Origin of the sequence: Halobacterium yunchengense (genome assembly GCF_037031165.1) — an archaeon.
GTDB lineage: Archaea > Halobacteriota > Halobacteria > Halobacteriales > Halobacteriaceae > Halobacterium > Halobacterium yunchengense.
This window is the reverse complement of record NZ_JAYEZL010000004.1, coordinates 1-112,786: the sequence shown is the minus strand read 5'-3', so window position 1 is coordinate 112,786 and position 112,786 is coordinate 1. Positions and strand designations below refer to the sequence as shown.

The following is a 112,786-nucleotide window of genomic DNA, read 5'->3' as shown; positions in this document are numbered from 1 at the left end:
CATCGCCTGCCGCCCCTCGGCCTGGATGGACTCCACGGCGTCGGACTTGTCCTCGGGGAGGACCTCGGCGCGGACGTTCGCCGGGTCGATGCCGACCCGCTCGGCGACGGCGCGAGCCGTCCGCTCGTTGTCGCCGGTGAGCAACATCACGTCGACGCCGCGCTCACGCAGCTGGGTCACGGCGTCTCTCGCGCTCTCCTTGACGGTGTCGGCGTCGGCGACCACGCCGACGAGCTCGCCGGCGTCCGCGCCGGCCGGCACGCGCGCGACGAGCATCGCCGTCTTCCCCTCGGCTTCGAGGCGCTCCATCGTCTCCTGGGCGGGCGAGGGGTCGATGCCGCTGTCGCGGAGCAGTTTCCGGTTGCCGACCAGCACCTCCTCGCCGTCGACGGTGGCCCGGACCCCCTGACCGGGGACGTTCTCGAAGCTCTCGGCGTCGCCGACGTCGACGCCGCGGGCCTCGGCCCCCTCGACGATGGCGCGAGCGAGCGGGTGCTCGCTCCCGCGCTCGGCGGTGGCCGCCAGTCGGAGGACGTCGTCCTCGTCGAGGCGCTCCGCAGTCGACAGCTGACCGCCGTCGGCTGCGGACGCCCCGCCGTCGGCGACCGGCTGTCCGTCGCCGTCGAAGACGACGACGTCGGTCAGCTCCATCTCGCCTTCCGTCAGCGTCCCCGTCTTGTCGAAGACGACGGTGTCGACGTCCTTCGCGCGCTCGAGGACGTCGCCGCCCTTGAACAGCACGCCGTTCTTCGCGCCGATGGTCGTCCCGACCATCGTCGCGGCGGGCGTCGCGAGGCCGAGCGCGCAGGGACACGCGATCAGCACCGCGGACGCGAAGACGATGACCGAGAACTCGAAGACTGAGACGCCGCCGGCGGCGACGGGACCGCCCGCGACGAGTCCCCAGAGGGGGAGCGCGTCGACGAACCCGGCGAGGGCTCCGGGGAAGAGGTACCAGGCGGCGCCCCAGAGGACGGCGTTCGCGATGACCGCGGGCACGAAGTACGCGGAGATGCGGTCCGCGAGGTTCTGGATGTCCGGCTGGCGGGACTGCGCCTCCTTGACGGTCTGGACGATCTGCTGGAGCGCGGTGTCCGCGCCGACCTTCGTCGCCTCGACGACGAGCACGCCGTTCTCGTTGATGGTCGAACCGACGACCTCGTCGCCCTCGCTCTTCTCGACGGGGACGGACTCGCCGGTGACCATCGACTCGTCGACCGCCGACTGGCCGTCGACGACGACGCCGTCCGTGGGGATCTGTTCGCCCGGCCGCACCTTCATCCGGTCGCCGACCTCGACGTCCTCGAGGGGGACCTCCGACTCGTCGCCGTCCTCGTCGACGACGGTCGCGGTGTCGGCCTCCATCTCGAGGAGCTTCCGGAGCGCCTCGCCGGCCTGGCCCTTCGAGCGCGCCTCGAGGTAGTTGCCGAGCGTGATGAACACGAGGATGAACGCCGCCGTGTCGAAGTACAGGCCGCCGGCGATGGCGTCCAGGAGGACCGCCACGGAGTAGACGTACGCGGTGGACGAGCCCAGCGCGATGAGGACGTCCATGTTGGCGCGGCCGTTCTTCACGACGGCCTTGTAGGAGTTCTCGTAGAACGGCCTGCCGAGGACCACCTGGACGGGCGTCGCCAGCGCGAACATGACCCAGCCGGACGGGACGCCGAGCAGTTCGTCGCCGACGAGTCCGAGTTCCAGCAGGTGGTCGGCCATGAACACGAGCAGGGGCGCCGACAGCACCGCGCCGAACAGCGTCAGCCGGAGCTGTCGGCGGATCTCGTCGTCCCGGGCGGCCTCGCGGGCGTCGCCCTCCGCGCCGTCGTCGGTGGCGCCGTCCTCGCGGACGGGCGTGTACCCCGCCTCCTCGATGGCGTCGTAGAGCGCGTCCAGCGAGGTGTCGGCGGGGTTGTACGTGACCTGTGCCTCGTCGGTGGCGTAGTTCACGTCCGCGTCGACGACGCCCGGAGTGGCCTCCAGTGCGGTCTCGTTGGCCTCCGCACAGTTCGCGCACGTCATGTCGGAGATGGCGATGGTGGTCGTCTCCGAGACGACGCCGTAGCCGGCCGTCTCGATGGCGTCGTAGATCTCGCGGAGCGACACCACGTCGGGGTCGTACTCGACGGACCCCTCGTCGGTGGCGAAGTTGACGGTCGCCTCCGAGACGCCGTCGAGGGTCTCCAGGGCGTCCCCAACTGTCGCCGAGCAGTTGGCACAGGACATCCCCGTGATGTCGAGGTGTGCGGTTCGCGTACTCATCCTTGGGTCGTACTACGGGGGCGTCCCTTAGTGCACTTTCTACTTGGAAAGCGAGGAATATCCCGGCGTGGAGTTTGGATTCGAAAGTGGGCGCGCAGTACGGGTCGGTTACCCGCGGCGAACGCACACCTACGGCTCCCTCGACGCGGCGCGCTGGCTGCGAGCCGAGCGACGCCGTCCGCCGGTAAGACCATCTATCTGGCCTGCCTTGGCCCGTCTATGGCTGGCGGCCCCCCGACACGCACGCTCGCCGTCGTCCTCGTCGTCGTCCTCGCCGGCTGCGGGGGCGTCGCCAGCGACGCACCAGAGACGTCGACGGCCGCCCCCACCGCCTCGCAGGAGGCGACGACGACCGGCGCGTCGACGACGGACCTGGGGACGCCGAACGGCACGCTGTCCGTGCACTTCATCAACGTCGGCCAGGGCTCCAGCACGCTCGTCGTGGGGCCGACCGGGGAGACGATGCTGATCGACACCGGGGACTGGCGCGCCGACGGCGAGGGCGTCCTCGCGTACCTCGAGGCCCGCGACGTCGATCGCATCGACTACCTCGTGACGACGCACGCGGACGCCGACCACGTCGGCGGGCACGCGGCCGTCATCGAGCACTTCGAGACCGAAGCGGAGGGCGTCGGCGCGGTCTACGACCCGGGGATCGCGTCAAGCTCGCAGACGTACGCAGCGTACCTGGACGCCGTCGAGGCCCACGACGTCACGCTGTACGAGACGCGCGCCGGCGACCGGATTCCACTCGAGGGGGCCGCGGCGCGCGTGCTCGCGCCGCCGGCAGGCTACCTCGCTGACCGGGACCGCAACGAGAACAGCCTCGTCCTCGCACTCGAGTTCGGGCAGTCGCGGTTCCTGCTGCCCGGCGACGGCGAGCGCGAGAGCGAGGAGTACCTCGTCGAGCGGTACGGCGACGCGCTGAACGCGACGGTGCTGGGCGCCGGCCACCACGGCAGCCGCTCCAGTTCCACGGGCGAGTTCCTCGACGCCGTCTCGCCGCGGCTCGTCGTCGTCTCGAGCGCGTACGACTCCCAGTACGGCCACCCCCACGAGGAGGCGCTCCGGCGGCTGGCCGACCGCTCGGTCCGCACGTACTGGACGGGCACCCACGGGACCGTCGTGCTGACCAGCGACGGCTCGGCGGTCACCGTCGCGACGCAGTACCGCGCGCCGACGGACCCCCTGGAGCTCCGGGACGCCGACCCGGCCGACCCCGAGAGCGCGACGCCGGTCGAGGCCCGGACGGTCGTCCCCGTGGGCGAGTCGACTCCCACCACGCTGACGCCGGACGGCGGCACGACCACGCAGGCGGCCGCCGAGACGACGGAGGCGAGCGACGCGCTCGCGGTCGCAGCGATCCACGCCGACGCCGAGGGCAACGACAACGACCACCTGAACGACGAGTACGTCGTCTTCGAGAACACCGGCGGCCAGCCGCTCGACCTCGGCGGGTGGACCGTCCGGGACGCGGCCGGCCACGCGTACACGTTCCCGAGCGGGTTCGCGCTGGACGCCGGTGCGCGAGTCACCCTGCACACCGGCAGCGGGGAGGACTCCGCGACGGACCTGTACTGGGGCGAGGACCGCGCGGTCTGGAACAACGACGGCGACACGGTCGTCGTCGAGACGGACGCCGGCACCACCGTGATCGAGAGGACCTACGGATGAACGACGGCACCTACACCGCGGTCGTCGACCGGTTCGAGGAGGACCTCGCCGTGCTGTTGCTGGAGGCCGACGGCGAGACGGTCGCCGAGCGCGTTCTCGAGCGGGAGCGCCTGCCGGACGCCGGCCGCCACGTCGACGCGGTCCTGACTGTCGAGGTCGAGGACGGCGAGGTGGTCGACCTCGCGTACGAGCCCTCGGCGACCACCGACCGGGCGGACGCGGCCCAGAGCCGGTTCGACCGGCTGTCGCGGCGGCCGCCGTCGGCGGAGGCTGGCTCGACCGACGAGGAATCAGGGGGTAGTGGGTCGGAGGAAGAGGAATCGGACGACGACGAGACGGACGACGACGGGACGGACGACGACGGGACGGACGGCACTGCGTCGGGCGGCGACGGAACGGACGCACCGTGACGGCGGGGACGCGATTCGTTTCGGCTGACGGTTCGCCCCCTGCCCCGCTCGATATGGCAAGTTCTAAGATAGTTACCTGACTGAGACACGCGGTGTGGAGGGCTACCGTGCCGCGTGGACGCCCCCACGGGCCGACGGCTCTCCGCCGACGAGTGCGGTGACGGTCGACTCCCGTCACCGACGAGACCAGCGAGGTGTACGAGTACACGATGCCAGAGACAGTGTTGAACGGCGACGTCGCGCAGGACGGCGAACTGACGCTGCGGAGCCCGGACTTCGAGGACGGCGGGCGACTGCCGGACTGGACCGGGTACGCCAACGAGAACGACAACCCCGAACTCGAGGTCTCCGGCGTGCCGGACGACGCGGAGTCCCTCGTCCTGGTCGTCGACGACCCGGACGCCCAGCCGGTCGCAGGCCACACGTGGGACCACTGGCTGGCGTGGGACGTCGACCCCGACGTCGGCACCATCCCCCGGGACTGGAGCGGTGACGACGCCACGGAGGGCCACACCGACTTCCTCGAGTACGGGTACGGCGGCCCCTCGCCGCCGGAGGGCAGCCACGGCTACCGGTTCAAGCTCCTCGCGCTGGACAGCGAACTCGACGTGCCAGCCGAGACCCGGAAGACCCGCCTCGGGTCGGCGATCGCGATGAACGCCGAGGTCCTGGCGGCCACGCAGATCGTCGGCGAGTACCACGCCGACCAGGGGACGGCGTTCTGAGGGCCGGCTACCCGCGCGGGTAGTCGGTCACTCCCCTCGGTTCCAGGCGCCGGAACCGGTTTTTTCGCGGACCGTCAGAGCCCCCAGCGGATGCCGGTCATCGTGAGGATGACCGCAAGCATGAGGACGGTCTGGACGAGCCCCCACTGCGTGGTCTTCCCGAAGAGGGCCTCGATGCGCTCGCCGTCGGGGTCGGGCATCGAGAGTTCGACGGCCAGCTTCGTGGTCAGGACGTGGATCGGGCCGAACCCGACGAGCAACAGGAGGACGCCGATACCGAGTGCCGCCCACAGCCAGACGGAGGGGGACGCCCAGTAGCCCATCAGCTGCGCCAGGCCGATGCCGGAGCCGATGACGCCGACGCTCAGCGGCTCGGCGACCAGCACCATCTTCGGGACTAGGTGGGCGTTGACCGCCGCCGCCGCGTCGTCCGGGGCGGCGTCGAGCGAGGGGCCGAGCACGAACTTGAAGAAGAAGTCGAGGCCGAACCAGAACGCGCCGAGCGCGACGTGGACGTAGAACAGGCCGCGCGGGTCGCCGGCGAGGTACGTGGCCAGCGGGACGCCGAGGAAGACGACGGCTGCGAGCGCCGCGAACCGCTTGCTCGCCGCGTCGATCATGACTCCCAGTTCCTCCTGGTGCGTGGTGGGTCGATCGACTGTCGCCATCGGTGGGTCAGAGGTCCAGGTCGGTCGCGTCGCTCACCTCGAACCGGCGGACGTCGGGTTCGCCGGCCAGCAGGTCCGGGAGCCGGTCCTCGAAGGCCTGGAAGTGGTCGGTCTGGGTGTGGGCTTCGAAGGCCTCGGCGTCCTCGTACTGCTCGAAGAACCGGACGACGTGTTCGTCCTGGACGTCGGTGGTCGCCCGGTACTCGATCGTCCCGGGTTCCCGGTTGGACGCCTCGACGAGGTCGTCAGCCAGCGATAGCGCGTCGTCCAGCTTCTCCGACTCGATCGGGAATGCCGCGTGCAACACAATCATACGTCGGTGTACAGGAACGGGGTTCCTGTCGGACTGTTATATACTCTGGTGAATTGGCAAACCCTCGCGCCGGGCAACCCCAGCGGAGTCCCGTTCAGTCGACGAACTCGACGCCCGTGAGCTCGAACCGCGCGCCGCCGCGCTCGCCGTCCGCGACGCGGACGTCCCAGCCGTGCGCGTCGGCGACCTGCCGGACGATCGCCAGCCCGAGGCCGGTGCCGCCCGAGGCCGCCGAGTAACCGGTCTCGAAGACGTCGTCGCGGTCCTCCGGGGGGACGCCGTCGCCGTCGTCCTGGACGAACACGCCGTCCGGGAGGTCACCGACGGTGACCGTCACGTCCGGGCCGCCGTGCTCGACGGCGTTCCGGAAGAGGTTCACCAGCAGTTGCCGGAACCGGCTCCGGTCGGCGCGGACCGTCCGGGTCGCCTCGACGTCGAGTGTCGCTCGCTTCGTCTCGACGGCACCCCAGCTCTCCCGGCTCAGCGCGTCCACGGCGACCGGCTCCGGGTCCGCGACGGCGTCCGTCCCGCGCGCCAGCGCGAGCAGGTCGTCGATGAGGGTCCGCATGCGGTCGTGGGCGTCCGCGACGGTGTCGAGGTGGTCGCTGTCGCAGTCCTCGCCGGCGAGGTCGAGGTGGCCCTCGGCGACGTTCAGGGGGTTGCGGAGGTCGTGGGAGACGAAGCTGGCGAACTGCTCCAGGCGGTCGTTCTGCCGGGACAGCTCGGCCTCCCGGGCCCGCAGCCGCTCGGTCTGTTCGAGCTGGTCCAGCGCGACCGCGAGGCTCTTCGCCAGCAGTTTGCCGAGCACGAGGTCCTCGTGGTCGAAGGCCCCGACGTCCGGCGACCCCGCGATCAGGATGCCGTGGTCGTCGATGGGGAGGTAGAGTTCGCTCCGGATCGGCGTCCCCGGATTGTAGACGTCCGCGTCGGCGTGGACGTCGTCGATTGCGCGCGCCTCGCCCTCCTCGTAGACGCGCCAGGCGATGCTCTCCTCGCCGCTGAAGGCGGGCGGGTCGCCGACGAGGTCGTGGACGGCCGCCGTGCTGCTGGCCGGCACGAGCGCGTCGCGGTCCGCGTCGTAGAGATTGCAGACGTTCGCGTCGAGGCCGATGACGTCGCGGGCGGCCTCGACGCCGATGGACGCGATCGCCTCGCGGGACTCGGCGGCGAGCAGGTCGTGGGTCGTCTCGTGGAGCGCCTCGAGGCGGCGCTCGTGTTCTTTCTGCCGGGAGATGTCCCGGGTCGTCACCACGTAGCCGTCGGTCGTGCGCTCCGCCTCGCTGCTCCCGACCGACTCCACCCAGACCCACGACCCGTCGGCGTCCAGGAACCGGTACTCGACCCGCTCGGTCACCGTCCCGGACTGCTCGACGAGTTCGGTCAACGCGTCGGCGACCCGCTCGCGGTCGTCCGGGTGGACGTACTCGACGGCCGGCTCGCCGTCCAGGTCCGCCGGACGGTGGCCGAAGAGCCGCTCGACGGCCGGGCTCACGTACCGGAACGCGCCGTCCGCGTCGAGGACGGAGATGAGGTCCGAGGAGTGCTCGACGAACGCCTGGTAGCGCTCCTTCAGGCGCGCGAGCTCGTCCTCCCGGGCCTTCCGGTCGCTGATGTCCCGCGAGATGGCCACGAAGCGGTCGTCGGCGGCGACGTCGAGGCGCACGACGTGCACCTCGACCGGGATCGTCGACCCGTCGCGTCGCCGGTACGACGTCTCGACGCGGAACCGGTCGCCGGTCTCGGTCTCGGCCAGCGCCGCGCGGAGGTCGTCCGGGTCGACGGAGTCGTCGACCGTCCAGACGCCCCGGCCGACGATCTCGTCGGTCTCGTAGCCGAGTTCCGCACAGAACCGGCGGTTCACGTCCCGGATGACGCCGTCGGCGTCGTGGGTGTTGATCATGTCCGGCGAGTTGTCGAACAGCGCCTCGAGGCGGGCCTGCGCCCGGTCGAGTTCCCGCGCCTGCTCGGGGTCCGTGGCCCCGTCGCGGACCGCGCAGACGAGTTCGCCCTCGCCGGTCAGCGCGAGGACGTGGTCGGCGGTGAACGTGCCGCCGTCGGCCCGGACGCCGACGACCTCGCCGCGCCAGCACCCCTCGGATTCGACGACGGGCAGGACGGCGCTCCGGAGTTCGGCGAGGTCGGCGTCGCGGTAGAGGTGCGCCCAGGTCTCGCCGACGAGGTCGTCCGGCTCGTAGCCGAAGCGGTCGGCGTACGCTCGGTTCACGGCGACGAACCGGAAGTCGTCGTCGAGGACGGCGACGCCCTCCCGGGCCGCCTCGAGCGCGTCCAGCAGCCGCCGGTCGTCGCGTTCGCGTTCGCGCGCGACGGCGACCCGGACGCGGTCGGCGAGCGCCGCCGCCTGGTCTCGTACCGGTTCCCGTCTGAGGTAGTCGGTCGCGGCCGCGGAGAGCGCCTCGCTCGCCGCCTCGGGCCCGTCGTCGGTGAACAGGACGAACGGGAGGTCGGGGTCTGTCTCGCGGACGGCGTCGTGGAACGCGACGCCGTTCCGGTCCGGCAGGTCGGCAGCGGAGACGACGCAGTCGACGCGACTGGCCGCGATGGCGTCGAGTGCGGCCGCCGCGGTCGCTGCGACGTCGACGGTGAAGCGGTCGTCCTCGCGTTCGAGGGCCGCCGCGAACGCCTCGTCGTCGTCCACGTAGAGGACGCGGATCGAATCCAACGCGGTACTCGTCACGGTCGTACGCCGACGGAAGCGTTGCTGGTGTATAAGCGTTCGAGTCGTTCGCCACGACCTGAGAGAACCACCCGGCGTCGAAAACGCCAGCACTCGGGACTCGTGGCGCGTCACATCCCACCCTGGCCGTCTCGAGGCGTTCGAGTCACGAACCGCTTCCGGCGGCCGTCACGTCGCCCGGCGCCCCACCCGAACCGTACAACTATGTGGCGTCGCGGGGAAGCCAACACAGTTGGTTCAGTGACGAACGCACTCTCCGGCGTCCCGCTGGCGACGCTCGCCGCCCTCCGGCACCTCCCCGTGCAGTTGCCGGTCTCGGTGGACGTCGTCGTCGTGCTCTCGCTCGTCGTCGCCGCGCTCGTCATGTTCGTCCTCCAGCCGGTCTCCATCGACACGACCGCCATCGCGGTGATGGTCGCGGTCATCGTCCTCGGGCCGTGGACCGGCGTCTCCCCCGAGGAGGGCGTCTCCGGCTTCTCGAACCCCGCGACGCTGACCGTGCTGGCGATGTTCGTCCTCAGCGAGGGCGTCCGCCAGACCGGCGTCATCCAGTTGCTCACGCGGAAGATGGAGTCGTTCGCTGGCGACAGCGAGTCCCGCCAGCTGCTCGCGACGGTCGGCCTCTCGGGGCCCGCCGCCGGCTTCGTGAACAACACCCCCATCGTGGCGATGCTCATCCCGGCGGTCACGAACCTCGCGCGGAAGACCGGGACGTCGCCGTCGAAGCTGCTCATCCCGCTGTCGTACGCGTCGATGCTCGGCGGCACGCTCACCGTCATCGGCACGTCCACGAACCTGCTCGCCAGCGACGTCTGGGCGCAGGTCGGCGGCCCGGGCGCCGAACCGTTCTCGCTGTTCGAGTTCACCCAGCTCGGCGCCGTCGTCCTCGCCGTCGGCGTCGCGTACCTGCTGACCGTCGGCCGGTACCTCACGCCCGCCCGCATCTCCGTGGAGGGGTCGGCCACCGACCAGTTCGGGATGGCCGACTACCTCACCGACGTCGTCGTCCACGAGGACTCCGACCTCGTCGGGTCGCAGGTGCGGGACCTGCGGCGGGACGGCCTCGACCTCGACGTGTTCCAGATCGTCCGCGACGACCGGACCATCCTCCGGGGCGTCCCCGCCGAGCGGATCCGCGCCGGGGACGTCCTCTCGGTCAGGGCGAGCCAGGAGACCCTCGAGCAGGTCCTCGAGGACGAACACCTCGCCCTCCTGCCGGAGCTCCTCGAGGCCGCGGCCGACGCGGACGAACCGCTGCCAGAGGGCTTCGTCCCGGAGCGCCACGGGTGGAGCGAGGCCCCGTCCATCCTCGACGAGGAACTCGAGGACGCCGCCGCGGAGGGAGAGCGAGCGGCCGACCGGGAGCGGGAGGACGCCGAGGAGTCGGCCGCCGCCGAGCCCGAGAGCTCGCTCTCCGAGGTCGTGTTGCTGCCCGGCACGCGGTCCCGCTCGCGCTACGACGTCCCCGGGTTCGAGCGCAGGTACGACGTGACGGTGCTGGCCGTCCGCCGCGGCGACGAGGTGATCCGCCAGCGCCTCCGGGACGTCACCCTCCAGGTCGGGGACGTGTTGCTCGTCCAGACCAGCGAGGACGTCCTCGAGCGCCTCCGCGCAGACACGAGCGTCGTCGTCTCCAGCGACGGCCGCTGGGAGGAGTTCGCGAGGACCCAGATCCCCGTCGCGCTCGCCATCGTCGCCGGCGTCGTGGGGCTGGCCGCCCTCGAGTACCTCCCCATCATGGTCAGCGCGCTCGCGGGCGTCGTCGCGATGTTCTTCTCGGGCATCCTGCGGCCGGCGGACGCCTACGAGGCCGTGAACTGGGACGTCATCTTCCTGCTCGCGGGCCTCATCCCGCTGGGCATCGCCTTCGAGGCGTCCGGGACGGCGGACCTGCTCGCGACGGGGATCGTCGCCGGGAGCGCCGTCCTGCCGCCGATCGGGATGCTCGCGGTGTTCTACCTCGGGACCGCGCTCGTCACGGAGGTCGTGAGCAACAACGCCAGCGTCGTGTTGATGCTCCCCATCGCGGTCGAGGCCGCGGGCCAGCTCGGCGCGAACCCGTTCGCGTTCGCGCTCGCGGTGACGTTCGCGGCGAGCACGCCGCTGCTCACCCCCGTCGGCTACCAGACGAACCTCATGGTGTACGGACCCGGCGGCTACAAGTTCACGGACTTCGCGCGCGTCGGCGCGCCGCTCCAGCTCGTCCTGACGGTCGTCACCACGGCCGGCATCGCGTACTTCTGGGGGATCTGAGACCCGCTCCGGCGAGGCGGGCTCCGACAGCCGCCGGCGAGCGCGCGTCGGCCCCCGCGATTTTTCCAGTTAGTCGACGTACACGACAGTATGGGACAGATCCCATCCCCGAAGTCCGTCACGCCCGAGGACGAGTACATCCACGTCAGGTACCGCGACCCCGAGGAGTTCGACCAGATCCGGACGCCCGAGTGGGCGGACGAGGTCTCGGACTCCGTCTCGGCGGGCAGCGAGGTGCGCATGGGGAAACGCGGCGACGACTGGGTCGTCCAGTCCGTGCTCGTCAAGAAGAACGTCGGCGAGGAGAAGGCCCGCGAACAGGCCGAGAAGATCATCCGGAAGATCGAGTCCTGACCGAGACCCCTCGCTCCGAGACCACCGCCACCCAATCTCGATTACTCGATCTCGAGTCCGCTCTGGCCGCCGCCGGACCCGGCGTCGCCGTTCTCGCTCCACTCGAGTTCGAACTCGACGCTCAGCTCGCCGGGGCTGTCGGCCGGTCCCTCCCGTTCGGCCTTCACCTCGAAGGTCGGCTGGTCGGGCGGCGACAGCGTCACCGAATCCCCGCCGGCGGTCAGCGTGATGTCGTCGCCGGCGTCGAGTTTGTCCGCCACGCTGCGGAGGTAGGACGCGATCTCCGCGCGACTCTGGGCGCTCTCCGTCTGGAAGAGGACTTCTTCTGGCATGCGTTCACACGTTCGACCGCCAGCCGGATAAACGAGGGTGCCGTCCAGCGTGGCTCAGTGAGTCACGCGCCGACGTCAGCCGTCGACCCGACGTCGCGAGCCCCCGGCGGGCGTCGGCCGTGGGAATCGCCGTCGCGTACGGTCTCAGCGGCGTTTGGCTTCCGCACCGCCGAACCCGTTGAGGGTCGCGTCCCCGACGCCGTCAGGGGAGAAGACGGAGACGAGGTCGCCCGGCTGGATCTCCGTCCGGCCGTTCGCGGACACGACGTCGTCGGCTCGCTCGATCGCGACGACGAGGACGTCGTCGCCGAGCAGCCCCTGTTCTTTGGCTTCGGCGAGCGTCTTCCCCGCGACCGGCGCGTCCTCGGTGACGGTCAGGTCGACGACCTGTGCGTCCCCGACGAGGCTCAGTACGTTCGTCGCCGGCTGCGCGCTGGTCGCGTCGGCCGGCCCGTAGGGCTGGTAGGGCTGGTAGTACTCCGCCTTGACGAGGCTCTCGTCCTCGATGGTGGCGCCGAGGTTCTCGATCTCGCTGGCGATCCGCTGCAGGGAGGTCGTGTCCTCGCCGACGGCTTTCACGTGGAGGCCGTCGTCGCCGGACATGACGTCGCGGACGTTGACGACGCCGGAGATGCCCAGGACGTCCCTCGCCAGCTGGTCGCGTTCGGAGACGCGGACGCTGCAGACGTAGAGGCCGGTCAGCAGGCCCTCGCCGCGCTCGTAGTCGATGTGGGCCGGGTACCCGCGGACGACGCCGTGCTGTTCGAGCTGGTTGATGCGGTTGCGGACCGTCGCCGCGGACACGTTCACCTGCTCGGCGATCTCGGTCGCCGTCGTGTTCCGGGCGTCCGACCCGAGGTAGTAGAGCGTCAGACGGTCGATCTCGTCGAGTCGATAGTCCATTCCTGGCGTCCGTTCGGCCCGAGTCGCAATTGACCTTTCCATCGGGACGGGAGTCGCCATCGCCGTCGACTGGGCGCCCGCGGCGGCACTACAGGTCGTAGGACGCGATCTCGGACGCGCCGCAGGCGGGACACTCCTCGGCCGGTTCGTCCAGGACCGTCCCGCAGTTCCGGCACTCGTGGTGCGTTCGCGTCCGCCCCGCCAGTAGTTCTCGGAACCGCTGGAATACCACGTCGATTCTCCTGTTCCGCGCACGAGTATATAAGTCTAACTTCGCCGAACCGAGTTTTTATGCAGTTTGGCGGTCAGGAGCACGTATGAACGGGACCGAAGACGACGGCGGAAACCTGCTGGGCCACGTGCTCCTGCCGGTCGCCCACGAGGACGACGCGGCGGCGAGCGCACGGGCGCTGCGACCGTACCGGCCCGACCACGTCACGGCCCTCCACGTGGTCGAGAAAGGCGGGGGCGTCCCTGACAAGACGCCGGTCGAACAGTCCGAGGCCCTCGCCGCGGACGCGTACGCCGCCGTTCGAGCCGTCTTCCCGGACGCCGACGACCACACCGCGTACGCCCGCGACGTCGTCGACGCGATCTTCGACGCCGCCGACGAGGTGGGGGCGACCGCGATCGCGTTCCGGTCCCGCGGCGGCAACCGCCTCATGCAGTTCCTCTCCGGCGACCGCTCGCTGAAACTCGTCACGCAGGCGGACCGACCGGTGATCGCGCTGCCGCGGGACGACGCCGGGGAATGAGCGACGAGGAACTCGCGAAGGACCTCGGACTGGTCTCCGCGATGACCATCGGCATCGGCACGATGATCGGCGCCGGCATCTTCGTGCTGCCGGGCGTCGCCGCGAACGCGGCCGGCCCCGTCGTCGTCGCGTCGTTCGCCGTCGGCGGCGTCATCGCCATGGTCAACGCCCTCTCCGTCTCCGAACTCGGCACCGCGATGCCGAAAGCCGGCGGCGGCTACTACTACATCAACAAGGCACTCGGCCCCATGTTCGGGTCCATCGCCGGGATGGGCGACTGGATGGGGCTGGCGTTCGCGTCCGCGTTCTACTGCATCGGCTTCGGCCAGTACCTCGTCGTCTTCGTCGGCGTCCCCGGAGTGGCGTTCCTCAGTCCGATCCAGGTCGGCGCGCTGTTCGCCGGCGTCCTCTTCGTCGGCGTCAACTACGTCGGCGCGAAGGAGACCGGCGGCGTCCAGACCGTCATCGTCTCCGTCCTGCTGGCGATCCTCGCCGCGTTCGCGCTCGCCGGCTTCGCGTCCTTCGACTACGCCACGCTCGCCAGCGAGGGCGGACTCGCGCCGTTCGGCACCGGCGCGATCCTCCCCGCGACGGCGCTCGTGTTCGTGTCCTTCCTCGGGTACGCGAAGATCGCAACCGTCGCCGAGGAACTGAAGAACCCCGGCCGGAACCTCCCCATCGCGATCCTCGGCAGCGTCGGCATCGTCACCGTCGTCTACGTGCTCCTCGTCTCGACGATGCTGGGCGTCGTCCCGTGGCCGGAACTCAGCGAGGAGGCGCCCGTCGCGCAGGCCGCCCGAGTCGCGTTCCCGGGGTCGCTCGGGCCGGTCGGTGGGGTCGCCGCCGCAGCGGCGAGCGCGATGACGGCCGGCGCGCTCCTGGCGACGGCCTCGTCCGCGAACGCGTCCATCCTGGCGTCCGCGCGCATCAACTTCGCCATGGGCCGGGACAGGATCGTCACCAACTGGCTGAACGAGATCCACCCGAACTACGCGACGCCGTACCGCTCGATCCTCGTGACGGGCCTGCTCATCGTCGTGTTCATCGCGGCGCTCGGCCAGGAGATCGAGGTGCTCGCGAAGGCCGCCAGCGTCCTCCACCTCGTCGTGTACGCGCTGATGAACGCCGCGCTGATCGTCTTCCGGGAGGCCGACGTGCCGGAGTACGACCCGGACTTCGAGGTGCCGCTGTATCCGGTCACGCCGATCCTCGGCGTGGTCCTCTCGCTCGGACTCGTCGGATTCATGGACGCCGTGGAGATCGCGCTGTCCGCGGCGTTCGTCGCCCTCTCCCTCGTCTGGTACTTCGCGTACGCACGGGAGAAGACGCCCCAGGCGGGCGTGCTGTCGACGTACGTCCGGAACCGCGAGGACGCCTTCCCCGAGGGCGTCGTCGAGGTCGCGAACACGGTCGCGCCGAACGCCGACGAGGGCCCGACGGTGATGGTCGCGGTCTCGAACCCGCGCACTGAGAGCGCGCTCATCACGCTCGCCGGCGCGCTCGCCGAACACGAGGGCGGTCGCGTCCTCGCCACGCACGTCGTCACGGTCCCCGACCAGACGGCGCTGGCGACCGCCGCCGAGAACCGCGAGCGAATCGACGCCTCCTCCGAGGAGCTCCTCGCTGCGGCGAAGGCCGACGCGGAGGCCTTCGACGTCCCCATCGAGACACAGACGATCCTCTCCCACCGGGGCATCGAGGAGGTGTTCGACGCCGCGCGCACCCACGGCGCCGACACGGTCGTGATGGGGTACGGCGGCGCCCAGTTCGCGGGCGGCCGCGCCGAGAGCGCGCTCGACGAACTCACCCACGACCTGCCGTGTGACTTCCTCGTGCTGGACGGCCAGGAGCTCTCCCTGTCGGACGTCCTCGTGCCGACCGCTGGCGGCCCGTCCTCGGACCTCTCAGCCGAGGTCGCGGTCGCACTGCGGGACGCCGTCGGCGTGGACGTCTCGCTGCTGCACGTCGTCGAACCGGGCGGGGAGGACGCCGGCCGCGAGTTCCTCCGGGACTGGGCCGACGGCCACGGACTGGGGGACGCCGAGCTCCGCGTCGAGACCGGCGACGTGGGCGCGACGATCGGGACAGTCGGGCGCGAGTACAGCCTGGTGGTCGTCGGTGCGACCGAGCGCGGACTCCTCTCGCGGGTCGTCCGCGGCTCGCTGGCGTTCGAGGCGATCGAGGCACTCGAGACGCCCGTCCTGCTGGCCGAGCGGCCGTCCGCGCGGTCGCTCCGCGAGCGGCTGTTCGGCGGGCGATAGGGCGAGCACCGCCGCGAGCACCGGCTTCTCGCCGTCGCGTGTCCGGACCGGGCGACTCGTCGCGTCGCTTCGAACCGACTCGTGAGGCAAATCCCAGGGGTCAATGGTCCTCCCTCGCCGCGTCGAGCGCGGCGGGCGTGTCGACGTCCGTGAAGCTCCGGCGCGAGGTCCGCGCCAGCGCTCGCGACTCGGGCACCTCGACGGCGTCCAGCCGGTCGAGCACTGCCCGGAGGCTGCCGGAGCCGTCCGCGACCGCGCCGCGTGCCGCTCGCCGCGCGGGGTCCGTCCGGTAGACGGCGTGCAGCGGCTGGGGGTGGCCGTCGACGACCGAGACGACGGCCGCCGAGTCGTCGAGGGCGTCGAACAGCCAGTCCAGGAGGGCGCCGTCGGCGAACGGCATGTCGCAGCCGACGACCGCGGCTTCGGCGCCGGGCGCGGCCGCGAGCGCCGTCGCGAGGCCGGCCGCCGGTCCGCAGTCCGGCGTCGGGTCACACGCGAACGTCGCGTCGACCGGCGCGCCGTCCAGCGCGGCGCCGAACGCCGGCCGCTGGTCGCGGCGACAGCTCACGACGACGGCGCCGACGACGGGAGCGAGCGCGCGCACGGCGTGGCCGAGCAGCGGCTCGCCGTCCAGTTCCGCGAGCGCCTTCTCGCGGTCGCCGAACCGGCTGGAGTGCCCGCCGGCGAGGACCACTCCCGTCCGGCTGCCGCCGCCCTGGGCCATGCACCCGTGTTGGTCGGTCGGCGGGGTAAAGTGTGGGTCGGTCGGCCTGGTAAACTGTGGGTCGGTCCGCCTGGTAAACTGTGGGTCGGTCCGCCTGGTAAACTGTGGGTCGGTCACGTTGCGGTTCTGCGAGTGACCGATCGCCGAGTTCGGCCGCCGGCGTTATTCGGGTCCGCGCCGGAGGGGCGTGCATGACGCGTCTGGTCGAACACGACGCCACCGGACCGCGGAAGCTCGACGAGTCGGACCTCGACCCGGAGAAGGGCGACGTCGCCGTCTGCCAGTGCGGCCTCTCCGGGGAGTTCCCGTTCTGCGACGGGACCCACCGGCAGACCGACGGCGAGTCCGACGGCGTCTGCTACCGGTACGTCGAGGCGGACGGCGAACTGCGGCGCCGGCGCGTCGAGCGCGTCGAACTCGCGGACGGCGGCGGAGCGGACCCGGACGAGTAGGCGGCGCTCGGCGGCCGTCCGGTCACGCCCGGAACGCGCGGAACAGCCACGTCTCCGGGTTCGCCCGCCGGACCTCGAACCGCTCGAACGGCGACTCGCCGCCGTGGACCTCCGCGAGGTAGTCCCGGACCGGCGTCGGGTCGCGGTCGCTCACCAGGTAGAACGGCTCCTCGGCGTCCAGCCCCTCGACCCCCGTCCGGACCGCCTCGCGGCGCTGTTCGGCCGGTAGGCCCCGGAGGTCGACGGCCCCCTCGGGCACGTCCACGTTCCAGATTGCGTCGAGGCGGTCCCGGACCGCGGCCGCGAGGTCGCTGGCGTGCCCGGGGACGTCCCCGGGCGCCGGAGCGCCCTGCATGTTCGAACTGAAGGGGATCTCCGCGAGCACGGGCACGTCGAGGGCGTCGATCGGGTCGCCGTCCTCGAAGAGGTCGTGGACCTCCCCGCAGTCCTCGCAGACGAACTCGCCCATGTTCGAGACGACGCCCAGGACGGGTACGTCGTTCTCCTCGAACAGCTGCACGGAGCGGTGGGTGTCCGTCACGGCGGCGTGGAACGGCGTCGTCACGAACACCACGCCGTCCACGGGGGCCTCCTGGAGCGTCGTCAGCGCCACGTCGCCCGTGCCGGGCGGCAGGTCGAGCACGACGGTGTCCGGGTCGTCCCACGCCGTCTCCTCGAACAGCTCCGTGAGCGCGTCGTGGGCCATCGCGCCGCGCCACGCCAGCGGCGCGCTCTCCGAGAGCAGGCCGACGCTCATCACCTCCAGCCCGTCGACGTCGACGGGCACCGGGTTGCCGTCCTCGTCGGAGTGGACGGGACCGCTGACCGAGAGCACCGACGGGACGTTCGGCCCGTGGATGTCCGCGTCGAAGATGCCGACGTCGTCGCCGTCCGCCGCGAGCGCGCACGAAAGCGACGTCGCGACGGTGGTCTTGCCGACGCCGCCCTTCGCGCTCGCCACCGCGACGACGCGGTCGGCGGCCCCCAGGCCGGTCGTCCGGTCCTCGAGGTCCGGGGCCGACTGCGCGTGCTCGACGTGGGCGCGCTCGACGCCCTGGACGTCGGAGACGGCGCGCACGACGGTCGCGGTCACGGCCTGCGCGTCCTCCGGCGGGAAGTCCGCGAGGTCCGCGACGACCGTGACGCTGCCGTCCGCGACGCGGATGTCCTCGACGAGCCCCGCCTCGAACAGCGACACGTCGGCCTCGTGGTCCCGGACCTGCCTGAGCGCCGCCTCCACGGCCGGCTGCAGGTCCTCGCCGTCCGGCGGTTGTTCCGCGTCGTCTACGTCTGGCGAGTCCTCTTCTCCACGGTGGGCGCCGCTGCGGTCGGTGTCGGGCGTGTCCTGGGACATGTCAGAGGTCGGGTCTGCGGTTGAGCCGCCCCTCGCCGGGACGGTCGGGCGTGTCGTTCTCGGTGCCGCCGGTGAACTGCCGCCGGAACTTCCCGGGGTCGGCGTCCAGCGAGCGCGCCGCCGTGCTCCGGACGACCCGCGGCTCGTCGTCGCTGCCGGCGAGCTCCTCGAGGCGTTCGGTCGCGCGCTCGTCGTCGACGCCCGCGAGGAGGTGGGCGGCCCACTCGCGCAGCCGCTCGCTCTCGGCGCGGGACTGCTCGAGGAGGACGTCGACCATCGCCTCGCCGCGGAGCTTGAACAGCGAGACCGCGGCGTTGCGCTCGACGGCGTGGTGGCCGTCGTCGAGGGCGTCCTCGAGGTGGGACTCGTACCGGGCGCGGTCGATGCGGTCGAGCGCGACGACCGCCTCCGCGCGGACCCACGGGTTCTCGTCGCCGAGCGTCTCGACCGCGGCGGCGCCCGCCCGCTCGCCGCCGAGTTCGCCCAGCGCCTCCACGGCGAACTGCCGGACGTCCGCGTCGTCGTCCCGCAGGCCGACGCCGACCAGGGCGTCGACGACCGCCTCGGAGGCCGACTCCTCGCCGAGCGCGAGCGCGGCGCGCCGGCGCTCGACCGCGTCCCCCTCGCAGAGCGCCTCGACCTTCTCGGCCGCCGAGTCGCCGGCCACGGGCGCGAGGTCGGTCGCCTGGAGCTCCCGGGGCGAGGCCTCGCCGATGGTGACGTCGCGGCTCACCTCGATGTCCTCGAGGCCGTCCGGCGCCTCGCCGAACCCCGGGCTCTCCTCGGGGTGGACGCGCGGGTCCGTCGGCCCGTCGGTCGCCTCCTCCTCGTCCCTCATGCCGCCACCTCCCCGCCGTCGCGGGACGCGGTGAGCCGGTCGACGCCGACCACCGCCAGGGCGACCCCGAGCAGGACCGCGGCCGCCCGCGGCAGCGTGGCGGGCATCCCCGCCAGCACCAGCAGGCCCGCGCCGACCGCGAGCCCGTAGTCGCGCCGCCGGAGGCCGGTCACGACCGCTGCGGTGCCGCCGGCGACCGCGAGACCGACGAGTAGGCCGGGCGCGCCGACGACCGCGAACCCGACCAGCAGGGCCGTGCCGGCGACGTACGGGTTCGCCGTGCTCGCGGCGGCGACGCCGACGAACGCCAGCGCGCCGGCGACGAGCGCGAGCCGGTCGCCGCTGGCCCGCAGCCCGAGCGCCGCGAGCGCCGCGAGGACGAGGACGGCGCCGAGGCTCCGGCCGCCGTCGAGCACGCCGACGCCGCCCGCGAGCGAGCCGGCGATCCCGAGGAGGAACGCGCCGGCCGCGAGGTGCCAGCGGGCCGCCGTCGGCGTCGCCGGCCGGCCGAGCGCCCCGAAGACCGCGAGCCCGCCGCCCGCGACGACGGCGACGCTCGCGGGGAGGGCCACGGCGGCGTCGACCGCCGCGAGCAGCGCGAACACGCCGGCGAACAGGAGGCCGGTTCTCGTGGTCGGGCGCGGGCTCGCGACCGCGACGGCGACGAGCGCGACCGCCAGCAGGGCGGGCGCGACGCCGGCGGTCGTCGCCCGGACGGCCGCCGGGACGGCGACGGGCTCGAACGGCAGGTTCGCGAGGACGCGGACGGTCGCGCGGACCGCGACCGCCAGGAGCGCGACGCTCCCGGCCGCGAGGACGACCCCGCGGCGGTCGAGCAGTCGGCCGGCCCGCGACAGCGTCGGCGTGGTCCGCTCGCGGTCGGACGCGGGCTCGGCGACCGCGGACCGGGAGTCCCCGCTCACGCCGACCCACCCCCGGAGAGTCGCGCGTCGAGGTCGTCGACGTCGGCGGCCGTGAAGCGGTCGAGGAAGGCCGCGAGCTCGCCGTACAGGCCGGTGCCGGGTTCGCCGGCGAGCGCGTCCGCGACGCCCTCCGTGACGACGCGGAGGTGGCGGTCGTGGAAGTCCAGCCGGGCCGCCGCGACGTCCGGGTCGACGGCCGCCTCGCGCCGGCAGAGGTAGCCCATGAACTCCAGCTGGAGGCGGATGTGGTCGTGGTTCCGGCGCTGGTCCTGGTCGACCTGCACGCCGAAGTGCTCGTAGGCCCGTGCGAGGTCGAGGTTCACGTCGTTCCAGGAGACTTCCGGCCGGTACGCCGACTCGTAGAGGGACACGGGCGGCCCCTGGTGGTCGACGGTGCCGTCCGTCCGGTCGATCACCTCGGAGTACCCGACGACGAACAGGTCGTTGAACCGGGCCGAGAGCGTCTCGTGGTCGTCGTCGACGGTCGCGTCCGGCGGCGCGACGTCGAGGCTCGTGCGGTCCAGCAGCGCCTCGAACTCTCCGGTGACCTCGCCGGCCGCGAGCGCCTCGTAGAGGTCGTCGCCGGGCTCCGTGAACGTCCGCGCGACCAGCGCGTACAGCGCGCCGCGCGCGCCGGCGTCCGCGTCGACCTCCTCGGCCAGCCGCTCGTGGTCCCCTGCTAGCCGCTCCCGGTCCTCCGTCGGCCGCTCTCGGTCCTCCGTCGGTCGGTCCGGTGCGGCGCCCGACCTCGCGCTCGCCGCGTGTCGGTCTCGGTCTGCGTCCATCGTCAGTCACCCCTCGTCCGCCGGACGCCCTCGAGTGTCACCAGTGTCGTGGCGACGATGGCGATGCCGGCGACCACCCAGAGGATGGTCTCGTAGGGCGGCCCCTGCGGCCCTGGCCCGAGAGCGAGGTAGTACCACTCGCTGGCCGTCTTCTGGCCGGACCGCTCCATGTTCGAGCCGTTCCAGGCCGCGAACGCCACGTCCATATCCCGGTCCTGGGGGATGGCGGTCCGGTTCTCGCTGCGGCTGCCGATAGACCGCGAGAACACGACGTTCCAGCGGCCGTCCTCGTAGGAGGCGTTCGTCTGCAGCGTCGACTCCGCGAACGCCGTCGTGGTGCCCGGGCCGCCGGCCAGCAGCTCCTCGTTTCCGGTCGCGCCGCTCCAGTACCAGACGTTCACGAGGTTGTCCGTGCTGCCCATCGCGATGGGCGGCCGGCTGGTCTCGTTGCGCGGCAGCTGGACGGCGACGCCGTCGGCGAACGCGTGGATCTCGTCGGCCGACGTGTCCCGGCTCCCGTCCGCCCACGAGAGCCGCATGTACAGCCGCGCGTCCGTCCGGGCGACCTCCACGCGGACGCGTTCGACCGTGGTGTCGTCGGCGTTCGGCACGGCTGCGCCCGCACTGCTCATCGGGACCGTGGTGGCGGGCGCGTCGGCCCACGCGTCGCCGTCGGCGCGCTGGAGGGACTCGCCGTCCGCCGCGGACGCCCCGTAGACGGGGATCTCGTGGGCCGGCCGGGCCGCGGTCAGCGTCGGGACCGCGGCCGCCGAGACCACGAGCAGGGCCGCGAGACAGCCCGCGAGCACCCACTCGGCCGTCGGCCCGCCGGCGCGGTCAGGCGTCATCGAACACCTCCAGCCGGTACTTCTCGGCGGCGTTGTTCGTGAGCAGGTCCATCACTTCGCTGTCCTCGCCGCGCTGGACGCGGTTGCGCTCGCGCTCGATGGTGTCCAGCGCGTCGTTGACCGCGGGACCGAACAGCTCCTCGAGGTAGCTCCGCGGGATGCGCTCGGCGTCCAGGGACTCCCCGCGCTCGGAGTGCTGTGGCGGCGCGAACGGCGGGATGTAGTAGACGTTCGGCTCGGTCCGGTACTCGGGGTGGAGGCGGACCGCGACCTCGTGTTCCTCGACGAGCTTGTAGATGGGGCCGTCCTCGTCGTCGAGGTAGCCGACCATCCGCAGCTGCGGCGGGCAGTCGGCGGCACACGACGGCGGCTGGACCTCGCCGTCCGGGCCCTCGCCCTCGATGCGCGGGTAACAGAAGATGCACTTCTCGGAGGTCTTCTTCATCGCGTTGTAGTACACCTTCTTGTACGGGCAGCCCTCCACGCAGTACCGGTAGCCCCGGCAGCGGTCCTGGTCGACGAGGACGATGCCGTCCTCCTCGCGCTTGTACAGCGCCGACCGCGGGCACGCCTCCACGCAGGAGGGGTGCGTGCAGTGGTTGCAGATGCGGGGCAGGTAGAAGTAGTAGGAGTTCGGGTACTCGCCGGCGCCCTCGTCCTCGTCCCAGTTCGGCCCCCACTCGGGGTCGTCCATCGGTCGGAGCGGCTCGTCGCTGCCCTCGTAGAAGATCTCCTCGTGGTTGAACTCCCAGGGGCGGCCGTAGTCCTCCTCGGTCGGCAGGTCGCCGGGCGTCCGCTCCTCGCCGTCCTCGCCCCAGCCGCCGCCGAGTTCCTCCCAGTCCCGCGGGTAGCCCTTCCCCGGACGGGTCTCGACGTTGTTCCAGTACATGTAGTCGCGGCCGCCGCCCTCCGTCCAGTTCGTCTTGCAGGCGATGGTGCAGGTCTGGCAGCCGATGCACTTGTTGAGGTCCATCACCATCGCGACCTGGTGGTCGACGCCGTCCGCGAGGTCGACGCCCTCGGGCGTCCCGTCGTCGTCCTGGGTGCTCACGACTCCTCACCCCCGTCGTCGCCGCCGCCCGCCTCGACCCGCTCGACCTCGATGCGGACGTCGCTGTTGACGCCGGTCGGCCCCCAGTAGTTGGGGAAGAAGTGCAGGTGTTCGCCGGTGTCCTCGGGGTACTGGACGAGCTGAGTGGGTTTCATGTACATGGGAACGAGGGAGTTGAAGTTGTCCCGGGAGTCGTACTGGAACTTCTCCCAGGCGAAGAAGTGCCGGACCGTCCCGGGCTCGCTGCTCGGGTAGATCTTCGCCTGGACCTCCACCTCGGCGAGGTCGTTGTACACCCGGACGGTGTCGCCGTCCTCGATGCCGCGCTCGGCGGCGTCCTCGGGGTTGAGGTAGACGACGGGCTCGCCGCGCTGGAGGCGCAGCATCTTCGTGTTGTCCCGCCACGTCGAGTGGATCGACCACCGGCCGTGGGGCGTGTTGTACCGCAGCGGGTAGTCGGCCTTCTCCTGGAGGGTCACCGGCTCCTTCGCGGTCGGCAGCTCCTCGCCGAGCTCGAGGAACCAGTCGTGGTCGATGTAGTACTGCTGGCGGCCGGTGAACGTCGGCCACGGCTCCTTCTCCTGGACGTACCGCTTCCAGGGCGTGTACGCCTCCCCGTCCTCGACGGGCGAGGTCCAGTGGTCGCCGGTCGCGAGGAACCGCCGCGGCTGCTCGTCGATGTCGTCGAACGTGATCTGCTCGTCGCTGTCCTCGGGGTTGGTCTCCTCGGAGTGCTCGAGGATGGCCTCCGCGGCGGCGCGGTCCTCGGCGAGCGCGCCGTCCTCGCCGGCCTCCCAGTCGCGGACGTAGTCCTCGTGGACCGACTGGAGGACGATGTCGCGGTCGAACTGCCGGTCCGGCACCGGGTCGACGCCGCGGTCCCGGGCGAGCTCCTGGATCTTCGCGGCCAGCTCCCGGAAGATCTGCCAGTCGGACTTCGCCTCACCGAGCGGCTCGACGGCGGGCGTGAACGGGTGGACGTACGAGTGCATGTCCGTCATCGAGAGGTCGTACTTCTCGTAGTGGCTCGCCGTCGGCAGGACGATGTCCGAGTACAGCGCCGTCGAGTCCATCCGGAAGTTCACGTCGACGACCAGGTCGAGTTGCGGCCACAGCTCCTCCTCGACGGCGACGTTGCCCTTCGCCTGGTTGAAGTAGTTCCCCCGCCAGACGAACATGACCCGGGGGTCCGGCCGGGAGCCGTCCTCGCGCTCTGCGGGGTAGACCGGCATCCAGTCCTTCTCGATGGCCTCGCGGATGCGGTCGGCCGTCTCCGGGTCGGTGTTGTCGAGGATGCCCGCGTGGAAGTACGTCCACAGCGTCGTCGGGACGCCGCGGACGCTGCCCGTCGGGAACGACAGCGTCTGCCAGCCGTTGTACGTCCAGATCTTCTCCTGGCCGACGTAGTGGTCGAGGCCGGTGCCCTGCCGGCCGAGGTTCCCGGTCAGCGTCACCAGCAACTGGATGGCGCGGTTCCCGAGGTCGTTGTGGTACCAGTCGTTGACGCCCTTGCCGTGGATGATCTTCGCGCGCTCGGCCGCGGCGAACTCGCGGGCGATCTCCTGGTGGGTCTCCCGGCCGACGCCCGTCCGGTCCTCGACGACCTCGGGCGTGTACTGGGCGAGTTCCGCCCGGAGGTTGTTCCAGACGGACGTCACCCCAACCCGGCCGTCCCGCGTCCGGACCTCGCGGGCGACGTCGAGCCGTGGGTCGAAGTCGAGTTCGATGCTCCGCGAGGGGTCGTACTGGCCGTCGCGCTCGCCGAGCGACCCCGGCGCGACCCGCAGTTCGCCCGCGGCGCCCTGCATGACGAACATCTTCTCCGGGCGGTCGGCGTCCGTCTCCAGGCCCGACACCTCGCTCGCGCGGAGGAACTTCCCGGTGTCGTCGCGGACGAGCAGCGGCATGTCCGTCTGCTCTTTCAGGTGGAACTCGTCGTACAGCCCCTCGTCGACGATGGTGCGGGCCATCCCGAGCGCGAGTTCGGTGTCGGTGCCCGGCTCGGGGCTCAGCCAGTCGTCGCAGTGGATGGCCGTCTGGGAGTAGTCCGTGAAGACGCCGACGCGTCTCGTGCCGTTGTACTGGGCCTCCAGGAAGAACTTCGCGTCCGGGATGCGCGTGACGTTGATGTTCGACCCCCACGCGAAGATGAAGTCGGCGTTGTACCAGTCGGCGCTCTCGGCGTTCTCCGTCTGGGTCCCCCAGGTGATGGGCTGGCCGGGCGGCAGGTCCGAGTACCAGTCGTAGAACGAGTGCGAGACCCCGCCGAGGAGGTTGACGAGCCGGCTCCCCGCGGCGAACGACACGGGGCTCATCGCCGGGATGGGCGTGAACCCGCTGATGGCGTCGTACTCCTCGTCCTGGACGGTGTCGATGACCTCCTCGGCGATCTCCGTGAGCGCCTCGTCCCAGGAGACGCGCTGCCACTTCCCCTCGCCGCGGTCGCCGGTCCGCCGGAGCGGGTGGAGGATCCGGTGGTCGGCGTTGACGTAGTCCGAGTAGCAGGCGCCCTTCTGGCAGCCCCGGGGGTTCGGGTCCGGGAGGTCCTCGTCGAAGACCGGGTAGTCGCCGGCCTGTGACTCCCGCCAGACCTGGCCGTTCCGGACGTACACCTCCCACGAGCAGCTCCCGGTGCAGTTGACGCTGTGGGTCGAGCGCGCCGTCGAGTCCCAGTCCCACTCCTCGCGGTAGAGGTCCTCCCAGTCGCGGTAGGGGTACGAGCCGATGGGGTCGTCGACGACCTCGAGCCCGTCCATCCCGAGCTGGGAGTTGGCGACGCCGAGGCCGGTCGCCCCGACCGCCGTCGCCAGTCCGAGCCCCTTCAGGAAGTCGCGGCGGGCCGTGTCGATGCCGTCCGAACGCGAACTGTCGCTCGTCGATTGTCGGTCACTCATGGATTGTCGTGTCGGTGGTCGTCGGCGTCGATGCAGACGGTCGCGAGGCCGACCGCGGCGCCGAGGCAGGCGAACGCGAGGCCGGCGGTGGTGGCGCCGCCGACCTCCAGGCCGACCGCGACGAGCGCGACGCCCGCGAGCTTCGTCGCGCGGTCGACCCAGCGGTACGTCCGCGGGCGCAGCGTCACGAGCGGGCCGAGGTGCCCGGTCACGGCGCGTCACCCCCCCGCTCGCCTGGCTTCGGCTGGTCTCGGTCCGGCGGCGGGCTCCCGCCGTCCGCGGCCGACGGCGGCGGCTCGTCGTCGTCCCCCAGTCCGGTGAGGGCGGCGTACGTGATGCCGCCGGCGAGCACCGGACCGACGGCGAGCAGGCCGATGAAGTACGGCTTGAGCGCGGCAGTCGACGTCCCGAGGACGTCGGCGACGATGACGTCCATGCCCGCGATGGACGCCAGCATGATGAACACGACCGCGGCGACGCCGACCGCGGTCTGCCACGGCCGGGCCAGCGGGCTGGCCGCGAAGTGCGTCGGCTCCTCCTCGTAGTCGACGAACGGCCAGAGGAACACGCCCGCGAACACGAGCCCCGGCAGGACCAGCCCCCCGACGAACTCGGAGCTAACGTGGACCCCGAACAGGTCGAAGCTCATCCAGGAGGGGATCAGCTTGAGGAACCCGTACCCCCACATCAGGAACCAGTCCGGCATGATGAGGTCGGGCGTCGAGGCGGGGTCGTTCGGGCCGTACTCGGCGACGTTGTGGACCGGGAGGAAGCCGGCCAGCAGGGACAGCGTCGCCAGCGTCAGGAAGAACACGACGGCGCTCACCGCGGCCTGGTTCGGGAACGCCGGCAGGCCGACGACCACGCTGTCGTCGTCCGCGGCGACCCGCTCCCGGCCCTCGACGTCGCCGCCGCGCTCGGCCTCCGTGTGCTTCTGCCGGACGAGGATGAACATGTGCACGGCGATGAGAGCCGCGATGGCCAGCGGCAACACGAGCACGTGGAGGAAGTACAGCCGTGGGATGGTCGCGCTCGATGGGAACTCCCCGCCGAAGACGACGTACGCGAGCGTCTCCCCCACGACTGGCACGGACTTCGCCACGTTGTACCCGATGCCAACGGCCGTGCTGGCGAACTCGTCGAACGGGAGCGCGTACCCCGTGTAGGCGGCGAACATCGCCAGGCCCGCCAGCCCCGAGCCGACCAGCCAGTTCGGCTCGCGGGGGTTGCGGTACGCCCCCTGGAAGAACACCCGCAGCATGTGCAACCCGATGGAGGCGACGAAGAGGTGGGCCGCCCAGTGGTGCATCCGCCGGAGCAGCATCCCGAACGGCACGTCGTAGGTGATGTTGAGCACGCTCACGAACGCCTCCGGGAGCTCCTGGCCCTGGTACTGGGCGACGCTGCCCTCGTACTCGACGTCGCTGGTGCTCGGCTCGAAGAAGAACCCGAGGAACACGCCCGTCAACACGAGCACGAGAAAGCAGAACAGCGCGACCTCCCCGAGCAGGAACGAGTCCTCGGCGGGGAACGCTTTCCCGAGGAACGTCTGGGCGTCGTCCAGGTCGAAGCGCGCGTCCAGCCAGTCGTAGACGCGCTGCAGTCGCCCCATCTCACCCACCTCCGGGGCCGACCGGCCCCTCGAAGTCGCCCGTCGCGACGAGGTACCCCTCGCTCGAGAGCGTGATCGGGAGCTGCGGGAGCGCCCGCGGCGGCGGGCCGCCGGTGACTCGCGCGCCCCCGAGCGGGTCGAACCGCCCCGAGTGGCAGGGACAGACGAGCGTGTCGCCGTCCCGGTCGGCGACCATACAGCCGGCGTGCGTGCAGACCTTCGAGTACGCCGCGTAGCCCGCGACCGTGTCCTCCATTCGTGTCTCGCCGCCGTAGGCGTCCTCGGCGAAGCGGACGAGCAGCGTCGGCGCGCGGTCGATGCCCGGCCGGGGCTCCGGGAAGACGGTCAGCAGGCCGCCCTCGCTCAGCCTGTTCTCCGCGATGCGGCTCCCCTCGGCGTCGACGAGCGGGACGCCGTCGGAGTAGACGGGGCCGGTGTACCGCCGCTCGAAGACCCGCGAGAGGCCGGCCAGCGGCGCGACGAGGCTCCCCGCGGCGGTCACGCCGCCGATGGTCGCCAGGAGCTTCGCGTAGTCCCGTCGCTCCATCTCGGCGCGGTCGTCACGCCAGAACCGCTCGTAGATGCTCGGCTCGTCGCCGTCGCCGCCGCACTCGCACGGGCAGCCGTCCGAGGCGTCGCCGCCGTCGCCACCGCCGCCGTCGTCGGCGCGGGGATACGTCCGGGAGAGCGCGTCGCCGAGGTCCGGACCCGGGGCGTCGTCCCCGACCATCAGTGGTCCCTCCGTTCGGCGACCTCGACGTGGGGCATGAACCACGCGTAGTACGACACCGTCAGCCCGGTCAGGGACATGAACATCCCGAACGCGTAGATGCCGAAGTACTGGGTCCGGGCGAGCGTGAGGTACTCGCCGACGAACAGCGCCGAGAACGTGATGGTGAGGGCGGTCAGTCCGCCCACCGCGACGAGGCCTTCGATGGCGTCGCTCGAGGGGTGGTACTCGACGAGCCAGCGGTCCTCGGTCTCGATCCACGGCGAGGACGCGGTGCCGCCGTCCGCAGCGGGCCGGTCGGTCGCCGCGGCGTCGGCGCCGGTGCCGGGCCTCGCGGCGCGGTTCATGAACCGGTGGAACCCGGCGAGCACGCCGACCAGCGCGAACAGCGCCACCCAGACGACGACCCCGACCTGGCTCGGGGAGAGCTTGTTCGGCGTGTCGACGAACCCGTCCAGCGGCCGGATGTCGCTGACGCTCTGGTCGATCCTGACCTCCTCTGCGGGCGGTTCCCCTTGCGCCGCGACGAACCACATCGGCAACAGCACCGCCAGGACGACGAGACCGACGACGAGGGTGCGTCCATCCATTGTCCCGGAGCGGTCAGTCCACCAGTAAGTCGGGTCCGCGCGCGGTGCGTGCGCTGCCGGCCCGTCCTGTCGCCGTCGACTCGGGCGTCCGTCGGGGGCGCCGAGAATCGCGGTCTGGAGCCATGGTCGATGCCACGTAGCAAAACCTGTTAAGTGTTATCGTGGTGCAAACACTACCGTGAACGTAATTAACCGATAACTGGCCACCGGAGCGCGGTCCCCACGCTCGCGGCACCCGGACGGCGGCTCCCGGGCGGCCGGCCGGAAACCGACAGGTGGCAAACCCTTTGGTGGTGCCCGGAGTCGGTACCCGTACGAATGTACGACGACATCCTGCTCCCGTTCGACGGCAGCGAGGGGGCCGCGGCGGCGCTCCACCACACGGCCGAGATCGCGCACTGGGCCGACGCCACCATCCACGTCCTCTTCGCCGCGGACACGACGCGGGACAGCGTCACCGTCGTCGAGAACCAGGTCGTCGACGCGCTCGTCGAGGAGGGCGAGGAGATCGTCGACGAGGCGGCGGAGACGCTGCGCACCCTCGGGGCGGACTACGAGACCGACGTCGTCCAGGGGAACCCGGCGCCGACCATCGTCGAGTACGCCGACCGCTACGGCCACGACCTGATCGTGATGCCGACGCACGCCCGGAGCGGCGTGTCGCGGTACCTCGTCGGCAGCGTCACCGAGAAGGTCGTCCGCCTCGCGTCGGTCCCGGTGCTCACGGCGCGGATGCGGCCCGACGAACAGCTGCGGTTCCCCTACGAGGACATCCTCCTCCCGACCGACGGGAGCCCCGGCGCGGCCCACGCCGCAGACCACGGGCTCGACCTCGCGGCGGCGCTCGACGCGACCGTCCACGCGCTCTCCGTCGTGGACGAGCCCGCCTTCGGGATGGACGTCCGCTCGACCGCGTTCGCCGAGGAGAGCGAGGACGCCGCGACGGAAGCCGTCGAGAACGTCGAGTCATGGGCCGAGACCGCCGGCGTCACGGACGTCGTCCGGCACGTCGAACACGGCAAACCCATCGAGAAGATCCTGGCGGCCATCGACGAGCACGGAATCGACGCGGTCGTGATGGGCACGACCGGCCGCCAGGGCACCGACCGCATCCTCCTCGGGAGCGTCGCCGAGAAGACCGTCCGCTCCGCGCCAGTCCCCGTCATCACGGTCAGACGCGAGGAGTGACCCCGGACGCGGCCGACCCGGCGCTCGCTGCGGAGTCCGCCCGCCGCGCCGCGTGGCCCCGGCTCTGTTCAGCGCGTGAGAAGAACCGCACATGACTACACGGTCGTTCGCTGTACTGTCCGCCATGAGACCCGAGAACGAGTGGTTCAAGCCCGAGAAGCTCACCGCGTACTACTACCTCTACGAGGCGGTGGCCGTCGTCGTCCTCGTCGCCGTCGGCGCGTTCCTCGCCTCGCTGGGCGTGCTGTCCGAGGCGCCCCTCTGGGTCGTGTCCCTGGTCGTCGTGCCGCCCGTGCTCGCGCTGGCGTTCCTGACGTGGTGGATTCCGGCGTTCTACCGGACTGCCGCCTACCGGTTCACGGACGACGAGATCGAGTACCGCCGCGGCGTCTTCTTCCAGCAGAAGACGACGGTCCCCTACAACCGGATCACGAACGTCGACGCCACCCAGGGGCCGGTCGAGCGACTCGTCGGCGCCGGGTCCGTCGGCGTCCACACCGCGGGGTACGGCGGCCAGGTCGGCGCCGAACTGACCGTCAGCGGCGTCAGCGACTACGAGCCGATCAGGGACCAGGTCCTGTCGAATGTACGGCAGCGCCGGCCGGTCGCCACCGAGGGCGGCGACGACGCCACCGACGAGGCCGGCCAGCCGTCCCGCGACCGGGAGAACCTGGCGAGCGAGGAGCTCGCGGAGCTCCGTCGCATCCGGGAACTGCTCGAGCGAGCGTTCGAGGAGTGACCGGCGAGCCCCGAGAGCCCCGCTGACAGACCGCCGCCGCTACCGCTCGCGGGCCGGCGGTCCGAGGCCGACGGCCTCGCGGCCCGGGATCTCGCGGTCGGCGAGGCGCTCGCCGCCGTAGACGAGGACGACGACCACCGCGGCGGCGGCGAGCGGAACCACGCCGGTCACCTCCGAGAGGAGCCGCAGGGTCGGCGTCGGCACGCCGTCCGGAGCCAGCGCCTCCGTGTCCACCGGGTGGAACACGCCCATGCCGTTGATGCCGGCGTGGAAGACGGCGACGGCGAGGACGCTCCCGCCCGTGCTGTTGTACATCCACGTCCAGAGGACCGACCCGGCGAGGATGGAGACGACCCAGAGGAGCTGCTGTGAGAGCGGCCACGCGCCGTGCGTCGTCGCCGGGTTGACGAACAGCGGGAGGTGCCAGCCGGCCCACGCGACGCCGACGATGGCGCTGGACGCGAGCGCGCTGTACCGCTCCTGGAGGACCGGGAGCATGAACCCGCGCCAGCCGAGGTCCTCCTGGCCGCCGCCCCAGAGCGTCCCCCAGGCGAGCACGAAGAGGTAGATCGCCGGCGAGGGGAGCCCACTCCAGTCGACGGGCCCGCCGAGCGCGACGAAGAGCGCGACGCCGACGGCCAGCACGACGAGGGGCAGGCCGAGCGCTGCCGCCCACCACCGGCCGCCGACGCGCCAGCGGAAGAACTGGCCGACCCACTTGCGGAGGTCGCCGCCGCTCGCCCAGAGGACGACGGCGGCGCCGACCGGCGGGCCGAACCCGCCGAACCCGACGAGGATGGACTGGGTCCACGACGCCTCCATGCCGGTCGCGATGACGATCCCCTGCACGGTCCACGTGAACGCGTACGTCACGGCGAGGAACGCCAGGATGCGGTGCCGGTCGATCCACGCCCCGACCGTCGAGTCGCGTGCGGTCTCAGTCATCGTCTCCGTGCTCACCCCGGTTCTCCGTCGAGTGAGTGGTCGCTGCGGTCACAGTCGGACCACAGCCACCGGACAGATATAACTTGTCTACCACCTGATGTTTTGTCGGCTCGGTTACTCAAAGAATCCCGAGCCGCCGCGACCGGGGGGCGAGTCGCGGACGGGAAGCCGAACAGGTGAGACCGACGACGGTCAGTTCAGGTCGGCCCGCTCGAACAGCACCGCGCCGACGACCAGCGGGACGACCGTCCACGCGACCAGCACGGCGATGAACGCCCGGGACTGCACGAAGAACGGTGCTGCACCGTCGATGCCGGCGGTGGCCGACGGCAGCGTCGCGTCCGCGGCGTGCACGACGTTCATCACGAGCGCGCTGTACGCCCCCGACGGGCTGACGCCCTGGAGGAAGACGAACCAGGCGGGAACGGCCCCGGAAGGGGGCGCCCCGAACACCACGAGGTGAGCGCCCTGCGGCACGAGGTCCCAGAGGAGCGCGAGCGCGAGGTAGGCGGCGATGCCGACCGTCATCGCCCGCGACCGGGTCGGCGTCGCCGCGGAGATTCCGATAGCGATGCCCACGAACGAGACGCCGAGGGCGGCCGTCAACGCGACCACGGCGAGGAACGCCGCTACGGGGAGGGTGCCGTAGACGGCGACGGCGACCACGCCGGCGAGGACGAACCCGAGACCGAGACCGGCGACGACGACTGCGCTCCGGCCGAGGAACTTCCCGAGGATGATCGAGCGCCGCGAGGGCTCGAGGCCGAGCAGCAGCCGCAGGCTCCCGGACTCGCGCTCGCCGGCCACCGCGAGGTAGGCGGCGACGAGCGCCACGACGGGGACGAGCATCGACGCGAACTCGCTGGCGCCGCCGAGCGCCGACAGCACGCCGGCGTCGAGGATCGGGACCGCCAGCGGCAGCAGGAACGTCACGCTCACCATCGCAGTGACGAACGCGACGACGCCCCAGAGCAGCCGCGAGCGCACGGCGTCCGCGAACTCCTTCCGGGCGACGACGGGCCAGCTCATCGCTGTCCTCCGGTCGGCGGCCGTTCGGTCTCCGGGCGCGTGTAGGCCGTGAAGAGGTCCTCCAGCGACGACTTCGTCGTGTCGAAGTCCAGGATTCGGGCGCCGGTCTCGCGGACGTGGTCGAGGACGGCGAGTTTCGCCGACGGGTCTGTACACGCCACGCGCACCTCGTCGTCCGCGACGTGCACACTCGAGACACCGGGGACGGCGGACAAATCGAGGTCCGGCGGCGGAGCGTCGACCGTGACGGTGATGGTCGCGCCGGTGCCGAGCGCGTCCCGGAGGCCGTCGATCGTGTCGACGGCGACGAGGCGGCCGTCGTCGAGGATGCCGACGCGGTCGCAGACGGCCTCGACCTGGCTGAGGACGTGACTGGAGAAGAAGACCGTACCGCCGTCGGCGGCGTAATCGAGCGTGAGCTGTCGGATGTCCCGGATTCCGGCCGGGTCGAGGCCGCTGGACGGCTCGTCGAGGATGAGGAGGTCGGGGTCGCCGACGAGCGCCATGCCGAGCGCGAGCCGCTGGCGCATCCCCTTCGAGTACGTGCCGGCGGGCCGCCTGGCGGCGTCGGGCGCGAGACCGACGCGGTCCAGGATCGCCTCCGGGTCGTCGTCGGTCGCCTTCAGTCGGACGGCGTACTCGAGGTGCTCGCGCCCCGTGAGGCGGTCGTAGAGGCTGTACCCGTCCGGCAGGACGCCGACGCGCTGGTGGATCTCGCCGGCGTCGCCCTGGGCGTCGTAGCCGAACACGGTGGCGGAGCCGGCCGTCGGGCGGACGTAGTCCAGCAGGACGTCGATCGTCGTGGACTTCCCGGAGCCGTTGGGACCGAGGAAGCCGAACACCTCCCCCTCCTCGACTCGCAGGTCCAGGTCGTCGACCGCGTAGACGTCGTGCCCGTAGCGCTTCGTCAGACCGGTGGTCTCGATGGCTGTCATGCTCGCGGCCTCGCGTCGGGTGGTTCCGGCCGGGCGGCGGGTGGGCGTTTCAGTACCACGTCCGGGCGTGGGAGCCGCGACGAGAAGTATCTTGTTGAAAATCCTATATATTGACAGTGCGCCAACTCAAAGACGCTTGAGCAGCCGGACGGCACCCCGGCTCGCGCCGGAGGCTCCCGTCGCTAGCCCGGGCGAACCGGAACCGTCTCGGCCGCCCATCACGGGTTCGGACGGCCCGCTACCGCGTCGGCCGCCTCGACGGACACAGCGAGGTTCTCGTCGACGACCGCCCGCAGCGAGTCCCCCTCGCAGCTCAGGACCACCCTACACGGGAGTCCGTCCTCGTCGAGCCCCTCGACGGTCCACTCGGAAACGAGCGAGTGCAACCGCCAGAACGGGTAGTTCGAGACGTCGACGCCCCTCGCCCAGTAGAACGACACGACCCCAGGGTGGTAGAGCACTCGCGCCTCGAACGGCGCGAACAGCCGCAGCCCGCACTGGCTGCACTCCGAGACGCAGGCGTACTCGCCGCCGTCCGACGACTCGACGGCCACCTCAGTCCGACCGCCACACGTCGAACACGTCCCCCGCAACGCGTTCTCGTACTCGCTGTGGGCGCGGCGGTTGCAGTCCGCCAGCACCTCCCGGCTCGTCCGGTCTCTCGCCGCCGCCGGCGGCAGGTCGTACCGCACCACGGTCGCGTCGCAGGCCTCGCAAGCGACGACCAGCATCGCCGCCTCGTACGCCGCGACCAGCGTCGTCGACTCGCACCGCGGACAGTCGCCCTCGAGCGTCGTCCGCTCGAACGACGGTCGCTCGCTGTACGTCCCGGAACGGACCGCCCGCACCACGCGGTCGCCGGCCTGCGTGAGGACGTACTCGTCGTCCCGCCGCTGCACGAACCAGCCGTCCAGCTTGGAGAGGTGGTACGCGAGCCGGGACGTGCTCTCGATGCCGAGTTCGTCGTACAGCGCGGTGAACGACAGCCCGCTCCCGTCGGCCTCCATCGCCGCCGCGAGCACGCGCAACACCGCCAGGCGGAGGTCGTTCCCGAGCGCGGCGAACGCGTCACGCGACCCAGTACCGGTGTCCGAATCCATCGACGCGTACGCTCGGCGAGCCAGCGACGTAAGCGTTCCTCCCCTCGCACGCTCGCGACGGCAAAGAGGCCGTCCGGGTCGAGCGGGGCCTCGGGAGCCCGGGCACGGGAATCGGCCGCTACCTCGTCGACACGCTCGTCACGCAGTACGGCGGCGACGTCCGGGTGGCGGACAACGACCCCAGGGGGAGCGTCTTCGTCGTCGAACTCCCGCGCGCCGACTGACCGGCGCGACCACACCGCGAGACGGCCCCGCAGCACCGCCGCCTCCGCCGCAGTGTCGCTTGCCGGCCGCCGCTACGCGGCGCAGTTGTTCGGCCCGAGTTCGAGTTCCGTCGCCTCGCCCTCGTCGTCGACGGTCTCCCTGCCCGTGTTGATGGCGATGACGCGCTCGTAGTTCGGCGGCTTCTCGGGCGTGTCCGCGGTCAACCGTTCGACGAACGCCTCGCGGTCGAGCCCGAGGACGTCGAGGTCCTCGCGCAGGTCGCCGAGCCGGGCGGTGAGCGGAGTGCCCGGGGAGCCGTGCTCGTAGCGGCCGTCGGTCGTGACCGCGACGTGGCCCGGCAGAACCGTGGTGTCGTCCGGGAGCTCGAGGATCGTGTCGTGCAGCGAGTCGTACAGCAGTTCGGCGCCGCGGGCGGCGTCCGCCTCCCCGAACTGGAGTTCGGTCCGACCGACCGAGTCGACGAACAGCGTGTCGCCGGTCAGCAGGAGTTCGCCGTCGACGAGGTAGCTCAGCATCTCCGAGGTGTGGCCCGGCGTGTGCAGCGCCTCGATCTCGACGTCGCCGACCTCGAGGACGTCGCCGTCCGCGAGCGGCTCGTACTCGTAGGCGACGCCGCGCTCGGCGGCTCCCTCGCCGAGGTGGTAGGGGACGCCGACCTCGTCGGCGAGCGCCGGACTGCCGGAGATGTGGTCGGCGTGGACGTGCGTGTCGAGGACGCGCGTGATGGAGAGGCCGGCGTCCTGCGCGGCGACCTTGAACTGGTCGGTCTGCCTGGTCGCGTCGACGACCACCGCCTCCCCGGTCGCTCGCGAGCCGACGACGTACCCGAGACAGCCCTTCGCGCGGCGCTGGACCTGCCGGACCACGAGGTCCTCGCGGGACGTCTCGACGGGGACGACCTCGTAGACGGTACTCCACGCCTCCATCCCGCCGGTGACGACGGCGACGTCCTCGTACCCGTGTGCTGCGAGGTCGAACGCGAACGCCGTCGACGACAGCCCCTTCCCGCAGATGGCGACGACGGGGCCGTCGCCGACCAGTTCGTCGACGTCCTCCAGTTGCGCGTCGCTCAACTCCTCGTGGGGGTCGTAGGGGACGTTCTCCGCGTCGCGCACGTGCCAGGCGTCGAAGCTCTCCTCGGGGCGCGTGTCGACGAGCGTGAACTGTTCGCCGGCGTCGATCATGTCCGCGAGTCGTTCCGCGGTGATGTGCTCGACCATCGTGGCTCACCTTCGTCGTGTCTGGTTGCGGCGCGGCGGAACCGCCACTCGCGCTCGCCGCTTCGGGTCCCGGTACGCCGCTCTCCCGGAAAGTCCTTCCCACGGCGGTCGCAACCGCAAGCCCTTCCCACGCGAGAAACGAGGGGGCCTGGCCGTCGACCTCCCCCGGAGCCGACGGGGAACGCACGGGTGAGCGCGTCTGTCAGAGGAACAGCGCCGGAACCGTGGTCCGGAAGATGTTCAGCGAGATGACGAACAGCAGGCCGACGACGAACCGGTCGAACGTCGCCTCGTCGACCTCCAGGCGACGCAGGTACGTCCCGAGCAGGAGTCCGACGACGGTGACGACCGCGATCGCCGACCCGAGCCAGAGGCGGTAGGTCGTCAGGAGGTCCGTGAACGCCGCCATCTGGACGAGCCGCACCGTGAAGACGACGCCGAGCACCATCGAGAGCCCGCCGATGTACCGGTCGACGTCCCGCTCGAACGTGTGGAAGTACGCCGGGAGCAGCGGCCCGAGGTTGGCGACGGCCAGCAGGAACCCCTCGAGGAAGCCCGCGCTACTCAGGGCGACCGGGTGGTGGGCCGCCTCGACGGTCACGAAGTTCTGGGCGACCTGGAAGGCGACGTACCCGAAGATGACGAGGCCGATGAGGAACGGGACGAGCGGACCGGTCCGGAACGCCGAGAGGACGACTACGCCGAGGACCGTCCCGACGACGGCGAGCGCGAGCAACACCCACTCGTCGCGGACGAACGCGAGCCCCGTGTCGGTCTCCCCGATCTGGAACACGTTGAGCATCCACGGCGGGATCGCGAGCACGACCACCGCGAGCGTGGGGTCGACGACCGACGCGAAGACCGGCGTCGTGATGAGGGCGTACCCGAACCCGAGCATGCCCTTGACCGCGCCGGCGACGACGGCGACGACGACGAACAGCGCGAGCAGACCCGGAGTGACGTCGGACTGCACGCCGTTCGTGACGTTCTCGGCGCCGGGGAAGAACACGACCGACCCGGCGACCACCGCGAGGGTCGCCGCTGCCATCGTCACTTCGCGGTACCGGAGGGCGCGCAGATTCGCCAGGAACTGTGCCGGGTCGAGGTGAGACTGGTGCGAGCTCATGCGTGACGTGGGTGGATGCGGGACGCGTCGGGTCGTCTCCCCAATCGACGCTGGCGGCCTTCCCCCTGTCCGCGTCGGTAACATCCGGCGCCATCGCGAACGCCCGCGAGGCGGGGAATCCGGGCTGGCGCGTCCCTGAGGCGCGTTCGGGCGAGATTCGACCGCGAGCGCGGAACGTAGACAGCGGCAAGAATACGAGCGCACTGTCGGAGGGGGACGCCGCCACAGTACCTGCGACGGGGCTCGACGTAATAGTATGTAAGTAGTAAATTCCCAACTAGTATAATTCTAATTATACTTCCCCTGGACGTTCTCGGGGGCGATCGCGTTCTGCTAGTCTCCGAACGTGTGGAAACGCAGACGTCGACGGGATAGACCGTTCAATACGCGAGATTCACGGAGAGCCCCCAGCCACTCGCTCGAGCCTCGACGCGGACGGCTGGGTGTACTCGTTCGTCGCCCCTGGCCGAGTGCCGGGTCCGTTCCCTCTATCACTTCGAGTTCTCCGGCGTGTCTGATCGGGGGCACCGGCTACGACGGACTGGCGAGGCGGCGGTGGCACCGTCGAGAGAGACGAACACCGAAAATATAATTTTATAGTACAGTAATTCAAGCTGGTGGAAACGGGTTCGGGTCCGGGTTACCGTCGGTATGCGTGCGGGCACGGGAGACAGGGAACGGCTTTCGGTTCGCGCACGAGAGCGGCAACAGGGAGCGGCGACAGCCCGCGCACGGAGACGACGGCGCCAGGTCGAGGTGACAGCGCGAGGTACCAGCGCGAGGGACCACCGCGAGGGACCACCGCGAGGGACCACCGCGAGGGACCACCGCGAGGGACCACCGCGAGGCGACCAACGGGAAACGAGGGCTCCGCGGGAGTTTCACGGGACGTCGCGGCGCCCCGGGACGCGGCCGACGGACTGCCCGACTAGCTCTCGAGGGCGTCGGCGAGGGCGGACTTCTCCTGGACGCCGCGCAGTCGGTCGACGACCGCGCCGTCCTCGAGGACGACGAGCGTGGGGATGGCTCGAACGTCGTATCGCTGTGCGACGTCGGGGACGGCTTCGACGTCGACCTTCACGACGGGTTCGGGCACCTCGGCGGCGAGCGCGTCGACGGTCGGCGCGAGTTCCTTGCAGGGGCCACACCAGTCGGCGTAGAAGTCCACGAGCACGCGGCCGCCTTCGGCGAGGAGGGCGTCGAACGCCGCGGCGCTGTCGACGTCGACCGGTCGGCGTGTCGGGTCGTCGGACGGCACGCTTGGGTCGCTGGCCATACGTCCCCCGGGGGCCGAGACGTGTTAGGTATTCGCCAACTATCGGGTGAGCGGGTTACGAGGGGCGCACGCGTCGGCCGCCGTCCGCCTCGGCGGCGCGCGCCTCGAGTATCTGCTCGACGTTCTCCTCGACGTTCACGACGTGGCAGATGGGGTTGCCGGGGTAGACGACGGGGTTCTCGAGGACGCCGACGAGGACGCCGGTGAACGGCGCGGTGACCTCGGTGACGTCAGTCTTGAAGGGGTTGGTGATGCGGCAGATGACGTCGCCCTCGTGGACGAGGTCGCCGCGCTCGTGGCGCATGTCGACGATGCCGCCGGCGTCGGCGCGCAGCCACGTCTTCTCGTCCCAGCCCTCGATGACGGTCCGCCAGCCCGGCCACCGGACGGCCGGCCTGGGGATAGACGCCGTACTCCGCGAGGACGCTCCGGACGCCGTCGAGCGCGTCGTCGATGAGCTCTCGCTCGAAGCGGTGGGCCTCCCCCATCTCGACGGTGATGGTCGGAATCCCGGCCCTCGTGGCCTCCGTGCGGAGCATGCCCTCCGAGCCCTCGCTGTCCATGACGACGCTCGAGCCGAACGCCTTCGCGAGCCGCGAGACCGCGTCGTCGCTCATGTCCGCGCGGACGTGGAACATGTTCGTGCGGCCGCGCGTCGACGTGTGGAAGTCCAGCCCGAAGTCGCAGGGCCGGACGAAGTTCTCGAAGACGGTCGCGGCGACGCGCCGCGCGCTCGTCGACCCCTTCTTCCCGGGGAACGCCCGGTTGAGGTCGCGGTCGTAGACCGGGAAGTACCGCTGCTGGGTGACGAACCCCTGGACGTTCACCACGGGGAGGCAGACGAGCGTGCCGTGGACGTGTTCGTGCTCCCACTCCTGGGCGACCTCGCGGACCACCTCGATGCCGTTCAGCTCGTCGCCGTGGATGGCCGCCGAGAGGAACGCGGTCGGACCGCCGTGACTCCCGTTGATGACGGTGACCGGGATCCGGACCGGGTCGCCGAGGTACGTCTCGCTCACCGAGTACCGGAACTGCGCGGTCTCTCCCGGCTCGACGACGCCGCCGTCGTACGTGAACGGCTCTGGACGCTGGGCGGACATGGTACGTACCCACGTGGAGCAGTCTCATTAAGCACGGCGTCGAGTCCGCGGGGACACCCGGAGGACTCCGGCCGAACGAGATTACGTTTAGTGAGTAGATCTCTCGTAGTAACCACTATGGTGGGTGGACGAGTACGCCGGCCCATGACAGCCGAGAAAGCAGACGCCGCCGGACAGCTCGAGGTCTGGTGTGCCGGCGAGGAGTGGTGTCCGGTCACGACGACGTCGTCGCTCATCGGCAAGAAGTGGCACCCCGTCATCGTCCACCGCCTCCTGGCGAACGGCGAGTCGGGGTTCAACGAACTGAAAGCCGACGTCGACGGCATCTCGAGCAAGGTGCTCTCGGACAGCCTCGAGGACCTCGAGTCGAACAACCTCGTCGAGCGACGGTCGTCAGCGAGAAGCCGGTCCGCGTCCGGTACTCCCTGACCCGGTACGGCGAGAGCCTCGAGCCGGTCATCACCGCGATGCGCGACTGGGGCCTGGAGAACCTCACCGAGCCCACGGACGCGTAGGCCGTCCGAACGCTGGCCGACCGTCGCCGCCGCCTCACTCCTCGAGCGAGCCGTTCAGGACCTTCGCCGCGACGAGCACCGGGTCCCAGACGGGGCTGAACGGCGGCGCGTACGCCAGGTCGAGGCGCTCCACCTCGGCGACGGTCGCGTCCTGGTCGAGCGCGGTCGCGACGGTGTCGATGCGGACGGCCGCGCGGTCGGTGCCGACGATGGTCCCGCCGAGCAGCCGGCCCGTCTCGCGGTCCGCGGTCAGCGTCACCGTCGTCGGCGCCGCGCCGGGGTAGTAGCCCGAGCGCGACCCGGCCGTGATGGTCTCCGAGGCCGGGTCGAAGCCGGCGTCCCGGGCGCGCTCGTGGTCGACGACGCCCGTCCGCCCGCACTCCACGTCGAAGGCCTTCACGACGGCCGTCCCGGCGATGTCGCCGACCAGCGAGGGGTCGCCGGCGACCGTCGCGCCGACCGCGCGCCCCGCGCGGTTCGCGGTCAGGCCGAGCGGCACCCAGTCAGGCTCGCCGGTGACCGCGTGGGTCATCTCCGCGCAGTCCCCGGCCGCGTAGACGCCGTCCACGCTCGTCTCGCCGTACTCGTCGGTGGCGATCGCGCCGGACTCGCCGAGTTCGACCGGCGTACCCTCGACGAGCGCGGTGTTCGGCCGGACGCCGATGCCGACCACGGCGACGTCGGCGGGCACGCGCTCGCCGTCCGCGACCACCGCCGCCACGCGGTCGTCGCCCGCGATGCGCTCGACTTCCGCGCCGAGGTGGAGCGTGACGCCGTGCTCGCCGAGCTCGTCGGCGACCGCTTCGCCCACGGCCTCGCCGAACGGCGGGAGGAGCCGGTCGGTCCGCTGGAAGAGGTGGACGTCGAGGTCGTACGCGCTGAACGCTTCCGCCATCTCCACGCCGACGTAGCCGCCGCCCACGATGGCGGCGGTCTCGGGCGGCTCCATCGCCGCGTACCGCTCGACGCGCGCCCGGTCGACGAACTCGCCGTCCACCTCGGTCGGGTCGACCTGGTCGGGCGGCGTCAGGTACGCGCGCAGCGCCGCGGCGGCGTCCATGCTGTGCATCGTGAACGCGCCGTCCAGCGCCGCGCCCTCGATCGGGTCGGAGACGGCGTGCGCGCCGGTGGCGACGAGGAGGTCGCCGTACGGCTGGGCGAACCGCCGGTCGTCGGCCTCGACGGTCACCGTCTGGTCGTCGGGGTCGACGGCGACCACCTCGTGGCCGCGCCGGAGGTCGATGCCGCGGTCCGCGACGTCGTCCGGCGTCAGCGACAGCAGGTCGTTCAGGCCCGCCACCTCGCCTTTCACGTAGTAGGGCATCCCGCAGTGGGCGTAGGACACCCACTGGCCCTTCTCGAAGACGACGACGTCGCGGTCCGGGTCCTCGCGCTTGCACTTGCTCGCGGCACTCAGTCCGGCAGCGTCACCGCCCACGACGACGAACGGGTCCGTCATGTGCGACACGTGGGAACCGACCCACGTAACTGTTCTCGTGAGCCGACGGTAACCCCGGGGCCCAGCAGGCCGGAATCGCTGCGTGCCGGGATTTGATTACGCGGGGGCGAGTACCACCCGGCATGCAGGAGTTCGACTTCCTCGTCGTCGGGACCGGCTCCGGACTGGACGTGGCGAACGTCGCCGCGAACCGGGGGCTGTCCGTCGCCATCGTCGAGAAGGGACGGGTCGGCGGGACCTGCCTGAACCGGGGCTGCATCCCGTCGAAGATGCTGCTGTACCACGCGGACGTCCTCGAGACCGTCGAGCGCGCCGGCGAGTTCGGCATCGACGCCGAGGTCCGCGACGTCGCGTTCGCGGACATCGTCGAGGCGGTCACCGAGGACGTGCACGGCGACTCCGCGTCGATCCGCCGCGGCCTGCAGTCCTCGGACCGCCACGACCTCTTCGAGGGGGAGGCGCGGTTCGTCGACGAGCGCACGGTCGAGGTCGCCGGCGGCGAGGACGACGGCGCGGTGCTGACCGCGGACACGGTGCTGATCGCGGCGGGGACCCGGCCGGCGATTCCGCCCATCGACGGCATCGAGGACGTCGACTACCTCACCAGCACGGAGGCCCTGCAGCTCACCGAGCGGCCGGAACACCTCGTCGTGGTGGGCGGCGGGTACATCGCCGCCGAACTGGCGCACTTCTTCGGGACGTTCGGCAGCGAGGTGTCCATCGTCGGGCGGCGGCCGAACCTCCTGCCGGACGCCGACGACGAGGTCGCAGCGGCGTTCACCGAGACGTACGCCGACCGCTTCGACGTGTACACGGGCTTCGAGGTGACCGGCGTCGGTCGGGACGGCGGCGAGGTCACGGTCGAGGCCCGCGAGTACGAGTACGGCGACGACGGCGGCCCGGTCGCGGACGGCGAGACGGTCTCCGTGACCGGCGACGAACTGCTCGTGGCGGCCGGCCGCCGTCCCAACACGGACACGCTGGACCTCGAGAACACGAGCGTCCGGACCGACGACCGCGGCTTCGTGGAGACGGACGAGTACCTGCGGACGGACGCCGACGGCGTGTGGGCGCTCGGGGACGTCGTCGGCGAGTACCTCCTGAAGCACAACGCCAACCACGAGGCGCAGGCGGTCGTGCGGAACCGCTTCGGCGACCGCCTCGAGCCAGTCGACTACACGGCGATGCCGTTCGCGGTGTTCGGGTCGCCGGAGGTCGCCGGCGTCGGCGCCACCGAGGCGGAGCTCCGCGAGGCCGGCCGCGAGTACGCCACCAGCACGTACGACTACGCGGACACCGCGCGCGGCGACGCGATGCACGCCGACGGCTTCGTGAAGGTCCTCGTCGACCTCGACGGCGAGATCCTCGGCTGTCACGTCGTGGGACCGGACGCGTCGACGCTGATCCAGGAGGTCGTCGTCGCGATGAAGGCCGGGTCGGGCACGGTACGGGACATCCGCGAAGCGGTGCACGTCCACCCCGCGCTCCCGGAGGTCGTCGACCGCGCGTTCTCCGGGCGGTTCACGCGCGGCGGCGGCCACGACCACGACCACGACCACGACCACGACCACGACCACGACCACGACCACGACTGAGTGCGCGTCCGGTGGGCGGCGCAGGCGCCCGCCACAGCGTCGAGTCGGGGACTGCTCGCGTCTCGCGTCGTCGCTCGGGACGAGAACCGCCGCTACTCGCACTTACTTGCGGTAACCCCTCGTACGGGGAGACGCGATGACGAGGGCAGCAATCGTAATTCTGGCAGGGACGGACGGACACAGCAACCTCGGTCGGCTCGTGAACGGCCTCGAGGCCGCCAAGGAGTTCGCGGAACACCCCGACGACGACGACGAACTCCTCTTCGACGGCGCCGGGACGCAGTGGATCCCCGAACTCGAGGACCCCGACCACGACTACCACGACCTCTACGCCGCCGTCAAAGACGACGCGGCCGCCTGCGACTACTGTTCGGGCGCGTTCGGCGTCGCCGACGCCATCGCGGACGCCGGCGTCGTCACGGTCGACGACCACGACGGCCACCCGAGCGTCCGCGACCTCGTCGCCGACGGCTACGAAGTCGTCACGTTCTGAACGGCCAGCCGGTCCACGTGGCTGGATGCGGACCGCCCTCCTGGTCGGACGCGCGCCGAGCCGACCGCGCGGTCGGTGTCGCGGACGACGGGCCGCGTTAGTCGGGAGTTACCCATCGCTCAGGTGGTGTAGTGGGGGTCGCCCGAGCCTTTTGTCGTCGGCGGTCGTCCCTGCTGTTGGCGCCCGACGACCCAGGGCGCCAGCCGAACAGCGACCCGGCTACACCTGTAGCACGCTCCCGACCCGCTGTCGTCGAGTCGGCGCCGACGTCGACACGGCCACCCGAACGTCGGCGCCGGCTGCTCCCGACCGCACGTGCGAGCGCCGACGCCGTCACAGACCGATCGAGTCTCCCGTCGCGACGCGGCGGTGAGCGCGAGGTAACGGAGTAACCGTTACGTAACTATGTCCGTAACGCCGAGAGCGTTCAGTCCCGTCGGGCGGCAGGAGCCGGAGCGGCCGTCAGCAGTTCCGGGCCGCCGACAGCAGTTCGTCGATCGACGGCCGGTCCGCCGGCGAGGACCCCTCGTGGACGAACGGCACCGCCGGCTCGTCTCCGGTCACGTCGACGACGAGCGCCTCCGGCATCCGACCGACGAGGTCGTGGAGCCCGCCCAGGAACCCGAACCGCGTCGGCTGGTCGAGGTCGTCGCTGACCGCCTTCTCCGGGTCGGCGAGCAGGGGGTACGGGAGGTCGTAGGCGTCCTGCCAGTCCGCCGCGCGGTCCGCGGGCTCCGGGAGCACAGAGACGACGACGGCGCCCGCGGCCGCGAACTCGTCGTACCGCTCGGCGACGTCCTGGACCTGCTGCCGGCAGTTCCGGCAGTGGTAGTCCCGCTGGAGCAACACCACGACGGCGTCGACGTCGTCGTCCGCGAGAGCGTCCGCGAGCCGGAACGGCGACTCGCCGGCGCCGACGTTCTCCAGTTCGAACTGGGGCACGGTGATCGACATGCCCGAGCCGACGCGCGCACCACACCTAAACCGTCAGGAAGCCGCGGAACTCGCCCACACTCTCCGGTGGGGTCCGTCCACCGACGGACCTGCCCACCGACACCCTTCGGCGCCGGCCGGCAGAACCGCTCGCCGGTCGACGCTCGTCGGCGCCGGTCGACTCGAACCACGCGCCGGTCGACGCTCGTCGGCGCCGGCCGACCAGAACCACGCGCCGTACGACGACTCGCCGCACCAGTCGGGCCCCGCCGAGGGGGTTGCAGTCCGTCCCGCCGGGAGGTCAGCCTTTTTGTGGCGGGCGGAGTCTGTGGAGGTATGGCAGACGACTTGTCCGTCGAGGAGTACGAGGTCGTGGTCGTCGGCGGCGGTCCCGCCGGACAGACCGCAGCGCTGTACAGCACGCGACTCGGGCACAGCACCGCGCTCGTCGACCGCGGCGGCGGCCGCGCGGCGATGATGCGGGAGGTCCACAACGTCCTCGGCGTCCGCGAGGAGACCAGCGGCAACGAGTACCTCGCAGTCGGCAAAGACCAGCTCCGCGAGTACGGCTGCGACGTCCACCGGGACGTGCTGTCGTCGTGTTCGCGGACCGACGACGGCCGCTTCGAGCTGGCCGGCGGGGACACCGTCTACCGCGCGGAGCGCGTCGTGCTCGCGACCGGGATGAACGACGTGCGGCCGGAACCGCCGCTGCCGCGGACCGGCCGCGGCCTCCACTACTGCCTGCACTGCGACGCGCACGTGTTCGTCGACGAACCCGTCTACGTCATGGGGCACTCCGAGAGCGCCGCACACGTCGCCGGCATCATGCTGAACTTCACCGACGACGTCGACCTGCTGACGCGCGGCGCGGACCCCGAGTGGAGCGACGAGACGGCCGCGATGCTCGAGAACCACCCCATCGGCGTCGTCCACGAGGACGTCACCGGCGTGCAGAACGGCGAGGACGGCTGGCTGCAGGCCCTCGAGTTCGAGGACGGCACGGTCCGCGAGTACAAGGGCGGGTTCGCGATGTACGGCGCCGAGTACAACAACGGCCTCGCCCGGGAGCTCGGCTGCGACGTCAACGACGACGGCACCGTCGACGTCGGCGACCACGGCCAGACGTCCGTCGACGGCGTGTACGCGGTCGGCGACCTCACGCCCGGCCACAACCAGGTGCCCATCGCGCTCGCGGACGGCGCGAAGGCCGGTATCGACATCCACTTCCAGCTCCGGGACTTCCCCCGGGAACCCGACGTGCTGGCGGAAGCCGGCCCCGTGCGCTGCGAGGAGGTCCCCGGAATCCCGGACGAACTGCTCGAGCAGGCCGTCGCGTACCACACCTACGACGACTGACCGCAGACCCATGCCGGCGGCTCGACGCAGGTGAACGGGCTCTCGACGCGAGCGGCGCCGTCCCGTTCCGGAGCGCGGCGTCGGCCGTCCGGGGTCGTGCCCGAGAGTTAACTACGCGGCCGCTGTACACAGCGTATGGAGTCCGTCGACGGCTACCCCCACCAGCAGGGCGCCCACTGCGGCGCTGCGGCGCTCAGGAACGTCACGGCGTATTACGGCCTGGACTACAGCGAAGCGGAGTGCTTCGGCATCGGCGGCGGCCCGGCGTTCGTCCGCTACGAGCCCCCCGACGCGGACTGGGCGGCGTTCCGGGCGAGCCCCACGTGGCTGGAGCGGGCGTTCTTCGAGCGGACCGGCATCCCCCACCGGGTCCGCGAGGGCGACGACTTCGAGACGGCGTGGGCGAACGTCGCCGGGCACGTCGCCGAGGACGACCCCGTCCTCCTGTTCCTCGACCCGGCGCGGCTGGACTACCTCCCGGACAGCCCCGCCCACGTGCCCCCGCACGTCGCGGTCGTCGTCGGCTACGACGAGGAGACCGTGCGGCTCTCCGACGCGGCGATGCCGTCGCTCCAGTCGGTGTCCCGCGCCGCGCTGCGGGACGCGTGGGCGCACGAGCGGTTCGGCGCCTACCGGAACGAGTACCTCGTCGTGACGAACGCGCAGCCCAACGCCGACGAGACCGACGCCATCGCCGCCGGCCTCCGGCAGACCGCGACGTACATGCTCGAACCGCTCCAGGTCGAGCGCGACGCCCGGGGGCCCGGAGACGAGGGGCTGCCCGCGCTGCGGTCGTTCGGCGACAGCCTCGGCCGGTGGGCGGACCTCCCGGACCCGACGCGAGCGGTCCGGGCGGCCGAGCGGACCATCGACGAACACGGGGAGGGCGCTGCGTTCCGCGGGCTCTACGCGGAGTCCCTCGGGGAGCTCGGCAGGCGAACCGGCCTCCCCCCGGACGTCGACGACCGGATGGACGGCGTCGCGGCGGAGTGGCGGCGCGTCGCAGCACAGCTCGACGAGATCGCCGCGGCGGCGGACCCGGAGCCGGGCGCGTTCGAGGAGGCGGCGAGCCGAGTCGCCGACCTCGCCGACCGCGAGGAGGCGATCTGTCGGACCCTCCGGGACGAGCTCGGCGGCCACGGCGACTGAGCGCGCCAGCAACGCGGACTGCGCTCGACCGCCTCGTCCGGCCGTATCCTTTCCGCGGTCCGCTCAGCGCCCGAGTACGCCCCGGCCAGCCCGGCACCCCGGTGGCTGCGGGCGCAGACGGTCAGAGAATCTCGGACAGCGCCGCGACGACCCGCTCGTTGTCCTCCGGACGCGCAGTCGTCATCCGCACGTACCCGTCGCCGAGCCGGTCGTCGTCGAGCGGCTTCACGAAGATCTGGCGTTCCCGCAGCTGCGCTGCGACGGCACCGGCGTCGCGGGGCGAGAAGTCCGCGAGGAAGAAGTACGTCTCCGTCGGGAACGTCCGGACGCCCAGCGAGCGGAGCTCCGCAGCGAGGTCGTCGGTCCACGAGCGGAGCCGCTCGACGCGGTCGCGGATAGCCGCTTCGTGCTCGAGCGTCGCGATGGCGGCCGCCTGGCTCGGCCGCGCCAGCGGGTAGGCGTCGTTGCTCGCGTCCAGGTCGTCGGCAATCGGCGCCGGGAGGATCGCGTAGCCGACGCGGAACCCCGCCAGGCTGTGAGCCTTCGAGAGCGTCCGGGTCACGAGCAGGTTGTCGTACGCCGGCACGAGGTGCGCGACCGACTCGTCGACGAAGTCGACGAACGCCTCGTCGACGAGGAACCGCGTCCCGGGGTTGGCCTCGAGGAGGTCGGGGAGCGCGTCCATCTCGAAGCCGGTGCCGTTCGGGTTGTTGGGATTGACGACGACGGCCAGCGTCGCGTCGTCCGGGACCGCCAGGTCGCCGAGGTCGAACCGGAAGTCGTCCGCCGGCCGGAGCCGCGTCTCGGTGTACTCGTCGGCGATCTCGGGGAACAGCGGGTAGGTCGGCGTCAGGAGGTGGACGCGCTGGCCGAACCGGTCGAACAGCTGTCGCAGGATGAGCTCCGACCCCGCGTTGACGTGGACGTTCGCGGTCGGCACGCCGACGCGGTCGGCGATGACCTCGCGGAGCGGCGCCGAGTGAGCCTCCGTGTAGTGGTTGCTCCGCGGGAGTTCGTCGCGGGCGGCGTCGACGGCCGCCTCGAGGGGCGGGAGCGGATTCTCGCAGAGCAGGAGCGTCACGCCGTCGAACGCCGCGCCGCCCTTCTCCGCCGTCGAGGTGCGGTCCATGCGCACAACCTACGCGGTGGGCCCTAACAAGCGTTGCCGGCGTGCGCCCGCACTCGCTCGAGCCCTCGTATCCGCCCGGTACGTGCTCCCGAACCTTCGTATCCGCCCGGTGCGTGCTCCCGAACCTTCGTATCCGCCCGGTGCGTACGTCCGCGCATGCCGAAAGTAGCGCCGTTCGAGGAGCACACCGACCGGTACGACGAGTGGTTCGAGGAGCACGACGCGGTCTACCAGTCCGAACTGGCCGCCCTCCGTCGACTCCTCCCCGAGCCCGGGTACGCCGTCGAGATCGGCGTCGGGAGCGCGCGGTTCGCCGCGCCGCTCGGCGTGCAGGTCGGCGTCGACCCCGCAGAAGGGATGCTAGAGCGCGCTCGCGAGCGCGGCGTCGAGGTGGTCCGGGGAGTCGCCGAGTTCCTCCCGTTCGCGGACGGAGCGTTCGACACCGCGCTGATCGTGACGACCATCTGCTTCGTCGACGACGTCCCGCGGACGCTCGCCGAGGCCGCACGCGTCCTCGGCCCGGACGGCACCCTCGTGGTCGGGTACATCGACGAGCACAGCCCCCTCGGCGAGCGCTACAGGGAGAGCCGCGACCAGAACCCCTTCTACCGGGACGCGGTCTTCGTCTCGACCGGGGAGCTCGTCGACGCGCTCGAGACCGCCGGGTTCGGGGACTTCGAGTTCGTCCAGACGGTCTACCGCTGGCCGGCGGACGTCGCGGAGCCGGAACCGGTCGACGCCGGCTACGGGGACGGCTCGTTCGTGGCCATCAGGGCGACGAAGTAGCAGCCGTCCACGCACGCTCCACCCAGATTAGTGTTCGTTATACAGTATGTAATTAGTACTGGTATCTTCGGTTCAGTGTGGAGGGAGCGACCGTTCGCAACACAGCCCACAACGACAGGTGGCGGCGAGAGCGCAGACGGCCCAGCAGGCCGCTTTGAGACGTTTTTGCGGCTTTAGGGCCTGGTTTTGGTGGGGACGGACGGCGGTCCGAAGCCGCAGTTCAACTCGGGTCGCGTTCCCCGAGGCCGACACGTGAGATGAAGCCGCCCATACCCCGAACCACGTCGAGAGAGCGCTGCGAGCCGAACGTACGTGCTCGCCACTGCCTCGACGCCGAGCGCGACGACCGCAGGCGCGGAGGCACGACAGACGTAGATAGATACGTGACGTGAAGTTTAAACAGTCATCATAACTATCTTTCTCCTGGGGTCGTCGGGGCCGAGAGCGATTCCCCGGAGTGCCTGGGTCGCCGCCGTAAATCGGGGCACGGGCCCTGACGCCAGCAGGGCGGCCGAAGCCGCTGACAGCGGCCGCGCGCGAGCCGCGGAACGCTGTTCCCGGCGCGCGAGAACGAGGGGTAGAACGATGCGCGTGGCACGCGTCACGCGAACTGATGCCCGAAGAAGTACTCTTCAAGACGGAAGAACCGCACGCCCGCTCGGAGATCGCCGACGCGCTCGCCGCGGCCGCCGAACAGATTGACTCGGGGACGGTCCACCTTGAGAGCGCGGACCACTCCGAGACCGTCGCGGTCCCCGCGGAGCCGACGTTCGAGGTCGAACTCGAGCGGCTCACCGACTCGGAGACCGGCGAGCAGCGCTACGAGCTCGAGTACGAGCTCTCGTGGACTGAGTAGTGCCGGACACGTCGGTCGGCCGGGAAGCGTCGTTAGTCCGTGGGTCGCCCCCGAATCGTCGATGGTCCGACGTTCGTCCGCGAACCGCCGTTAGTCCGCGGCTACTCCGCGACGACGTCGTTCTCGAGGACGCCGATCGTCTCGATCTCCGCCTGCACCGTGTCGCCGGGCTCGAGCAGCTCCGGCGGGTCCCGGAAGATGCCGACGCCGCCCGGCGTGCCCGTGGAGATGACGTCGCCCGGCCGCAGCGTCGTGAACCCGCTGACGTACGAGACCAGGTCGGCGACGTCGAAGATGAACTCCTCGGTGTTCGAGGCCTGCTTGACCGTCCCGTTCACGCGCAGTTCCACGTCCGCGGCGTTCGGGTCGAAGCCGTCGCCGGCGACGAGCGTCGGCCCCATCGGCGCGAACGTGTCGTAGCTCTTCCCGCGGAAGAACTGCCCGTCGTCGAACTGGGCGTCGCGGGCGCTCACGTCGTTCAGCACGGTGTAGCCCGCGACGTAGTCCTCGGCGTCCGCCCTGGGGACGTCGGTCGCCGTCCGGCCGACGACCGCCGCGAGTTCGACCTCGTAGTCCACCTGCTCGACGCCGTCCGGGTGGACGACGGCGTCGCCCGGGTTCGCGACCGCGGTCGGCGACTTCGTGAACAGCATCGGCTTCTCCGGCGGTTCCTCGTCCTGTTCCTCCGCGTGGTCGTGGTAGTTCAGGCCGGCGCAGACGATCTTCCCGGGGGACGGCACGGGCGCGAGCAGCGAGACCGCCGACGCGTCCCTGGTCGGCAGAACGCCGTCCTCGACGTCGCGCCGAATGTCGTTCCGGACCGTCTCGTCGCCGACCTCCGCGAGCGACGGCGGCCCGCTCGGGCGCGCGCCGAGCGCGTGGACTTCGCCGTCGACGAGCACGCCCCACTCCGGTGTTCCGGCCGTCGTGTACCGTACGAATCGCATCGTCTCGGAGACGCCGCGCTGCACGCATAAAGCTTCCCGATGGAGCAAACGCTCCGGCCCGCGACACGCACGCACAGATTTATGGTAGTCCTGGGTGCACGCTGTCCCATGGGTCCGCGAATCACCCGCGTCGAAAGCGTCGAGTTCAGCTACCCGATCGAGGACGTCGGCACCGACGACGCGGGTTTCAACCTCGTCTACGAGCCCGGCGCGACGACCGAGCGGACCCTCTACGCCCTCCGCGTCCACACCGACGCCGGCGTCACCGGCGAGTACGTCGGCGGGAACTCGCCGGCGGCCGCCCAGCTCAACACGGTCGCGGACTACCTGGTCGGGAGGAACCCCCTGGAGCGGGAGAAACACTGGAGCGAGCTCAAGCGCGCGCTCCGGAAGTACGACCGGATGGGCATCGGGCCCGTCGACATCGCGCTGTGGGACTTCGCGGGGAAGTACTACGGCGCGCCCGTCCACGAACTGCTGGGGACGTACCGCAGGACGCTCGACGCGTACGCCTCGACGTACCACGGCGACGAGAACGGCGGCCTGGACTCCCCGGAGGCGTTCGCGGACTTCGCCGAGGAGTGTCGCGACCGCGGCTTCGGCGGGTTCAAGATCCACGGCTGGGGCGGCAGCGACGCGTCGCGGAACCTCGACCGCGAGATCGAGACCGTCCACGCCGTCGGGGAGCGCGTCGGCGACGACGTCGACCTGATGCTGGACCCCGCCTGCGAGTACGAGACGTTCGCGGACGCGCTCCAGGTCGGCCGCGCCTGCGACGAACAGGGCTACTACTGGTACGAGGACCCGTTCCGCGACGGCGGCATCTCACAGCACGCCCACCGGCAGCTCCGGGAGAGACTCGACACGCCGATCCTCCAGACCGAGCACGTCCGCGGCCTGGAGCCCCACGCTGACTTCGTGGCGGCGAACGCGACCGACTTCCTGCGCGCCGACCCCGAGTACGACGCGGGCATCACGGGCGCGATGAAGATCGCGCGGACGGCCGAGGCGTTCGGCGTCGACGTCGAGTTCCACGCGCCCGGGCCGGCGCAGCGACACTGCATCGCGTCCTGCCGGAACGCGAACTACTACGAGCTCGCGCTCGTCCACCCGGACTGTGCGAACACGCAGCCGCCGGTCTACGAGGGCGAGTACTCCGACCAGCTCGACGACGTCGAGGACGGCCGCGTCCCCGTCCCGGACGGCCCGGGACTCGGCGTCGACTACGACTGGGCGTACATCGAAGCGAACCAGACTGGCAGCAGACACGTCTACGACTGACTCATGACCTACAAGGCAGGCATCATCGGCACGGGCGGCATCGCAGGGATGGGCATCCTCGGCATGCACGACGAGGACGCGATCGGCGAGGAGAAGATCCGGGCGAGCCACGCCGGCGGCTACGACGCCACCGACGGCGTCGAACTGGTCGCCGTCGCGGACGTCGACGAGGACCAGCTCGCGCGGTTCGGGGACGCCTGGGATATCCCGACGGACCGGCGGTACGTCGGCCACGAGGCGATGCTGGCGGCCGAGGACCTCGACGTCGTCTCCGTCTGCACGCCGTCGTTTCTCCACCGCGACCACGTCGTCGACGCCGCGCGGTCGGCGGCGTCGCCGTCCGTCGTCTGGTGCGAGAAGCCCATCGCCTCCCGGGTGACCGACGCGAACGAGATGGTCGCCGTCTGCGAGGAGACCGACACGGAACTCGTCGTCAACCACTCGTTCCGGTTCACGGACAAGCTCCAGCGGCTCCGGGCCCTCGTCCAGGAGGAGGGAATCCTCGGGGACGTCCACTCGGTGACCGCGCAGTTCCGCATGGAACTGCTCCGGAACTCCACGCACCTCCTCGACACGCTCGTCTACCTCCTGGACGCCCGCGCGGACGTCGTCAGCGGGCACGTCACGGGCGAGAACGAGGCCGTGGAGTCCCTGGACGCCGACCGGACCGTCGACGACGCCGGCGGCGGCGGGTTCGTCGTCATGGACGACGGCACGTTCGCGACCATCGACTGCACGATTCCGCGCGCGGACTCCTCGATGACCTTCCAGTTCGTCGGCTCGGGCGGGAAGCTCTACCTGAACAACGACGACGGCGAGTGGCGGTACTGGCGCCTCGAGGACGGCGACCACGTCGAGGAGCCCCTGCCGGGCATCGACGGGTCCTGGACGTGGGACGACGACTACGAGGGGTCGTTCGCGAACGCGGCCGGCCACGTCGTCGACCTCCTGGACGGCGACGCGGACAACCAGTCGACGGGCGTCGAGGCGACGCGCTCGCTGGAGATCATCGTCGGGTTCTACCTCTCGCACTACACCGGCGGCCAGGTCGACGTCCCGCTCGAGCGGCCGCTCCGGGACGTCAACATCACGTCGTGGTAGCGGGCGGCACACTCGACGGCGGTCTCGTCGCCGTGCCAGCACCCCGGTTTGCAAAGAATTAGGTGACTGGTCGCCGGTGGTGCACGCGATGCAGTACCGACAACTCGGCGACACCGGCGCGCGCGTCTCGGAGCTGTGCTTCGGGACGTGGCGGTTCGGGCGGGAGACGAACGGCGTGACGGAGACGACGCGCGAGGGGGCACACGAGCTGCTCGACGCCGCCCACGAGGCGGGCGTCAACTTCGTGGACACCGCGAACGTCTACGGCACGCCGAACGGCCGCAGCGAGCGGTTCGTCGGCGAGTGGCTCGAGGACCGCGACCGCGAGGAGTTCGTGCTCGCGTCGAAGGTGTACTTCCCGTTCGACGAGGAGGACCCGAACGGCCGCGGGCTCTCCCGGAAGCACATCCTCGACCAGGTCGAGGGGTCGCTGAACCGCCTCGGGACCGACTACCTCGACGTCTACTACCTCCACCGGTGGGACGAACAGACGCCCATCGAGGAGACGCTGCGCGCGCTCAACCACCTCGTGGAGTCCGGGAAGGTCCACTACCTCGGCGCGTCGACGATGGCCGCCTGGCAGCTCACGAAGGCCCAGCTGACCGCCGAGAAGGAGGGGCTGGCGACGTTCGACGTCACGCAGCCGCTCCACCACGCCGGCTACTACGAGGACGTCCGCGAGTACCTCGACGTCTGCGCCGACCAGGGGTTCGCGGTCTGCAACTACTCGCCGCTGGCCGGCGGGTTCCTCACCGGGAAGTACGAGCGCGCGGACCCCGACGACCCGGAGGCAGTCGTCGCGCCGGACGACGCGCGGGGGAGCTTCGACGACCTGTTCGGCGACTACTACGCCTCCGAGCGCGGCTGGAAGGTCCTCGAGGCGGTCCGCGCGGTCGCCGACGAGGTGGACGCGACGCCCGCGCAGGTGGCGCTCCGGTGGCTGATGGACTGGGAGGACTTCGCGTGCATCCCCATCGTGGGCGCGCGGACGCCCGAGCAACTGCGGGAGAACGTCGCGGCGACCGAGGTGTCCCTGAGCGACGACCAGTGGGACCGCATCATGGACGCCCGCTACCGGCCCGACGGGACGCTCTGGGGGCACTGAGCCGGCGCGGCGGTCGCCTCCGCCTCCGTCGGCGATCCGTGGGCGTGGACCGCTATCCGGTGTTGGTCATGCCGCCGTCGACGACGAGGCTCTCGCCGTTGACGTACGAGGAGCGGTCGCTGGCGAGGTACAGCGCGGCGTCGGCGACCTCCTCGGGCTGGCCGAACCGGCGCGACGGGATGGTCTCGAGGAAGTGCTCGCTGTGCTCCGAGCCGACGATGGGGACGTCGTCGGTGGTCATCTGCGTCTCGATGAGGCCCGGGTGGATGGCGTTCACGCGCACGCCCTCCGGTCCGAGCTCCGAGGCGAGCGCGTACGTCATCAGCCGGACGGCGCCCTTCGTCGCGCAGTACGTGACGAAGCCCGCCGACCCCTCCAGGCCGGCGACGCTGGAGAGGTTCACGATGGTGCCGCCGCCGTCCTCGAGCATCGCTCGCGCGGCGTACTGGGCGCCGAAGTAGACGCCCTTGACGTTGACGGAGAACAGCTGGTCGAAGTCGTCCTCGGTGACCTCGGTGAACGCCTGCCGGCGGAAGATGCCGGCGTTGTTCACCATGACGTCGACGCCGCCGAAGGCGTCCGCGGCGTCGACGGCGGCCTCGAGGTCGTCGAGGTCGCTGACGTCGCAGTCCACGTACGTCGCGTCGACGCCGTGGTCCTCGCTGACGGCCTCGTCGGTCGGCGCGCCTCCTTCCCGGGGCTCCCGCTGGACGTCCGCGACGACGACGTCCGCGCCCGCCGCGGCGAACCGGTCGGCGATCGCTCGGCCGTTGCCGCTCGCGGCGCCAGTGATCACTGCGGTGCGTCCGTCCAGGAGTGGGTCTGCCATTGCGGCCGGAGTGTCACCGCGGCCCACCGTAAACCTTCCTGGCGCCGGGCGGGGTCGGCCGGCACAAATCTTTTTGGCGCCGTCGGTCCCTGTGGGGGTATGCAGTTCTTCCGAGTGACCCGCGACGGCGCGCCGCGACTCGTCGTCCGCGAGGACCGAGAGGCGGAGGCCTACGACGTGACCGCGGCCAGGCGGGGCCTGCGAACGTACCGCGACCTGCTGTCGGCGACCACCATCGCGGACGCGGAGCCGGACGAGGTCGTCCGGTGGCTGCGCGCCGACGCCGACCCCGTGCCGCGCGAGCGATTGGCGGCCGACGCGAAGCGGCCGCTCGACCCGGACGAGGTCTGGGCCGCGGGCGTCACGTACCGCATCAGCGAGGACGCCCGGGAGTCCGAGAGCGGGACGCCGGACATCTACGTCGACGTCTACGACAGCGAGCGCCCGGAGGTCTTCTTCAAGGCGACGCCGAGCCGGACGGTCGGGCCGGGCGAGGCGGTGGGCGTCCGGGCCGACTCCTCGTGGGACGTCCCCGAGCCGGAGCTCGGGCTCGTCCTCTACGAGGGCGAGATCGTCGGGTACACGGTGGGCAACGACGTGAGCAGCCGCGACATCGAGGGCGCGAACCCCCTCTACCTCCCGCAGGCGAAGATCTACGACCGGTCGTGTGCGGTCGGCCCGTGCGTGGTCTCGCCGGCCGGCATCGACCCGGCGGACGTGGCGGTTTCGCTGGTCGTCGAGCGCGACGGCGGCGTCGTCTACGAGGGGACGACGTCGACGGCGAAGATGGTGCGCTCGTACGACGAACTCGCGTCGTACTTCCGGCGGCACAACGCCGTCCCCGAACTCGCGGTGCTGCTCACGGGCACGACGCTCGTGCCCGGGGACGACTTCACGCTCCGCCCGGGCGACGTCACCCGCATCGAGATCGAGGGCGTCGGCGTGCTGGAGAACCCGGTCGTCGAGGTCTGAGGCCGCCCGGCGGAGCGGACGCGGACCCCGAGACCGGCCACGGCTGGTTTGGTAATGCCGAACGCGAGACTGCCGCGGGCGGCCGAATCGCCGGAGCGGACGGCCTACGGGCGCCCGCCGTTACAGCAATATACCTGTAAGTTCGTCAGCAGTATTACATCCGTACATCAGTAACGGTTAGGGAGCGACTGACGCCCACTTCGACCGGTCGATCGGCAACCCGCGGCGAGGTGGCCGGTATCTGATAAAGAACACGCGCCGATTCGGTATCGCAAAACGAGACCTGGCGTGTGTGAACACACCGCACGGTACGACGGGGCACAGAGAGCGCCTCGAGCGAGAGGCCAGTCGAGTGACGCCGTGCGGTTTGGAGTGGCCAAAGCGCCACGGCTGAGCCGGGGGCGCTCACTCGGTGATGGTGTTGACGTTCACCTCGCTGATGTTCGTCGCGCGGATGATCTCCTCGGCGAGCGAGGACTCGACGTCCTCGGCCCGCAGCCGGCTCGTCGGCCCGGAGACGGAGAGCGCGCCCAGGACGTCGCCGCCGCTCGTCGTCACCGGCGCGCCGACCGCCCGGATGCCCACCATCTGCTCCTCGTCGTTGACGGCGTACCCCTGCTCGCGGACCGTCTCGAGCTCCTCGAGGAGGGCCGACGTCGTCGTGATCGTGTTCGGCGTGCGCTGGACCATCCCGTGCCGGTCGAGGATGTCGGCGACGCGCTCCTCGGGGAGCCGGGAGAGGATCGACTTCCCGACCGCCGTGCAGTGGTGGTGCTCGATCGGCTCCTCGCGCTTCCGCGTGTGGTACTCGGTACCGACGGCGTTCTCGCCGAACTCCTCGTACAGGGTGACGAGCCGCCCGTCGTGGTCGACGACGAGGTGCGCGCACTCGCCGGTCTCCTCGGCGAGCCGCTCGACCTGCTCGGCGGCGGCCTGGTAGATCGGGCTCTTGTTCCGGACGTGCTCGCCCAGCGGGAGCAACAGCGGCCCCAGCCGGTACTCGTCGCCCTCCTGGACGACGTAGCCGCGCTGCTTGAGCGTCGCCAGGTGCGTGTGCACGGACCCCGGCGAGAGCCGCGAGTGGTCCGCGATCTCCGAGACCGTCGCTTCGTTGGCGTCCCGGAGGTACTCCAGGATCTCGAAGGCGTTCTCGACCGATTTCACCGTCCGCGTCTCCGCGCCCCCTGTCATGGGAGTCAGTTGCACACCGACCCACTCATATCTTTTGGTATCGCCAAACCAGACGGCGAAGCGGGGGCGATTCGCCGCCCTCCAAAAACTTATCCGGACCTCCGTGCTTCTCTCCGCTGATGACACGCACTCACAGAGAGGCAGGACTGTACGTCGACGGCGAGTGGCGAACGGACACGGGCGACAGCATCGAGAGCACGAACCCCGCCGACACCACGGAGGTCGTGGGCACCGTCGCCAGCGGCGACAGGGCTGCCGCGGCCGACGCCATCGACGCGGCGAACCGCGCGCAGGCCGCGTGGCGCGAGCTGTCCGCCCACGACCGCGGCGCGTACCTCCACGACGCCGCCGACGCCGTCGACTCCCGGTTCGACGACCTCGTCGAACTCGTCTCCCGGGAGATGGGCAAGACCCGGGCGGCGGCCGAGGGCGAACTCCAGCGGACCGTCGACCTCCTGAACTACTACGCCGAGGTCGCCCGCGACGCCGGCGGCGTCGCGCCGCCGAGCGCCAGCGACGACACCGTCGCGTACACCACGCGCGAGCCCTGGGGGACGGCGTCGATCATCACGCCCTGGAACTACCCCATCGCCATCCCGACCTGGAAGATCGCGCCCGCGCTCGTCGCCGGCAACACGGTCGTCTTCAAGCCCGCCTCGCAGACGCCGACCGCCGCGAGCGAACTCGTCCGCGCGTTCGACGAGGCCGGCCTGCCGGACGGCGTCCTGAACTTCGTCCCCGGGCCCGGCCGTTCGGTCGGCGACGAACTGACGACCAGCGACGGCGTCGACGTCGTCTCGTTCACCGGGAGCTACGACGTCGGGAGCGCGGTCCAGCAGTCCGCCGCCGACGCCGGGAAGCGCGTCCAGTGCGAGATGGGCGGGAAGAACCCCCTCATCGTCGACGAGACCGCCGACCTCGACCTCGCCGTGGACCTCACCATCGGCGGCGGCGTCTCCGGGCTCGCCGGCCAGGCGTGCACGGCGACCAGCCGCGTGCTCGTCTTCGAGTCCGTCGCCGACGACTACCTCGACCGCCTCCTCGACCGCGTCGACTCCCTCGACGTCGGCGACCCGCTCGCCGACGGCGTCGACGTGGGTCCGAAGTCCTCCGCGGAGGAACTGGAAAGCGACCTCGAGTACGTCGACATCGCACGCGAAGAGGGCGCGACCCTCGCGGCCGGCGGGAGCCGCCTCACGGGCGGCGACTACGAGAACGGCCACTTCGTCGAGCCGACCGTCTTCACGGACGTCGACCCGGAGATGCGGATCGCCCAGGAGGAGGTGTTCGGCCCGGTGCTGTCGGTCATCGAGGTCTCGGACTTCGAGGAGGCCGTGGAGGTCGCCAACGGCGTCGAGTACGGGCTCTCCGCGTCCATCTGCACGAACCGCCTCGACCACGCCAAGGAGTTCGTCGACGACGTCGAGACCGGCGTCGTGAAGGTCAACCAGACGACCACGGGCGTCGAGATGCAGATGCCGTTCGGCGGCCGAAAACACTCCAGCACGGAGACGTACAAGGAGCAGGGCCGGCAGGCCGTGGAGTTCTACACGCACGAGAAGGCCGTCTACGTGACGCACTACGACGGCGACTAGCGCGAGACCGGACCGCCGGAGTCCGGTCGCGTCCGGTCTCCCGCTCCGGGAGCGCCGACCAGACTCGTCCCAGAGGCCTCACTCACCCCCGGACGACTCACTCGGCTCGAACGCCTCACTCGACTCGCCCGGGACGCCTCACTCGCCCCGGACCGCCTCACTCGCCCCGGAACGCCTCACTCGCCCCGGAACGCCTCACTCGCCCCGGAACTTCTCAGGCCTCGAAGGCGGTGTTGCTGAACCCGCCGTCGACGGTGAGCACCTCGCCGGTGGTGTAGGAGGCGGCGTCGCTCGCGAGGTAGATGGCGGCGCCGACCAGTTCGTCGGGCTCCCCCATGCGCCCGGGTTCGGTCTTCCGCTCGACTTCGCGGCGCCGCTCGGTCCCCTCGGCGTACGCGTCCGCGGTCTGGGGCGTCAGGATGAACCCCGGGCGGATGGCGTTCACGCGCACGTCCGGCCCGAACTCTTTGGCCGCGACGCGCGTGTACGCGTCCGTGCCGCCCTTCGCCGCCGAGTACGCGCCCGTCTCGGGCATCGCGAGCGTCGCGCCCATCGAGGAGACGGTGACGATGCTGCCCTCGTCCATCGCCGGCTCGAACGCCTGGCACGCGCGGTGGACGCCCGACAGCTGGACGTCGAGGACGCGCCCCCAGTCGTCCTCGGAGACCGACGCGATGGGGTCCCGGGCGATGGCGCTCTGTGAGGTGACCAGGACGTCGACGCCGCCGAACTCCTCGACGACCCGGTCCCGGAGTGCGAGGAGTGACTCGCGGTCGGTCACGTCGCACGTCTCGACGAGCGTCTCCGCGCCCGCCGACCGGAGCTCCTCGGCCGTCGCCTCCACGGCGGACTCGGTGCGGCTCGACGCGACCACGTCGGCGCCGTCCGCCGCGAACCCGACGGCGATGGCGCGCCCGATGCCGCTCGTCCCGCCGACGACGACCGCTCGCTTCCCGTCCACGGTCACGCGGTTGGTGGTGTCACCCATACGCTCCGTTCCCCCCCGTCGGCACTTATCTCATTGGGTGACCGCGGGACGCGCCGACTGACGCGACGGAAAACGTTTTGTGCGTCTTCGGGCAACCAACGACCCAGTACATGCACGACGTCACAGTGGTCGGCGGGGGGTGTGTCGGCTGCTCGGTCGCCAAACACCTCGCGGAGCGGTCGTCGCTCGACGTCGCCGTCGTCGAGAAGGAGTACCACCTCGCCGCCCACCAGAGCGGCCGGAACTCCGGCGTCCTCCACCCGGGGTTCAACTACGAGCCGGGCTCGCTGAAGGCGCGGTTCGCCACCGAGGGGACGCGCCGACTCAAGGAGTACGCCGCCGAACACGGCATCCCGCTCGACGAGTGCGGCGTCGTCGTGACCGCCCTCGACGACGCCGAGGAGCGCCGACTCGGGGACCTCCGCGAGCAGGCCGACGCCAACGGCGTCGAGACGACGCTGCTGTCCGGCAGCGAGGAGGTCCGGGAGTACGAGCCGAACGCCGCCGGGCAGGCCGCGCTGTACTGCCCGGAGGCCGCGTCCATCGACTCCCAGGAGTACGTCTACGCGCTCGCGTCCGAACTGAAAGACGCCGGCGTCGACTTCTACGTCGGCCACCGCGTCGACGAGGTCCGCGACGACGGGTCGTCGCTCGCGCTCGAGACGAGCAACGGCCGACTCGAGACGCGGTACCTCGTGAACGCGGCGGGCCTGCACGCCGACGAGCTCGCCCACCAGCTCGGCGTCGGCCGCGCCTACCAAATCGTGCCGTTCCGCGGCGAGTACTACGAGCTCGTCCCCGACCGCCAGTCGCTCGTCGAGTCGATGATCTACCCCGTGCCCGACCCCGACCTGCCGTTCCTCGGCGTCCACTACACGCGCCGCACCGACGACAAGGTCATCGTCGGCCCGAACGCGGTGCTCGCGTTCGGCCGCGAGGCCTACCGGAACACGGACGTCTCGCCGCGGGACCTCTACGACACACTCACCTACCGGGGCTTCTGGCGGCTCATGGCGTCCCGGGAGATGGCGTCGGTCGCGTGGGACGAACTCAACAAGTCCTACCGGAAGTCGGCGTTCGTCGCGGCCGCGCGCCGCCTGCTCCCCGGCGTCACCGAGCGGGACTTCGCGAAGAGCTACGCGGGCATCCGCGCGCAGGTGGTCGCCGCCGACGGCCGCCTCGTCAAGGAGCCGCTGTTCGAGCACGGTCCGCGGTCGACGCACGTCCTCAACGCCGTCTCGCCGGGCCTCACGTCGTCGCTGCCGTTCGGCGACCACCTCGCCGAACGGGTGCTGGAGCGCTTCGACTGACCCCCGGAGTGCGGCCGCCCGGGCTCAGAGGTTCGACGCGCCCGCGCCGCCGTCGATTGTCACCGTCTCGCCGTTGATGTAGCCCGCCTGGGGCGACGAGAGGAACGCGACCGTCCGCCCGAGCTCCATCGGGTCGCCGGTCCGCCCAACGGGGATGCCGGTGCGGTGGTCCTCGAGGCCGTCCTCGTAGTCCTCGTAGTCGCCGCGCTCGACGCCCTGCTCGATGACCTCCTGCACGCGCGGCGTCTCGTGGACGCCCGGCAGCACGGCGTTCACGCGGACGTCGGGCGCCAGCTCCTTCGAGAGCGTCTTCTCCAGGCCGATGACGCTCATGCGCACGGAGTTCGAGAGCACGAGCCCGTCGATGGCCTCCTTCACGCTGCTGGACGCGATGTTGACGACGGTGCCGCCGCCGTCCTGGAGGTGGGGGTTGGCCTCGCGGACGAGCCGGACGACGCTCATCACGAGCAGGTCGTAGGCCTCGTACCAGTCCCTGTCGGACTTCTCGAGGAACGGCCCGCTCGGCGGGCCGCCCGCGCTCGTGACGAGGTGGTCGACCGTCCCGAACTCCTCGACGGTCCGGTCGACGAGCGCTTCGACGTCGTCGGGGTCGGTGAGGTCCCCGGGCTGGCCGACGACCTCGCCGGTCGCGTCCTCGCGGACGTCCGCGACCGCGTCCGCGAGCCGCTGTTCGTCCCGGCCGTTCATCACGACGTTCGCGCCCTCCATCGCGAGCGCGCGAGCCGAAGCCATCCCGAGACCGCTACTCGACGCCGTCACGAGCGCCGCGTCGCCCTGTAGTTGCAGGTCCATGCACGTCCATCTGCGGCCACGTCGCATAAAAGTTCACGTGCGGCGGCGCGGTCGCGGACCGATCGCAGTCACAGTGCCGGGGCCACCACGGGGCTGCCGCCGTCGAGCGCGCTACAGCGCGTTCCGGTAGATCTGGAGGACGTCCTCGCGGTCGAGGTCGCGGGGGTTCCGGTCGATGTTGTGCTGGGAGTACTCGAAGGCGATGTCGGCGAACGACTCGAGTTCCTCGTCGTCGAGGTCGCCGAGGTGGCCGATGGCGGTGGGGACGCCGACGTCCTCGGTGAGCTCGAAGACGGCGTCGACGGCCGCGTACGCGCGGTCGAGCGTCGACCCCTCGGCGTCGGCCCCGAGGAGGTCGGCGACGTCCGCGAACCGCTCGGGCTCGGCCGGCACGTTGTACTCCATGACGTGGGGCAGCAGCATCGCGTTCGCGCGGCCGTGGCCGACGCCGTACTCGGAGCCCAGGGGGTACGTCAGCGCGTGCACCGCGCCCAACCCGGAGTTGACGAACGCCTGCCCGGCGACGGTCGCCGCGAGGCTCATGTCGTACCGGGCCTCGTCGTTGTCGCCGCCCTGGAGGACCGCGCCCCGGAGGCTCGACCCGACCAGCCGGATGGCCTCCCGCGCGAGGGCGTCCGAGTACGGCGTCCGGAGCGTCGACACGTAGCTCTCGACGGCGTGCGTGAGCGTGTCGAGCCCGGTCGCCGCGGCCACCGGCTTCGGCAGCGAGCGCGTGAGTTCGGCGTCGACGACCGCGAGGTCGGCGAACAGCGCCTCGTCGTAGACGACGCGCTTGACGCCCTCGTCGTCGGAGAACACGCCGATGTGGGTCACCTCGCTGCCGGTGCCCGCGGTCGTCGGCACGAGCGCGAGCGGCCGGCCCGCGCCGGGGACGTTCCCCATCCCGAGCGTGTCCGTGATGGGGACGTCGTAGTCCGCGAGCGCCGACGCCAGCTTCGCCGTGTCGAGGACGCTGCCGCCGCCCGCGCCGACGACTGCGTCGTGGCCGCCCTCGCGGAGCACGTCGACGGCGTCCTCGACCATCGAGAGCTTCGGCTCGGGCTTCACGTCGGTGAAGAAGTCGACGGACGCGCCCGCGTCCTCGAGGGCGTCCACGACGGGGTCGGTGACGCCCGCGTCGACGATGTTCGCGTCGGAGACGACGAGCGCGCTGTCCACGTCGCGGTCGGCAGCGAAGCCGGCGAGTTCCGACGTCGAGCCGAGCCCGTAGGCGATTCTGTCGGGACTCTGGACGCTGTACGTGCTGGTGCGCGAGGCTAACCCGTCGAGCATGCTTGCGTAATTCGCCTAACCCGAAATATAAGTTGCGCCACCGGGTATCGCGTCCCGTGACACTGCTGCCATGACCGACTCGACCCCCGACGTCGTCGTGCTGCGCGGGACCGCCCACGGAATGCCGAGCGAACGCTGCGCGCAGCGGCTCCGGGAGCGCTGCCCGGACCGCGACGTCAGACTCGCCGCGACGCCGGCCGAGGAACGCGACCTGGTCGCGGACGCGCCCGTCGTGACCGGGCTGCGACTCGACCCCGAACTGCTCGAGAGCGCGTCGTCGATGCGGCTGTTCGCCGCCGCGTCCGCCGGCGTCGACCACCTCCCGCTGGACGACCTCGCGGAGCGCGGCGTCGCCGTGACGAACGCCTCCGGCGTGCACGCGCCGAACATGGCCGAGCAGGTGCTCGGGAACCTGCTCGTGTTCGCGCGCAACCTCCACGAGGGCTGGCGCCGGCAGGCCAGAAGCGAGTGGCGGCACTTCCGCGGCGCCGAGCTCAACGGGAGCACGGTCACCGTCGTCGGGATGGGCGCCATCGGCGAGCGGACGCTCGAACTGCTCGAGCCGTTCGGCGTCGAGCGGGTCGGCGTCCGCCACACGCCCTCGAAGGGCGGTCCGGCCGAGGAGGTGCTCGGGTACGACGACGACCTCCACGGCGCGTTCGCGCGCTCGGACTACGTGGTCCTCGCGTGCCCGCTCACGGAGACGACCCGGGGGCTCGTCGACGAACAGGCCTTCCGGACGCTGCCGCCGCACGCCGTCCTCGTGAACGTCGCGCGCGGCGGCGTCGTCGACACGGACGCGCTCGTCGCCGCCGTCCAGGGCAACAAGATCGGGGGCGCCGCCCTCGACGTCACCGACCCCGAACCGCTGCCCGGCGACCACCCCCTCTGGGACTTCGAGAACGTCCACATCACGCCGCACAACGCCGGCGGCACCGACCACTACTGGGAGCGCCACGCCGACATCCTCGCGCGGAACCTCGACCGGGTCGACGAGACCGGCTCGTACGACGGCCTCGAGAACCAGGTCGTCTCGCCAACCGAGTAGGGAGGCTGTGCCGTACTGGCACACCACAACCTATTTTTCCGGTCGCCGCCGACTCCACGAACACATGGCGAAGTGGACCGAAACGAAGCCAGGCGAGGACCTCTACCGAGTACTAGCGCCGGACGGGTCGCCGGTCGACGACCAGCCGGACGTCGACGACGAGACCCTGCGGCGGCTCTACGAGACGATGCGGCTGTCCAGGGTCTACGACGAGAAGATGCTGCGACTGCAGCGCCGCGGCGAGATCAGCATCCTCTCGCGGAGCGTCGGCGAGGAAGCCATCCCCGTCGGGAGCGTGGCGGCCCTGCAGGCCGGCGACTGGTGTTTCCCGACGTACCGGCAGACGCCGACGAAGCTCTACTGGGGCGGCTCGCTCGCCAGGGCGGTCGCCGGCCTGATGGGCGCCGAACCGGAGACCGTCGACGAACACCTCCCTGTCGAGGACGGCCCGCCCGTGAACTTCTCGCCGGTGTACATCCCGCTGGCGTCGAACGTCCCGAACGCCGCGGGCTCCGCGATGACGGACGCCCTCGACGACGGGGACGCCGTCACGCTGTCGTACATCGGGGACGGCTCGACGAGCGAGGGCGACTTCTACGAGGGGCTGAACTTCGCCGGCGTCTTCGACGCGCCGGCGGTCACCGTCGTCCACAACAACCAGTGGGCGATCTCCGTGCCCCGGCACCGCCAGACCGCCGCCGACACGTACGCCCAGAAAGCCGAGGCAGCGGGCATCCCCCACCGGCGCGTCGACGGCAACGACGTGCTCGCGGTCCACGAGGCGGCCCGGGAGGCGGTCGAGCGCGCCCGCGACGGCGGCGGCCCGATGCTGCTGGAGTGCGTCACGTACCGCGTCGACGACCACAACACCGCGGACGACGCGGGCGCGTACCGCGACGACAGCCAGCTCGAGTACTGGCGGGACCGCGACCCCATCGACCGCCTGGAGGCGTACCTCCTCGCGGAGGGCGTCCTCGACGAGGCGGCCGTCGAAGCCGTCGAAGCCGACGCCACCGAGCGCGTCGAGGCCGCCGTCGAGCGCGCCCGCGAGGTGCCGACGTCGGACCCCCAGCGCATCTTCGACAACCACCTCCGCGGCGACTCCTGGACCGAGCGCCACCAGCGCGCGGAACTGCGCGCCGAGCGCCACGGCGACAACCCCTTCGTCGACTACACGGGGTCGTGGGCGGCGGCCGACGACCGCCCGCTCGCCGCCCTCGGCGGCAGCGTCCCGGACGGCGACGCCACCGAGGTGAACCTCGTGACGGCCGTCCGGGACGCGCTCGACGGCGAGCTTGCCCGCGACGACTCGGTGCGCCTGCTCGGCTACGACGTCGGGCCCATCGGCGGCGTGTTCCGCGCGACGGAGGGCCTCTACGAGGAGTACGGCGGCGACCGCGTCGTCGACACGCCGCTCTCGGAGAACGGCATCCTCGGCGCCGCCGTCGGCATGGCGATGCGCGGCGAGCGCGTCGTCCCCGAGATCCAGTTCATGGGGTTCTTCTACCCCGCCTTCGGCCAGTTCATGTACTCGCTCGCGAAGATGCGCGAGCGCTCCGGCGGCGCGTTCGACCTGCCGCTGACGGTGCGCGTGCCCTACGGCGGCGGCATCAAGTCCAGCGAGTACCACTCCGAGTCCACGGAGTCGCTGTTCGTGCACACGCCCGGCGTGCGCGTCGTCTGCCCGAGTTCGCCCGCCCAGGCGAAGGGGCTGCTGGCGGCGAGCATCCGCCACGACGACCCCGTGATGTTCCTCGAACCGAAGGCGAAGTACCGGACGCAGACCGAGACCGTCCCAGACGACCCCTACACGCTGCCGCTGGACGAACCGCGGCTGGTCCGCGAGGGCAGCGACGTCACCGTGCTCACGTGGGGCGCGATGGTCGAGGAGGCCGTCGCGGCCGCCGACGGCGTCGCCGCCGACGTGGAGGTGCTGGACCTCCGGACGCTGTCGCCGCTGCCCGTCGAGGCGGTGCTGGCGTCCGTGAAGAAGACCGGCCGCTGCGTCGTCCTCCACGAGGCGCGGCGGCGGGTCGGCGTCGGCGCGGAACTGTCCGCGCTCGTCAACGAGTACGCCGTCGACCACCTCGAGGCGCCGATCAAGCGCGTGACCGGCTACGACGTCCACTTCCCCGGCCACCAGACCGAGGACGCCTACCTCCCGGACGCCGACCGCGCGCGCGCCGGCATCGAGGCGGTGCTCTCCTACGAGTACTGACCGACGAGGCCTCGCAGGGACTGGCCGAACGCGGCCCGCTTGGGCAAGCTATTTTCCAGCTGCCGCGAATGGGGAGGGTATGTCCGCGTACACCTACGAGATCGAACTGGAGCCCCAGTACCGGGACCTCGACCCGAACGGCCACGTCAACCAGGCCGTCTACTCGAGCTACTGCGAGCAGGCCCGCGCGAAGTACTGGGAGGACGTCATCGGACAGCGCCACGACCGCGCCGAGCTCGCGCTCGTGAAGCTCGAACTGGAGTACAGCGCGGAGATCCTGCTCGGGGAGACGGTGACGGTCCGCCAGCGAATCGGCGAGCTCGGGGAGTCGAGCATCCCCATCGAGTACGAGCTGTCGACGGACGGCGAGACGGCCGCCACCGGCTCCGTCGTGTTGCTGTCCTACGACCGGGAGGCGCGCGAACCGGCGCCGATCCCCCAGGAGTGGCGGGACGCCATCGTCGAGTACGAGGGACACGACGCCGAGTGACGGCGCGCGAGAAGTAGTCGGCGGCGCCGGGCGGATTACCCGAGCCGCTTGGAGATGACGGGCGTGAACAGGGAGAGCGCCGCGAGCACCAGGATGGCCATCGCGAGCGGGCTCGTGTAGAAGATCTCCCAGGAGCCGTCAGAGAGCTGGAGCGACCGGCGGAGGTTCGACTCCGCGATGGGGCCCAGGATGAGCCCCAGTACCATCGGCGCGAGTGGGTAGCCGTCCATGCGTAACACGAACCCGAGCAGGCCGGCGGCGACCATCGTCCACACGTCGAAGATGCCGCCGCGGAGCGCGAACGACCCGACGACGCAGAGCACGATGATGACCGGCCAGAGGTACTGGGCCGGGAAGTTGATGACCCGCACCCAGAGGTGCGTGCCGAGCAGGCCCGCCACGAGGATGACCACGTACACCAGGAAGAACCCGATGAAGATGGAGAACACGAGCCCGGTCTCGTCTTCGAACAGCCCGGGGCCGGGACGGATGCCGTGCACGAGCAGGGCGCCGATGAGGATGGCCGTCACGGAGTCCCCGGGGATGCCGAGCACGAGCGTCGGCACGAGCGCGCCGCCCGTGCTGGCGTTGTTCCCGGACTCCGCGGCGGCGACGCCGCGGAGGTTGCCCTCGCCGAACGGCGGCGTCACCTTCTTCGCCCAGCGCTTCGTCTCGTTGTACGTGACGAACGACGCGATGTCGCCGCCCGCACCGGGAAGCGCGCCGATGAACGTGCCGGCGACGCTGGAACCGAAGACGGTCCCCTTGATCTCCCGGAGGTCCGAGAGGCTCGGCGTGACGTCCGAGAGGTCCTGTTCGACCTCGAGCTGGTCGATGCCCTCGCGGTAGCGGTTGAACGCCTCCGCGAGCCCGAACAGCCCGATCATCACCGCGATGAACTGGATGCCCGAGGTCAGCACGGTGATGTCGAACGTGAACCGGGGGAAGCCCGTCGTCGGGTCGAGGCCGACCGTCGCGATGAGCATCCCCATCAGGCCCGTGATCATGCCCTTCACGACGGAGTCCCCGCTGACGCTCGCGATGATGGTCAGCCCGAAGAACGCGAGCGCGAAGTACTCCGGCGACCGGAACTCGAGGGCGAACTGCGCGATCTGCGGGGCGATGAACGTGAGGAGGACGACGCTGACGGCGCCGCCGACGAACGACGCGACGGTCGCGATGCCGATGGCCTTGCCCGCGCGGCCCTGCTGGGCCATCGGGAACCCGTCGAAGATGGTGGCTGCGGCGCTCGGCGTCCCCGGCGTCCGGATGAGGATGGCGGGAATCGACCCCGCGTAGAGGGCGCCGCCGTAGATGCCCAGCAGGAGCATCATCCCCTCCGTGGGCTGCATGCCGAACGTGAACGACACGAGCACGCCGACGGTCATCGTCGCGGTCATGCCGGGGATCGACCCCATGATGATGCCGATGAACACGCCGACGAGGATGAGCAACAGCGGGAACGGCTGGAAGACCAGCGCCGCGCCCTCCGCGAGCCCCGCGAGGACGTTCATCCGTCCACCTCCCGCCGCTCGGACGACGTCATCCCACCACCCCGACCGACAGCATCGACGGCAGGAGCCGACTCACGGGGAGGATCGCGCTCTCCGGGAGGGGGACGTGCAGGAACTCGCCGAAGAGGTAGAACAACGCCAGGGTGACCCCGAACGAGATGGGGACCGTCCGCCGCAGCTCGGAGATGCCGGAGTAGTACATCGCCACCACGAGGAAGGCGACGGTGCCGACGAGGAACCCGAGGTACGGCATCAGGAGGATGTAGCCGACAACCATCGCGGCGACGACGGCGACGGTCTTCACCGCGGAGAGCGATACCTCGTGCGTCTTCGGGTCGCCGCGTTTGACGCGACGGGCGACCTGGACGAGGGCGAAGCCGGCCATGAGGCCGACGATGACGCGCGGGAACAGTGCCGGACCGGTGGCGCCGTACCCACCGGGGAAGTCCTCGCTGACGAAGAACACGGCCGCGGCCAGCAGGAAGACGAGTCCACTGGCGATTTTGTCGGTGTGACTGATTCTGATTGTCATTGTGTTTGCTGGAAGCGACCCGGAGAGTGGTAAAGACTGTGCCGCCTAGACGTCGACTTCTGCGGCGATCTCCTCGAAGCTGTCGTAGGAGTCCTGCATGAAGTCGTTGAACTCGGAGGTATCGCGGTAGATCAGGCCGAACCCGTTCTCGTCCATGAACGACTGGAACTCGTCGGACTCGTAGACGTTGTTGTAGGCCTCGTGGAGCGTCTCGATGCGGTCCTCGTCGGTGTCGTTCGGGACGCCGAGGCCGCGCCACGCGCCCATCGTGAAGTCGACGTTCTCCTCCTGGAGCGTGGGGACGTCGGGCATGATGTCGAGGCGTTCCTCACCGAACACCGCGAGGGTCTTCAGCGGGCCGTCCTCGACCTGCGGGAGGACCTCCGGGGCGCTCGAGGTGGTCGCTTCGACTTCCTCGTTGACGACCGCCTGGGTCGCGGGCGCGCCGCCGTCGTAGCCGACGTGGTCGAGTTCGATGTCGGCCTCGAGTCCGAACCCGACCGCGGAGAGGTGCCAGATGCCGCCCGGGCCGGAGTTCGAGACGCTGATCTCGCCGGGGTTCTCGTCGGCGTAGTCGACGAACTCCTGGAGCGTGTCGTAGGGCGCGTCCTCGCGGACAGTGAGGGCGGCCGGGTCGAAGTTGTACTGCATGATGCCCTGGACGTCCTCGTGGCTGACGTCCGCGATGCCGAGGTGGGAGATGGTCGTGATCTCGACGGTCAGGACGCCGACCGTGTAGCCGTCCGGTTCGGCGTTCGCGACCGCGTTGAACCCGACGCTGCCCGTGCCGCCCGTGCGGTTCTCGACGAACGCGTCGGCCTCGTCGAACTCGTCGCTGACGAGGTTCGCGAGTTCGCGCGCGGTCCGGTCGGTGCCGCCGCCCTCCGCCCAGGGGCAGATCATCGTGATGTCCTGGTTGGGGAAGTTCCCGCCGCCGCCGCCCGAGAGGACGTCCGTACACCCTGCGAGGGCGACCGCGCCGCCGATGGTACCCGCTCCCTTTACGAACTGCCGTCTATTGACTGCGCCATTGTGTGGCATACAACACCCCGTTACAATCTGTGTTACATAAACTTTTGCAGTGCAGGACGTAGTTGCGGGCGGATTCCCCTCGTCTCGGCGCGTAGACGTGACATCGGCGCAACTCGTTACCGGGTCGCGGTCGACCGCCAGCGACCGCGGCCGGCCGGCCCGCGACGCCCAGAACGGACGCACGTTTTATGTCACGGTGGCGTGAACGCGGGAGTATGCCAATCGTCGCAGCGATCGGTCGGTCAGACCACGCCGAACGCGTCGTCGAGGAAGCCGCACGGCTCAGCGACCGCGTGGGCGTCGAACTCCACGTCGTCCACGTCGCCGGCCAGTACGAGTCGACAGAGCGCGTCCGCCTGGACGCCCTCGACGAGTCCACGGACCCAGTCGAGCTCGACGACGAGGCGCGGGCGCGTGCCCACGCCGAGAGCGTCGCGAGCGCCGCGACGGACTCGTTTACGCCCGTGGGCCTGGTGGGCTACGCGGACGCCGAGGTGCTCCGGTACGCCGACGAGGTGGACGCGGAGTACGTCGTCATCGGCGGCCGGAAGCGCTCGCCCATCGGGAAGGCCGTCTTCGGGAGCACCGCCCAGAGCATCATGCTCGACGCCGACCGGCCCGTGGTCATGGTGCCGCCCGCGTCGAAGGCCAGCCAGTGAGGACGCCGACCGGCCACTCGACGGGCCACCGCGCGCCCGTGGATCCACCGCCACCCACAGCTTTATGCGCCAGTTCGCGGATTGTTAGGCCGGTTCGAGAACGATCCGATTCATGAGAGCGATAGTCCAGACCGGAGCACGGGAGGTGGAGGTCCAGGAACGCGACCGCCCCGCGGCGGGCGACGGTGAGGTGGTCGTGGAGGTACACAGCGCGGGGCTCTGCGGGAGCGACGCGCACGCGTACACGTACGAGGACGGCTACGAGTGGATTCCGATGCCGCGGATCATGGGCCACGAGTACGCCGGCACCGTCGTCGAGGTCGGCGGCGGCGTCGACGGCTTCGCGGTCGGCGACCACGTCGTCGAGGAACCGATCCACAGCTGCGGCGAGTGCTTCCAGTGTCTGAACGGCCAGGCGAACGTCTGCCAGAACTTCTCCATCACCGGCATGCACCGCGACGGCGCGTACGCCGAGTACGTCGCCGTCGACGCCGAGTTCCTCCACGCCCTCCCGGACGACATCCCCCTGGAGCACGCGGCGGTCACTGAGCCGACGAGCATCGCGACGCGCGCCGTCTTCGGGCAGTCGTCGGTGACGCCCGGCGACAACGTGCTCGTCGAGGGCCCCGGTCCCATCGGCGTGCTCGTCGCGACGGTCGCCGACTCCATGGGCGCGAACGTCCTCGTGTCCGGACTGGGCGCGGACGCCGACTACCGCCTGCCGCTGCTCGAGGACGTCGGCGTGGAGACGGTGAACGTCGACGACGGCTCCCTCGCGGACCGCCGCGAGGCGTTCACCGACGGCATCGGGTTCGACGCGGTCTTCGACACGACCGGCCACGAGTCCGGCGTCGAGATGGCCGTCGACCACGTCCGGAAGGGCGGCGAGGTGGTCGTCGTCGGCCTCCCCGGGGACACCAGCGAGGTGTTCATGACGCCCGTGGTGCGCGGCGAACTCACCATCGGCACGTCCTACGGGTCGACGTGGCGGAACTTCGAGCAGGCGATCCGCCTGATGGACAACGGCACCATCGACGTCGACGCGATCGTCGACCGGTCGTACAGCGTCGACGACCCGGTCGCCGCCTTCGAGGGGTTCCTGCGCGCGGAGACCTGCAAGCCCGTGTTCACGTTCGCGTAGCCGCGTCCACGTTCGCGGAAGCCGGAGCACGGCCCACCCACGCACGGTCCAACTGCGTGCGCTCGCGGCCGCCGACGTCTCACTGCCGCCAGGCGGCGTACTCGCGGTCGATGATGCGCTCCTCGCGGTCGATGGCGTCGATGCGCGCGACGTCCTCGTCGTCGAGGTCGAGGTCCGCGGCCGCAAGGTTCTCTCGCATGTGCGCCTCGCTGGACGCCTTCGGGATGACCGCGACGTTGTCCTTCGAGAGCAGCCACGCCAGCGACACCTGCGCGGGCGAGGCGTCGTGTTTCTCCGCGACGGCCCGGATCTCTGGGACGTCGAAGACGCCGCCCTGCGCGAGCGGGCAGTACGCGACCAGCCAGTGGTCGTGACGGACGGCGTACTCGCGGAGCGCCTCCTGCTGGAGGAGGGGGTGGCACTCGACCTGGTTCGCGGCGACGGGCGCGTCCAGGACCTCGCGGGCCGCGTCGAGGGTCTCCGGCTCGAAGTTCGACACGCCGACGTGTCGCGTCTTCCCCTCGTCGGCGAGCTCCTGGAGCGCCCCGAGCGTGGTCTCGGGGTCGTAGGGGCCGGCGGGCCAGTGCACGTACAGCAGGTCGACGTAGTCCGTCCGCAGCCGCTCCAGGCACGCGTCGACCATCGCGCGGACGTCCTCGCGGCCCGGGACCGGGTGGTCGGGGTGTGCGACCTTCGTCGCGAGGAACACGTCCTCGCGGTCGACGGGCGCGGACTCGATGCCCGCGCCGACGTACGCCTCGTTGTCGTACGCCTGGGCGGTGTCGACGTGCCGGTACCCCAGCTCGAGGGCCGTCCTGACGTTGGCCGCCCACTGGTCCTTGTCGGTGTCCGAGTAGGTGCCGAGCCCGATGCGCGGGATGCTCGCAGGCATGTCAGTACGCGCGGCGCGGACGCTCTTCACTGTACGGGTCGGAAATCAGAGCGCGACGGCCGGCTACCGATACCGGGAGTTCGACTGCCAGGGGTCCGGGTTCGGCCCGAGCGCGGCCTTGAGGTCCGCGGTCGCCTCGTCGAGGTCCGCGAGCAGGTCCTCGGACAGCGAGACGTCCGCTGCGGCCGCGTTCGCCCGGGCGTGCTCGGGCGTCGACGCCCCGGCGAGCACTGACGCGACGCCGGGCTGGTGGAGCGGCCACGCGAGCGCCACCTCCACCATGTCGCGGTCGTACTCCGCGCAGACCTGGCGGACCCGCTGGACGGTCTCGAACGTCAGGTCCTCGACGCCCGGTTCGCCGTGGCGGGCCTCCGGGCGGTCGCCGGCGAAGTGCCGGGTCCGCATCCGGCCCGTCGGGTACTCCTCGGCCGACGCGTACTCGCCCGTCAGCAGGCCCTGCGCGAGCGGGCTGTACGCGACCAGGTCGACGTCCTCGGCGCGGCAGGCGTCGGCGACCTCGTACTCGACGGCGCGCCAGAGGAGGCTGTACGGCACCTGGTTCGCCTCGACGCGGCCGTGTTCGAGCGTCTCGCCCAGGTCGACCGGGCCGGTGTTCGAGACCGCCGGGACCCGGACGCGCCCCTCGTCCTGGAGGTCCCGGAGCGCGCGCATCGTCTCCGAGACCGGGATCTCGGGGTTGTGGTAGTGGACGTAGTAGACGTCGACGTAGTCGGTGCCGAGGCGGTCGAGGCTGGCCTCGCAGGCCGCCCTCAGGTCGTCGTACGCGAGGTTGTCCGACCACACCTTCGTGGCGACGACGACGTCCTCGCGGTCCATCCCCTCGAGGGCCGTGCCCAGCACCGACTCCGAGTAGCCGTCGCCGTACGCCTCCGCGGTGTCGAAGAAGTCGACGCCGGCGTCGTAGGCGGCGTGGATGGTCTCGACGGCCTGTCGCTCGTCGGTCCGCTCCCAGTCCGAGCCGCCGCTGATGTTCCACAGGCCGAGGCCGACCCGGCTCACGTCCACGTCCGAGTGTCCGAGTGTCGCGTACTCCATCGGACGCCTGTTGTCAACCGGTACCAATGAACGTTCGGGTGGGCCGGCGTCGCCAGACGGCCAGTTCGAGTGCCCACCACACGCAGCCAGACCAGGCCCACACCACACGCGGCCGGCCCTGTCTGCAACCACACGCTCTTTAGCGCGCCCGGCGAACGACGACCCATGACCGAGTTCGAGTCGCTCCAGGACGCGTTCTCGCTGGACGGACAGACAGCTGTCGTCACCGGCGGCACCCGCGGCATCGGGAAGGCCATCTCGCTCGGCCTCGCCGCCGCCGGCGCCGACGTGGTCCCCGTCTCGCGCACCGAAGCGGACGTCGAGGCCACCGTCGAGGCGGTCCGCGAGTACGGCGCGTCGTCGCTTGTCACCACGCTGGACGTCACCGACGAGGACGCGGTCCGCGAGACGTTCGACCGGACCGCCGCTGAGCTCGGCGGCGTCGACGTGCTCGTGAACAACGCCGGCATCAACCCCCCGGACGCGCTCGGCGCGCCGGGGGACGTCGACCTCGAGGCGTTCGACCACACGGTGGACGTGAACCTCCGGGGCGCGTTCGCCTGCACGAACGCCGCCAGCGAGCACCTCGAGGCCGCCGAGCGCGGCGTCGTCGTCAACGTCGCCAGCGTCGGCGGCGTCGTCGGACTGCCGCGACAGCACCCCTACGTCGCCACCAAGCACGGCCTCGTCGGCCTGACGAAGAGCATGGCGCTCGACTGGGCGCCCGACGTGCGCGTCACGGGCCTGGCGCCCGGGTACGTCGCCACCGACCTGACCGCGGAAATCCGGGCCGACGACGACCTCCGTGCGTCGATTCTCGACCGGACGCCCCTGGACCGGTTCGCCGACCCCGAGGAGATCGCCGGCCCGGCGGTGTTCCTCGCGAGCCCCGCCGCGTCGTTCGTCACGGGGACGGTGCTGGCGGCGGACGGCGGCTGGACCGCCCGGTAGCCGACCCACCGTAGCGGGTCGTGACGCCGTCCGGGGAACGCTTTTCACGCGGTGTGGCGACCACGGCGTATGGGAGCAGCCGACTCAGTTCGACTCGACGTCACCGACGGCGTCGCGACGGTCACCCTCGCCGAACCGGACGTCAGGAACGCGTTCACGCGCGCGGTCGCAGCGGGCGTCTCGGACGCGTTCGACCGCATCGAGGACCGCGACGACGTCCGGTGTGTCGTCGTCGCGGGCGCTGGCGACGCGTTCTCCGCCGGCGGCGACGTCCAGAAGATGCGCGAACGCCTCGACGGCGACGTCGCCCCCCACGAGTCCGTCGCCGAACTCCGCCGCAGCACGTCGGCGGCGATCGCGCGCGTCGCGACCACTCCCGTCCCGACCATCGCGAAGGTCGACGGGCCGGCGGTCGGCGCGGGCGCCAACCTCGCCATCGCCTGCGACGTCCAGCTCGCCAGCGAGGACGCGAGCATCGGGTTCGTGTTCCGCCAGGTCGGCCTGAGCGTCGACGCCGGGACGTCGTACCTCCTGCCGCGGGTCGTCGGCACGAACGTCGCCAAGGAGCTCGTCTTCACGGGCGAGGTCCTGGACGCGGAGCGCGCGTCGTCGCTCGGCCTGTTCAACCGCGTGTACGCTGCCGACGAATTCGAGGCCGAGGTCGCCGCGTTCACCGAGCGGGTCGCGAGCGGGCCGACGGTCGCGCTGCGACACGCCAAGCGACTGCTCGACGAGGGGTTCGAGAAGCCACTCGAGCGGGCGGTGACCGACGAGGCGACCGCGCAGGGTGTCGTCTTCGAGACGGACGACCACCGCGAGGGCGTGGCCGCGTTCTTCGAGGGCCGCGACCCGGAGTTCGAGGGCCGGTAGGACCGCGGCGGCGCGGCCCCGTTCGCGCCCAAAGATTTACGTCACTTGCCAACGGTTGTCGTACTGGGAGTCGACGCTGTAGGATTCCGATACGCCTGGAAGCACCCGACGCTACCGACTCCCGACCCCGATTCAGCCCCGTCTCCCGGCGTCTGGCTGTCTCGACCGGGAAGCCACGTCGGACCCCCCGACGCGTGGCCCCGGCACCGTGTGCGTCATGCGGCCTGCCTCCGCAGAGGGGGACGGGGCCTTCCGCCACTGAACACCACGTACTCGAGCAGGACTGACCTCGCACCGACACGGGAGCTGCCGCCGCGTCCCGACGTGGAGCGGCCCAGGCGTGGTGTGGGCGCTCGGACGACGCAGACGACTTGTGAGTCCCGGAGGACCTGGACGAGTTTCGGCCTCCAGACGAGCGAAATCTGTGGCCGTCGGAGAAATTCAAGAGCGTTGTACTGTATCCCGAGCGGTTTGTTATCCGATACGTCCGCCGGTATCCGGGCCTTCGACCACCGCTGTCCGAACTCCAGTTACCGACCGGACGTCTCGTCGTCGAACCGGCCGCAGTCGGCGACGGCTGTAGTCCGGTCGAACGCGCGATCCGCTCGGAGCGCTCGCGATCCAGCACAGCGCACTATCTGACCTCATATCGTTCCTCGGCGCCGAATCCGGCCGCCGCAGCACTTCTCCGTCGCTCGGCGCCTCGAACCGGGCGGAACAGAAGTATCTCTCCGACTAACAGTGTATCGAACGGATTTATCTGCACCGCCGGAGTGGTGGTCCGGTAGTCCGGTTCGAGCGTGGCCGGCTCGCACTGCGCCGACTCGCCCTGTGCTGGCTCCGTGCCGTGGGCCGAACTCACGTGGCCGACTCGGTCGAGTGGAGACGACGCGGCGCCGAGCGCGGTTCCGATCGGGGATCAGCGATACCAACGCCTAAACCCGTCCGGGACGGGAAGCGGTGTATGGCGCGAGGGTCAGAGTCGTCGTTTCGAGAGGGAGTCTCGAAGCGGTATCCGGTGCTCGAGGCGTTGCTGGGGGAGCCGAAGTCGAAGCGGGCGCTGACCGAGGAGCTCCCGCACTCGCGGTCGACGGTCGACCGGGCGATCCGCGAGCTACAGAGCCTCGGCTGCGTCGACACGGTGGACTCCGCTGGGCGGTACCGCGTGACCCACGTCGGGCGGCTCGGGTTCGAGTACGAGCGGACGTACCGCGAGCGGATGGCGACCGTCGCGGACAGCGCGGCGCTGCTCGAGGGCGTCCCGGCCGACGCGCCGCTGGCCACCGAGTTCGTCGCCGGGATGCAGGCGCACGTCTCCCGGCGCGCGCCGGACGTGGCGTTCCAGCCCGGGCGGGAACTCGTCGAGCGGGCGGACCGACTGCGCGGCACCGCGACGGTCGTGCGGCGGCAGTACTTCGACGTCCTCGGCGAGCAGGTCCACTCCGACGGCTTCGAACTCGAACTCGTGCTCGACGGGGGGCTAGTCGAGGTCATCAACCGGAACTACGCCGCGGAGTTCGCGTCCCTCACCGAGGCGGCCGGCGTGACGATACTCGAGAGCGAGGACCCGATCCCGTACGCGCTCTGGCTGACCGACGACGACGGCGGGACGACCGCCGGAATCACCCTCCACGCCGACGGCGGCGTCAAGGGCTCCATGACGAACGCCGCGCCCGCCGCGGTCGAGTGGGCCGAGTCCCAGTACGAACAGTACCGGGCGAACGCGGTCAGAGTCGTCTAGGGACGCCGGGCCTGGATGCCGGCGACTCGTCCGGCAGGCTAGACGTTATGGGCGCGCAGGTCGATTGTCTACGGTGGACACCATGAATTTCGACGAGTTCACCGGCACGGTGCAGCACCGACTCGAACAGCCCGGAACCGGCGAGACCGTCCGCGCGATCCGCGCGACCCTGTCGACGCTCGGCGAGCGCCTCCCGGAGGGGAACGCCGAGGACCTCGCGGCATCGCTCCCCATGGAGATCAAGTGGTACATGACGGGGGCCGTCCACGAGCACGGCCAGCGCTTCGACTGGCAGGAGTTCGTCACGCGCGTCAGCGAGATCGAGGGCGTCGAGCGCTCGGACGCCGCCTACCACGCGCAGGTCATCGTCGACCTCGTCGAGAGCCAGGTGCCGGCCTCGGACTTCCGGCAGCTCCGCGACTCGCTGCCCGAGAGCGAGGACGACGAGAACTGGCGGAAGCTCTTCGACGTCGTCGACGCCGGCGGCTGGGAGGGCACCCGGGGCGAGTGAGGCGGCGTGGCCTCGTTTCTCGTCGGCTACGGGACCGGTGAGGGACAGACCGCGAAGGTGGCCGAGCGGGTCGCCGCGACGCTGACCGAGCGCGGCCACGACGCCGCCACGGTCGACCTCGGCGAGACCGACCCCGAACACGCAGTCGACGCGTACGACGCGGTGCTCGTCGGGGCGTCCGTCCACGTCGGGACGCACCAGTCCGCCGTCGCAGCGTTCGTGCGAGCGAACCGCGACGCGCTCGCGGCCCGGCCGACGGGGTTCTTCCAGGTGTCGCTGTCGTCGGCGACCGACGACGAGGCGCGCCGCGCCGAGGCCGCGGGCTACGTCGAGGCGTTCGTCGACGAGACCGGCTGGCACCCCGACCGCGTCGGGCTGTTCGGCGGCGCGCTCCGGTACTCGGAGTACGGCTTCCTGAAGCGCCTGCTGCTCAAGCGCATCGCGAGCGACGCCACCGGCGACACGGACACGTCCCGCGACTACGAGTACACCGACTGGGCGGAGGTCGAGGCGTTCGCGCGCGACTTCGCGGCGTTCGCCGAAGGCCGACTGGGGACCACACCGCCCGAGGCCTGAACCGCCGGTCGGCCTCGAACTGGCCCCACCGTGGCCTACCGCGACGTCGGCGCGGCGGCGCTCTCTCCGTGGGCGTCGGCCGCGAACTGCTCGCGGACGCGGGCGACGCGTTCGGCGTACGAGGGGTGCGTCGAGAACACCCGGAGGAGCGCGGGAACCGACGCCTGGTCGACGACGGTCGCCTCCTCGAGGGTCGCCAGCAGTGAGACGACCGCGTCCAGCGACGTCCGCCGCACTGCGGCCGCGTCCGCCCGGTACTCGAGGTGGCGCATCACGCGGTAGGCGGCGAGGCGCTCGACCGCGACCGTCACCACGAGGACGACCAGGACGGCAGTGGTCAGCCCCTCGAACAGCGCCGTCACGGCCGCCGCGCCCGCGGCAAGGACGGCCACGCTGACGGCGCCGCGGACGAGCACGTGGCGCTCCCCGTGGTGACAGACCTCGTGGGCGACCAGCGAGGCCACCTGGGCGGGCGGGAGCCGCGCGAACGCGAACTCGCTGACGCCGACGACGTCCGCGAACGGGCCGCCGATGGCGTACCCGTTCACGGGCCCGTCCCTGGCGTCCGTGACCACCAGCACCTCGCAGCCGTGGTCGGGGAGCGCGTCGACGACGGCCGCCTCCGCCGGCGTCGGCGGACGCACGTCGTAGCGGTAGACGGCCAGAACCGGAGAGAGCACCACGGTCGCGGCGAGCAAGCCGACGACGCCCCAGACCCACACCGCGAACGGCGCGGTCGCGACGAGCGCCGCGGCCAGGACCGTCGCCGCGACGGGCACCGCCGCGGACACCGACCCCCGGACGACCGCGCCCGCAGCCGAGAGGTCGCCGCCGCGCGGGAACCACGACGCCTCGCCGAGCTCCAGCAGCGGCGAGTCGAGCACCCACTGGTGGACCGCTGCGAGGGCCGCCGCGAGCAGCAGGCCGGCGACGAGCGCGACCGACGCGTCCATGTGCACGGAGTCGACCCGCGGCGAGTTAAACACCCGCTCCGGCCGAGGCTGTACTGGCTGCTCGGCACCGGGCGGCGTCCGACCGCTCGGTCGACGCGGCGTTCCGCAGGTCGAATCGACGCGGCGTCCCGCCCTCCAGTCGACGCGGCGTCCCGCCCTCCAGTCGACGCGGCGTTCGGTCGGAGGCGAGCGCGAACCGCGTCGGTCACCGGTCGGTCCGGCCTGTGCGTCCGGTCGACCCTGTCCGTGCGTCGCCGTGCGTCCCCCACTGAGAGGCGTGCACCGCGAGGAGAGCAGCCTGGTCGACGGTGCCCTCCCCCACCGGAGCCGCTTCGAGACACCGGACTCCGAACCGGCGCGGCGGGGCCGCCGAACTCGCGGCTGATATATCAGGTTCGAGCGCGGTGGCAGACGGACATGTGAGCCGCACTCTTTTGCCGGGGAAGGCCAACATGTTCGTTGTCAATCCGATGCTCCCGCTGCCCACAGAAACCCCCAGCCCCGGGTCGTCTCTCCGCGAGGGAACCGACGTTGTCGCGTCACCGTCCGGTGTTCCGGCTGCACCGGGCGAACAGGCGATGGAGTCCACGGGAACCCGGGTGACCGGGCCGGCGAACGGACCTGCGGGATCAGCGGCGGCGAGTGGAGTGACCGGCGGATGACCGGCGACCGGGTCTCCACGGGCGTGGACGGCCTCGACGAGATCCTGTCCGGCGGGCTCGTCCCGGAGCGCAGTTACCTCGTGCGCGGCGAACCGGGCACCGGGAAGACGATTCTCGGAGTCCACTTCCTCGCGGACGGCGTCCGGAACGGGGAGACGTCGCTGTACGTCAACCTCGAGGAGTGTCGGGCCGACGTCGAACAGAACGCGGCGTCGCTCGGCTTCGACCTGGACGACGTCTCCTTTCTCGACCTCAGCCCGACCGCGGACGTCTTCGCGGACGACCAGTCGTACAGCGTGATGGCGGCCAGCGACGTCGAACAGCCGTCGTTCGTCGAGACGGTGACCGGGACCGTCGAGGACGTCGACCCCGACCGCGTGTTCGTCGACCCGATCACGCACCTCAGGCACCTCACGCCGGACGCCCACCAGTTCCGCAAGCAGGCCATCGGGTTCATGGAGTACCTCACCGACCACGGCGCGACCGTCCTCTTCACGTCCCAGAGCACGGCGTCCGTCTCGGACGAGGACCTCCAGTTCCTCAGCGACGGCACGATCGACCTCGGCTACGGCGAGATGGGACACACCGTCGACGTCCCGAAGTTCAGGGGGTCGAGCGTCCGGGAGGGCCACCACGCCATGGAGATCTCGGGCGACGGCGTCACCGTCTATCCCGCGCTCCGCCCCGAAGAACACGCCGGAGAGTTCGCCGCCGACCCGCTCTCGTCGGGCGTCGAGGAACTCGATTACCTCCTCGACGGCGGCATCGAACGGGGCACGGTCACCGTGCTCAGCGGCCCGTCCGGCGCCGGCAAGACGACGGTCGGCACGCAGTTCCTGCGGGAGGCCGCGACCCGCGGCGAGCGGTCGGTCACGTACCTCTTCGAGGAGAACGCGGCGACGTTCCGGGAGCGGTCGGAGGCCATCGGCATCCCGGTCTCGGAGATGGAGGACCGCGACACCCTCGTCGTCGAGGAGATGGAGCCGCTGAACCTCTCGCCCCAGCAGTTCGCCGCGCGCGTGCGTCGGGAGGTCGAGGACCGGGGCGCCACGATGGTGATGATCGACGGCACCAGGGGCTACGAGGTCGCCCTGCAGGGGAGACCGGAGGACCTCACGCGGAGACTGCACGCGCTCTGTCGGTACCTGAAGAACGTCGGCGTCACGGTGGTGCTCGTCGACGAGTCGAGCACGCTCGTCGGCGAGTTCTCCGCGACCGACTCCGACACGAGCTACCTCGCGGACAACATCGTGTTACTCCGCCACATCGAGTACGACAGCGAACTCCGGAAGATCGTCGGCGTCCTCAAGAAGCGCACGAGCGACTTCGAGCGCACGCTCCGTGAACTCCGGATCACGGAGCGGGGAGTGGAGGTCGGCGACCCGCTCACCGGACTCCGAGGGATGCTGTCCGGGACCCCCACCTGGCGCGCTGACGACCGGCCCCCCAGCAGGGAGACGGAATGACGGCGCGACACGACGCGGGAGCGGGCTCCGAGTGTGACAGGTCCCGGAGGGCGGAGTAGTGGACGACGGACGGCCGCCCGCCGACGCCGGTCGCGACGGCTCGCGGATCGCCCTGTTCCTCGACCACGAACAGAACCGCGACCGCCTCGCCGCCTGGGTCCGCGAGCAGACCGGGTACGCGCACGTCCTGCAGACCGACACGGCGTCGCCCCCGGCGGCCGACCTCCGCGTCGTGGACCCACCAGTGCTCGCGCGGCACCGGGAGTGGCTCGCCGACCAGAAGGCCGCCGCTCGCCCCCGGTTCGAACCGGTCCTGCTCGTCAGACCTCCGGACCTGCCGCCGCTCGAGGACTCCCTGTGGACAGTCGTCGACGAGGTGATCGAGACGCCGCTCGACCTCCGGGCCTTCGAGCACCGGCTCCGGAACCTGCTGGAGCGTCGCTCCCTGTCCCGGGACCTCGCGGCCCGACTGGAGGCGACGACCGAGCGCTCCGAGGCCGTATTCGAGTCGGTCAACGACGCGATCCTCGTCGTCGACCCGGCCGAGGACACCGTCTCGGAGAGCAACCCGCGTGCCGCCGAGACGTTCGGCTACGCGCGGTCGAGACTCGAGTCGTTGTCGCCCGCGACCGACCTCTACGCGGGTGACCCGTCGACGTTCCGGGCGTTCGCCGACGACGTCCTGGAGGACGGCCGCGTGCAATCGGCGGACCTCTCGTTCGTCCGCGCGGACGACTCCGAGCTGGAGGCGGAGGTCTCCGCGAGCGCGCTCACCGGTGGCGGCGCCGAGCACGTCGTCTTGAGCGTCCGCGACGTCACCGAACGCCGCGAGCAGGAGCGCGTACTCTCCCACCAGCGCGACAGGCTCGCCGAACTCAACCGCATCACGAGCACGCTGTACGAGTCCATCCAGGCGGTCGTCCGGGCGGACGACCGGGACGAACTCGAGGCCGCCGTCTGCCGGCGGCTCTCCGAGTCCGACGTCTACCGGTTCGCCTGGATCGCCGAACAGCGCGGCGACGGCGACGTGGTCCCGACCGCGACGGGCGGCTCGGCGGCCGCGTACCTCGACCACGCCCGGATCTCCGCTGACGACTCGCGGACCGGCCGCGGACCGACCGGTCGCGCGTTCGACACCGGCACCGTCTGTGCGGCGCGGGACGTCGCGGCGGACTCGACGATGGACCCGTGGCGGGACGCCCTGGACGCCTTCGACGTCTCCGCGACTGCGGCTGTCCCGATCACGGACGGCGACCAGTCGTACGGCGTGCTCAATCTCTACACGGCCAGGCGGAACGCGTTCACGGACGAGGAACGTCGCGTACTCGCTCACCTCGGGCAGACGATCGGCCGCGCGGTCACGGGGCTGCGCGCGACCGAGGCGGCCCAGCTGTTCCGGCAGGCCGTCGAACACGCCGGCCACGCCATCCACATCACGGACGCGGACCGCACCATCGAGTACGCCAATCCGGCGTTCGAGGAGGTGACCGGCTACGACCGGGATGCGGTCGTCGGTCGAGAGCCGGACATCCTCCGACCCAGTCCGGTGGATACCGAAGCCTATCGGGCCCGGTGGGACGCCGCCGCGGACGGCGACGTCTGGGAGAGCGAGCTGGTGATCCGCCGGAAGGACGGGCGCCGGCGGTACGTCGACCAGACCATCGCTCCGATATTCGACGAGGACGCCGTCGAGTACTACGTCGCCGTCAACGCCGACATCACCGAACAGCGCCGGCAGCGCCAGCAGCTCGAGGTGCTCTACCGCGTGCTTCGCCACAACGTCCGGAACCAGTTGAACGTCGTCGACGGGTACGCGGAACTCCTCGGCGACGACGACCGGAGCGTCCCCGTCGACGACGCCGCCGCACAGATCTCGGCGGCGGCAGACGACTTGCTCAAGCTCAGCACACAGGCCCGACGCATCGAGGGGACGCTCCTCGAGGACGACGCCGCAAGCGAGGCGCGACCGCTCCGCGACGTCGTGGAGGACGCCGTCGAAGCGGTCCGCGGCGACGCCGGCGACGCGGACGTCTCGACGGCCGTATCGGCCGACGGCTGTCGAGTCAGCCCGGAGCTCGAGACCGCGGTCCGGGAGGTGCTCGGGAACGCGGTCCAGCACAGCGACGCCGACGAACCGACAGTCAGCCTGACCGTGGAGACCGACCCCGACGGTGACGCACCACACGCGACGGTGACTGTCGCGGACGACGGGCCGGGCATCCCCGAGAACGAGCGCAGGGTCCTGGAGAACGGACGCGAGACACCGCTCCTGCACGGCGCCGGGCTCGGGCTCTGGCTGGTGAACTGGATCGTCGCGGAGCTCGGCGGGCGCGTCGAAATCACCGACAACGAGCCTCGCGGCACGGTAGTCACGCTCCGAATTCCGGTGTCCCGGCCGTGACTCGGGACATCTGGGCGGCACCTGTGGACGCACTGCGACGGAGTCACGCACTCACACCGACCGAGAGACCAGGACATCGATGACGGACCAGCTGTCGACCGAACACCGCTACGAAGCAATCTGTGAGGCATCGCCCGACGTGATCGTTCTCGTCGACGACGACGGCCGCATCACGTACGTGAACTCCCGCGTGCGTGACGTGCTCGGCTACGAACCCGGCGACCTCCTCGGGGAGCGCGTCGAAGTACTCGTCCCGGAGCGCGACCGGGAGACGCACGTCCGGCAGCGGACCGCGTTCCTCGAGGACCCGGTCAGGCGGCCGATGGGCGCGGACGTCGACCTGGAAGCCAGGTGTGCGGACGGCTCGACCAAGCCGGTGGACGTCAGTCTGAGCCCGCTCCCGGACAGCGACGCCGCTGTGATGGCCGCGGTCCGCGACGTCAGTGCCAGGGAGACCCTGCGGACGAAGTACCGCACCATCCTCGAGGCAGTGCCGGACGCCGTCGTGATCGCGGACGCGGAGTCCGGCGAGATCGTCGAGTCCAACGCGCAAGCTGCGGCGTTCCTCGGGTACGAGGACGGCGAACTCGTCGGAGAGCCACAGACGGTAGTCCACCCCTCCGGCGAGGAAGCACGGTACCGCGAGCTCTTCGAGCGCCACGTCGACCGGCACCAGGAGATCTTCACGCAGTTCCCGGACGGCTCCCCGCTGTACGTCGAGACGAAAGCCGGGGAGCGGATCCCCGTCGACATCAACGCCCGCGTCTTCGAACTCGACGGGCGGACGCTCATCGCCGGCGTCTTCCGGGACGTCTCGGCGCGCACCCGCCGGGCACACCAGCTCCGGGAGCTCCACGAAGCGACGCGGGGACTCGTCGACGCGGCCGACCGGGAGACCGTCGCCGATCGGATCGTCGAGGCGGCGAACTCGATTCTCGGGTACACGAGTGCCGTCGCGCGGTTCCTCGAGGGGGACCGCTTCGAGCCGGTCGCCGCGACCGAGCAGGCGCGCGCCGAGATGGGGCCTCGGCCGGTGTATCCGGCGGACGGCGGCAACCCCGTGAGCCGAGCCCACGACGCTGGAACGCCGCTCCAGTTCGAGGACGTCCGTCGGTTCGACGACGCCTACGACCGCGGCGACGCGCGTTCGGCGATGTACCTCCCGGTGGGCGAGTACGGCGTCCTCAGCGTCGTCGACACCGACGTGGACGCGTTCGACCGGTCGGACCTCGAGCTCGCGTCGATACTCGCGTCGAACGCCGAGTCGGCGCTGGACAGACTCGCCTCCGAGTGGGCGCTCGAACGCCGCAACGAGCGCCTGGACGCGTTCGCCGGGTTCGTCACCCACGACCTCCGCAACCCCCTGAACGTCGCCCAGGGCTGGCTCGACTGCCTGGACGAAGCCGGGCGGACCGAGGCCGCCGAACGCGTCCGGGAGTCCCTCGACAGGATGGACGACATCGTCGACGACACGCTCGCCTTCGCCCGGCACGGGCAGACGGTCACCGAACCGACGCCGCTAGACGTCCCCGCAGTGGCCCGGGACTGCTGGGGCGTCGTCTCCACGGCGGACGCTCGGCTCGAAGTCACCGAGCCGTTCCGGATACGCGGTGACCGGCGCCGCGTCCGGCGGGTCTTCGAGAATCTCTTCCGGAACGCGGTCGAACACGCTGGCGAGGACGTCACGGTGACCGTCGGGCCGCTGTCGGACGGGTTCTTCGTCGCAGACGACGGCCCCGGCATCCCCGAGTCGGACCGGGACGCCGTCTTCGAACCCGGGCAGACGTCTACGACGGGAGGGACGGGCCTCGGTCTGCCGATCGTCGACGAGATCGCGGACGCTCACGGCTGGACAGTAGCGGTCACGGCGGCGTCGCGTGGCGGTGCGCGCTTCCAGTTCAGCGGCGTCGACGTCCTGCGCTCGGAGTGACGGCGCTGCCGTCACCCGGAGAGCCGCGAGTTCGCGAGCAGCGCGTCGAGGAGTTTCCGCTCGGCGGCCCGCAGGTGGCTGTGGAACGACGACGCCGAGATCCCCATGCGCTCGGCGATCTCGCCGCCGGACATCGCCTTCGGTGACTCGAAGTAGCCGCCGTGGTAGGCGATCTCCAGGGCCTCCCGCTGTCGGTCCGTCAGGCGCGCGAACGCGTCCTCGACGCGCTGGCCGCCGGCGGGTTCGTCCGGCCGGGGCTCCGTCGCGACGAGTTCGGCGTCCGGGTACTCAGTGGTGACGACGTCCACGGCGCGGTGGACGGGCATCGTCGACGGCACGCAGACGCGGACGTAAGCGTCGCCGTCGTCCCGGCCGACGATGCGGTCGAGGCGGAGCCCGTACTTCGCGAGCACGGTCGCGATGAACGCCTCCGCGAACTCGACCTGGTAGAGCGCTCCGTCTCCGGTGTCGCGGAGGTGCTCGACGGACGCGATTCCCGGCGCGTCCTCGACGAGCGCCACCGTCTCCCCGGGGTAGTCCGCGGCGATCGTCAGGAACGCGGTCGCGGACTCGTCGTCGCGCCGGTGTAGCCCCTCGAAGCGGAACGAACACCGCAGGTCGTGGGCGACGCGCAGCAGCGGACAGTCCTTCGACCGGACCGTCCACCGGAGCACGGTCCCCTCGTGGGACAGCAGGGCGTTCGTCTGCTGGATCTCGTTCATCGCGTACCCCATCAGTTCGCCCCACTCGCAGAGCACGTCCCGAACGGGGGTCGGAAACGCGTCCTGTTCGTCGGCGTACACCGCCAGGACGCCGTAGAGCACGCCCTGGTAGGTCACCGGAATCGCGAAGACGGAGCGGAATCCGCGCCGGACCGCCTTCCGCTGCCACGACTGGCCGTGTACGCCGTCGGCGACGTTGGACACGACGGTCGGTTCGCCGGTGCCTGCCGCGCGGACCGCCGGCTGGGCCGCGTCGTCCGCGACCCGCAGCGACTGCGTGCCGAGGTAGCCCTGGTCGTCGCCGGCCGAGGCGCTGGGGACGAGGGCGTCGCCCTCGGGGGTCAGTTCGCCGTACCACGCGAACGCGAACGACTCCGTGGAGCTGAACAGCGAACACGTCTCTGCGGCGAGTTCCGCGGCCGTCTCCGCCCGGGTGGCGAGTTGGATGAGCGCCCGGATGTGGCCGTTCAGCTCCTCGACCTGCCGGAGTCGTTCGGTCTGCTCGGTGAGTTCGCGCTCCTGGCGCCGCAGTTCCTGTTCCCGGCGGACCCGGTCGAGGACCGTCTCGGCGTTCCGCGCGAGCACCTCGAGCAGCCGTCGTTCCTCGCGTTCGAGCGGGGTCTCGTCGGCGTGCCCGCAGACGAGCACGCCGAACTCGTCGATCGGCACGACGACCGCGCCACGCAGCGGCGCGTCGGGAGCCGCTCCCGCGAGTCGGACGTCGTCGACGGACTGCGTCTCCCCGGACAGGTACGCTTCCCCCGCGACGCAGTCGTGCAACTCGAGTGCGGGCGGCTCGGACCCGTCGACGAGGTCGGTGACGGCCGCGGAGTACGCGACCGGGCGCAGCAGTTCCGCCTCGGCGTCGAAGAGGTTGACGGACACGAACGGCCGGTCGAGCGTGTCGACGACCGTGTCAACGATGGACTGCGCGACCTCGGCCTCGTCCTCGGCGAGCACGAGGTCGCCGGCGTTCTCGTGGAGTTCCTCCAGCGCCGTCTCGTACCAGACGTGCTCGGAGATGTCCTTGACGATGGCGTGGATCAGCGTCTCGCCGTCGCGTTCGACGACGGAGACGCTGCTCTCGACGGGGACCCGCTGGCCGTCCCCGGTGACGACGGCCATCTGCTCGCCGTCGAGGGTGTACCGCCGCGTCCCGCCGTTCTCGACGCGGTCCTCGAAGAGCGCGCGGTAGCGGTCCTCCTCGCCGCCGGGCGCGAGCGTGAGGTAGTGCTCGCCGAGGACGTCCGCGCGCCGCCGCCCGACGAGCGCTTCGGCGCGCTCGTTCATCTCCACGAGTTCGCCGTCGCCGTCGGCGACGAAGACGGGGACCGGCGCGTTCTCGATGAGCGCCCGGTAGTGCTCTCGCGCCTCGCGGAGCTCGGACTGCCGTTCCACGCGGCCGGTGGCGTCCTGGGAGACGGTCATGCCGGCGGCGACGTCCCCGGTCGCCGTCCGCAGCGGGAGGACGCGGACCTCGAAGATGCGGTCTTCGGGCGTCAGGGTGACCGCGTTCTCCTCGCCGTCGAGCGCCGCGTCGAAGAGTGGTTCCAGTACCGCGGCGTTCTCGTCCGGGAACGCCTCGCCGAGTTGCTTCCCCTCGATCTCTTCGGGGGAGCGGGAGAGCTCCGCGAAGCCGGTGCCGCCGACGACGCGGAACCGGTGGTCCTCGTCGAACAGCGTCACGATGCCGTTCGGGAAGCTCTCGACGAGTCGCCGGTACGGGTCGAACCACGCTCCCGCCTGGTCCGCGGGCGGGGCGTCGAAACGGCCGACGACGAACTCCGCATCCGGGACGGCCTCCAGCGAGACGGTGGCTGCCGGCCGGTCGTCGGCGGAGCGGACCGGAACGCTGGTCGACGTCGGTTCGTCGGCCTCGAGAACCGCCTCGAACGCCTCCCTGGCGTTCGTGCGGTGGGGTTCCGGAACGGCGGTCCGGTACCAGTCGCGGCCGACGAGGGTCCGTTCGTCCTCGTCGAGCGCTGCCGCGGCTGCCTCGTCGGCGAACGCGACAGTGCCATCGGCGTCGAGGAGGAATACACCGCGGGGAGACGCGTCGAGGAGTGACTCGAGCGCGGTTGCCCACGGCATACCACACCATCTGCGGTCGTGCGTTATAGTAGTTAGCGGTGTGATTTCTCGCGGCACGCCGCAGGGGTTGATATACTAGCTGCACCCCGGAACTCGATTGGACATTTAACACTGTATCTTTTTGATAGTTCGGACTGTCGACGTGTCCGATGGCGGCCGACGAACTCAAGATCACTGACGCGGACAGACGGAACGTCGACGGCCGGCAGCTGGCGACGGAGATCGGAATCGACGCCGAGGAGATCGAGTGGCGCAAGGAGTTCACCCAGTTCGGTGACGCCGACCGGCGGCGCCTCGAGGAGATGTCCGAGACGTTCGACCGCGTCGCGGACGACCTGGTCGAGGACTTCTACGACCGCCTCCAGGAGTACTCCGAGACCGTCGCCATCCTCGAGTCGTCGTCGAAGCCCGTGGCGGCGCTCAAGCAGAGCCAGTCGGAGTACCTCACCGACCTCGGCGAGGGCGAGTACGGCCGCGACTACTTCGACCGCCGGGCTCGGATCGGCAAGATCCACGACATGCTCGACCTCGGGCCGAAGGTCTACTTCGGCGCGTACAGCATCTACTACGAGGGCGTCCTCGAAGCCATCGCGGAGGACGTGAAAGGCGAACTCGCAGCGGCGACGGACGGCGCTGGTGCGACCGCGGCCGTCGACGCCTCGCAGTTGGAGCCCGACCAGGTCGACAGCGACCTGGCCGGCGCGGCGGACGCCGTCGACGCCGTGGTCGAGCGAGCCCTCTCCGCCATCAAGCTGCTGACGCTCGACCAGCAGGTCGCGATGGACACGTACATCCACTCGTACAGCGAGCAAGTGGAGTCCGAACTGGAGCGCCGCACGGAAGTCGCCAGGGACGTCCAGGCCGCCGTCGACGAACTCCGGACGTCTGCCGGGAGCCTCGCGGACAGCTCCCAGGAGATCAACCAGCTCGCCGACGAGCAGTCCGAGGGGATGCAGCAGGTCGCCAGCGAGGTCGCGGACCTGAGCGCCACCGTCGAGGAGATCGCGTCGACGACCGACGAGGTGCGCGAACAGAGTGCGACGGCCGCCGACCTCGCCGAGGGCGGCCAGTCGTCGGCCGCGGACGCCATCGAGACGATGGAGACCGTCGACGAGGCGGCGTCGGACGTCGCCGAGGACTTCCACCGCCTCCAGGACCGCGTCGGCGAGATCGACGAGATCGTCGACGTCATCGACGACATCGCCTCCCAGACGAACCTCCTCGCGCTGAACGCGTCCATCGAGGCCGCGCGCGCCGGCGACGACGGCGACGGCTTCGCGGTGGTCGCCGACGAGGTGAAGGCCCTCGCCGAGGAGTCACAGCGCCGGGCGACCGAGATCGAGGAGACGATCGAGCGGATCCAGGCCGACACCGCCGAGACCGTCGCCAGCCTCGAGGAGACGAACGCCGCCATCGACGCCGGGATCGAGGAGGTCGAACGCACGATGAACAACCTCACGGAGATCGTCGACGCGGTCCGGGAGGCCGCCCACGGCATCGAGGAGGTCGCGAAAGCGACCGACGACCAGGCGGCCAGCACCGAGGAGGTCGCGAGCATGGCCGACGAAGCGGTCGCCCAGGCGCGCGAGGTCCGCGACGAGATCGAGCAGATCGCCGCGACGAACGAGGAGCAGACGGCGAAAGTCGACGAGATCAATCGGGCGGTACGGCGGCTCACGGAGTGAGTAGTGACCGCCGGCGGCGTCGCTACGGGCCGCCGAACGTCGCGGAGGCACAGCCACTGACCGGTCGCCCGGAACCGGCTCCCGGCCCCGGAATCACGGGCCCGGCGCCGCTCACCGTCGACGGCGAGAATCCGACGACGAGGCCCTCCGGCCCGCGTTTGTGGACGGTCCAGACGGCGGCGACCGACGGCTCGCCGCCGACGAGGCGAGGTCGGTGCGGTACCTACAGCTGCGAGCCCTCCTCGTAGGGCTGGACGAGGACGAACCCCTCCTCGCTGTCGAAGCGCATCTGGACGAACTCGCCGGACTGCTGGCCGATCTCGAGTTTCTTGTTCGTGGTGAGCGACGGCGAGAGGTTCGTGCTCCACGCGACGGTGGCGTCGGGGTCGGTGGTCACGGGCGGCGTCAGCGCGACGGGGTCGCCGTGCGTCGAGAGCGCGATCTCGCCGGGGCCGCTGAGGTAGACGTTCGTCAGGCCGCCCGAGATGGCCTCGGAGATGCTGCCGACGGTGTTGATCTCGTAGCCGACGCGGTCCTCGAACGCGAGGACGTCGTTCCCGTTGACCGAGACCGACTCGTCCGCGCCGAGCTCGACGACCTGGACTTTCTTCCCCTGGTCGGCGACGTAGAGGTGGCCCCGGCCGGTCGCCTCCATGATCGGGGTGCCCTCGCCGCTGACGGCCTCCTTGACGAAGCCCGTGATGCCGCCCTCCGCGGAGGCCTTCCCGGTGAACTCCATCTCCCCCGTGTACGCGACCATCGACCCGGCTTTCACCATCGCGGTGCCGTCGACGGGGACGTCGAGCAGTCGCTTGTTCTCCTTCTGGAAGCCGTCGCCGCCGTCGTCCGTGGCGTTCGCTGCGGTGAACTCCTCGAGGTTCATGCTCCGGGTCGACCTCTCTCGCGGGCGGCTAAATACGGTCGGGTCGACGTCAGGGACAGCGACGCCGCAGAGGATTTATGGGTCCGTCCGACGACGACGGGCCGCCGGTGTCCCGCCACCGCGGACGTCGGTCTCGGCCCGCCGCAGTGTCACCGCGAGCGACGCCTCACCGCTCGAAGAGCCGGCCGCCGACGAAGCCGCCGACGGCGCCGAGGCCGACGCTGACCACCGCGACCACCACGACGGCGAACGCCACGACGACGCTCGCAACGACACCGACGTCGGAGGCGTCGACGGCCGCGGCGCCGGCGAACAGGCCCACCCCGAGGAACGCGAGTTCGACGACGACCGGGAGCACCAGGAGGAGGCCGGAGAGCGCGCCGGCGCTGGTGGCGCGCGCGGACTCGTGGGCTTCGAGGTAGCCGGCCACTCCGCCGCCGACGGCCGGCGAGACGGGGAGGAACGAGAGCACGGCGGCGGTGACGGCGCCGACGACGGCGTGCGACCGGAGCGTGCCGGGCGCCCGGCCGCCCTCCGCGCTGCTGTGCGCGCGCTGCCTGACGGCGAGGTAGCCGACGGCGAACAGGCAGAGCGCGACGCCGGTCACCAGGAGGCCGAGGCCGCTCCAGGAGGCCACCGCGAGGGTGAACTCGACGGCCTCGGGGTCCGCGAGTTCGCGCTCGAAGAACACCACCTGGAGTTCCCCGGACTCGACGCCGGCCGCGACGGCGTCCCGGTCGACGAGGAACGTGAGGACGACGCCACCGAGTACCGTGGCGAGTCCGGCGACCGCGACGACGGCGGCGGCCAGCCAGTCGACGAACGCCGGCAGCGGGTACCGGGAGCGCGAGCGGTCGTCGACAGTTCCCCCAGGGGCGTCCTCGACGGGTCCCTCGGCGGTGTCCGCTTCGTCCATACTCGACCGATCCACTTTCCAACACCTTGAGTGTACACCCCACCCCCGCCACCGGCCAGGTAGTCACGACGGGCCAGTCACGACTCGCCGGTCGCGGTCCGGTAGACGGCGGCCCCGGAGACGAGCGCGATGACCAGTCCCGCGCCGGCGCCCATCGTGAGTCCCGTCGCCGTGTCGCCGCCCATCACTGCCGCCATCACCAGCCCCCAGCCCGCGCCGAGGCCGACGCCGATGCCGATTCCCGCGCCCACGGCTCGCGACCGCTGGGCGTCCCTGGAGTCTGTCACGTCCACGGGTAGGCGGCCCCGTCGCTTCAGCGTTTGGACGGGCGGCCGCGGCCGGCCGCTCCGGCGCGTCGCGGACTCGCTCAGTCCGACGGGCGCAGGTCCGCGGCGGCGTCGACGAGGGCCCCGTAGAGGTCGTCCGCCTGGTCGTGGTCGTAGTCGGCGTGGTACTCCTTGGGGACGCCGCGCTCGGCGAGGTTGACGTGGCGGTCCGGCGTGACGTCGTGCCGGTCGAGGCTGTGTCGCGCGCACTCCAGCGGGCAGCCGTCGACGACGAGCGTCGGGCGGCCGCTGGTCGCCGTGGCGACGAGGGGAGCGACGTCGGCGCCGACGCCGGCGATGCAGGACATCTCGGCGTGACGGTCGCGGTCCAGCCTGACCGCGAGGTCGTTGGCCATCTGCGCGGCGCTCGAACAGCCCGAACACGAGTACACGAGCGGCAGGTCGTCGTAGTCGTCGGTCATCGCCCGCGGGTTGGCGGCGAGGCGGCGAGGGTGTTCCCCCGAAGGCGTTCGCGTCCGTGGCCCCACCGAGGGCCCCGCCGCGGCAGGCCAGAATTACAGGGTGGAGAAACGTTTTCCCGCTGCTGGGCGTGGGGAGAGCCATGACCGATGCCGAAACCGTGCTGTCGCTGCTGCGCGAGAACGCGCGCTACTCGACGGCGGACCTCGCCCGCCAGACCGGCCTGAGCGAGGCGGAGGTGGAGGCGGCGATCGAGGACCTCGAGGAGTCCGGGGTCGTCCGCGGCTACCAGGCCATCGTCGACACGGACCGCCTCGAGCACGAGCGCGTGCGCGCGTCCGTCGAGCTGAACGTCACCCTCGACCGGGAGACCGGGTACGACGACATCGCACAGCGGCTCGCGAAGTTCCCCCAGGTCCAGGGGCTGCGGCTGGTGAGCGGCGACTTCGACTTCGCGATGGACGTCGAGGGCGACTCGATGAGCGAGGTCTCGCACTTCGTCAGCGAGAAGGTCGCGCCCGTCCCCGAGATCACGCAGACGGTCACCCACTACGTCATGGAGACGTACAAGGACGGCGGCGTCGAGTTCGGGGACGGCGACGAGGACGACCGGCTGTCGGTCTCGCCATGACCTTCGAGCAGTCCGAGCGCCTGTCGACGGTGCCGCCGAGCGGCATCCGCCGGTACTTCGAGCTCGCCGAGGAGTACGACGACATCATCTCGCTGGGGGTCGGCGAACCCGACTTCGCGCCGCCGTGGGCCGCCCGCGACGCCGCCATCGCCTCGCTGGAGCGCGGCCAGACGTCGTACACGCCGAACCGCGGCCTCCGCGAGCTCCGCGTGGAGATCGCCGCGAACGCCGACCGGCGCTGGGGCCTGGAGTACGACCCCGACGAGGAGGTCCTGGTGACCGCGGGCGCCAGCGAAGCCATCGACCTCGCGATGCGGGCGTTCCACGACCCCGGCGACGCGGTCGCCATCGCGCAGCCGTCCTACCTCTCGTACGTGCCGACGGCGACGCTCGCCGGCGCGGACGTCCTGGACGTGCCGACCCGGCCGGCCGACGAGTTCAAGCTCACGCGCGAGGTCCTCGAGGACGCCGGCGCAGCGGACGCGGACACGCTCGTGATGTGCTACCCGAACAACCCGACGGGCGCGACGATGACCCGCGAGGAGCTCCGGCCGGTCGCCGAGTTCGCCAGGGAGCACGACCTGCGCGTGTTCTCCGACGAGATCTACGCCGACCTCACGTACGAACACGACCACGCGTCCATCGCTTCCCTGCCGGGGATGCGCGAGCGCACGGTCGTCTTCAACGGCTTCTCGAAGGCGTACGCGATGACGGGACTGCGGCTCGGGTACGCGCTCGCGCCGCCCGAAGCCATCGAGGCGATGAACCGCATCCACCAGTACACGATGCTGTCGGCGCCGACGACCGCCCAGCACGCCGCCGTCGAGGCGCTGCGGAACTGCGACGGCGACGTCGCGGAGATGCGCCGCCAGTACGACAGCCGCCGGAACTTCGTGCTGTCGCGGTTCGCCGAGATGGGCGTCGACTGCTTCCCCGCGGCGGGCGCGTTCTACGTGTTCCCGGAGTGCCCGTGGGACGACAGCGACGCGTTCGCGGAGGCGCTCATCGAGGAGGAGGGCGTCGCGGTCGTCCCCGGGCACGTGTTCGGCGCGGGCGGCGAGGGCCACTTGCGCGTGACGTACGCGACCGGGCTGGGCGACCTGAAGGAGGCGCTCGCGCGCTTCGAGGCGTTCGTCGACTGAGCGGACCGCCGCGCGTGCGGCCGCGTCACGCCCGACCGTCCCGGCGCCAGGACGCCGCGCCCGCGAGGACGCCGACCGCGACGGCCAGCGCGACCGCGAGGTCCGTCGAGAGCGCGGACCGCAGGCCGGCGAGGTTCACGTAGCTGAGTGCCTGCGCGGCCAGGACCGCGAGGCCGAAGCCCGCGAGCGCGTCCGCGACCGCTCGCGGCCGCCGTCCGAACGACGAGTACCGGAGGGCGACGTAGCCGGCGACGACCGCGCCGGCGACCAGGCCGACCGGGAGCCCGACGAGCGCCGAGAACTCGAACGCGAGCGCCTCGACGACGGCGACGGCGACGACGAGGAACACTGCCAGTCCCGCACCGAGCGCCGCGACCGCGCGCCTACCGTTCATGATACTGACTACTCGGGCGTCGGGGATAACGCTGCTGCCCGCCGCGCGGCCACCCCAGGCGAGCGCGTCACGGCGTGACGGCGAGCTTCCCGAGGAAGCTCTCGTGCATGACGTCGCGCTGGGCCGCGGCCGCCTCCTCGAGGTCGTACGTCTCGGCGAGCTCGACGGAGAGCCCGCCGGTCGCCATCAGGTGGGCGACGCCGCGCAGCGGCACGCGGAGGTCCGGCGTGTTGAACATGCTCATGAACTGGTAGGAGACGTCCTTCGAGCGCGCCGGCCCGTCGTTCGAGAACCCCGGGTCGGGGCTGTTCTCCCCGATGCCGACGACGCGGGCGCCCTGGGCCGCCACGTCGGCGTCGAACTGGAGGTAGTCGTCCAGCCGGTGGTCGAGGACGACGTCCACGCCGCCGTCCGAGGCGCCGACGACCGCGTCCGCGAGGTCCTCCCGCGAGTAGTCCAGGACGGCGTCCGCGCCGAGGCCGCTGACCGCGTCGTGGTACTCCGAGCGCGCCGTCGCGACGACGCGCGCGCTCACCGCGTCCGCGACCTGGACCGCCGCGTGGCCCACGCCGCCGGACCCGCCGTGGACGAGCGCGTACTCCGCCGGGTCGAGGCCGGCGTGGTCGACGAGCGCGCGCCACGCCGTCACCGCCGCGACGCCGGCCGCGCCCGCCTCCGTCAGGTCGACGCCGTCCGGCAGCACGACGGTGCGGTCGACCGGGACCGTCGCGTACTCGGCGTACGCGCCCTGGTAGCCGGCGTTCCCGATGCCCGTGCCGTAGACGGCGTCCCCGACCGCGAAGCCGTCGACGTCCGGCCCCGTCTCGACGACCGTGCCGGCGTAGTCGACGCCCGGCGTGAACGGCAGCCCGACGGGCTCGTAGGACCCGTCCCGGAAGTACGTGTCCACGGGGTTGACGCCCGCGGACGCGACCTCCACCAGGAGCTCGCCCGGCCCGGGACTCGGGCGTTCGACGTCCTCGACGTGCAGTACCTCCGGACCGCCGTGCTCGGTGAGCCGAACAGCGCGCATGTCGTGTACCAGGTCGACGTACACGGAGAAAAGCGTACGGGACGTGACGCGTCGGGGCGGCGGCGAGCGGGCTGCCGGATGCTGAACGTTTTTTCGGCTGCCGGACGCAGATGCGGACGACCATGAGCGACTCCGGCGACACCGACCTCGGGTTCGTGCGGTTCGGGGACACCGGCCTCCAGTCGAGCGAACTCCAGTTCGGGACGTGGCGGTTCGGCAAGGAGACCGAGGCGGGCAACCTCGAGATCGGCGAGAAGCGCGCGAAGGAACTCCTCGACGCGTACGCCGACGCGGGCGGCCGGTACGTCGACACCGCCGACATCTACGGCGGCGGTGACAGCGAGGTGTGGATCGGCGACTGGCTCTCGGACCGCGACCGCGAGCGGTACACCGTCGCGTCGAAGATCTTCTGGCAGACCCGCGAGGGCGACCCGAACAGCCGGGGCACCAACCGGAAGAACGTCCGGGACCGCATCGACGGCATCCTCGACCGCCTCGGCACCGACTACGTCGACGTCCTCTACATCCACCGCTGGGACGACCAGACGCCGACGCGCGAGCTGATGCGCACCCTGACCGGGCTCGTCGAGGACGGGAAGGTCCACTACCTCGGCGCGTCCACGCTCCGCCCGGACGCCTGGAAGGTCGCGCAGGCGAACCAGCTCGCCCGCGACGAGGGCCTGGAGCCGTTCAGCGTCCTGCAGCCGCGGTACAACCTCGTCGACCGCGAGATCGAGGGCGACTACCTCGAGTTCGCGCGCAGCGAGGGGCTGGCGGTCTGCCCGTGGAGCCCGCTCGCCCAGGGCTTTCTCACCGGGAAGTACGACCGCGAGGACGGCCTCACCGGCGAGTCCCGCGCCAGCGAGTCGACTCGCTGGGAGCAGAACTACCTCACCGACGAGAACTTCGACCTCCACGACGAACTCGACGCGGTCGCCGGCGAGGTCGGCGCGTCGCCAGCGCAGGTCGCGCTCGCGTGGCTGTGCCACCGCGACGGCGTCACCGCGCCCATCGTCGGCGCGCGCACCGTCGACCAGCTCGAGGAGAACCTCGCCGCCGCCGCGATCGACCTCTCCGAGGACCAGGTCCAGCGGCTCACCGAGGCGAAGGAAGGCCCCTACGCGGGACTGTAGACGGCTACGCGCCCGACGTCCTGTCCCTCCGACGCCGCGGCGGCGCCCCCGGTACTTTTGCTGGCTCGCAGCGAAGACCCGCCCGTGCAACTCGACGTCTCCACCAGCGAGCGCGTGGACGTCGTCGACGTCACCGAGTCGGTCCGCGACGCGGTCCCGTCGGCCGTCGACCGCGGCGTCTGCACGGTCTTCGTCCCGCACACGACAGCCGGCGTCGTCGTGAACGAGGCCGAACCCCGACTCCTCGGCGACGTCGAGCGCGCGCTCGAGAAGCTCGTCCCGCGGCGCGGCGACTACGACCACGACGACGTCGACGACAACGCCGACGCCCACCTCCGCGCGACGCTGCTCGGGGAGAGCGCGTCGATTCCCGTCCGCGACGGCGACCTCGCGCTCGGCACCTGGCAGTCAGTGCTGTTCGTCGAGTGCGACGGCCCCCGCTCGCGGCGCCTGGACGTCACCGTCACCACGCCGTGACTCCCACCGGCGCCACGCCCTGACCCTTACCGTCGCCACGCCGTGACCGCCGGTCACTCGCCGGCGCCGGCTCTGCGGTCGAGCCACTCGCGGACGTCCTCGACGGTGTCCTGGAGGTACGGCGTGCCGAACAGCGCGACGATGAGCGCGCCGACGGCGTTGAACAGCATGTCGAAGGCGGTGTCGGTCGGGCCGTAGACCACCCAGATGACCGGGACGTCGAGTGCGGCCGCGACCACGCGCGCGCCCAGTTCCAGGCCCTCCCAGACGACGCCCATCAGCATCGTGAACGCGAACACGTACACCGGGACGCGCCGCCGGGAGAACGCGACCGACGGCGAGTGCTCGTCGGCGGCGCACACCACCGTGTAACCGACGCCCGCGACCACCATCGCCGAGAGAGTGTGGGTCACGTGGTCCCACCACCAGACGTTGCTGTACGGCCCCAGCATCCCGACGGCGTGCAGGAACACCGCCAGCGACACGAACGCGGTCTGCCACGGCGACAGCTGGATGCGGAGGTCCCGCCGCAGGACCGCCGGCAGCAGGGTCACGAGAAACGACAGCGCGGCGTTCACGACCACGGAGATGCGTCCGGCGGCGAGGCCGACGACGAACACGGCGAGCAATCCCGCCTGGCACAGCAGGACGAACAGACTCAGGCGGCGACGGCGACCCATCGACTCCCCCTACTCGGGGCGCGACGAAAGAGCTTGGGTTCCCGTCCGAGTCGTCACGCGTCCACGGGGCGGACGTGTCGAGAACCCACACGTATTTGTCAGTTCGGCGCACAGCACCGACCAACCGCTGTCCGCGCCCGCTCGACCCGTGTCACCGAACCCCGCAACCTGGCTCCCGTGGAAGCGCCCCGTCTTCACGTCCACGCGGACGCGCGTGCAGACGCTGCTCCTGCTCGCAGTCGGCGCTGCCGCGCTCGCTGCGGCCACCGTCGCCGTCCAGCGGGCGGTGCCGGGTCTCACGGACCCGGTGTGGCTGCGCGCACGCGTCCGCGGCTTCGGTGTGTTCGGGCCGCTGGCGTTCGTCGGCCTCCAGGCGACCCAGGTCGTCGTCGCGCCCGTCCCCGGCCAGGTGCTCGCGTTCGCCGGCGGCTACCTCTTCGGGACGGTCCACGGCGCCGCGTACAGCCTCCTCGGCGCCGCACTCGGCAGCACGGTCGCGTTCCTGCTCGCCCGCCGGTTCGGCCGACCGTACGTCGAGCGCGTGGTCACCGCGGAGACCCTGGACGCCTTCGACGACGTCGTCGACCGCGACGGCGCCTTCGCGCTGTTCCTCGTGTTCCTCGTGCCCGGGCTCCCGGACGACGTCGTCTGCTTCGTCGCCGGCGTCACCCGCATCCCCGTCTGGAAGCTGGTCGCCGTCTCGGTCGTCGGCCGCGTCCCCGGGTTCCTGCTCGTGAGCCACGCCGGCGCCGAGCTCGCGGCCGCGAACTACGCGCTCGTCACCGCGCTGCTCGGCGCGCTCGCCGCGGTCGCCGCGCTCGTCTACTGGCAGCGAGCCGACCTGCTCGCGGCCCTCCGGGACCGGTGACGCCCACGGCGCTCAGTCCTCGCGGCGCGCCTCCCGGACGGCGTCGGCGATCTCGTCCGGGTGGGCGGCCGCGACCCGCAGCGCCGCGTCGTGGAGCTCGCGCTTCGCCTCGTTCCGCACGCCGGACTCGCGGAGCGCGCGCACCACCTCGAGGTCGAGAGCGTCCTCCAGGGCGGCCCACGACTCGGGGCGCGCGTACATCGGCGACTGCTTGACCGCCGCGAACTCGAAGGCCGGCTCGGTCGACACCCGTCCCACCTGGCCGTCGCCCCCAGCGGAGCTCGACTCCGCCGGCGATTCGCTGGCCTGTCCCGGTCCGGTCGAACGGTCCTCGGCGGCCCCCGAGTCGTCCACCGCTCGTTCGTCGACCCGCTGTTCGTCGCCGCTCGTCCGCTCGGCGTCGCTGGGCTGCTCGACCGCGTCCGGTCGCTCGTCCTCACCCCGCCCCTCGCCGTCGCTCGCCCGCTCCCTGTGCTCCCGCTCGGCGGCCTCGAGGTCGTCGAAGCCCATCAGCGAGCCACCTCCCCGCGTTCCACGATGGCGGCGAGTTCGTCGTACGCCGCGAGCTGGTCGCACTCGGGGTCGTAGTCACGCAGCGGCACGCCCGCCTGGTGGGCGTCGTCGATGGCCGCGCGGTACCGGATGCCAGGGAGGTCGCCGTCGTAGCTGCCGTCGTCGACGGCCGCCCAGTCCTCGTCGGAGAGGTACGCGAAGTTCGGGACGAGGTGGTCGATGGCGTCCCGGGTCGTGATCTCGCGGAGGAGCCGCCGGTCCCGGGTGTCCTGGTCGATGCGCTTCCGGAGGTCCGAGGGCACCACCGCGAGGATGTCCAGCTCGAAGTACTCGCGGGCCTCCTGGACGAGGCGGTCGAGCGTGTTCGACAGCCCGGTCTCGTAGCCGTTCTCCGGGCGCAGCGGGATGACGAGGTTGCCCGTGGCGTACATCGCGTTGTCGTTGAGCTTCCCGCGGTTCGCCGGGCAGTCGACGACCACGTAGTCGTACTCCTCGCCCAGCAGCGGGTCGACGAGGTCGCGTTTCAGCCGCGTCGTCCCCATCGTCGCCTCCTTGAGCGCGGACTGGACGCTCTCGAGGTCCTCGTGGGCGGGGAAGAGGTCCAGGCCGTCCACGACGTTCACGACGTGGTCGCGTGGGTCCTCGCCCTCGAGCAGGACCGATTCCGCGTGGTTGCCGGTCTCGCCGCTGCTGTACTCGTCGCCGAACCCGAGGTTCAGCGTCATGTGGCCGTTGTCGTCGAGGTCGACGACGAGCGCGCGCTCGTTGCGGTGCGCGAGTTCGCGCGCGAGGTTGAGCGCGGTCGTCGTCTTCGCGAATCCTCCCTTCAGGATGCCGACGCTGACGGCGCGTGGTTCCGTTTGCATTGTGTCCCTCGTCTGGAATAGGCACCTATCGTACCTGTTCCGGCTGCGGTGCCTACGCCGAAGTACGCGGGGATTCCCCCGCACCCTGTATAAATCACTGGGAATAGGTAGCGGCGGTAGCTCGGAGAGGTAGCTGAGCTAAACTAGCTACCTGAGGTGAAATAGGCACCCGAGGTTCGTACGAGCTCGCGTGGGCGTCGACGAACGGGACGAACGTCAGAAGTGCCGCTCCGACACGACGGCGGGACAGGTGTCCGTTCCCCGACACGACGGCGGGACAGGTGTCCGTTCCGAGCTACCACACGCGCACGTGAGAGAAGAGTAGAATCCCCCGGTCCCGAGACGGCACTCGAGGAAGCCGGCCGACGACGGCCTCAGACGGACCGAACGAACAAGGATCAACTGCCACCCCCACCTGGCAGTCAGCTCGCGGTTGGTGTACGAACGGCGGGCCGGCCACTCACGGCGAATGCACCTGCGTCGAGTCGTGGACCCACGGCGAGCGCGACACGTCGAGTCGATTGGCCGCCGTGGGGACAGACTGCGGTGTCGAGTCGAGGCCCCAGCACACGCCGACGTCCCGAACGCCGCCGACCGCACGACGCAGAGAGAGGGAGCCACGCACACGAGACAAGACACGGGGAGAAGGAGCCACGCACACGAAACAAGACACGGGGAGAAGGAGCCACGCGAACGAGACACGCCCCGAGCGGGCGGCAACAGGGCATTCACGACCGATACCGGGAACCGGATCTGGAACCGCCCCCAGTAGTTCTGTATCTCGGCATGGGGTTTATTCCGCGAGAGCGGGCGTTCGACGGCCGGCGTTCGCCGTCACACCGCGCAGCGCCCGAGCGCCGAGTCAGACGCGACCTGCGGGGACCCGGCGGCACCGGACACGCGGCGAGTGGTCGAACAGGGCCAGGCCCGCGAACCGCCGAACGCCCTCTCGCTCGAGTCAGCTCGCAGAACCATCGGCGACGACTGGCGAGTGCCGTCGAGTCGACTCGCACACCCCGGAGGACGGACATCGGAGACTCCAGACACCGGTGGTGGCCGGTCTGGCGCGAAGACCCGCACGCAGAGCCGCAGTCACGCCCGAGAGCCGCGACCAGTAAATCCCATGCTGCGATACGAATCACCGTCTGGAGCGGCCCGCGCGGACGCCCACCTCCGAGGGAATCCGTGGGCGCCGTAGCGCCGGGAGACGCGCAGTCAAGGGCGAACCGCCCGGGAACGGACGCGAGTGATAGGTGCCGATTCCACCTCTCTCGAGCGCGTCGCGGCGGACGTCGGCAGAACACGACAGCGCGGCCGCCTCACAGCGCGCGATTCGAGCCTGCGGGGCGACCAGCCGCCACGCCGGCTCTCACTCGGGCGCGAGGACCTCAACTGGGTGGCGGTTGCCGCGCGCGAGCAGGTCCGCGAGCTGTTCGTGACAGGACGCGCCGCTGGCGACCACCTCGCGGTCGGCCGCCGGGTCGGCTTCCAGCTGGTCGCGCAGCGTCTCGCCGACGTCGACGCTGAGCTCGTAGTACTCGGACTTGTACCCGAAGCTCCCCGCCATCCCGCAGCACTCCACGTCCGAGGTGACGACGTCGTAGCCCAGTCGCTCCAGGACGGCTTCCGTGTAGACGTCGAGGCCGAGCGTGCGCTGCTGGCAGTGGCTGTGGTACGCGAGCTCGCCGCCCCCGGAGAGGGCGTCCGCGTCCGCGCCGTTCTCCAGGAGGCCGTAGACGTACTCCATCACCTCGTAGCTGTGCTCGGCGACGCGGTCCGCGCGCTCGCCGTCGAGCAGGCGACCGTACTCGTCGCGGAACGCCGCGAGGTCCGACGGCTCGACGACCACCACGTCCCGGCCGTCCTCGAGGAACGGCTCGAGGCTGTCGGCGACGCGGTCTGCCTGCCGCCGGGCGGTCGCGAGCATCCCCTGGGAGAGCGGCGCGCGCCCGCTCTCGCGGCAGGGCGCCAGCGCCACGTCGACGCCGAGGGCCTCCAGCGTTCGGACGGCCGCCTTCCCGCGGTCGACGAGCACGTAGTTCGTGTACGCGTCCGGATAGAGGACGACCTCGCGGTCGCTCTCGCCGGCCGCCGGAAGCGGCGTCCGGGACGCGAACCAGTCCGCGAGCGTCTCCCGCCGGAACTCGGGGAGGTCGCGGCGCGGGTCGACGCCGGCGACGCGGTCGAGGAGCGCGCGAACGGGACGTGCGTCCGCGAGCCGGTTCGAGAGGGGCGCCGTCGCGGAACCGAGCTTCGCGAGCGCGCCGAAGTTCCCGAACAGCCGCTTCTGGAGGTCGACGCCGCCCGGATCGGCGTCCGGCGACAGCCCCTCGACGAGCCAGTCGAACTCGCGGTCCGTGCCGCGGTTGACGCGGTCCCGGACGACGGTGTTGATCCACGGGATGTCGATCTTCACGGGACAGGCGTTCAGGCAGCGACTGCAGCCAGTGCAGAGGTCGTTGAACTCGGCCGCGGAGTCGAGGCCGTAGACGCCGGCCTCCCAGCCCGTGGCGATGCCGCCGGTGTACGTCTCGCCGCCGAACGCGTGCCCGCCGACGTGCTGGAAGTTCGCACACGAGTTCGCGCACGCGCCACACCGGATGCAGTACAGGGTCTCCCGGAGGTCGTCGTCCTCGCGCATCGCCGTCCGGCCGTTGTCCAGGAGGACGAGGTGGAACTCGCGGTCGTCGGTGCTGGCGTCCAGGGGTTCGTCCGGCTCGTCGAAGTCGACGACCGGCGAGTCGACGGGCGGCGTCAACAGCGAGAGGTAGGTGGCGATGTCCTGGCCGCCGCCGGCGCGCGCGATGAGTTCCGCGAACGCCGTGAAGTCGTCGACGCTCGGAATCAGCTTCTCGACGCCGGCGACCGCGACGTGCGTGTCCGGCGTGACCGCGCACTTCCGGGCGTTGCCCTCGTTGGTGACGAGCGCGACGGTGCCGGACGCCGCGAACACGAAGTTCGCGCCGGTCATCCCGACGTCGGCGCGGCGGATCTGGGCGCCGACGTGGTCGCGCGCGAACGCCGTGAGGTCCTCGGCGGTCTCCAGGGGTTCCCCGGGGTCGAAGTGCGCGTTGAACAGGTCCGCGATCTCCGCGGTGGACTTGTGGAACGCCGGGCCGACGAGGTGCGAGGGGGCTTCTTCGGCGACCTGGAGGACGAACTCGCCGAGGTCCGTCTCGCAGACCTCGACGCCCGCGGCCTCGAGCGCGTCGTTGACCTCGATCTCCTCGCTGGTCATCGACTTCGACTTCGCGAGCACGTCGGCGTCCTTCCGCGCGGCCACGTCGGTGATGTAGTCGTTGGCGTCGGCGGCGTCCTCGGCGAGGTAGACGGTGCCGCCGTTCGCTTCGACGGACTCCCGGACCGTTTCTATCAGTTCGGGGAGGCGCTCGATGGCGTCCTCCTTGATTGCGCGTGCCTCCTCGCGGAGCGCCTCGATGTCGTCCCGCGTGGCGTTGGCCTCGAGGCGGCCGTCGTTGATGTGCGTGGTGTTCTCGAAGACGGCGTCGCCCTCAGTGTCCAGCAGGTGGCGGATGCGCTGGGCCTTCTCGCGCCGGCTCATCGGTCGGTGACCAGGACCGCGTGGACAGTCTGCGGGCCGTGGACGCCCGTCACCAGCTCGCCCATGTCGGCGGTGGCGCTGGCCCCGGTCGCCAGCACCGCGGTGTCGCGGCCGGCGTCGAACTCCCCGCCGAGCCAGTCGACCGTCGACCGGACGTCCGCGCGGACGTCGCTCGCGCAGACGACGCCGACGTGCTCGGTGGGGTACAGCGCGACCGGTTCCGTGCCGGCGGCGTCGGCCTGGACGACGAACGTCCCGTACTCGGCGACGCCGCCGTGGACGCGCGTCACGCCCGTCTCCGCGTCGTCGAGGCGCCGCGGCGTCACCTCGGTCTCGACCGGCGCGTCGGCCAGCGACACGCCGTCGACGTCCAGCGGCGCGCCGACTGCCGGCTGCGTGACGACGTCGGCGAGCGTCCCCGGGAGGTCGGCGGCCGTCGTGCGCGTGCACTCGACGTCGGCGGCCGCGAGCGCCGACGCGAACTCGTCTGTGTTGTCCGTTCGCATTGCGCACGTATCGGGACAGATTCGGGTTATGTCTTCCGGTCACCGCAGTCCGCGTCGGTCGCAGGCGACTGTCGTCGCACTACTGGATTCCACTCACACTCGCTACTAGTGCTCGTTCCAATCGTGGGGTTGACACGTCCTCTCCTAGTCGAGAGCAGCCGGACCACCAGTCCCCGCCAGTCCCCGTTCCGTCGAGCGTGCCGGCCGACGTATCGCCTCGGAGGCGGCCTCCGCGGGTCACACACTCGGTCGCACCGCGGATGGAACCGAGTCGAACGGCCGGCGGTCTGCCGACTCGCCCCGGCTCGCGGAGACGGCGGCTGACGTGGCTTCGAGCCCTCTCGGTACCGGGGAGCGGCCGCCTACCACCCGGAGGGGCCCGGGCCAGCCGGAGGCCGACGTACCAGATACACGGCTATTCTGTCTTCCCGAGTAGTTCCGGCGATGGGGACGTGTCTCACTCCCACCCGGTTACGAGGGACGCGAGGCCGGAACGTGGAAGCGGTCGGACCAGCCGAAGCGAGCGCAGTGGCCGAATCGGTCGAAGCGGTCGAACCAGCCGACGCGAGCGCGGTGGTCGCGTCACTCGCGGAGCGCGGCGGCGACCATCTCGACGGGCGTCGGCGGGCTCTCCCTGTCCTCGGGGACGACGCGGCCGGCGTCGCGGGACCGCTCGTCGAGCATGTCCTCCAGCTGGGTGCGGCAGGACGCGCCCGGCGCGACCGCGAGGTCGCCGCTGCTGTCGTCCAGTTGGTCGACGAGGATGGAGCCGATGGCCTCGCTCATCGCGTGGTGTTCGGCCTCGTAGCCGAACGTCCCCGCCATGCCGCAGCACGTCGAGTCGACGGCGTCGACGTCGTAGCCGGCGCGCCGCAGGACGCCGACCGCGTGATGGTCTTTCTTCGTCGCCTTCTGGTGGCAGTGGCCGTGGTAGGCCAGCGACCGGGTCGGCGCGTCGAACGCGAGCGCCTCGTCCAGGCGGAACGCGTCGAGGTACTCGAGGACGCCGTACGTGTTCTCGGCGACCCGCTCGACGGCGTCCCCGCTCAGGAGGTCGCGGTAGTCCGACTGGAACATCACGGCGTCCGAGGGTTCGACGAGCACGACGTCCCAGCCGTCACGCACGAGCGGGTCGAGTTCCGCGACGTTCGACTCGGCGACCCCGCGGGACTTCTCGAGGAACCCCTTCGAGTGGGCCGGCCGGCCGCTGTCCGTGTTGTCCGCGAGGTCGACGTGGACGCCAGCGGCTTCCAGCACGCGCACCGCCGCCTCCCCGATCTCGGGGTGGGCGTAGTTCGTGTACGTGTCCGCGAACAGCACGGCGCGGCGCTCCGCGCTCGCGGCCGGGACCTCGCTGCCGCCGCGAGCCTCGAACCAGTCTCTCAGCGTCCTGCGCTGGAACGACGGCAGCGACCGCTCGCTGGCGATGCCGACCGTCTTCTCGAGGACGGCGCGGGCGCCGGGGAGCTTCGGCGCGAGGTTCGACAGCGGCGCGGTCGCCGACCCGAGCGCCGCGAGGCGGTCGACGTTCGCGAACAGCCTGTCACGGAGGCTCGCGCCCTCGCGCTGGTGGCGCTCGTGGACGACCTCCGCTTTCATCTTCGCCATGTCCACCTCGCTCGGACAGTCCTTCGCGCAGCCCTTGCAGCCGATACAGAGGTCCAGGACCTCGTCGACGAACTCGTCGCTGGTCGGGTCGTCCGGCAGGTCGCCGCTCATCGCCTGCCGGAGCATGTTCGCGCGGCCGCGCGTCGACGTGATCTCCTCGTCGGCGGCGCGGTACGTCGGACACATCACGCCGCCGCCCGCGTCCTGGCTCGTGCGGCAGCCGCCGCAGCCGTGGCAGAGCTCCGCCATCCCCTGGAAGCCGTTCTCGTTCTCCCAGTTGAGCGCCGCGGAGAAGCCCGCCTCGAAGTCGTAACCGGGGTCGAAGCGCAGGTGCTCCGTCATGGAGACGTCGCCGCAGACCTGGCCCGGGTTCAGCAGCCAGTCCGGGTCGAAGGCGGTCTTCAGGTCCCGGAACACGCCCCAGAGCTCGTCGCCGTAGAGCTTGCGGTTCCACTGGGTGCGCGCGCGGCCGTCGCCGTGCTCGCCGGAGACGCTGCCGCCGAACTCCACGACCATGTCCGTGACGCGGTCGGCGATGTCCACCATCGCCTCGAGGTCGGCGTCGGACTTCGTGTTCACGAGCGGCCGGACGTGCAGGACGCCCGGGCCGGCGTGCGCGTAGAAGGACGCGAACGTGTCGTTGTCCTCGAGGATCTCCTGGAAGCGCGTGACGAACTCCGGGAGGTGCTCGGGCGGGACGGCGGCGTCCTCGATGAACGAGATGTGCTTGGCGTCGCTCGTCCGACTGAGCAGGATGGGGAGTCCGGACTTCCGGAGCTTCCAGTACGTCGCGCGCTCCTCGTCGTCGTGGGCCTCCAGCGCGTCGAACGCGAACCGGTCGCCGCTCGGAGCCACCCCGCCCTCGCCGGGAACGCGGTCGGCGACGAGGTCGGCGGTCTTCGCTTTCCCCTCGGCGTCGTCCGCGGCGTAGAACTCCACGAGCAGCGCGGCGCGCGTGTTCTCGGGGAGGAGCGCGACGACGTCCTCGAACTCCGCGGTCTCGCCGGCGAGGTCGATGAGCGTGTCGTCGATGAGTTCCACCGCGGCCGGGTCGTGCTCGAGGACGTGGGTCACGTCGGAGACGGCGTCGACGACGCTCTCGTACGTCAGCAGCGTCACGGACTTCGTGTTCGGCACGGGCTCGAGGGAGACCGTCGCCTCTGTGACGACCGCGAGCGTGCCCTCGCTGCCCGCGAGCAGGCGCGCGAGGTTGACGCTGCCGTCCGCGGCCTCGTCGACGAGGCGGTCGAGGTTGTACCCGGAGACGTTCCGCTTGAGGTCCGGGAACCGCTCGGCGACCTCGTCGCCGTGGTCGTCGACGACGTCCCGGACGGCCGCGTAGATGCGCTCGAGGAGGTCATCGCTGTCGGCGTCCGCGCGCTCGCGGACCGCGTCCAGGTCGACTTCGCCGAACCGCTCGACCGTGCCGTCCGCGAGCACGACCTCGCACTCCTCGACGTACGCGTCCGTCTTCCCGTACTTCAGCGAGTGGGCGCCCGTGGAGTTGTTCCCGATGGCGCCGCCGATGGCGCTGCGGTCGCCGGCGGCGGGGTCGGGCGCGAACTTCAGGTCGTGGGGCGCCAGCAGGCCGTTCAGCTCCTCGAGGACGGCGCCCGCCTGCGCCGTGGCTTCGCGGTCGTCGGGCCGCACGTCGACGACGTCGTCCATGTGCCGCGTGAAGTCGAGGACGACCGCCTCGTTGACGGCCTGGCCGGCGAGGCTGGTGCCGCCGCCGCGGGGCAGCACGGGGAGTTCGCGGTCCGCGCAGTACTCCACTACCGCCGACACGTCCGCGGTGCTCGCCGGGAACACGACGCCGATGGGCGTCACCTCGTAGGCGGACGCGTCCGTCGCGTACAGCTGTCGCGTGTACGTGTCGAAGCGCACGTCCCCGTCCACGAGCCCGCGGAGGTCCTCGACGAGGCCCGGGCGGGCGACGTCGTCGCTGACGTAGTCGTACGCCGACCGGTCGTCCGCCGCCGGGCGCCCGCCACCGGGCGCGCCGCGTTCGTTGGATGCCATCTGGTTGCCGGGAGGTAGCACGGTCACTCCCTTGGCTTTTCGGAACCGGGGAAGTTTGGCCGTGCCGGACTCCCGTTCCGGGCGGACCCCAGCACGTGCCCGGGTCCCGACGCGTGTCTGGGCCCCAGTACCTGACTTGGTCCCGCTACCTGCCGAGTCCCGGCACGTTCCTGCCGTGTTTTCCGGGGCCCCGGACGCGCGCGACGCCTCTCGCGTCCGCCCCGCTCGCGTCCGGGACTCACGCGAGTGACACTGGCGCAAGCATAACACACGTACTTCTGTTATTCTCCTCCTTCGTCCTCGCAGTCGCAGCCGCCCGCCGCCAGCAGTTCCGCGACGCCGCGCTGCGTGTTGCAGTCGGTGCACAGCACCTGGACGTCCACCATGACGCGGAACTCCCCCAGCGTGATCCGGGCCGTCGACCGGAGCTGCTCGAGCTTCGACTCCGTCACCGACGTGAGGCGGCCGCGGAGCTTCTGGACGGCCGTGCTCGCTGCCGCCACGCGGTCCCCCACCTCGCGCTCGTACTCCGCGCCGCGGTACTCGCGGAGGTACGACCGCACCGCCTGGTAGGTCACGAGGTCCGCGGCCAGCCCGTCGACGTCCACGCCCTCGCGCTCCAGTCGACGCCGCAGGTGGGTCTCGTCGGCACCGCCACCGCCGTCACCCGTCAACAGCCCGACCACGCTCTCGACGTACGCCTCCGAGGGGTTCGCGCCGGTCGCGCGCAAGCGCTCCCGGACGACGGCCTCGTTGACGTGCGCCGCGAGGTCGCGCAGGCTCCAGTGGTCGTCTCCGGTCGCCGTCCACCGCGCCTCCAGTTCCTCGCCGAGTCCGTGGAGGTCGTACTCGTCGATGACGCGAGCGACCTTGCTCCGCCGGCCGCCCGCATCGCGTTCGCCATCGGCCATGCGTCACCAACTCGGGCCGGACCGGTTATAGCTGTCCCCCCGCCTTTGGTGGCAACCGCCTTCCACCGGGCCCCCGTTCGACAAGATTTATTGCGCTGATACCTTGAGTACTGGGCATGGGTGTGCAAGAGCAGAGACTGTCGGACGGGGAACTCCGCGTCGAGAACGTCGGCGGCATCGAGGAGACCGCCGTCGAGTTCTCGTCCGGCGTGAACGTCCTCGCCGGCAGGAACGCCACCAACCGCACGTCGCTGCTGCAGGCGTTCATGGCGGCGATGGGCAGCGACAACGTGACCGTCAAGGGCGACGCCGACGAGGCGTCCGTCGAGCTCGACGTCGGCGGCGAGACCTACACGCGACACCTCTCCCGGCAGGGCGAGACGGTCGTCTCCGGCGGCGACCCCTACCTCGACGACCCCGAGCTCGCGGACCTCTTCGCGTTCCTCCTGGAGAACAACGAGGTGCGCCGCGCCGTCGAGCGCGGCGACGAACTCCACGACATCATCCTCCAGCCCGTCGACACCGACGAGATCGAGGCGGAGATCGACCGGCTCGTCGACCGACGGGACCGCATCGAGGACGACCTCGCGGAGATCGACCGCCTGAAGGGCGTGCTCCCTGAGAAAGAGCAGCGACGCGACGAACTCGAGGCGGAGATCGCGGACACGCGCGAGGACCTCGCGTCCGTCGAGGCGGAACTGGAGGCGACCGACGACGTCGAGCAGCGCCAGCAGCAGAAAGCCGAACTCGAGGAGAAACTCGACGAGCTCAGCTCGCTGCGGTCGGAGCTCGAGGACGTCCGGTACGAGCTGGAGACCGAGCGCGAGCGCCTCTCGAGCCTGGAGAGCGAGCGCGCCGACCTCGAGGCCGAACGCGAGTCGCTGGCGGACGCGCCGGACGGCGAACTCGACGAGGTGGAGGCCGAGATCCGCCGCCTGCGCGACCGCAAGCAGCGCCTCGAGTCCGAGCTGTCCGAGCTCCGGAGCGTCATCAGCTTCAACGAGGACGTCCTCGAGGACGCCGGTCCCGACGCGCTGGCCGCACTCGAGGACGACGACGGCGACGTCACCGCCGGGCTCGTCGACGGCGACGACGTCGTCTGCTGGACGTGCGGGAGCGCCGTCGAGCGCGAGCAGATCGAGGCGACCGTCGACCAGCTGCGGGAGTTCAGCACGGAGAAACTCGACGAGGTCTCGGCCGTCGAGGACGAGATCGACGACCTGCAGGCCGAGCGCCGCGAGCTCGAGGAGGCCGAACGCGAGCGCGAGCGCGTCCAGCGACGCCTCCGCGAGCTCGGCGACGAGATCGAGCGCGCGGAGTCCTCCATCGACCGCCTGGAGGAGCGCCGCGACGACCTCATCGCCGACGTGGAGGACGTGGAGGCCGCCGTCGAGGACCTGGAGGCCCAGGAGTACAGCGAGGTGCTCGAGCACCACCGCGAGGCCAACGAGCTCGAGTACGAGCTGGGTCGCCTCGAGCAGGACCTCGAGGCCGTCGAGGCGGAGATCGCGGAGGTCGAGGCCCGCATCGAGGAGGAGCCCGACCTCAAGGCCGAACGCGAGCGCGTCGAGGACGAGCTCACGGAGCTCCGCACGAAGATCGAGCGCATCGAGCGGGACACCGTCGAGGAGTTCAACGACCACATGGAGACGGTCCTGGAGATGCTGGACTACGACAACCTCGACCGCATCTGGCTGGAGCGCCGGGAGCGCGAGGTCACCGAGGGCCGCCGCACGGTGACGAAGACGGCCTTCGACCTGCACGTCGTCCGCACCACCGACTCCGGGGCGGCCTACGAGGACACCGTCGACCACCTCTCGGAGAGCGAGCGCGAGATCACGGGCCTCGTGCTGGCGCTCGCGGGCTTCCTCGCCCACGAGGTGTACGAGGACGTGCCCTGCATCCTCCTGGACTCCCTGGAGGCAATCGACTCCGACCGCATCGCGAAGCTCGTGGACTACGTCGCCGACTACGCCGACTACCTCGTCGTCGCGCTGCTCACCGAGGACGCCGCCGCCGTCGAGACCGAGCACCGCCGCATCACGGACATCTGAGCGCACCCACCCCGTCCGCGCCGCTGCGTTGGGACCCCCGCGCCACCAATCGTAGCAAGAATCAGACTCTTCCCCGAACCTACCAGACACCATCGACGTTCCCGAACCGTCGAGGAGAAGGCCGAGCTCAGTCTCCGGCCGAGATCGGCGTCGCTGAGCCCCAAGAGAAGAGAATAGGCACCTATTTCAGAATAGCTGTGATCGGGATTATCGCGGAATGACGTCGTGGATATCCCCCGTGACGCCTCTAACGGAGGTCTAGGCGCGTTTCTCGCCGACTGCACTCCTATCCGTATACAGTCATGTATGTCAATATGAGGTATCTCGTACGTCTCGCCCGTCCCGCGCGTCTCGTGTGCCGGTTCCCCCGGTGTCCGAGCGAGGGTGTAACTCGGCGACGGTCCGAACCGGCGGCCCCGACGGCCGAAGCGCGTCGCGTTCCGCCGCGCCAGTCCCCAGACTCCGGGAACTGCTGCCCTCCTTTATTAAATCCCCCCGTGAAAATGTTCAACGAATCATGGCAACCACAGAATCCACACTCCGCAGTAGCCTCGGCGGGTTCACCGCCGAGGGGAAACTCCACCACCTGAGCGTCTGGTTCATCCTCGCGCTCAGGCTCATGATGGGGGTCGCCTTCCTCCAGAGCGGCGTCGACAAGGTGCTCTCCGGGAGCTTCGGCGCGGCCGGCTACCTGCAGAACTCGCCGCCGGCCAACGGCAGCCCCGTCGCGGACGTCTTCGTCGCGATGGGCGAGACACCGTGGTTCGTCGACTTCGTGAACGTCGCCGTGCCGTGGGGCGAGGTCCTCATCGGCCTCGGCCTCATCGTCGGCTTCCTCACGCGGCTCGCCGCGTTCTGGGGCGCGTTCATGATGCTGTTGTTCTACCTGGGCAACTGGGACGTCGGCCACGGCTACATCAACGGCGACTTCGCGTACATGCTCGTGTTCCTGTCCGTGGCGGCGTTCGGCGCCGGCCGCATCCTCGGGTTGGACAAGGCAGTCGAACAGTACGACGTCGGCGGCCAGCCGCTCGTCGAGCGCTACCCGTGGACGCGGTACCTCCTCGGGTGAGGAGAGCGGCGTCGGGCCGCTACTGCGTCTCCCGGGCGACCTGCAGCGAGTAGACGAACCCGAAGTACGCGACGACGCCGCTGGCGAGGGCCCCGTAGTAGACGAGGGCGGGCGCGTCGAGGGCCTCGAACAGCAGCGAGACGACCGTCACCCAACCGACCGCGAAGACGGCGTCGAAGAGCATCCCGTCGTGCTGTTCGGCGACGTGCTCGCGGACGGCGTCCAGCGCGCTCATCGACGGCCCTCCGTCGGGCCGGCGTCGGTCGCGGACGCAGGCGTGGCTCGGTGGCGCCGGGTCACGGCTCCGCCCCCCGTTCGGCGTCGACGACGAGCACCGGCAGGCGCGTGCGGCGCAACACCTTTCGGCGACGCTCCCCAGCACCACCCGCGAGAGTTCCGAGCGCCAGTGGCCGCCCATGACGGCGGGGCACGTCCTCTGAGTCCGTGTGTGGCCTGCGAAGAAGCCGCAGTGCGGTCAGTCGCCGCCGACTTTCGCCTGGATGTCGTCGACGACGTCGGGGTTTCGGAGGGTGGAGGTGTCGCCGAGGTCGTCGCCGTTGGCGATGTCCTCGAGGAGGCGTCGCATGATCTTCCCGGAGCGGGTCTTCGGGAGTTCGGGCGTGAAGACGACGGATTCGGGGCG

The 112,786-nt window shown here is 71.0% G+C and carries 99 protein-coding genes and 4 pseudogenes (1 of these 103 cut by a window edge); 45 read left to right on the top strand and 58 right to left on the bottom strand.

The annotated features are described in order from the left end of the window. Positions 1-2,259: the 5' portion of a heavy metal translocating P-type ATPase gene (locus U5911_RS12515; protein WP_336037290.1), read on the bottom strand. The gene continues 363 nt to the left of window position 1, outside the view; the window shows 2,259 of its 2,622 coding nt (coding positions 1-2,259); the start codon lies at positions 2,257-2,259; its stop codon lies beyond the left edge, outside the window. Positions 2,260-2,478: 219 nt separating this feature from the next. Between U5911_RS12515 and U5911_RS12510 the strand changes: the two genes are divergently transcribed. From U5911_RS12510 to U5911_RS12500, 3 genes are all read left to right on the top strand, one after another. Then, complete coding sequence (locus U5911_RS12510; RefSeq protein ID WP_336037288.1) at positions 2,479-3,933, top strand: lamin tail domain-containing protein; 1,455 nt, start codon at positions 2,479-2,481, stop codon at positions 3,931-3,933. Beyond that, positions 3,930-4,343, top strand: coding sequence for a DUF3006 domain-containing protein (locus U5911_RS12505; protein WP_336037287.1), 414 nt, complete (start codon positions 3,930-3,932; stop codon positions 4,341-4,343). Before U5911_RS12510 ends, U5911_RS12505 begins: the two co-directional genes overlap by 4 nt. Before the next feature lie 209 nt (positions 4,344-4,552). After that, positions 4,553-5,068, top strand: coding sequence for a YbhB/YbcL family Raf kinase inhibitor-like protein (locus U5911_RS12500; protein ID WP_336037285.1), 516 nt, complete (start codon positions 4,553-4,555; stop codon positions 5,066-5,068). Between the two features lie 74 nt (positions 5,069-5,142). On the opposite strand, the gene U5911_RS12495 is transcribed toward U5911_RS12500, so the two are convergent. The 3 genes from U5911_RS12495 to U5911_RS12485 all read right to left on the bottom strand — a co-directional run bounded on the left by U5911_RS12495 (position 5,143) and on the right by U5911_RS12485 (position 8,744). After that, entirely contained in the window at positions 5,143-5,688 is a 546-nt protein-coding gene (locus tag U5911_RS12495) for a hypothetical protein (protein ID WP_336037284.1), read from the bottom strand. Positions 5,689-5,743: 55 nt separating this feature from the next. Beyond that, positions 5,744-6,049, bottom strand: coding sequence for a putative quinol monooxygenase (locus U5911_RS12490; RefSeq protein ID WP_336037282.1), 306 nt, complete (start codon positions 6,047-6,049; stop codon positions 5,744-5,746). A 94-nt stretch (positions 6,050-6,143) separates the two neighbouring features. After that, positions 6,144-8,744: a PAS domain S-box protein gene (locus tag U5911_RS12485; protein ID WP_336037280.1), complete on the bottom strand. Its 2,601-nt coding sequence runs from the start codon at positions 8,742-8,744 to the stop codon at positions 6,144-6,146. Positions 8,745-8,984: 240 nt separating this feature from the next. On the opposite strand from U5911_RS12485, the gene U5911_RS12480 reads away from it, so the two are divergent. Together U5911_RS12480 and U5911_RS12475 are read left to right on the top strand one after the other, a co-directional pair. Continuing rightward, entirely contained in the window at positions 8,985-10,997 is a 2,013-nt protein-coding gene (locus U5911_RS12480; protein ID WP_336037279.1) for an SLC13 family permease, read from the top strand. 90 nt (positions 10,998-11,087) lie between these two features. Then, positions 11,088-11,351 (top strand): hypothetical protein, encoded by a 264-nt coding sequence (locus U5911_RS12475; RefSeq protein ID WP_336037277.1) that lies wholly within the window; start codon positions 11,088-11,090, stop codon positions 11,349-11,351. A 41-nt stretch (positions 11,352-11,392) separates the two neighbouring features. On the opposite strand, the gene U5911_RS12470 is transcribed toward U5911_RS12475, so the two are convergent. From U5911_RS12470 to U5911_RS12460, 3 genes are all read right to left on the bottom strand, one after another. Then, positions 11,393-11,683 (bottom strand): amphi-Trp domain-containing protein, encoded by a 291-nt coding sequence (locus tag U5911_RS12470; protein ID WP_336037276.1) that lies wholly within the window; start codon positions 11,681-11,683, stop codon positions 11,393-11,395. Positions 11,684-11,827: 144 nt separating this feature from the next. Beyond that, positions 11,828-12,586, bottom strand: a complete 759-nt coding sequence (locus U5911_RS12465) for an Lrp/AsnC family transcriptional regulator (RefSeq protein ID WP_336037275.1) — start codon at positions 12,584-12,586, stop codon at positions 11,828-11,830. A gap of 88 nt (positions 12,587-12,674) precedes the next feature. Next, complete coding sequence (locus U5911_RS12460) at positions 12,675-12,818, bottom strand: rubredoxin-like domain-containing protein (RefSeq protein WP_336037274.1); 144 nt, start codon at positions 12,816-12,818, stop codon at positions 12,675-12,677. A gap of 85 nt (positions 12,819-12,903) precedes the next feature. Between U5911_RS12460 and U5911_RS12455 the strand changes: the two genes are divergently transcribed. Together U5911_RS12455 and U5911_RS12450 are read left to right on the top strand one after the other, a co-directional pair. Beyond that, the gene (locus U5911_RS12455; protein ID WP_336037273.1) at positions 12,904-13,341 is read left to right on the top strand and encodes a universal stress protein; all 438 of its coding nucleotides are present in this window, start codon (positions 12,904-12,906) and stop codon (positions 13,339-13,341) included. Then, on the top strand, positions 13,338-15,602 hold the full coding sequence (locus U5911_RS12450) for an amino acid permease (RefSeq protein WP_336037272.1): 2,265 nt from the start codon (positions 13,338-13,340) through the stop codon (positions 15,600-15,602). Before U5911_RS12455 ends, U5911_RS12450 begins: the two co-directional genes overlap by 4 nt. A 100-nt stretch (positions 15,603-15,702) precedes the next feature. On the opposite strand, the gene mobA is transcribed toward U5911_RS12450, so the two are convergent. After that, complete coding sequence (gene mobA / locus U5911_RS12445; protein ID WP_336037271.1) at positions 15,703-16,326, bottom strand: molybdenum cofactor guanylyltransferase; 624 nt, start codon at positions 16,324-16,326, stop codon at positions 15,703-15,705. Between the two features lie 191 nt (positions 16,327-16,517). On the opposite strand from mobA, the gene U5911_RS12440 reads away from it, so the two are divergent. Then, the gene (locus tag U5911_RS12440) at positions 16,518-16,778 is read left to right on the top strand and encodes a CDGSH iron-sulfur domain-containing protein (protein WP_336037270.1); all 261 of its coding nucleotides are present in this window, start codon (positions 16,518-16,520) and stop codon (positions 16,776-16,778) included. 22 nt (positions 16,779-16,800) lie between these two features. Here U5911_RS12440 and U5911_RS12435 read toward each other — a convergent pair whose 3' ends face one another. The 11 genes from U5911_RS12435 to U5911_RS12385 are packed head-to-tail and all read right to left on the bottom strand — an operon-like array spanning position 16,801 to position 28,403. Beyond that, positions 16,801-18,132 carry a P-loop NTPase gene (locus U5911_RS12435; protein ID WP_336037269.1) on the bottom strand — a complete coding sequence of 444 codons (1,332 nt, stop codon included), beginning with the start codon at positions 18,130-18,132 and terminating at the stop codon, positions 16,801-16,803. Between the two features lies 1 nt (position 18,133). Continuing rightward, a complete protein-coding gene (locus U5911_RS12430; RefSeq protein ID WP_336037267.1) occupies positions 18,134-18,970 on the bottom strand; it encodes a HEAT repeat domain-containing protein in 837 nt (278 codons plus the stop codon). Further along, entirely contained in the window at positions 18,967-19,893 is a 927-nt protein-coding gene (locus U5911_RS12425) for a DUF8068 family protein (protein WP_336037266.1), read from the bottom strand. Before U5911_RS12425 ends, U5911_RS12430 begins: the two co-directional genes overlap by 4 nt. Continuing rightward, on the bottom strand, positions 19,890-20,678 hold the full coding sequence (locus tag U5911_RS12420; RefSeq protein ID WP_336037264.1) for a molecular chaperone TorD family protein: 789 nt from the start codon (positions 20,676-20,678) through the stop codon (positions 19,890-19,892). Before U5911_RS12420 ends, U5911_RS12425 begins: the two co-directional genes overlap by 4 nt. A gap of 2 nt (positions 20,679-20,680) precedes the next feature. Next, positions 20,681-21,526: an ethylbenzene dehydrogenase-related protein gene (locus tag U5911_RS12415; protein ID WP_336037262.1), complete on the bottom strand. Its 846-nt coding sequence runs from the start codon at positions 21,524-21,526 to the stop codon at positions 20,681-20,683. Beyond that, positions 21,516-22,577: a nitrate reductase subunit beta gene (gene narH / locus U5911_RS12410; protein WP_336037261.1), complete on the bottom strand. Its 1,062-nt coding sequence runs from the start codon at positions 22,575-22,577 to the stop codon at positions 21,516-21,518. Before narH ends, U5911_RS12415 begins: the two co-directional genes overlap by 11 nt. Continuing rightward, a complete protein-coding gene (gene narG, locus U5911_RS12405) occupies positions 22,574-25,471 on the bottom strand; it encodes a nitrate reductase subunit alpha (protein ID WP_336037259.1) in 2,898 nt (965 codons plus the stop codon). Before narG ends, narH begins: the two co-directional genes overlap by 4 nt. Beyond that, positions 25,468-25,683, bottom strand: a complete 216-nt coding sequence (locus tag U5911_RS12400; RefSeq protein ID WP_336037257.1) for a DUF8120 family protein — start codon at positions 25,681-25,683, stop codon at positions 25,468-25,470. The genes narG and U5911_RS12400 overlap by 4 nt, the downstream gene beginning before the upstream one ends. Then, positions 25,680-27,083 (bottom strand): cytochrome b, encoded by a 1,404-nt coding sequence (locus U5911_RS12395; RefSeq protein ID WP_336037256.1) that lies wholly within the window; start codon positions 27,081-27,083, stop codon positions 25,680-25,682. The genes U5911_RS12400 and U5911_RS12395 overlap by 4 nt, the downstream gene beginning before the upstream one ends. A 1-nt stretch (position 27,084) precedes the next feature. Continuing rightward, on the bottom strand, positions 27,085-27,813 hold the full coding sequence (locus tag U5911_RS12390) for a ubiquinol-cytochrome c reductase iron-sulfur subunit (RefSeq protein WP_336037255.1): 729 nt from the start codon (positions 27,811-27,813) through the stop codon (positions 27,085-27,087). Next, positions 27,813-28,403: a hypothetical protein gene (locus U5911_RS12385; protein WP_336037253.1), complete on the bottom strand. Its 591-nt coding sequence runs from the start codon at positions 28,401-28,403 to the stop codon at positions 27,813-27,815. The genes U5911_RS12390 and U5911_RS12385 overlap by 1 nt, the downstream gene beginning before the upstream one ends. Before the next feature lie 318 nt (positions 28,404-28,721). On the opposite strand from U5911_RS12385, the gene U5911_RS12380 reads away from it, so the two are divergent. After that, complete coding sequence (locus U5911_RS12380) at positions 28,722-29,591, top strand: universal stress protein (RefSeq protein WP_336037252.1); 870 nt, start codon at positions 28,722-28,724, stop codon at positions 29,589-29,591. Positions 29,592-29,715: 124 nt separating this feature from the next. Beyond that, positions 29,716-30,330 (top strand): PH domain-containing protein, encoded by a 615-nt coding sequence (locus U5911_RS12375; protein ID WP_336037251.1) that lies wholly within the window; start codon positions 29,716-29,718, stop codon positions 30,328-30,330. A gap of 39 nt (positions 30,331-30,369) precedes the next feature. On the opposite strand, the gene U5911_RS12370 is transcribed toward U5911_RS12375, so the two are convergent. From U5911_RS12370 to U5911_RS12355, 4 genes are all read right to left on the bottom strand, one after another. Next, positions 30,370-31,275: a CPBP family intramembrane glutamic endopeptidase gene (locus tag U5911_RS12370; RefSeq protein WP_336037250.1), complete on the bottom strand. Its 906-nt coding sequence runs from the start codon at positions 31,273-31,275 to the stop codon at positions 30,370-30,372. A gap of 192 nt (positions 31,276-31,467) precedes the next feature. After that, positions 31,468-32,304, bottom strand: a complete 837-nt coding sequence (locus tag U5911_RS12365; protein ID WP_336037248.1) for an ABC transporter permease subunit — start codon at positions 32,302-32,304, stop codon at positions 31,468-31,470. Beyond that, positions 32,301-33,239 carry an ABC transporter ATP-binding protein gene (locus U5911_RS12360; protein WP_336037247.1) on the bottom strand — a complete coding sequence of 313 codons (939 nt, stop codon included), beginning with the start codon at positions 33,237-33,239 and terminating at the stop codon, positions 32,301-32,303. The genes U5911_RS12365 and U5911_RS12360 overlap by 4 nt, the downstream gene beginning before the upstream one ends. 218 nt (positions 33,240-33,457) lie before the next feature. Further along, on the bottom strand, positions 33,458-34,339 hold the full coding sequence (locus U5911_RS12355) for a DUF7351 domain-containing protein (RefSeq protein WP_336037245.1): 882 nt from the start codon (positions 34,337-34,339) through the stop codon (positions 33,458-33,460). A 56-nt stretch (positions 34,340-34,395) separates the two neighbouring features. On the opposite strand from U5911_RS12355, the pseudogene U5911_RS12350 reads away from it, so the two are divergent. Next, positions 34,396-34,563, top strand: a pseudogene (locus tag U5911_RS12350) (ATP-binding protein); the annotation flags it as partial. A gap of 72 nt (positions 34,564-34,635) precedes the next feature. Here U5911_RS12350 and U5911_RS12345 read toward each other — a convergent pair. The 4 genes and pseudogenes from U5911_RS12345 to U5911_RS12330 form a co-directional block, all read right to left on the bottom strand. Beyond that, a complete protein-coding gene (locus U5911_RS12345) occupies positions 34,636-35,784 on the bottom strand; it encodes an MBL fold metallo-hydrolase (RefSeq protein ID WP_336037244.1) in 1,149 nt (382 codons plus the stop codon). Between the two features lie 202 nt (positions 35,785-35,986). Beyond that, positions 35,987-36,910, bottom strand: coding sequence for a TSUP family transporter (locus tag U5911_RS12340; protein ID WP_336037243.1), 924 nt, complete (start codon positions 36,908-36,910; stop codon positions 35,987-35,989). A 928-nt stretch (positions 36,911-37,838) separates the two neighbouring features. Then, the gene (gene trxA / locus U5911_RS12335) at positions 37,839-38,186 is read right to left on the bottom strand and encodes a thioredoxin (RefSeq protein ID WP_336037242.1); all 348 of its coding nucleotides are present in this window, start codon (positions 38,184-38,186) and stop codon (positions 37,839-37,841) included. Between the two features lie 55 nt (positions 38,187-38,241). After that, positions 38,242-39,286, bottom strand: a pseudogene (locus U5911_RS12330) (succinylglutamate desuccinylase/aspartoacylase family protein). Positions 39,287-39,430: 144 nt separating this feature from the next. On the opposite strand from U5911_RS12330, the pseudogene U5911_RS12325 reads away from it, so the two are divergent. Beyond that, positions 39,431-39,801 (top strand): annotated as a pseudogene (locus U5911_RS12325) (winged helix-turn-helix transcriptional regulator). 34 nt (positions 39,802-39,835) lie between these two features. Here U5911_RS12325 and U5911_RS12320 read toward each other — a convergent pair. Next, entirely contained in the window at positions 39,836-41,260 is a 1,425-nt protein-coding gene (locus U5911_RS12320; protein ID WP_336037241.1) for an FAD-dependent oxidoreductase, read from the bottom strand. Positions 41,261-41,382: 122 nt separating this feature from the next. On the opposite strand from U5911_RS12320, the gene U5911_RS12315 reads away from it, so the two are divergent. Continuing rightward, positions 41,383-42,855, top strand: a complete 1,473-nt coding sequence (locus tag U5911_RS12315; RefSeq protein WP_336037240.1) for a dihydrolipoyl dehydrogenase — start codon at positions 41,383-41,385, stop codon at positions 42,853-42,855. A 136-nt stretch (positions 42,856-42,991) separates the two neighbouring features. Beyond that, on the top strand, positions 42,992-43,348 hold the full coding sequence (locus U5911_RS12310) for a hypothetical protein (protein WP_336037239.1): 357 nt from the start codon (positions 42,992-42,994) through the stop codon (positions 43,346-43,348). A 462-nt stretch (positions 43,349-43,810) separates the two neighbouring features. On the opposite strand, the gene U5911_RS12305 is transcribed toward U5911_RS12310, so the two are convergent. Next, the gene (locus tag U5911_RS12305; RefSeq protein ID WP_336037238.1) at positions 43,811-44,302 is read right to left on the bottom strand and encodes a redoxin domain-containing protein; all 492 of its coding nucleotides are present in this window, start codon (positions 44,300-44,302) and stop codon (positions 43,811-43,813) included. Between the two features lie 315 nt (positions 44,303-44,617). On the opposite strand from U5911_RS12305, the gene U5911_RS12300 reads away from it, so the two are divergent. Beyond that, positions 44,618-45,640, top strand: coding sequence for an NAD(P)/FAD-dependent oxidoreductase (locus U5911_RS12300; RefSeq protein ID WP_336037237.1), 1,023 nt, complete (start codon positions 44,618-44,620; stop codon positions 45,638-45,640). 135 nt (positions 45,641-45,775) lie between these two features. Beyond that, the gene (locus U5911_RS12295) at positions 45,776-46,789 is read left to right on the top strand and encodes a BtrH N-terminal domain-containing protein (protein WP_336037235.1); all 1,014 of its coding nucleotides are present in this window, start codon (positions 45,776-45,778) and stop codon (positions 46,787-46,789) included. A 121-nt stretch (positions 46,790-46,910) separates the two neighbouring features. On the opposite strand, the gene U5911_RS12290 is transcribed toward U5911_RS12295, so the two are convergent. Continuing rightward, complete coding sequence (locus U5911_RS12290; RefSeq protein ID WP_336037234.1) at positions 46,911-47,918, bottom strand: pyridoxal phosphate-dependent aminotransferase; 1,008 nt, start codon at positions 47,916-47,918, stop codon at positions 46,911-46,913. A gap of 156 nt (positions 47,919-48,074) precedes the next feature. On the opposite strand from U5911_RS12290, the gene U5911_RS12285 reads away from it, so the two are divergent. Further along, complete coding sequence (locus tag U5911_RS12285) at positions 48,075-48,704, top strand: class I SAM-dependent methyltransferase (RefSeq protein ID WP_336037233.1); 630 nt, start codon at positions 48,075-48,077, stop codon at positions 48,702-48,704. Positions 48,705-49,317: 613 nt separating this feature from the next. Beyond that, positions 49,318-49,560: an amphi-Trp domain-containing protein gene (locus U5911_RS12280; protein ID WP_336037232.1), complete on the top strand. Its 243-nt coding sequence runs from the start codon at positions 49,318-49,320 to the stop codon at positions 49,558-49,560. 101 nt (positions 49,561-49,661) lie between these two features. Here the strand turns inward: U5911_RS12280 and U5911_RS12275 are convergent, their stop codons facing one another. Next, entirely contained in the window at positions 49,662-50,507 is an 846-nt protein-coding gene (locus U5911_RS12275) for a fumarylacetoacetate hydrolase family protein (protein ID WP_336037230.1), read from the bottom strand. A gap of 108 nt (positions 50,508-50,615) precedes the next feature. Between U5911_RS12275 and U5911_RS12270 the strand changes: the two genes are divergently transcribed. From U5911_RS12270 to U5911_RS12260, 3 genes are all read left to right on the top strand, one after another. Beyond that, positions 50,616-51,788, top strand: coding sequence for an enolase C-terminal domain-like protein (locus U5911_RS12270; RefSeq protein ID WP_336037229.1), 1,173 nt, complete (start codon positions 50,616-50,618; stop codon positions 51,786-51,788). A gap of 3 nt (positions 51,789-51,791) precedes the next feature. Continuing rightward, positions 51,792-52,889 (top strand): Gfo/Idh/MocA family protein, encoded by a 1,098-nt coding sequence (locus U5911_RS12265; RefSeq protein WP_336037227.1) that lies wholly within the window; start codon positions 51,792-51,794, stop codon positions 52,887-52,889. Between the two features lie 88 nt (positions 52,890-52,977). After that, positions 52,978-53,994, top strand: a complete 1,017-nt coding sequence (locus U5911_RS12260; protein WP_336037225.1) for an aldo/keto reductase — start codon at positions 52,978-52,980, stop codon at positions 53,992-53,994. A 52-nt stretch (positions 53,995-54,046) separates the two neighbouring features. On the opposite strand, the gene U5911_RS12255 is transcribed toward U5911_RS12260, so the two are convergent. Further along, a complete protein-coding gene (locus tag U5911_RS12255; RefSeq protein WP_336037223.1) occupies positions 54,047-54,823 on the bottom strand; it encodes an SDR family oxidoreductase in 777 nt (258 codons plus the stop codon). Between the two features lie 99 nt (positions 54,824-54,922). Between U5911_RS12255 and U5911_RS12250 the strand changes: the two genes are divergently transcribed. Continuing rightward, positions 54,923-55,795, top strand: coding sequence for a fumarylacetoacetate hydrolase family protein (locus U5911_RS12250; protein WP_336037222.1), 873 nt, complete (start codon positions 54,923-54,925; stop codon positions 55,793-55,795). 405 nt (positions 55,796-56,200) lie between these two features. On the opposite strand, the gene U5911_RS12245 is transcribed toward U5911_RS12250, so the two are convergent. Further along, on the bottom strand, positions 56,201-56,986 hold the full coding sequence (locus U5911_RS12245; protein WP_336037221.1) for an IclR family transcriptional regulator: 786 nt from the start codon (positions 56,984-56,986) through the stop codon (positions 56,201-56,203). Positions 56,987-57,105: 119 nt separating this feature from the next. Between U5911_RS12245 and U5911_RS12240 the strand changes: the two genes are divergently transcribed. Next, on the top strand, positions 57,106-58,581 hold the full coding sequence (locus tag U5911_RS12240; RefSeq protein WP_336037220.1) for an aldehyde dehydrogenase family protein: 1,476 nt from the start codon (positions 57,106-57,108) through the stop codon (positions 58,579-58,581). A 214-nt stretch (positions 58,582-58,795) separates the two neighbouring features. On the opposite strand, the gene U5911_RS12235 is transcribed toward U5911_RS12240, so the two are convergent. Further along, positions 58,796-59,569, bottom strand: coding sequence for an SDR family NAD(P)-dependent oxidoreductase (locus U5911_RS12235; protein WP_336037218.1), 774 nt, complete (start codon positions 59,567-59,569; stop codon positions 58,796-58,798). A 110-nt stretch (positions 59,570-59,679) separates the two neighbouring features. On the opposite strand from U5911_RS12235, the gene lhgO reads away from it, so the two are divergent. Further along, complete coding sequence (gene lhgO / locus U5911_RS12230; RefSeq protein WP_336037216.1) at positions 59,680-60,879, top strand: L-2-hydroxyglutarate oxidase; 1,200 nt, start codon at positions 59,680-59,682, stop codon at positions 60,877-60,879. 24 nt (positions 60,880-60,903) lie between these two features. Here lhgO and U5911_RS12225 read toward each other — a convergent pair whose 3' ends face one another. Together U5911_RS12225 and U5911_RS12220 are read right to left on the bottom strand one after the other, a co-directional pair. Beyond that, positions 60,904-61,692, bottom strand: a complete 789-nt coding sequence (locus tag U5911_RS12225; protein WP_336037215.1) for an SDR family oxidoreductase — start codon at positions 61,690-61,692, stop codon at positions 60,904-60,906. A 111-nt stretch (positions 61,693-61,803) separates the two neighbouring features. Continuing rightward, positions 61,804-62,985, bottom strand: coding sequence for an iron-containing alcohol dehydrogenase (locus tag U5911_RS12220; protein ID WP_336037213.1), 1,182 nt, complete (start codon positions 62,983-62,985; stop codon positions 61,804-61,806). 70 nt (positions 62,986-63,055) lie between these two features. Here U5911_RS12220 and U5911_RS12215 point away from each other — a divergent pair, with 70 nt between their 5' ends. The 3 genes from U5911_RS12215 (at position 63,056) to U5911_RS12200 (ending at position 66,741) form a co-directional block, all read left to right on the top strand. After that, on the top strand, positions 63,056-64,033 hold the full coding sequence (locus U5911_RS12215) for a D-2-hydroxyacid dehydrogenase (RefSeq protein WP_336037211.1): 978 nt from the start codon (positions 63,056-63,058) through the stop codon (positions 64,031-64,033). A gap of 64 nt (positions 64,034-64,097) precedes the next feature. Beyond that, positions 64,098-66,251 carry an alpha-ketoacid dehydrogenase subunit alpha/beta gene (locus U5911_RS16815; RefSeq protein WP_418771536.1) on the top strand — a complete coding sequence of 718 codons (2,154 nt, stop codon included), beginning with the start codon at positions 64,098-64,100 and terminating at the stop codon, positions 66,249-66,251. A gap of 79 nt (positions 66,252-66,330) precedes the next feature. Further along, a complete protein-coding gene (locus U5911_RS12200; RefSeq protein ID WP_336037209.1) occupies positions 66,331-66,741 on the top strand; it encodes an acyl-CoA thioesterase in 411 nt (136 codons plus the stop codon). A 35-nt stretch (positions 66,742-66,776) separates the two neighbouring features. Here U5911_RS12200 and U5911_RS12195 read toward each other — a convergent pair whose 3' ends face one another. From U5911_RS12195 to U5911_RS12185, 3 genes are read right to left on the bottom strand one after another with little or no spacing between them, the layout of a single operon-like run. Continuing rightward, positions 66,777-68,255 carry a tripartite tricarboxylate transporter permease gene (locus tag U5911_RS12195; RefSeq protein ID WP_336037208.1) on the bottom strand — a complete coding sequence of 493 codons (1,479 nt, stop codon included), beginning with the start codon at positions 68,253-68,255 and terminating at the stop codon, positions 66,777-66,779. Between the two features lie 28 nt (positions 68,256-68,283). After that, the gene (locus U5911_RS12190; protein ID WP_336037207.1) at positions 68,284-68,787 is read right to left on the bottom strand and encodes a tripartite tricarboxylate transporter TctB family protein; all 504 of its coding nucleotides are present in this window, start codon (positions 68,785-68,787) and stop codon (positions 68,284-68,286) included. Positions 68,788-68,832: 45 nt separating this feature from the next. Next, positions 68,833-69,828: a Bug family tripartite tricarboxylate transporter substrate binding protein gene (locus U5911_RS12185; RefSeq protein ID WP_336037206.1), complete on the bottom strand. Its 996-nt coding sequence runs from the start codon at positions 69,826-69,828 to the stop codon at positions 68,833-68,835. Positions 69,829-70,034: 206 nt separating this feature from the next. On the opposite strand from U5911_RS12185, the gene U5911_RS12180 reads away from it, so the two are divergent. Next, the gene (locus tag U5911_RS12180) at positions 70,035-70,478 is read left to right on the top strand and encodes a universal stress protein (RefSeq protein ID WP_336037205.1); all 444 of its coding nucleotides are present in this window, start codon (positions 70,035-70,037) and stop codon (positions 70,476-70,478) included. Between the two features lie 112 nt (positions 70,479-70,590). Next, positions 70,591-71,619, top strand: a complete 1,029-nt coding sequence (locus tag U5911_RS12175; protein ID WP_336037204.1) for a zinc-dependent alcohol dehydrogenase — start codon at positions 70,591-70,593, stop codon at positions 71,617-71,619. A gap of 79 nt (positions 71,620-71,698) precedes the next feature. Here the strand turns inward: U5911_RS12175 and U5911_RS12170 are convergent, their stop codons facing one another. Together U5911_RS12170 and U5911_RS12165 are read right to left on the bottom strand one after the other, a co-directional pair. Further along, positions 71,699-72,511, bottom strand: coding sequence for an aldo/keto reductase (locus U5911_RS12170; RefSeq protein ID WP_336037202.1), 813 nt, complete (start codon positions 72,509-72,511; stop codon positions 71,699-71,701). A 63-nt stretch (positions 72,512-72,574) separates the two neighbouring features. Further along, on the bottom strand, positions 72,575-73,567 hold the full coding sequence (locus U5911_RS12165) for an aldo/keto reductase (RefSeq protein WP_336037201.1): 993 nt from the start codon (positions 73,565-73,567) through the stop codon (positions 72,575-72,577). Positions 73,568-73,732: 165 nt separating this feature from the next. Between U5911_RS12165 and U5911_RS12160 the strand changes: the two genes are divergently transcribed. The 5 genes from U5911_RS12160 (at position 73,733) to U5911_RS12140 (ending at position 78,216) form a co-directional block, all read left to right on the top strand. After that, the gene (locus U5911_RS12160) at positions 73,733-74,518 is read left to right on the top strand and encodes an SDR family NAD(P)-dependent oxidoreductase (protein ID WP_336037200.1); all 786 of its coding nucleotides are present in this window, start codon (positions 73,733-73,735) and stop codon (positions 74,516-74,518) included. Positions 74,519-74,587: 69 nt separating this feature from the next. Then, on the top strand, positions 74,588-75,388 hold the full coding sequence (locus U5911_RS12155) for an enoyl-CoA hydratase/isomerase family protein (protein WP_336037199.1): 801 nt from the start codon (positions 74,588-74,590) through the stop codon (positions 75,386-75,388). A 964-nt stretch (positions 75,389-76,352) separates the two neighbouring features. Then, entirely contained in the window at positions 76,353-77,129 is a 777-nt protein-coding gene (locus U5911_RS12150) for a helix-turn-helix transcriptional regulator (protein WP_336037198.1), read from the top strand. A gap of 82 nt (positions 77,130-77,211) precedes the next feature. Continuing rightward, positions 77,212-77,640, top strand: a complete 429-nt coding sequence (locus U5911_RS12145) for a DUF2267 domain-containing protein (RefSeq protein ID WP_336037633.1) — start codon at positions 77,212-77,214, stop codon at positions 77,638-77,640. 6 nt (positions 77,641-77,646) lie between these two features. Then, entirely contained in the window at positions 77,647-78,216 is a 570-nt protein-coding gene (locus U5911_RS12140) for a flavodoxin domain-containing protein (protein WP_336037196.1), read from the top strand. A 35-nt stretch (positions 78,217-78,251) separates the two neighbouring features. Here U5911_RS12140 and U5911_RS12135 read toward each other — a convergent pair whose 3' ends face one another. Then, positions 78,252-79,169 (bottom strand): M48 family metalloprotease, encoded by a 918-nt coding sequence (locus U5911_RS12135; RefSeq protein WP_336037194.1) that lies wholly within the window; start codon positions 79,167-79,169, stop codon positions 78,252-78,254. Positions 79,170-79,827: 658 nt separating this feature from the next. Between U5911_RS12135 and U5911_RS12130 the strand changes: the two genes are divergently transcribed. From U5911_RS12130 to U5911_RS12120, 3 genes are all read left to right on the top strand, one after another. Then, entirely contained in the window at positions 79,828-81,297 is a 1,470-nt protein-coding gene (locus tag U5911_RS12130) for an ATPase domain-containing protein (RefSeq protein ID WP_336037193.1), read from the top strand. A 58-nt stretch (positions 81,298-81,355) separates the two neighbouring features. Further along, a complete protein-coding gene (locus U5911_RS12125; protein WP_336037192.1) occupies positions 81,356-83,698 on the top strand; it encodes a PAS domain S-box protein in 2,343 nt (780 codons plus the stop codon). Between the two features lie 79 nt (positions 83,699-83,777). Next, the gene (locus U5911_RS12120; RefSeq protein ID WP_336037190.1) at positions 83,778-85,628 is read left to right on the top strand and encodes a PAS domain-containing sensor histidine kinase; all 1,851 of its coding nucleotides are present in this window, start codon (positions 83,778-83,780) and stop codon (positions 85,626-85,628) included. Positions 85,629-85,639: 11 nt separating this feature from the next. Here U5911_RS12120 and U5911_RS12115 read toward each other — a convergent pair whose 3' ends face one another. After that, positions 85,640-88,441 (bottom strand): PAS domain S-box protein, encoded by a 2,802-nt coding sequence (locus U5911_RS12115; protein WP_336037189.1) that lies wholly within the window; start codon positions 88,439-88,441, stop codon positions 85,640-85,642. 149 nt (positions 88,442-88,590) lie between these two features. Here U5911_RS12115 and U5911_RS12110 point away from each other — a divergent pair, with 149 nt between their 5' ends. Continuing rightward, positions 88,591-90,126 carry a globin-coupled sensor protein gene (locus U5911_RS12110; RefSeq protein WP_336037188.1) on the top strand — a complete coding sequence of 512 codons (1,536 nt, stop codon included), beginning with the start codon at positions 88,591-88,593 and terminating at the stop codon, positions 90,124-90,126. A gap of 223 nt (positions 90,127-90,349) precedes the next feature. Here U5911_RS12110 and U5911_RS12105 read toward each other — a convergent pair whose 3' ends face one another. The 4 genes from U5911_RS12105 to U5911_RS12090 all read right to left on the bottom strand — a co-directional run bounded on the left by U5911_RS12105 (position 90,350) and on the right by U5911_RS12090 (position 92,673). Then, positions 90,350-91,009, bottom strand: a complete 660-nt coding sequence (locus U5911_RS12105; RefSeq protein ID WP_336037187.1) for an AIM24 family protein — start codon at positions 91,007-91,009, stop codon at positions 90,350-90,352. A gap of 166 nt (positions 91,010-91,175) precedes the next feature. Next, positions 91,176-91,925 carry a DUF5518 domain-containing protein gene (locus U5911_RS12100; RefSeq protein WP_336037185.1) on the bottom strand — a complete coding sequence of 250 codons (750 nt, stop codon included), beginning with the start codon at positions 91,923-91,925 and terminating at the stop codon, positions 91,176-91,178. A 77-nt stretch (positions 91,926-92,002) separates the two neighbouring features. Continuing rightward, positions 92,003-92,212: a hypothetical protein gene (locus U5911_RS12095; RefSeq protein WP_336037183.1), complete on the bottom strand. Its 210-nt coding sequence runs from the start codon at positions 92,210-92,212 to the stop codon at positions 92,003-92,005. Between the two features lie 80 nt (positions 92,213-92,292). Next, on the bottom strand, positions 92,293-92,673 hold the full coding sequence (locus U5911_RS12090; RefSeq protein ID WP_336037182.1) for a putative zinc-binding protein: 381 nt from the start codon (positions 92,671-92,673) through the stop codon (positions 92,293-92,295). Positions 92,674-92,813: 140 nt separating this feature from the next. Here U5911_RS12090 and U5911_RS12085 point away from each other — a divergent pair, with 140 nt between their 5' ends. Together U5911_RS12085 and U5911_RS12080 are read left to right on the top strand one after the other, a co-directional pair. Then, positions 92,814-93,302 (top strand): Lrp/AsnC family transcriptional regulator, encoded by a 489-nt coding sequence (locus U5911_RS12085; protein ID WP_336037181.1) that lies wholly within the window; start codon positions 92,814-92,816, stop codon positions 93,300-93,302. After that, positions 93,299-94,444, top strand: coding sequence for a pyridoxal phosphate-dependent aminotransferase (locus U5911_RS12080; RefSeq protein WP_336037180.1), 1,146 nt, complete (start codon positions 93,299-93,301; stop codon positions 94,442-94,444). Before U5911_RS12085 ends, U5911_RS12080 begins: the two co-directional genes overlap by 4 nt. 25 nt (positions 94,445-94,469) lie before the next feature. On the opposite strand, the gene U5911_RS12075 is transcribed toward U5911_RS12080, so the two are convergent. Together U5911_RS12075 and U5911_RS12070 are read right to left on the bottom strand one after the other, a co-directional pair. Beyond that, positions 94,470-94,838, bottom strand: coding sequence for a DUF8147 domain-containing protein (locus U5911_RS12075; RefSeq protein ID WP_336037179.1), 369 nt, complete (start codon positions 94,836-94,838; stop codon positions 94,470-94,472). Between the two features lie 67 nt (positions 94,839-94,905). Then, complete coding sequence (locus U5911_RS12070) at positions 94,906-95,871, bottom strand: NADPH:quinone reductase (protein WP_336037178.1); 966 nt, start codon at positions 95,869-95,871, stop codon at positions 94,906-94,908. A 122-nt stretch (positions 95,872-95,993) separates the two neighbouring features. Between U5911_RS12070 and U5911_RS12065 the strand changes: the two genes are divergently transcribed. Further along, positions 95,994-97,004 (top strand): aldo/keto reductase, encoded by a 1,011-nt coding sequence (locus U5911_RS12065; RefSeq protein WP_336037177.1) that lies wholly within the window; start codon positions 95,994-95,996, stop codon positions 97,002-97,004. An 84-nt stretch (positions 97,005-97,088) separates the two neighbouring features. After that, complete coding sequence (locus U5911_RS12060; protein ID WP_336037176.1) at positions 97,089-97,481, top strand: secondary thiamine-phosphate synthase enzyme YjbQ; 393 nt, start codon at positions 97,089-97,091, stop codon at positions 97,479-97,481. Between the two features lie 53 nt (positions 97,482-97,534). Here U5911_RS12060 and U5911_RS12055 read toward each other — a convergent pair whose 3' ends face one another. Continuing rightward, complete coding sequence (locus U5911_RS12055; protein ID WP_336037174.1) at positions 97,535-98,161, bottom strand: DUF2238 domain-containing protein; 627 nt, start codon at positions 98,159-98,161, stop codon at positions 97,535-97,537. Positions 98,162-98,309: 148 nt separating this feature from the next. On the opposite strand from U5911_RS12055, the gene U5911_RS12050 reads away from it, so the two are divergent. Continuing rightward, positions 98,310-99,029, top strand: coding sequence for a TVP38/TMEM64 family protein (locus tag U5911_RS12050; protein ID WP_336037172.1), 720 nt, complete (start codon positions 98,310-98,312; stop codon positions 99,027-99,029). A 12-nt stretch (positions 99,030-99,041) separates the two neighbouring features. On the opposite strand, the gene U5911_RS12045 is transcribed toward U5911_RS12050, so the two are convergent. The 6 genes from U5911_RS12045 to rdfA form a co-directional block, all read right to left on the bottom strand. Beyond that, complete coding sequence (locus tag U5911_RS12045) at positions 99,042-99,539, bottom strand: DUF7970 domain-containing protein (protein WP_336037171.1); 498 nt, start codon at positions 99,537-99,539, stop codon at positions 99,042-99,044. Beyond that, the gene (locus tag U5911_RS12040) at positions 99,539-100,408 is read right to left on the bottom strand and encodes a ParA family protein (protein WP_336037169.1); all 870 of its coding nucleotides are present in this window, start codon (positions 100,406-100,408) and stop codon (positions 99,539-99,541) included. The genes U5911_RS12045 and U5911_RS12040 overlap by 1 nt, the downstream gene beginning before the upstream one ends. A gap of 1,369 nt (positions 100,409-101,777) precedes the next feature. After that, the gene (locus U5911_RS12035; protein WP_336037168.1) at positions 101,778-103,970 is read right to left on the bottom strand and encodes an LUD domain-containing protein; all 2,193 of its coding nucleotides are present in this window, start codon (positions 103,968-103,970) and stop codon (positions 101,778-101,780) included. Next, complete coding sequence (locus U5911_RS12030; RefSeq protein ID WP_336037167.1) at positions 103,967-104,476, bottom strand: LUD domain-containing protein; 510 nt, start codon at positions 104,474-104,476, stop codon at positions 103,967-103,969. The genes U5911_RS12035 and U5911_RS12030 overlap by 4 nt, the downstream gene beginning before the upstream one ends. Before the next feature lie 582 nt (positions 104,477-105,058). Continuing rightward, positions 105,059-108,106 carry an FAD-binding and (Fe-S)-binding domain-containing protein gene (locus U5911_RS12025; RefSeq protein ID WP_336037166.1) on the bottom strand — a complete coding sequence of 1,016 codons (3,048 nt, stop codon included), beginning with the start codon at positions 108,104-108,106 and terminating at the stop codon, positions 105,059-105,061. Positions 108,107-108,387: 281 nt separating this feature from the next. Then, positions 108,388-109,017, bottom strand: coding sequence for a rod-determining factor RdfA (gene rdfA / locus U5911_RS12020; protein WP_336037165.1), 630 nt, complete (start codon positions 109,015-109,017; stop codon positions 108,388-108,390). Between the two features lie 116 nt (positions 109,018-109,133). Between rdfA and U5911_RS12015 the strand changes: the two genes are divergently transcribed. Together U5911_RS12015 and U5911_RS12010 are read left to right on the top strand one after the other, a co-directional pair. Next, positions 109,134-111,071 (top strand): archaea-specific SMC-related protein, encoded by a 1,938-nt coding sequence (locus tag U5911_RS12015; RefSeq protein ID WP_336037164.1) that lies wholly within the window; start codon positions 109,134-109,136, stop codon positions 111,069-111,071. Positions 111,072-111,588: 517 nt separating this feature from the next. After that, positions 111,589-112,143, top strand: a complete 555-nt coding sequence (locus U5911_RS12010) for a DoxX family protein (protein ID WP_336037163.1) — start codon at positions 111,589-111,591, stop codon at positions 112,141-112,143. A 19-nt stretch (positions 112,144-112,162) separates the two neighbouring features. On the opposite strand, the gene U5911_RS12005 is transcribed toward U5911_RS12010, so the two are convergent. Together U5911_RS12005 and U5911_RS16810 are read right to left on the bottom strand one after the other, a co-directional pair. Next, positions 112,163-112,378: a DUF8119 family protein gene (locus tag U5911_RS12005; protein ID WP_336037162.1), complete on the bottom strand. Its 216-nt coding sequence runs from the start codon at positions 112,376-112,378 to the stop codon at positions 112,163-112,165. 240 nt (positions 112,379-112,618) lie between these two features. Further along, positions 112,619-112,786 (bottom strand): annotated as a pseudogene (locus U5911_RS16810) (AMP-binding enzyme); the annotation flags it as partial.

Bases quoted from the DNA above. Each gene is read 5' to 3' on its own strand.
- U5911_RS12165 (WP_336037201.1), bottom strand. From the start codon at position 73,567: ATGGAGTACGCGACACTCGGACACTCGGACGTGGACGTGAGCCGGGTC.
- rdfA (WP_336037165.1), bottom strand. From the start codon at position 109,017: ATGGCCGATGGCGAACGCGATGCGGGCGGCCGGCGGAGCAAGGTCGCT.
- U5911_RS12090 (WP_336037182.1), bottom strand. From the start codon at position 92,673: ATGACCGACGACTACGACGACCTGCCGCTCGTGTACTCGTGTTCGGGC.
- U5911_RS12470 (WP_336037276.1), bottom strand. From the start codon at position 11,683: ATGCCAGAAGAAGTCCTCTTCCAGACGGAGAGCGCCCAGAGTCGCGCG.
- U5911_RS12115 (WP_336037189.1), bottom strand. From the start codon at position 88,441: ATGCCGTGGGCAACCGCGCTCGAGTCACTCCTCGACGCGTCTCCCCGC.
- U5911_RS12315 (WP_336037240.1), top strand. From the start codon at position 41,383: ATGCAGGAGTTCGACTTCCTCGTCGTCGGGACCGGCTCCGGACTGGAC.
- U5911_RS12340 (WP_336037243.1), bottom strand. From the start codon at position 36,910: ATGAGCTCGCACCAGTCTCACCTCGACCCGGCACAGTTCCTGGCGAAT.
- U5911_RS12505 (WP_336037287.1), top strand. From the start codon at position 3,930: ATGAACGACGGCACCTACACCGCGGTCGTCGACCGGTTCGAGGAGGAC.
- U5911_RS12045 (WP_336037171.1), bottom strand. From the start codon at position 99,539: ATGGGCTTCGACGACCTCGAGGCCGCCGAGCGGGAGCACAGGGAGCGG.
- U5911_RS12040 (WP_336037169.1), bottom strand. From the start codon at position 100,408: ATGCAAACGGAACCACGCGCCGTCAGCGTCGGCATCCTGAAGGGAGGA.
- U5911_RS12145 (WP_336037633.1), top strand. From the start codon at position 77,212: ATGAATTTCGACGAGTTCACCGGCACGGTGCAGCACCGACTCGAACAG.
- U5911_RS12200 (WP_336037209.1), top strand. From the start codon at position 66,331: ATGTCCGCGTACACCTACGAGATCGAACTGGAGCCCCAGTACCGGGAC.
- U5911_RS12270 (WP_336037229.1), top strand. From the start codon at position 50,616: ATGGGTCCGCGAATCACCCGCGTCGAAAGCGTCGAGTTCAGCTACCCG.
- U5911_RS12475 (WP_336037277.1), top strand. From the start codon at position 11,088: ATGGGACAGATCCCATCCCCGAAGTCCGTCACGCCCGAGGACGAGTAC.
- U5911_RS12500 (WP_336037285.1), top strand. From the start codon at position 4,553: ATGCCAGAGACAGTGTTGAACGGCGACGTCGCGCAGGACGGCGAACTG.
- U5911_RS12255 (WP_336037223.1), bottom strand. From the start codon at position 54,823: ATGGCAGACCCACTCCTGGACGGACGCACCGCAGTGATCACTGGCGCC.
- U5911_RS12025 (WP_336037166.1), bottom strand. From the start codon at position 108,106: ATGGCATCCAACGAACGCGGCGCGCCCGGTGGCGGGCGCCCGGCGGCG.
- U5911_RS12100 (WP_336037185.1), bottom strand. From the start codon at position 91,925: ATGGACGAAGCGGACACCGCCGAGGGACCCGTCGAGGACGCCCCTGGG.
- U5911_RS12420 (WP_336037264.1), bottom strand. From the start codon at position 20,678: ATGGACGCAGACCGAGACCGACACGCGGCGAGCGCGAGGTCGGGCGCC.
- U5911_RS12220 (WP_336037213.1), bottom strand. From the start codon at position 62,985: ATGCTCGACGGGTTAGCCTCGCGCACCAGCACGTACAGCGTCCAGAGT.
- U5911_RS12170 (WP_336037202.1), bottom strand. From the start codon at position 72,511: ATGCCTGCGAGCATCCCGCGCATCGGGCTCGGCACCTACTCGGACACC.
- U5911_RS12305 (WP_336037238.1), bottom strand. From the start codon at position 44,302: ATGTCGATCACCGTGCCCCAGTTCGAACTGGAGAACGTCGGCGCCGGC.
- U5911_RS12260 (WP_336037225.1), top strand. From the start codon at position 52,978: ATGCAGTACCGACAACTCGGCGACACCGGCGCGCGCGTCTCGGAGCTG.
- U5911_RS12450 (WP_336037272.1), top strand. From the start codon at position 13,338: ATGAGCGACGAGGAACTCGCGAAGGACCTCGGACTGGTCTCCGCGATG.
- U5911_RS16815 (WP_418771536.1), top strand. From the start codon at position 64,098: ATGGCGAAGTGGACCGAAACGAAGCCAGGCGAGGACCTCTACCGAGTA.
- U5911_RS12130 (WP_336037193.1), top strand. From the start codon at position 79,828: ATGACCGGCGACCGGGTCTCCACGGGCGTGGACGGCCTCGACGAGATC.
- narG (WP_336037259.1), bottom strand. From the start codon at position 25,471: ATGAGTGACCGACAATCGACGAGCGACAGTTCGCGTTCGGACGGCATC.
- U5911_RS12010 (WP_336037163.1), top strand. From the start codon at position 111,589: ATGGCAACCACAGAATCCACACTCCGCAGTAGCCTCGGCGGGTTCACC.
- U5911_RS12370 (WP_336037250.1), bottom strand. From the start codon at position 31,275: ATGACTGAGACCGCACGCGACTCGACGGTCGGGGCGTGGATCGACCGG.
- U5911_RS12105 (WP_336037187.1), bottom strand. From the start codon at position 91,009: ATGAACCTCGAGGAGTTCACCGCAGCGAACGCCACGGACGACGGCGGC.
- U5911_RS12290 (WP_336037234.1), bottom strand. From the start codon at position 47,918: ATGGACCGCACCTCGACGGCGGAGAAGGGCGGCGCGGCGTTCGACGGC.
- U5911_RS12080 (WP_336037180.1), top strand. From the start codon at position 93,299: ATGACCTTCGAGCAGTCCGAGCGCCTGTCGACGGTGCCGCCGAGCGGC.
- U5911_RS12015 (WP_336037164.1), top strand. From the start codon at position 109,134: ATGGGTGTGCAAGAGCAGAGACTGTCGGACGGGGAACTCCGCGTCGAG.
- U5911_RS12160 (WP_336037200.1), top strand. From the start codon at position 73,733: ATGACCGAGTTCGAGTCGCTCCAGGACGCGTTCTCGCTGGACGGACAG.
- U5911_RS12395 (WP_336037256.1), bottom strand. From the start codon at position 27,083: ATGGGGCGACTGCAGCGCGTCTACGACTGGCTGGACGCGCGCTTCGAC.
- U5911_RS12035 (WP_336037168.1), bottom strand. From the start codon at position 103,970: ATGAGCCGGCGCGAGAAGGCCCAGCGCATCCGCCACCTGCTGGACACT.
- U5911_RS12435 (WP_336037269.1), bottom strand. From the start codon at position 18,132: ATGTCCCAGGACACGCCCGACACCGACCGCAGCGGCGCCCACCGTGGA.
- U5911_RS12430 (WP_336037267.1), bottom strand. From the start codon at position 18,970: ATGAGGGACGAGGAGGAGGCGACCGACGGGCCGACGGACCCGCGCGTC.
- lhgO (WP_336037216.1), top strand. From the start codon at position 59,680: ATGCACGACGTCACAGTGGTCGGCGGGGGGTGTGTCGGCTGCTCGGTC.
- mobA (WP_336037271.1), bottom strand. From the start codon at position 16,326: ATGGCCCAGGGCGGCGGCAGCCGGACGGGAGTGGTCCTCGCCGGCGGG.
- U5911_RS12215 (WP_336037211.1), top strand. From the start codon at position 63,056: ATGACCGACTCGACCCCCGACGTCGTCGTGCTGCGCGGGACCGCCCAC.
- U5911_RS12175 (WP_336037204.1), top strand. From the start codon at position 70,591: ATGAGAGCGATAGTCCAGACCGGAGCACGGGAGGTGGAGGTCCAGGAA.
- U5911_RS12365 (WP_336037248.1), bottom strand. From the start codon at position 32,304: ATGAGCTGGCCCGTCGTCGCCCGGAAGGAGTTCGCGGACGCCGTGCGC.
- U5911_RS12265 (WP_336037227.1), top strand. From the start codon at position 51,792: ATGACCTACAAGGCAGGCATCATCGGCACGGGCGGCATCGCAGGGATG.
- U5911_RS12465 (WP_336037275.1), bottom strand. From the start codon at position 12,586: ATGGACTATCGACTCGACGAGATCGACCGTCTGACGCTCTACTACCTC.
- U5911_RS12185 (WP_336037206.1), bottom strand. From the start codon at position 69,828: ATGCCACACAATGGCGCAGTCAATAGACGGCAGTTCGTAAAGGGAGCG.
- U5911_RS12120 (WP_336037190.1), top strand. From the start codon at position 83,778: ATGACGGACCAGCTGTCGACCGAACACCGCTACGAAGCAATCTGTGAG.
- U5911_RS12135 (WP_336037194.1), bottom strand. From the start codon at position 79,169: ATGGACGCGTCGGTCGCGCTCGTCGCCGGCCTGCTGCTCGCGGCGGCC.
- U5911_RS12280 (WP_336037232.1), top strand. From the start codon at position 49,318: ATGCCCGAAGAAGTACTCTTCAAGACGGAAGAACCGCACGCCCGCTCG.
- trxA (WP_336037242.1), bottom strand. From the start codon at position 38,186: ATGGCCAGCGACCCAAGCGTGCCGTCCGACGACCCGACACGCCGACCG.
- U5911_RS12240 (WP_336037220.1), top strand. From the start codon at position 57,106: ATGACACGCACTCACAGAGAGGCAGGACTGTACGTCGACGGCGAGTGG.
- U5911_RS12300 (WP_336037237.1), top strand. From the start codon at position 44,618: ATGGCAGACGACTTGTCCGTCGAGGAGTACGAGGTCGTGGTCGTCGGC.
- U5911_RS12295 (WP_336037235.1), top strand. From the start codon at position 45,776: ATGGAGTCCGTCGACGGCTACCCCCACCAGCAGGGCGCCCACTGCGGC.
- U5911_RS12110 (WP_336037188.1), top strand. From the start codon at position 88,591: ATGGCGGCCGACGAACTCAAGATCACTGACGCGGACAGACGGAACGTC.
- U5911_RS12375 (WP_336037251.1), top strand. From the start codon at position 29,716: ATGAGACCCGAGAACGAGTGGTTCAAGCCCGAGAAGCTCACCGCGTAC.
- U5911_RS12275 (WP_336037230.1), bottom strand. From the start codon at position 50,507: ATGCGATTCGTACGGTACACGACGGCCGGAACACCGGAGTGGGGCGTG.
- U5911_RS12390 (WP_336037255.1), bottom strand. From the start codon at position 27,813: ATGGTCGGGGACGACGCCCCGGGTCCGGACCTCGGCGACGCGCTCTCC.
- U5911_RS12355 (WP_336037245.1), bottom strand. From the start codon at position 34,339: ATGGATTCGGACACCGGTACTGGGTCGCGTGACGCGTTCGCCGCGCTC.
- U5911_RS12030 (WP_336037167.1), bottom strand. From the start codon at position 104,476: ATGCGAACGGACAACACAGACGAGTTCGCGTCGGCGCTCGCGGCCGCC.
- U5911_RS12005 (WP_336037162.1), bottom strand. From the start codon at position 112,378: ATGAGCGCGCTGGACGCCGTCCGCGAGCACGTCGCCGAACAGCACGAC.
- U5911_RS12055 (WP_336037174.1), bottom strand. From the start codon at position 98,161: ATGGGTCGCCGTCGCCGCCTGAGTCTGTTCGTCCTGCTGTGCCAGGCG.
- U5911_RS12155 (WP_336037199.1), top strand. From the start codon at position 74,588: ATGGGAGCAGCCGACTCAGTTCGACTCGACGTCACCGACGGCGTCGCG.
- U5911_RS12250 (WP_336037222.1), top strand. From the start codon at position 54,923: ATGCAGTTCTTCCGAGTGACCCGCGACGGCGCGCCGCGACTCGTCGTC.
- U5911_RS12285 (WP_336037233.1), top strand. From the start codon at position 48,075: ATGCCGAAAGTAGCGCCGTTCGAGGAGCACACCGACCGGTACGACGAG.
- U5911_RS12495 (WP_336037284.1), bottom strand. From the start codon at position 5,688: ATGATCGACGCGGCGAGCAAGCGGTTCGCGGCGCTCGCAGCCGTCGTC.
- U5911_RS12235 (WP_336037218.1), bottom strand. From the start codon at position 59,569: ATGGGTGACACCACCAACCGCGTGACCGTGGACGGGAAGCGAGCGGTC.
- U5911_RS12190 (WP_336037207.1), bottom strand. From the start codon at position 68,787: ATGACAATCAGAATCAGTCACACCGACAAAATCGCCAGTGGACTCGTC.
- U5911_RS12195 (WP_336037208.1), bottom strand. From the start codon at position 68,255: ATGAACGTCCTCGCGGGGCTCGCGGAGGGCGCGGCGCTGGTCTTCCAG.
- U5911_RS12345 (WP_336037244.1), bottom strand. From the start codon at position 35,784: ATGGTCGAGCACATCACCGCGGAACGACTCGCGGACATGATCGACGCC.
- U5911_RS12085 (WP_336037181.1), top strand. From the start codon at position 92,814: ATGACCGATGCCGAAACCGTGCTGTCGCTGCTGCGCGAGAACGCGCGC.
- U5911_RS12245 (WP_336037221.1), bottom strand. From the start codon at position 56,986: ATGACAGGGGGCGCGGAGACGCGGACGGTGAAATCGGTCGAGAACGCC.
- U5911_RS12510 (WP_336037288.1), top strand. From the start codon at position 2,479: ATGGCTGGCGGCCCCCCGACACGCACGCTCGCCGTCGTCCTCGTCGTC.
- U5911_RS12320 (WP_336037241.1), bottom strand. From the start codon at position 41,260: ATGACGGACCCGTTCGTCGTCGTGGGCGGTGACGCTGCCGGACTGAGT.
- U5911_RS12440 (WP_336037270.1), top strand. From the start codon at position 16,518: ATGACGCGTCTGGTCGAACACGACGCCACCGGACCGCGGAAGCTCGAC.
- U5911_RS12225 (WP_336037215.1), bottom strand. From the start codon at position 61,692: ATGGACCTGCAACTACAGGGCGACGCGGCGCTCGTGACGGCGTCGAGT.
- U5911_RS12150 (WP_336037198.1), top strand. From the start codon at position 76,353: ATGGCGCGAGGGTCAGAGTCGTCGTTTCGAGAGGGAGTCTCGAAGCGG.
- U5911_RS12385 (WP_336037253.1), bottom strand. From the start codon at position 28,403: ATGGATGGACGCACCCTCGTCGTCGGTCTCGTCGTCCTGGCGGTGCTG.
- U5911_RS12070 (WP_336037178.1), bottom strand. From the start codon at position 95,871: ATGCGCGCTGTTCGGCTCACCGAGCACGGCGGTCCGGAGGTACTGCAC.
- U5911_RS12455 (WP_336037273.1), top strand. From the start codon at position 12,904: ATGAACGGGACCGAAGACGACGGCGGAAACCTGCTGGGCCACGTGCTC.
- U5911_RS12360 (WP_336037247.1), bottom strand. From the start codon at position 33,239: ATGACAGCCATCGAGACCACCGGTCTGACGAAGCGCTACGGGCACGAC.
- U5911_RS12065 (WP_336037177.1), top strand. From the start codon at position 95,994: ATGAGCGACTCCGGCGACACCGACCTCGGGTTCGTGCGGTTCGGGGAC.
- U5911_RS12380 (WP_336037252.1), top strand. From the start codon at position 28,722: ATGTACGACGACATCCTGCTCCCGTTCGACGGCAGCGAGGGGGCCGCG.
- U5911_RS12415 (WP_336037262.1), bottom strand. From the start codon at position 21,526: ATGACGCCTGACCGCGCCGGCGGGCCGACGGCCGAGTGGGTGCTCGCG.
- U5911_RS12490 (WP_336037282.1), bottom strand. From the start codon at position 6,049: ATGATTGTGTTGCACGCGGCATTCCCGATCGAGTCGGAGAAGCTGGAC.
- U5911_RS12310 (WP_336037239.1), top strand. From the start codon at position 42,992: ATGACGAGGGCAGCAATCGTAATTCTGGCAGGGACGGACGGACACAGC.
- U5911_RS12075 (WP_336037179.1), bottom strand. From the start codon at position 94,838: ATGAACGGTAGGCGCGCGGTCGCGGCGCTCGGTGCGGGACTGGCAGTG.
- U5911_RS12180 (WP_336037205.1), top strand. From the start codon at position 70,035: ATGCCAATCGTCGCAGCGATCGGTCGGTCAGACCACGCCGAACGCGTC.